The sequence below is a fragment of the Cupriavidus sp. GW823-FHT07A04 genome (assembly GCF_058794615.1).
This window is the reverse complement of the sequence record NZ_JBXAHA010000008.1, coordinates 57672-170255: the sequence shown is the minus strand read 5'-3', so window position 1 is coordinate 170255 and position 112584 is coordinate 57672. Positions and strand designations below refer to the sequence as shown.

109 protein-coding genes and 1 tRNA gene (2 of these 110 running past the window's edge) are annotated in these 112584 nt (G+C 65.6%); 63 read left to right on the top strand and 47 right to left on the bottom strand.

Going from position 1 to position 112584, the window contains the following annotated elements; genetic code table 11:
• Positions 1–1304 carry the 3' portion of a branched-chain amino acid transporter BcaP gene (gene bcaP, locus AC1Q7Q_RS15765; RefSeq protein WP_492375594.1) on the top strand. The gene continues 91 nt to the left of window position 1, outside the view, so only the last 1304 of its 1395 coding nucleotides appear in the window; its start codon lies off the left edge, out of view; its stop codon occupies positions 1302–1304.
• A gap of 12 nt (positions 1305–1316) precedes the next feature.
• On the opposite strand, the gene AC1Q7Q_RS15760 is transcribed toward bcaP, so the two are convergent.
• A complete protein-coding gene (locus AC1Q7Q_RS15760) occupies positions 1317–2723 on the bottom strand; it encodes an aminotransferase-like domain-containing protein (RefSeq protein WP_309405371.1) in 1407 nt (468 codons plus the stop codon).
• Positions 2724–2906: 183 nt separating this feature from the next.
• On the opposite strand from AC1Q7Q_RS15760, the gene AC1Q7Q_RS15755 reads away from it, so the two are divergent.
• From AC1Q7Q_RS15755 to AC1Q7Q_RS15735, 5 genes are all read left to right on the top strand, one after another.
• Entirely contained in the window at positions 2907–3245 is a 339-nt protein-coding gene (locus AC1Q7Q_RS15755; RefSeq protein ID WP_441632199.1) for a DUF2917 domain-containing protein, read from the top strand.
• Positions 3246–3613: 368 nt separating this feature from the next.
• Positions 3614–6934, top strand: coding sequence for a fused isobutyryl-CoA mutase/GTPase IcmF (icmF, locus tag AC1Q7Q_RS15750; RefSeq protein WP_492375595.1), 3321 nt, complete (start codon positions 3614–3616; stop codon positions 6932–6934).
• A 111-nt stretch (positions 6935–7045) separates the two neighbouring features.
• Positions 7046–7480, top strand: coding sequence for an HIT family protein (locus tag AC1Q7Q_RS15745; protein WP_416050427.1), 435 nt, complete (start codon positions 7046–7048; stop codon positions 7478–7480).
• A 72-nt stretch (positions 7481–7552) separates the two neighbouring features.
• Positions 7553–8407, top strand: coding sequence for a 3-hydroxybutyryl-CoA dehydrogenase (locus tag AC1Q7Q_RS15740; RefSeq protein ID WP_150989583.1), 855 nt, complete (start codon positions 7553–7555; stop codon positions 8405–8407).
• A gap of 457 nt (positions 8408–8864) precedes the next feature.
• Positions 8865–10409 (top strand): methyl-accepting chemotaxis protein, encoded by a 1545-nt coding sequence (locus AC1Q7Q_RS15735; RefSeq protein ID WP_492375596.1) that lies wholly within the window; start codon positions 8865–8867, stop codon positions 10407–10409.
• A gap of 58 nt (positions 10410–10467) precedes the next feature.
• Here the strand turns inward: AC1Q7Q_RS15735 and AC1Q7Q_RS15730 are convergent, their stop codons facing one another.
• The gene (locus tag AC1Q7Q_RS15730; protein WP_492375597.1) at positions 10468–11136 is read right to left on the bottom strand and encodes a Crp/Fnr family transcriptional regulator; all 669 of its coding nucleotides are present in this window, start codon (positions 11134–11136) and stop codon (positions 10468–10470) included.
• A gap of 236 nt (positions 11137–11372) precedes the next feature.
• Here AC1Q7Q_RS15730 and AC1Q7Q_RS15725 point away from each other — a divergent pair, with 236 nt between their 5' ends.
• From AC1Q7Q_RS15725 to AC1Q7Q_RS15695, 7 genes are all read left to right on the top strand, one after another.
• On the top strand, positions 11373–13343 hold the full coding sequence (locus AC1Q7Q_RS15725; RefSeq protein WP_492375598.1) for an AMP-dependent synthetase/ligase: 1971 nt from the start codon (positions 11373–11375) through the stop codon (positions 13341–13343).
• A 14-nt stretch (positions 13344–13357) separates the two neighbouring features.
• A complete protein-coding gene (locus AC1Q7Q_RS15720; protein ID WP_150989595.1) occupies positions 13358–14269 on the top strand; it encodes an ABC transporter ATP-binding protein in 912 nt (303 codons plus the stop codon).
• Positions 14270–14293: 24 nt separating this feature from the next.
• Complete coding sequence (locus AC1Q7Q_RS15715) at positions 14294–15208, top strand: branched-chain amino acid ABC transporter permease (RefSeq protein WP_150989598.1); 915 nt, start codon at positions 14294–14296, stop codon at positions 15206–15208.
• 26 nt (positions 15209–15234) lie between these two features.
• Positions 15235–16311 carry a branched-chain amino acid ABC transporter permease gene (locus tag AC1Q7Q_RS15710; RefSeq protein ID WP_492375599.1) on the top strand — a complete coding sequence of 359 codons (1077 nt, stop codon included), beginning with the start codon at positions 15235–15237 and terminating at the stop codon, positions 16309–16311.
• An 87-nt stretch (positions 16312–16398) separates the two neighbouring features.
• Complete coding sequence (locus AC1Q7Q_RS15705) at positions 16399–17733, top strand: ABC transporter substrate-binding protein (RefSeq protein ID WP_253929709.1); 1335 nt, start codon at positions 16399–16401, stop codon at positions 17731–17733.
• A gap of 102 nt (positions 17734–17835) precedes the next feature.
• Positions 17836–18651, top strand: a complete 816-nt coding sequence (locus AC1Q7Q_RS15700) for an ABC transporter ATP-binding protein (RefSeq protein ID WP_492375605.1) — start codon at positions 17836–17838, stop codon at positions 18649–18651.
• Between the two features lie 153 nt (positions 18652–18804).
• Positions 18805–20055: a phenylacetate--CoA ligase family protein gene (locus tag AC1Q7Q_RS15695; RefSeq protein WP_492375600.1), complete on the top strand. Its 1251-nt coding sequence runs from the start codon at positions 18805–18807 to the stop codon at positions 20053–20055.
• Here AC1Q7Q_RS15695 and AC1Q7Q_RS15690 read toward each other — a convergent pair.
• Together AC1Q7Q_RS15690 and AC1Q7Q_RS15685 are read right to left on the bottom strand one after the other, a co-directional pair.
• The gene (locus tag AC1Q7Q_RS15690) at positions 20046–20498 is read right to left on the bottom strand and encodes a YbaN family protein (RefSeq protein ID WP_492375601.1); all 453 of its coding nucleotides are present in this window, start codon (positions 20496–20498) and stop codon (positions 20046–20048) included. The two genes, AC1Q7Q_RS15695 and AC1Q7Q_RS15690, sit on opposite strands and share 10 nt — an antisense overlap.
• Positions 20499–20503: 5 nt before the next feature.
• Positions 20504–21481, bottom strand: coding sequence for an NAD(P)H-dependent flavin oxidoreductase (locus AC1Q7Q_RS15685; protein ID WP_183032018.1), 978 nt, complete (start codon positions 21479–21481; stop codon positions 20504–20506).
• A gap of 290 nt (positions 21482–21771) precedes the next feature.
• On the opposite strand from AC1Q7Q_RS15685, the gene AC1Q7Q_RS15680 reads away from it, so the two are divergent.
• On the top strand, positions 21772–22659 hold the full coding sequence (locus AC1Q7Q_RS15680) for an RNA polymerase sigma-70 factor (protein WP_492375602.1): 888 nt from the start codon (positions 21772–21774) through the stop codon (positions 22657–22659).
• Positions 22660–22799: 140 nt separating this feature from the next.
• Positions 22800–23252 carry a carboxymuconolactone decarboxylase family protein gene (locus AC1Q7Q_RS15675; RefSeq protein ID WP_416050346.1) on the top strand — a complete coding sequence of 151 codons (453 nt, stop codon included), beginning with the start codon at positions 22800–22802 and terminating at the stop codon, positions 23250–23252.
• A 325-nt stretch (positions 23253–23577) separates the two neighbouring features.
• Here AC1Q7Q_RS15675 and AC1Q7Q_RS15670 read toward each other — a convergent pair whose 3' ends face one another.
• The 5 genes from AC1Q7Q_RS15670 to AC1Q7Q_RS15650 form a co-directional block, all read right to left on the bottom strand.
• The gene (locus tag AC1Q7Q_RS15670) at positions 23578–24771 is read right to left on the bottom strand and encodes a class I SAM-dependent rRNA methyltransferase (protein ID WP_492375603.1); all 1194 of its coding nucleotides are present in this window, start codon (positions 24769–24771) and stop codon (positions 23578–23580) included.
• Between the two features lie 272 nt (positions 24772–25043).
• Positions 25044–25349 carry a YbeD family protein gene (locus tag AC1Q7Q_RS15665; protein WP_183032022.1) on the bottom strand — a complete coding sequence of 102 codons (306 nt, stop codon included), beginning with the start codon at positions 25347–25349 and terminating at the stop codon, positions 25044–25046.
• Between the two features lie 13 nt (positions 25350–25362).
• Positions 25363–26571: a D-alanyl-D-alanine carboxypeptidase family protein gene (locus AC1Q7Q_RS15660; protein WP_492374386.1), complete on the bottom strand. Its 1209-nt coding sequence runs from the start codon at positions 26569–26571 to the stop codon at positions 25363–25365.
• A gap of 72 nt (positions 26572–26643) precedes the next feature.
• Positions 26644–27288 (bottom strand): alpha/beta hydrolase, encoded by a 645-nt coding sequence (locus AC1Q7Q_RS15655; RefSeq protein ID WP_441632226.1) that lies wholly within the window; start codon positions 27286–27288, stop codon positions 26644–26646.
• 98 nt (positions 27289–27386) lie between these two features.
• On the bottom strand, positions 27387–27707 hold the full coding sequence (locus tag AC1Q7Q_RS15650; RefSeq protein WP_267605322.1) for a (2Fe-2S) ferredoxin domain-containing protein: 321 nt from the start codon (positions 27705–27707) through the stop codon (positions 27387–27389).
• 420 nt (positions 27708–28127) lie between these two features.
• Between AC1Q7Q_RS15650 and AC1Q7Q_RS15645 the strand changes: the two genes are divergently transcribed.
• The 4 genes from AC1Q7Q_RS15645 (at position 28128) to cmdF (ending at position 34562) form a co-directional block, all read left to right on the top strand.
• Entirely contained in the window at positions 28128–29429 is a 1302-nt protein-coding gene (locus AC1Q7Q_RS15645; RefSeq protein WP_492374388.1) for a dicarboxylate/amino acid:cation symporter, read from the top strand.
• A gap of 82 nt (positions 29430–29511) precedes the next feature.
• The gene (locus AC1Q7Q_RS15640; RefSeq protein WP_492374385.1) at positions 29512–31497 is read left to right on the top strand and encodes a sensor histidine kinase; all 1986 of its coding nucleotides are present in this window, start codon (positions 29512–29514) and stop codon (positions 31495–31497) included.
• Between the two features lie 8 nt (positions 31498–31505).
• Positions 31506–32822, top strand: a complete 1317-nt coding sequence (locus AC1Q7Q_RS15635) for a sigma-54-dependent transcriptional regulator (protein ID WP_043343292.1) — start codon at positions 31506–31508, stop codon at positions 32820–32822.
• Positions 32823–32927: 105 nt separating this feature from the next.
• Positions 32928–34562: a tyrosine 2,3-aminomutase gene (gene cmdF / locus AC1Q7Q_RS15630; protein WP_492374384.1), complete on the top strand. Its 1635-nt coding sequence runs from the start codon at positions 32928–32930 to the stop codon at positions 34560–34562.
• 22 nt (positions 34563–34584) lie between these two features.
• On the opposite strand, the gene AC1Q7Q_RS15625 is transcribed toward cmdF, so the two are convergent.
• From AC1Q7Q_RS15625 to AC1Q7Q_RS15615, 3 genes are all read right to left on the bottom strand, one after another.
• On the bottom strand, positions 34585–36654 hold the full coding sequence (locus AC1Q7Q_RS15625; protein WP_492374387.1) for an ATP-dependent helicase: 2070 nt from the start codon (positions 36652–36654) through the stop codon (positions 34585–34587).
• Positions 36655–36919: 265 nt separating this feature from the next.
• Positions 36920–37474, bottom strand: coding sequence for a TlpA disulfide reductase family protein (locus AC1Q7Q_RS15620; RefSeq protein ID WP_477132629.1), 555 nt, complete (start codon positions 37472–37474; stop codon positions 36920–36922).
• A 123-nt stretch (positions 37475–37597) separates the two neighbouring features.
• Positions 37598–38101 carry a thioredoxin fold domain-containing protein gene (locus AC1Q7Q_RS15615; RefSeq protein WP_492374383.1) on the bottom strand — a complete coding sequence of 168 codons (504 nt, stop codon included), beginning with the start codon at positions 38099–38101 and terminating at the stop codon, positions 37598–37600.
• A 102-nt stretch (positions 38102–38203) separates the two neighbouring features.
• On the opposite strand from AC1Q7Q_RS15615, the gene AC1Q7Q_RS15610 reads away from it, so the two are divergent.
• Positions 38204–38812, top strand: a complete 609-nt coding sequence (locus AC1Q7Q_RS15610) for a hypothetical protein (RefSeq protein ID WP_183032030.1) — start codon at positions 38204–38206, stop codon at positions 38810–38812.
• A gap of 67 nt (positions 38813–38879) precedes the next feature.
• On the top strand, positions 38880–39530 hold the full coding sequence (locus tag AC1Q7Q_RS15605; protein ID WP_492374382.1) for a LysE family transporter: 651 nt from the start codon (positions 38880–38882) through the stop codon (positions 39528–39530).
• A gap of 291 nt (positions 39531–39821) precedes the next feature.
• Here AC1Q7Q_RS15605 and AC1Q7Q_RS15600 read toward each other — a convergent pair whose 3' ends face one another.
• Together AC1Q7Q_RS15600 and AC1Q7Q_RS15595 are read right to left on the bottom strand one after the other, a co-directional pair.
• Complete coding sequence (locus tag AC1Q7Q_RS15600) at positions 39822–41366, bottom strand: YifB family Mg chelatase-like AAA ATPase (protein ID WP_492374381.1); 1545 nt, start codon at positions 41364–41366, stop codon at positions 39822–39824.
• Positions 41367–41495: 129 nt separating this feature from the next.
• The gene (locus tag AC1Q7Q_RS15595) at positions 41496–41759 is read right to left on the bottom strand and encodes an accessory factor UbiK family protein (RefSeq protein ID WP_492374380.1); all 264 of its coding nucleotides are present in this window, start codon (positions 41757–41759) and stop codon (positions 41496–41498) included.
• A gap of 378 nt (positions 41760–42137) precedes the next feature.
• On the opposite strand from AC1Q7Q_RS15595, the gene AC1Q7Q_RS15590 reads away from it, so the two are divergent.
• The 12 genes from AC1Q7Q_RS15590 to mnmH all read left to right on the top strand — a co-directional run bounded on the left by AC1Q7Q_RS15590 (position 42138) and on the right by mnmH (position 53928).
• Positions 42138–42938 carry a TorF family putative porin gene (locus AC1Q7Q_RS15590; RefSeq protein WP_492374379.1) on the top strand — a complete coding sequence of 267 codons (801 nt, stop codon included), beginning with the start codon at positions 42138–42140 and terminating at the stop codon, positions 42936–42938.
• A 65-nt stretch (positions 42939–43003) separates the two neighbouring features.
• Positions 43004–43342: a P-II family nitrogen regulator gene (locus AC1Q7Q_RS15585; RefSeq protein WP_006159494.1), complete on the top strand. Its 339-nt coding sequence runs from the start codon at positions 43004–43006 to the stop codon at positions 43340–43342.
• A 31-nt stretch (positions 43343–43373) separates the two neighbouring features.
• Positions 43374–44918: an ammonium transporter gene (locus AC1Q7Q_RS15580; RefSeq protein WP_492374378.1), complete on the top strand. Its 1545-nt coding sequence runs from the start codon at positions 43374–43376 to the stop codon at positions 44916–44918.
• A gap of 496 nt (positions 44919–45414) precedes the next feature.
• The gene (gene gshA, locus AC1Q7Q_RS15575) at positions 45415–46710 is read left to right on the top strand and encodes a glutamate--cysteine ligase (protein ID WP_492374377.1); all 1296 of its coding nucleotides are present in this window, start codon (positions 45415–45417) and stop codon (positions 46708–46710) included.
• A 29-nt stretch (positions 46711–46739) separates the two neighbouring features.
• Entirely contained in the window at positions 46740–47693 is a 954-nt protein-coding gene (gene gshB / locus AC1Q7Q_RS15570) for a glutathione synthase (protein WP_492374376.1), read from the top strand.
• Positions 47694–47745: 52 nt separating this feature from the next.
• Positions 47746–48201, top strand: a complete 456-nt coding sequence (locus AC1Q7Q_RS15565; RefSeq protein WP_150989660.1) for a PTS sugar transporter subunit IIA — start codon at positions 47746–47748, stop codon at positions 48199–48201.
• Positions 48170–48439 carry an HPr family phosphocarrier protein gene (locus AC1Q7Q_RS15560; protein WP_035861002.1) on the top strand — a complete coding sequence of 90 codons (270 nt, stop codon included), beginning with the start codon at positions 48170–48172 and terminating at the stop codon, positions 48437–48439. Before AC1Q7Q_RS15565 ends, AC1Q7Q_RS15560 begins: the two co-directional genes overlap by 32 nt.
• 139 nt (positions 48440–48578) lie before the next feature.
• Positions 48579–50354: a phosphoenolpyruvate--protein phosphotransferase gene (gene ptsP, locus AC1Q7Q_RS15555; protein WP_492374375.1), complete on the top strand. Its 1776-nt coding sequence runs from the start codon at positions 48579–48581 to the stop codon at positions 50352–50354.
• A 234-nt stretch (positions 50355–50588) separates the two neighbouring features.
• A complete protein-coding gene (locus AC1Q7Q_RS15550; protein WP_492374374.1) occupies positions 50589–50885 on the top strand; it encodes a (2Fe-2S)-binding protein in 297 nt (98 codons plus the stop codon).
• A gap of 111 nt (positions 50886–50996) precedes the next feature.
• On the top strand, positions 50997–51476 hold the full coding sequence (gene bfr, locus AC1Q7Q_RS15545; RefSeq protein ID WP_006159487.1) for a bacterioferritin: 480 nt from the start codon (positions 50997–50999) through the stop codon (positions 51474–51476).
• A 260-nt stretch (positions 51477–51736) separates the two neighbouring features.
• On the top strand, positions 51737–52804 hold the full coding sequence (selD, locus tag AC1Q7Q_RS15540; RefSeq protein WP_492374373.1) for a selenide, water dikinase SelD: 1068 nt from the start codon (positions 51737–51739) through the stop codon (positions 52802–52804).
• Positions 52804–53928, top strand: a complete 1125-nt coding sequence (gene mnmH / locus AC1Q7Q_RS15535) for a tRNA 2-selenouridine(34) synthase MnmH (protein WP_492374372.1) — start codon at positions 52804–52806, stop codon at positions 53926–53928. The genes selD and mnmH overlap by 1 nt, the downstream gene beginning before the upstream one ends.
• 15 nt (positions 53929–53943) lie before the next feature.
• Here the strand turns inward: mnmH and AC1Q7Q_RS15530 are convergent, their stop codons facing one another.
• From AC1Q7Q_RS15530 to gpmA, 3 genes are all read right to left on the bottom strand, one after another.
• Positions 53944–54711 (bottom strand): HesA/MoeB/ThiF family protein, encoded by a 768-nt coding sequence (locus AC1Q7Q_RS15530; RefSeq protein WP_492374371.1) that lies wholly within the window; start codon positions 54709–54711, stop codon positions 53944–53946.
• A 62-nt stretch (positions 54712–54773) separates the two neighbouring features.
• Complete coding sequence (locus AC1Q7Q_RS15525) at positions 54774–56363, bottom strand: S41 family peptidase (RefSeq protein WP_492374370.1); 1590 nt, start codon at positions 56361–56363, stop codon at positions 54774–54776.
• 161 nt (positions 56364–56524) lie between these two features.
• On the bottom strand, positions 56525–57271 hold the full coding sequence (gpmA, locus tag AC1Q7Q_RS15520; RefSeq protein ID WP_416047507.1) for a 2,3-diphosphoglycerate-dependent phosphoglycerate mutase: 747 nt from the start codon (positions 57269–57271) through the stop codon (positions 56525–56527).
• A 140-nt stretch (positions 57272–57411) separates the two neighbouring features.
• Here gpmA and AC1Q7Q_RS15515 point away from each other — a divergent pair, with 140 nt between their 5' ends.
• From AC1Q7Q_RS15515 to AC1Q7Q_RS15495, 5 genes are all read left to right on the top strand, one after another.
• Positions 57412–57825, top strand: coding sequence for a rhodanese-like domain-containing protein (locus tag AC1Q7Q_RS15515; RefSeq protein WP_150989682.1), 414 nt, complete (start codon positions 57412–57414; stop codon positions 57823–57825).
• Positions 57826–57930: 105 nt separating this feature from the next.
• Positions 57931–58188, top strand: coding sequence for a glutaredoxin 3 (gene grxC / locus AC1Q7Q_RS15510; RefSeq protein WP_492374369.1), 258 nt, complete (start codon positions 57931–57933; stop codon positions 58186–58188).
• Between the two features lie 164 nt (positions 58189–58352).
• The gene (gene secB / locus AC1Q7Q_RS15505; protein ID WP_043343340.1) at positions 58353–58871 is read left to right on the top strand and encodes a protein-export chaperone SecB; all 519 of its coding nucleotides are present in this window, start codon (positions 58353–58355) and stop codon (positions 58869–58871) included.
• Between the two features lie 131 nt (positions 58872–59002).
• Complete coding sequence (locus tag AC1Q7Q_RS15500) at positions 59003–60019, top strand: NAD(P)H-dependent glycerol-3-phosphate dehydrogenase (RefSeq protein ID WP_492374368.1); 1017 nt, start codon at positions 59003–59005, stop codon at positions 60017–60019.
• Positions 60020–60026: 7 nt separating this feature from the next.
• A complete protein-coding gene (locus AC1Q7Q_RS15495) occupies positions 60027–61019 on the top strand; it encodes a Bug family tripartite tricarboxylate transporter substrate binding protein (protein WP_492374367.1) in 993 nt (330 codons plus the stop codon).
• A 21-nt stretch (positions 61020–61040) separates the two neighbouring features.
• On the opposite strand, the gene trmL is transcribed toward AC1Q7Q_RS15495, so the two are convergent.
• Both trmL and AC1Q7Q_RS15485 read right to left on the bottom strand, forming a co-directional pair.
• Positions 61041–61511 carry a tRNA (uridine(34)/cytosine(34)/5-carboxymethylaminomethyluridine(34)-2'-O)-methyltransferase TrmL gene (trmL, locus tag AC1Q7Q_RS15490; protein WP_492374366.1) on the bottom strand — a complete coding sequence of 157 codons (471 nt, stop codon included), beginning with the start codon at positions 61509–61511 and terminating at the stop codon, positions 61041–61043.
• 93 nt (positions 61512–61604) lie between these two features.
• A complete protein-coding gene (locus tag AC1Q7Q_RS15485; RefSeq protein ID WP_492374365.1) occupies positions 61605–62387 on the bottom strand; it encodes a double zinc ribbon domain-containing protein in 783 nt (260 codons plus the stop codon).
• An 81-nt stretch (positions 62388–62468) separates the two neighbouring features.
• Here AC1Q7Q_RS15485 and AC1Q7Q_RS15480 point away from each other — a divergent pair, with 81 nt between their 5' ends.
• The 8 genes from AC1Q7Q_RS15480 (at position 62469) to AC1Q7Q_RS15445 (ending at position 69290) form a co-directional block, all read left to right on the top strand.
• A complete protein-coding gene (locus AC1Q7Q_RS15480; protein WP_492374364.1) occupies positions 62469–63482 on the top strand; it encodes a methyltransferase domain-containing protein in 1014 nt (337 codons plus the stop codon).
• Between the two features lie 265 nt (positions 63483–63747).
• Entirely contained in the window at positions 63748–64257 is a 510-nt protein-coding gene (locus AC1Q7Q_RS15475) for a DUF2244 domain-containing protein (RefSeq protein WP_253929796.1), read from the top strand.
• A 57-nt stretch (positions 64258–64314) separates the two neighbouring features.
• Positions 64315–65577, top strand: coding sequence for a cytochrome c oxidase subunit II (gene coxB / locus AC1Q7Q_RS15470; protein ID WP_492374363.1), 1263 nt, complete (start codon positions 64315–64317; stop codon positions 65575–65577).
• Between the two features lie 23 nt (positions 65578–65600).
• Complete coding sequence (ctaD, locus tag AC1Q7Q_RS15465) at positions 65601–67205, top strand: cytochrome c oxidase subunit I (RefSeq protein WP_150989700.1); 1605 nt, start codon at positions 65601–65603, stop codon at positions 67203–67205.
• A 77-nt stretch (positions 67206–67282) separates the two neighbouring features.
• Entirely contained in the window at positions 67283–67414 is a 132-nt protein-coding gene (locus AC1Q7Q_RS15460; protein WP_006159470.1) for a cytochrome oxidase small assembly protein, read from the top strand.
• A 17-nt stretch (positions 67415–67431) separates the two neighbouring features.
• Entirely contained in the window at positions 67432–68046 is a 615-nt protein-coding gene (locus AC1Q7Q_RS15455; protein WP_150989703.1) for a cytochrome c oxidase assembly protein, read from the top strand.
• Between the two features lie 34 nt (positions 68047–68080).
• Positions 68081–68293 carry a DUF2970 domain-containing protein gene (locus AC1Q7Q_RS15450; RefSeq protein WP_035861042.1) on the top strand — a complete coding sequence of 71 codons (213 nt, stop codon included), beginning with the start codon at positions 68081–68083 and terminating at the stop codon, positions 68291–68293.
• 136 nt (positions 68294–68429) lie between these two features.
• Positions 68430–69290, top strand: a complete 861-nt coding sequence (locus AC1Q7Q_RS15445; RefSeq protein WP_006159467.1) for a cytochrome c oxidase subunit 3 — start codon at positions 68430–68432, stop codon at positions 69288–69290.
• A 161-nt stretch (positions 69291–69451) separates the two neighbouring features.
• On the opposite strand, the gene AC1Q7Q_RS15440 is transcribed toward AC1Q7Q_RS15445, so the two are convergent.
• Entirely contained in the window at positions 69452–69661 is a 210-nt protein-coding gene (locus AC1Q7Q_RS15440; protein WP_492374362.1) for a twin transmembrane helix small protein, read from the bottom strand.
• Positions 69662–69739: 78 nt separating this feature from the next.
• On the opposite strand from AC1Q7Q_RS15440, the gene AC1Q7Q_RS15435 reads away from it, so the two are divergent.
• The 5 genes from AC1Q7Q_RS15435 to AC1Q7Q_RS15415 all read left to right on the top strand — a co-directional run bounded on the left by AC1Q7Q_RS15435 (position 69740) and on the right by AC1Q7Q_RS15415 (position 74085).
• Positions 69740–70501, top strand: a complete 762-nt coding sequence (locus AC1Q7Q_RS15435) for an SURF1 family protein (protein ID WP_492374361.1) — start codon at positions 69740–69742, stop codon at positions 70499–70501.
• Between the two features lie 109 nt (positions 70502–70610).
• Positions 70611–71267 carry an SCO family protein gene (locus tag AC1Q7Q_RS15430; RefSeq protein ID WP_492374360.1) on the top strand — a complete coding sequence of 219 codons (657 nt, stop codon included), beginning with the start codon at positions 70611–70613 and terminating at the stop codon, positions 71265–71267.
• A gap of 7 nt (positions 71268–71274) precedes the next feature.
• Positions 71275–72378, top strand: a complete 1104-nt coding sequence (locus tag AC1Q7Q_RS15425) for a COX15/CtaA family protein (RefSeq protein ID WP_492374359.1) — start codon at positions 71275–71277, stop codon at positions 72376–72378.
• The gene (locus AC1Q7Q_RS15420; protein ID WP_492374358.1) at positions 72375–73310 is read left to right on the top strand and encodes a heme o synthase; all 936 of its coding nucleotides are present in this window, start codon (positions 72375–72377) and stop codon (positions 73308–73310) included. The genes AC1Q7Q_RS15425 and AC1Q7Q_RS15420 overlap by 4 nt, the downstream gene beginning before the upstream one ends.
• A gap of 148 nt (positions 73311–73458) precedes the next feature.
• Positions 73459–74085, top strand: a complete 627-nt coding sequence (locus AC1Q7Q_RS15415) for an SCO family protein (protein ID WP_492374357.1) — start codon at positions 73459–73461, stop codon at positions 74083–74085.
• Between the two features lie 99 nt (positions 74086–74184).
• On the opposite strand, the gene rpoH is transcribed toward AC1Q7Q_RS15415, so the two are convergent.
• Positions 74185–75081: an RNA polymerase sigma factor RpoH gene (gene rpoH, locus AC1Q7Q_RS15410; protein WP_220810654.1), complete on the bottom strand. Its 897-nt coding sequence runs from the start codon at positions 75079–75081 to the stop codon at positions 74185–74187.
• A gap of 397 nt (positions 75082–75478) precedes the next feature.
• Between rpoH and AC1Q7Q_RS15405 the strand changes: the two genes are divergently transcribed.
• The gene (locus AC1Q7Q_RS15405) at positions 75479–76354 is read left to right on the top strand and encodes a pirin family protein (RefSeq protein ID WP_492374356.1); all 876 of its coding nucleotides are present in this window, start codon (positions 75479–75481) and stop codon (positions 76352–76354) included.
• Between the two features lie 24 nt (positions 76355–76378).
• On the opposite strand, the gene ybiB is transcribed toward AC1Q7Q_RS15405, so the two are convergent.
• The 5 genes from ybiB to AC1Q7Q_RS15380 all read right to left on the bottom strand — a co-directional run bounded on the left by ybiB (position 76379) and on the right by AC1Q7Q_RS15380 (position 81746).
• The gene (ybiB, locus tag AC1Q7Q_RS15400) at positions 76379–77398 is read right to left on the bottom strand and encodes a DNA-binding protein YbiB (protein WP_492374355.1); all 1020 of its coding nucleotides are present in this window, start codon (positions 77396–77398) and stop codon (positions 76379–76381) included.
• Between the two features lie 126 nt (positions 77399–77524).
• Positions 77525–78328 (bottom strand): ABC transporter ATP-binding protein, encoded by an 804-nt coding sequence (locus tag AC1Q7Q_RS15395; protein ID WP_174426599.1) that lies wholly within the window; start codon positions 78326–78328, stop codon positions 77525–77527.
• Positions 78329–78388: 60 nt separating this feature from the next.
• Entirely contained in the window at positions 78389–79327 is a 939-nt protein-coding gene (gene ntrB, locus AC1Q7Q_RS15390; protein WP_492374354.1) for a nitrate ABC transporter permease, read from the bottom strand.
• Between the two features lie 85 nt (positions 79328–79412).
• Positions 79413–80732 (bottom strand): CmpA/NrtA family ABC transporter substrate-binding protein, encoded by a 1320-nt coding sequence (locus AC1Q7Q_RS15385; RefSeq protein ID WP_492374353.1) that lies wholly within the window; start codon positions 80730–80732, stop codon positions 79413–79415.
• 360 nt (positions 80733–81092) lie between these two features.
• Positions 81093–81746 (bottom strand): ANTAR domain-containing response regulator, encoded by a 654-nt coding sequence (locus AC1Q7Q_RS15380; protein ID WP_441632299.1) that lies wholly within the window; start codon positions 81744–81746, stop codon positions 81093–81095.
• 208 nt (positions 81747–81954) lie between these two features.
• Between AC1Q7Q_RS15380 and AC1Q7Q_RS15375 the strand changes: the two genes are divergently transcribed.
• On the top strand, positions 81955–82656 hold the full coding sequence (locus tag AC1Q7Q_RS15375) for a fumarylacetoacetate hydrolase family protein (RefSeq protein ID WP_492375312.1): 702 nt from the start codon (positions 81955–81957) through the stop codon (positions 82654–82656).
• A gap of 4 nt (positions 82657–82660) precedes the next feature.
• A complete protein-coding gene (maiA, locus tag AC1Q7Q_RS15370; RefSeq protein ID WP_441632303.1) occupies positions 82661–83308 on the top strand; it encodes a maleylacetoacetate isomerase in 648 nt (215 codons plus the stop codon).
• Between the two features lie 89 nt (positions 83309–83397).
• Here maiA and ftsY read toward each other — a convergent pair whose 3' ends face one another.
• The gene (ftsY, locus tag AC1Q7Q_RS15365; protein ID WP_492375313.1) at positions 83398–84543 is read right to left on the bottom strand and encodes a signal recognition particle-docking protein FtsY; all 1146 of its coding nucleotides are present in this window, start codon (positions 84541–84543) and stop codon (positions 83398–83400) included.
• Positions 84544–84603: 60 nt separating this feature from the next.
• Here ftsY and AC1Q7Q_RS15360 point away from each other — a divergent pair, with 60 nt between their 5' ends.
• The 5 genes from AC1Q7Q_RS15360 (at position 84604) to AC1Q7Q_RS15340 (ending at position 89244) form a co-directional block, all read left to right on the top strand.
• A complete protein-coding gene (locus AC1Q7Q_RS15360; protein WP_492375314.1) occupies positions 84604–86115 on the top strand; it encodes a M16 family metallopeptidase in 1512 nt (503 codons plus the stop codon).
• Positions 86116–86139: 24 nt separating this feature from the next.
• Positions 86140–87501, top strand: coding sequence for a M16 family metallopeptidase (locus tag AC1Q7Q_RS15355; protein ID WP_492375315.1), 1362 nt, complete (start codon positions 86140–86142; stop codon positions 87499–87501).
• 77 nt (positions 87502–87578) lie between these two features.
• Positions 87579–88208, top strand: a complete 630-nt coding sequence (rsmD, locus tag AC1Q7Q_RS15350; protein WP_183032820.1) for a 16S rRNA (guanine(966)-N(2))-methyltransferase RsmD — start codon at positions 87579–87581, stop codon at positions 88206–88208.
• 217 nt (positions 88209–88425) lie between these two features.
• Positions 88426–88914 (top strand): pantetheine-phosphate adenylyltransferase, encoded by a 489-nt coding sequence (coaD, locus tag AC1Q7Q_RS15345; protein WP_043343402.1) that lies wholly within the window; start codon positions 88426–88428, stop codon positions 88912–88914.
• A gap of 69 nt (positions 88915–88983) precedes the next feature.
• The gene (locus AC1Q7Q_RS15340; protein ID WP_150991846.1) at positions 88984–89244 is read left to right on the top strand and encodes a YfhL family 4Fe-4S dicluster ferredoxin; all 261 of its coding nucleotides are present in this window, start codon (positions 88984–88986) and stop codon (positions 89242–89244) included.
• Between the two features lie 99 nt (positions 89245–89343).
• Here the strand turns inward: AC1Q7Q_RS15340 and pth are convergent, their stop codons facing one another.
• The 7 genes from pth to AC1Q7Q_RS15305 form a co-directional block, all read right to left on the bottom strand.
• The gene (gene pth, locus AC1Q7Q_RS15335) at positions 89344–89937 is read right to left on the bottom strand and encodes an aminoacyl-tRNA hydrolase (protein ID WP_043343405.1); all 594 of its coding nucleotides are present in this window, start codon (positions 89935–89937) and stop codon (positions 89344–89346) included.
• 344 nt (positions 89938–90281) lie between these two features.
• Positions 90282–90884 carry a 50S ribosomal protein L25/general stress protein Ctc gene (locus tag AC1Q7Q_RS15330; protein WP_150991842.1) on the bottom strand — a complete coding sequence of 201 codons (603 nt, stop codon included), beginning with the start codon at positions 90882–90884 and terminating at the stop codon, positions 90282–90284.
• Between the two features lie 121 nt (positions 90885–91005).
• Complete coding sequence (locus AC1Q7Q_RS15325) at positions 91006–91959, bottom strand: ribose-phosphate pyrophosphokinase (RefSeq protein ID WP_017229695.1); 954 nt, start codon at positions 91957–91959, stop codon at positions 91006–91008.
• 96 nt (positions 91960–92055) lie between these two features.
• Positions 92056–92132: transfer RNA gene (locus AC1Q7Q_RS15320), tRNA-Gln, on the bottom strand.
• A 60-nt stretch (positions 92133–92192) separates the two neighbouring features.
• A complete protein-coding gene (gene ispE, locus AC1Q7Q_RS15315) occupies positions 92193–93071 on the bottom strand; it encodes a 4-(cytidine 5'-diphospho)-2-C-methyl-D-erythritol kinase (protein WP_492375316.1) in 879 nt (292 codons plus the stop codon).
• Complete coding sequence (gene lolB, locus AC1Q7Q_RS15310; protein ID WP_492375317.1) at positions 93068–93688, bottom strand: lipoprotein insertase outer membrane protein LolB; 621 nt, start codon at positions 93686–93688, stop codon at positions 93068–93070. Before lolB ends, ispE begins: the two co-directional genes overlap by 4 nt.
• Positions 93689–93807: 119 nt before the next feature.
• On the bottom strand, positions 93808–95691 hold the full coding sequence (locus tag AC1Q7Q_RS15305; RefSeq protein ID WP_492375318.1) for a tetratricopeptide repeat protein: 1884 nt from the start codon (positions 95689–95691) through the stop codon (positions 93808–93810).
• A 141-nt stretch (positions 95692–95832) separates the two neighbouring features.
• Here AC1Q7Q_RS15305 and mutM point away from each other — a divergent pair, with 141 nt between their 5' ends.
• The 3 genes from mutM (at position 95833) to mutY (ending at position 100235) form a co-directional block, all read left to right on the top strand.
• Complete coding sequence (gene mutM, locus AC1Q7Q_RS15300; protein WP_492375319.1) at positions 95833–96714, top strand: bifunctional DNA-formamidopyrimidine glycosylase/DNA-(apurinic or apyrimidinic site) lyase; 882 nt, start codon at positions 95833–95835, stop codon at positions 96712–96714.
• 284 nt (positions 96715–96998) lie between these two features.
• Positions 96999–98942, top strand: coding sequence for a dynamin family protein (locus AC1Q7Q_RS15295; RefSeq protein ID WP_492375320.1), 1944 nt, complete (start codon positions 96999–97001; stop codon positions 98940–98942).
• A 123-nt stretch (positions 98943–99065) separates the two neighbouring features.
• Positions 99066–100235: an A/G-specific adenine glycosylase gene (mutY, locus tag AC1Q7Q_RS15290; RefSeq protein WP_492375321.1), complete on the top strand. Its 1170-nt coding sequence runs from the start codon at positions 99066–99068 to the stop codon at positions 100233–100235.
• A gap of 6 nt (positions 100236–100241) precedes the next feature.
• Here the strand turns inward: mutY and AC1Q7Q_RS15285 are convergent, their stop codons facing one another.
• From AC1Q7Q_RS15285 to AC1Q7Q_RS15235, 11 genes are all read right to left on the bottom strand, one after another.
• Complete coding sequence (locus AC1Q7Q_RS15285) at positions 100242–100919, bottom strand: LON peptidase substrate-binding domain-containing protein (RefSeq protein WP_492375322.1); 678 nt, start codon at positions 100917–100919, stop codon at positions 100242–100244.
• A 66-nt stretch (positions 100920–100985) separates the two neighbouring features.
• Positions 100986–101903, bottom strand: coding sequence for an RNase adapter RapZ (gene rapZ, locus AC1Q7Q_RS15280; RefSeq protein WP_492375323.1), 918 nt, complete (start codon positions 101901–101903; stop codon positions 100986–100988).
• Between the two features lie 119 nt (positions 101904–102022).
• Positions 102023–102346 (bottom strand): PsiF family protein, encoded by a 324-nt coding sequence (locus AC1Q7Q_RS15275; RefSeq protein WP_459570989.1) that lies wholly within the window; start codon positions 102344–102346, stop codon positions 102023–102025.
• A gap of 188 nt (positions 102347–102534) precedes the next feature.
• A complete protein-coding gene (gene hprK, locus AC1Q7Q_RS15270) occupies positions 102535–103506 on the bottom strand; it encodes an HPr(Ser) kinase/phosphatase (protein WP_006159437.1) in 972 nt (323 codons plus the stop codon).
• Between the two features lie 35 nt (positions 103507–103541).
• Complete coding sequence (ptsN, locus tag AC1Q7Q_RS15265) at positions 103542–103997, bottom strand: PTS IIA-like nitrogen regulatory protein PtsN (protein ID WP_006159436.1); 456 nt, start codon at positions 103995–103997, stop codon at positions 103542–103544.
• 384 nt (positions 103998–104381) lie between these two features.
• Positions 104382–104732: a ribosome hibernation-promoting factor, HPF/YfiA family gene (gene hpf / locus AC1Q7Q_RS15260; protein WP_006159435.1), complete on the bottom strand. Its 351-nt coding sequence runs from the start codon at positions 104730–104732 to the stop codon at positions 104382–104384.
• 49 nt (positions 104733–104781) lie between these two features.
• Positions 104782–106257, bottom strand: coding sequence for an RNA polymerase factor sigma-54 (locus tag AC1Q7Q_RS15255; RefSeq protein WP_043343436.1), 1476 nt, complete (start codon positions 106255–106257; stop codon positions 104782–104784).
• Positions 106258–106392: 135 nt separating this feature from the next.
• Positions 106393–107178 carry an LPS export ABC transporter ATP-binding protein gene (gene lptB / locus AC1Q7Q_RS15250; RefSeq protein ID WP_150991814.1) on the bottom strand — a complete coding sequence of 262 codons (786 nt, stop codon included), beginning with the start codon at positions 107176–107178 and terminating at the stop codon, positions 106393–106395.
• Positions 107179–107224: 46 nt separating this feature from the next.
• Positions 107225–107869 (bottom strand): lipopolysaccharide transport periplasmic protein LptA, encoded by a 645-nt coding sequence (gene lptA, locus AC1Q7Q_RS15245; RefSeq protein WP_174425621.1) that lies wholly within the window; start codon positions 107867–107869, stop codon positions 107225–107227.
• A 54-nt stretch (positions 107870–107923) separates the two neighbouring features.
• Positions 107924–108550 carry an LPS export ABC transporter periplasmic protein LptC gene (gene lptC, locus AC1Q7Q_RS15240; RefSeq protein ID WP_492375332.1) on the bottom strand — a complete coding sequence of 209 codons (627 nt, stop codon included), beginning with the start codon at positions 108548–108550 and terminating at the stop codon, positions 107924–107926.
• Positions 108551–108565: 15 nt separating this feature from the next.
• Complete coding sequence (locus AC1Q7Q_RS15235) at positions 108566–109549, bottom strand: KpsF/GutQ family sugar-phosphate isomerase (protein WP_492375324.1); 984 nt, start codon at positions 109547–109549, stop codon at positions 108566–108568.
• A gap of 151 nt (positions 109550–109700) precedes the next feature.
• Between AC1Q7Q_RS15235 and AC1Q7Q_RS15230 the strand changes: the two genes are divergently transcribed.
• Positions 109701–111680 (top strand): monovalent cation:proton antiporter family protein, encoded by a 1980-nt coding sequence (locus AC1Q7Q_RS15230; protein WP_492375325.1) that lies wholly within the window; start codon positions 109701–109703, stop codon positions 111678–111680.
• A 36-nt stretch (positions 111681–111716) separates the two neighbouring features.
• Here AC1Q7Q_RS15230 and AC1Q7Q_RS15225 read toward each other — a convergent pair whose 3' ends face one another.
• On the bottom strand, positions 111717–112100 hold the full coding sequence (locus AC1Q7Q_RS15225; protein ID WP_492375326.1) for a ribbon-helix-helix domain-containing protein: 384 nt from the start codon (positions 112098–112100) through the stop codon (positions 111717–111719).
• Positions 112101–112168: 68 nt separating this feature from the next.
• Positions 112169–112584, bottom strand: partial view of a DJ-1/PfpI family protein gene (locus tag AC1Q7Q_RS15220; protein ID WP_006159426.1) — the 3' portion only. It continues 163 nt past the right edge of the window; the window shows 416 of its 579 coding nt (coding positions 164–579); its start codon lies beyond the right edge, outside the window — the gene reads right to left on this strand; the stop codon is at positions 112169–112171.

Sequence of the window (112584 nt, the reverse complement as noted above, 5' to 3'; positions counted from 1 at the left end):
TCCTGATGGGCATCGGCGCCATCATCGGCACCGGCATCTTCGTGCTGACGGGCACCGGCGCGCTCACGGCCGGCCCGGCGCTGACCGTCTCCTTCGTGATCGCCGCGCTCGCCTGCGGGTTTGCCGCGCTCTGCTACGCCGAGTTCGCGTCCGCGATCCCCGTCTCCGGCTCTATCTACACCTATAGCTACGCCACGCTCGGCGAGATCGTGGCGTGGATGATCGGCTGGGATCTGCTGCTTGAGTATGGTCTTGCGACCTCGGCGGTGTCGGTGGGCTGGTCGGGCTATTTCCAGTCGCTGATGGCGGGCTTCGGTATTCACCTGCCGGTCATGCTCACCGCCGCACCCGGTGCCGTGCCGGGCGTGCAGACACTGTTCAACCTGCCGGCTGCCGTGATCATGCTGCTGATCACCTGGGTCGTGTCCTACGGCGTGCGCGAGTCGGCGCGCTTGAACAACGTGATGGTGGCCATCAAGATTGCGGTGGTGCTGCTCTTTATCGGGGTGGGTGTGTGGCACGTCAAGCCGGCCAACTGGCATCCGTTCGCGCCGTTTGGGCTGGAAGGCGTCTTCAATGCGGCCGCGCTGGTGTTCTTCGCTTTTATCGGCTTCGACGCGGTGACATCGGCCGCCGAGGAAGTGCGCAACCCGCGCCGCGACCTGCCGATCGGCATCATCGGCTCGCTGGCGGTCTGCACCGTGCTGTACGTGACGGTGGCGGCCATCATGACCGGCATCGTGCCCTTCGCCAAGTTCGCGGGCATCGATCATCCGGTATCGCTGGCGCTGCAGTACGCGGGCGAGAACTGGGTGGCGGGATTCGTCGATCTCGGCGCCATCCTGGGCATGACCACGGTGATCCTGGTGATGACCTTCGGCCAGACCCGCATCATCTTTGCCATGTCGCGCGACGGGCTGCTGCCGGAGCGGCTGTCGAAGGTGCACCCGGTGCATGCCACGCCGTTCTTCGCCACGTGGACGGTGGGCATCGTGTTTGCCTTCATTGCGGCTTTCGTGCCGCTCAATGTGCTGGCGGAGCTGATCAATATCGGCACGCTGTCCGCCTTCACGCTGATCTCGGTGGCGGTGCTGGTGCTGCGCAAGACGCGGCCGGATCTGCCGCGCGCTTTCCGCTGCCCTGGTGTGCCAGTGGTGCCGCTGCTGTCGGTGGGCTTTTGCCTGTTCCTGATGGCCCACCTGCAGGCGCTGACTTGGGTGGCATTCCTGGCGTGGCTGGCGCTTGGCCTAGCGATCTACTTCCTCTACGCGCGCCGCAACGCGGTGCTGCACGGCGGCGCTTGACGCCGCCTTCGCTTACCGTTCGCGCGCTCCGGCTTCCTGCAGGAAGGCCAGCGCGCGCGGCTCCTCGACAAAGGCGGAGTTGATGCGGATCCAGGCCGAGCCCTCGCCGCCCGGCCGGAAGTAATTGCCGGGCGCCAGTGTCACCCCATGCTGCTCGGCCAAGGTCACCAGCTCGCGCGAATCCTCGATCCCGCGCGTACGAGCCCACAGGAAGTTGCCGCCCGCCGGTTCGCAATACACTTCCCAGCCGGCGTCGCCCAGGTGCTGCACCGCGCGCGCGGTGGCCTGGCGCACCCGCAGCCGCAGCCGCTCCATGTATTTGCGGTAGGCGCCGCGCTCCAGCAGTGCCGCCGTCACGCTCTCCGCGAAATGCGAGCCCGCTACGCTGGTTAGCACCTTCACATCCACCAGGTCCTTCACCAGCGCCTTGTCGGCCACCAGGTAGCCGACGCGCAGCGAGGCCGACACCGTCTTGGAAAAGCCGCCGATGTAGATCACGTGCTCAAGCTGGTCCAGCGTGGCCAGCCGGTCGGTGTAGTTGGTCTGGAAGTCCGAGAAGATATCGTCCTCGACAAAACGGAAGCCGTGCCGGCGCGCCAGCTCCAGCAGGCGGAACGCCACCGGCGGCGAGAGGGTCGAGCCGGTCGGGTTCTGCAGCACGCTGTTGGTGAAGAACAGCTTGGGCTTGTGCTCGCGCAGCAGCGCTTCGGCGGCGTCCGGGTCCGGGCCGTTGCGGGTTTGCGGCACCCCCACCAGCCGCACCCCGTGCAGGCGCAGCAGGCCGAACAGGTTGTAGTAGCCAGGATCCTCCACGAACACCGTATCGCCTGGCTTGAGCAGGCGGCGCACCACCAGGTCCAGCGCCTGGCTGGCGCCCGTGGTGATCAGCACCTGCGGCAGCTCCGCCGCGATGCCGAGCTGCCGCACGCGGGTCAGCACGTGCTGGCGCAGCTCCGGGCTGCCCATCGGCGTGGCGTAGTGGATCACGCTGTTGATGTCGTTGCGCGAGACCTGGCGGATGGCCTGGGTCAGCCCTTCCACGTCGCGCCAGCTCTCGGGCACGAAGCCGCCCGCCAGCTTGAGCGTGGCGCTGGGATGGTTGAACTGCTCCAGGATATGGCCTGACAAATCCTCTGCCAGACGCGGGTCCGACCAGCCATTGGCGCCGCGCGCCAGCAGCGGGCTGTCGGCGACGAAGAAGCCCGACCCGTGGCGGGAATCGAGCAGGCCCTGCGATACCAGCCGGTCATAAGCCTCGATCACCGGGAAACGGCTGATGCCATGCTCCGCCGCGAGCTGCCGGATCGACGGCAGGCGCGCGCCCGGGCGCACCTCGCGCGCGCTGATCCAGGTCTTGACCTCGTTGACGATCTGGTCGGTCAGGGGCACGCCGGTGGCGGGAACGAGGGTCAGCTTCATCGGCAGGGTGCAGGGGAAAGTGTCAGGAAAAACTACTGAACAGTTCATGTCAAACTGTTCGCAACTGTTCATGGGATTGTAGTTTGCGCTGTGAATAATGGAAGGCATGCGGCGGAAGTGCCGGCACTGGCTGGGCCGGTGGGCACGAGAGACATGGCCGCCATGCAGAACAGGAGTGATGAAATGCGCGAACTAAGGATCTTCGAATTCGATGAACTGGGCCAGCCGGTGAGCTGGCGCGCCCGCGAAGGCCAGCGCGTGAAGGCGGTCGAAGGCCGCCTTTGGCTCACGGTGGAAGGCCACCACGCGGACATCTGGCTGCTGCCGGGAGCCGTCTTTGCGCTGCCTGCCGGCGCTCGGGTATGGTTGTCGGGCGAAAGCGAGGGCGCGCGCTTCACGCTGGCCGAGACGCCGGCCCCGTCGTCGTGGCGCTGGCTGGGCGGGCTGGCGAGTGCGCTGAAGCGCCGCTTTGGCGAGCGCCGTGGCTCCGGTGCCGGCCAGTGCCCGGAACCGGGCCTCTGAGAGGATCTCGGCGCGGACCGCGCGCAGCGTGTGTCCGGTCATCCCGCTCCCATCCGTATTGGTGGAAGCCTGGCCAAGTGTCTGGTAGCGCGCTCCCCAGAATGCCGTTTGCCGGCATCGAACTCCCCCGATGCCTCGCTCCCTCCCTCCACATCGTCGCGCCAACTATGCGAGGATGTTCATATGGCTGGCCGCGCCGCGCGGTATTCGGCGCCGCCGTGGATTGATTGCCGTTAACGTAAACGTCATATAATCAAGCCGTTGCGCCGGCACCAGCCAGACCGCTCGCGTGTCAGATCCGAGCCGCCTCCAGAGCGGCAGCCATGGACGTCATGCGACCAGCCAGAACACCGAACATGGTGGAGACAATGACCGATCTTTCCGATGTGCAGAAGGGCGCTCAACCCGGCGCTCAACCCGGCGCTCAACCGGGTGCTCCCCATCACGCGCAGGGACCGAAAGGGCCCGTCAACAAGGTGCGCTTTGTCACCGCGGCCTCGCTGTTCGACGGCCACGACGCTTCCATCAACATCATGCGGCGCATCCTGCAGTCCTCGGGCTGCGAGGTGATCCATCTGGGGCACAACCGCTCAGTGGAAGAGGTGGTCAGCGCGGCCTTGCAGGAAGACGTGCAGGGCATCGCCATCTCCAGTTACCAGGGCGGCCACGTCGAGTATTTCAAGTACATGGTGGACCTGCTGCGCCAGCGTGGCGGCGAGCACATCCAGTTGTTCGGCGGCGGCGGCGGCGTGATCGTGGCGGACGAGATCCGCGAGTTGCAAGCCTACGGCGTGGCACGGATCTTCAGCCCGGAGGACGGCCAGCGCCTGGGCCTGGAGGGCATGATCGCCGACATGGTGCAGCGCTGCGATATCGACCTGGCGCGCTATGCCCCCACCACGCTCGATGCGATGAAAGGCGGCGACCGCCGCGCGCTCGCGCAGCTGATCACGGCACTGGAAAACGGCAAGGCGGATCCCGCGCTGGCCGACGCCCTGCGCGCCGAGGCGGCCAAGGTGAAGACACCCGTGCTCGGCATCACCGGCACGGGCGGCGCGGGCAAATCCTCGCTGACCGATGAGCTGATCCGCCGCATCCGGCTGGACCAGCGCGATGCACTATCCATCGCGGTGATCTCGATCGACCCGTCGCGCCGCAAGTCCGGCGGCGCGCTGCTGGGCGACCGCATCCGCATGAACGCGATCAACCATCCGCACATCTTCATGCGCTCGATGGCCACGCGCGAGGCCGGCTCGGAGATCTCGCGGGCGCTGCCCGATGTGCTGGCGGCCTGCAAGGTGGCCGGCTTCGACCTGATCATCGTCGAGACCTCGGGCATCGGGCAGGGAGACGCGGCCATCGTTGCGCACGTGGACCTGTCGCTCTACGTGATGACCCCGGAGTTTGGCGCGGCCAGCCAGCTCGAGAAGATCGACATGCTGGACTTCGCGGATTTTGTCGCCATCAACAAGTTCGACCGCAAGGGCGCGCAGGACGCGTGGCGCGACGTGGCCAAGCAGGTGCAGCGCAACCGCGAGCAGTGGCATGCCAAGCCCGAGGAGATGCCGGTGTACGGCACCCAGGCGTCGCGCTTTAACGACGACGGCGTGACCATGCTCTACCAGGGCCTGCGCGAAGCGCTGTGCGCGCGCGGCATGCGTGCGCCGGCCGGTGTGCTGCCGCAGTTGAGCGGACGTGTCTCCACCGGCCAGAACGTGATCGTCCCGCCGGCGCGCAACCGCTATCTGGCCGAGATCGCCGACACGGTGCGCGCTTATCATCGCCGCGTGGACGCGCAGAGCCGGCTGGCGCGCGAGCGCCAGCAACTGCGCGAGGCGCGCCGCATGCTGCTGGCGGCCTCCGGTCAAGAGGGCCAGGGCGAAGCGCTGCAGGCTCTCGCCACCGAGCGCGACGCCGCGCTCGGCGCGCAGGAGCGCAAGCTGCTGGCGATGTGGCCGGAGATGCGCAAGGCCTACAGCGGCGACGAATACGTGGTGAAGATCCGCGACAAGGAAATCCGTACCGCGCTCACCACCACGACCTTGTCCGGCACCACGGTGCGCAAGGTGGTGCTGCCGCGCTTCGAGGACGATGGCGAAGTGCTCAAGTGGCTGCTGCGCGAGAACGTGCCTGGCAGCTTCCCCTACACCGCCGGTGTGTTCGCCTTCAAGCGCGAGAACGAAGACCCCACCCGCATGTTTGCCGGCGAGGGCGATGCCTTTCGCACCAACCGGCGCTTCAAGCTGGTCTCCGAGGGCCTGGATGCCAAGCGCCTGTCCACCGCCTTCGATTCTGTCACGCTGTACGGCGAGGATCCGCATACCCGCCCGGACATCTACGGCAAGGTCGGCAACTCGGGCGTGTCGATCGCCACGCTCGACGACATGAAGGTGCTGTACGACGGCTTCGACCTCACCAGCCCGTCGACCTCGGTGTCGATGACCATCAACGGGCCCGCGCCCACCATCCTGGCGATGTTCATGAACACCGCCATCGACCAGCAGCTCGACAAATTCCGCGCCGACAACAGCCGCGAGCCCACCGCCGACGAGGAAGCCAAGATCCGCGCGTGGGTGCTGCAGAACGTGCGCGGCACGGTGCAGGCCGACATCCTCAAGGAAGACCAGGGCCAGAACACCTGCATTTTCTCGACCGAGTTCTCGCTCAAGGTGATGGGCGATATCCAGGCGTACTTCGTCCATCACCAGGTGCGCAATTTCTACTCGGTGTCGATTTCCGGCTATCACATCGCGGAGGCGGGAGCGAACCCGATCTCGCAACTGGCGTTCACGCTGTCCAACGGCTTCACCTATGTGGAGGCGTACCTGGCGCGCGGCATGCATATCGATGACTTCGCGCCCAACCTGTCGTTCTTCTTCTCCAACGGCATGGACCCGGAATACAGCGTGCTGGGCCGCGTGGCGCGCCGCATCTGGGCGGTGACGCTGCGCGACAAGTACGGCGCCAATGAACGCAGCCAGAAGCTCAAGTACCACATCCAGACTTCCGGGCGCTCGCTGCACGCGCAGGAGATCGACTTCAACGACATCCGCACCACGCTGCAGGCGCTGATCGCCATCTACGACAACTGCAATTCGCTGCACACCAACGCGTACGACGAAGCCATCACCACGCCCACCGGCGAGTCGGTGCGCCGCGCGCTGGCGATCCAGCTCATCATCAACCGCGAGTGGGGCGTGGCCAAATGCGAGAACCCCAACCAGGGCAGCTTCCTGATCGATGAGCTGACCGACCTGGTGGAAGACGCGGTGATGCAGGAGTTCGAGCGCATCGCCGAGCGCGGCGGTGTGCTCGGCGCGATGGAGACGGGCTACCAGCGAGGCAAGATCCAGGACGAGTCGCTGTACTACGAGCAGCGCAAGCACGACGGCACGCTGCCCATCATCGGCGTCAATACGTTTCGCAATCCCAATGGCGACGCTACGCCGCAATCGCTCGAACTGGCGCGTTCCAGCGAAGAGGAGAAGCAGGGACAACTTGCGCGGCTGGCGGACTTCCACGCCCGTCATGCGGATGCGGCGCCGGCCATGCTGCAGCGGCTGCGCCAGGCTGTGATCGACAACGACAATGTGTTTGCGGTGCTGATGGATGCGGTGCGCGTGTGCTCGCTCGGGCAGGTCACGCATGCATTGTTTGAGGTAGGAGGCCAGTACCGCCGCAATATGTGATCCGTCCGCCAGGGGCTGTCTCGTGCGAGGCCCCTGCGTTAAACTTGGCGTTTGCGCCAGCCGCGTCGCCTTGCGGGCAGCGAGCGCCAGCGAAGATCAAGACCAAGACCAATCAGGAGTACCGTGTACGATCCCAACAATATCTTCGCCCGCATCCTGCGTGGCGAATTGCCTTGCAACAAGGTGTATGAAGACGCCGACACCATGGCCTTCATGGACATCATGCCGCAGTCGGATGGCCACGTACTGGTGGTGACCAAGGAACCCGCCGCCGAGTTGTTCGACCTTTCCGATGCTGGCGCCGAAGCCGCCATCCGCACCACCAAGCGCGTCGCCCGCGCGGTGCGCGCCGCCTTCTCGCCGGACGGCATCTCGATCGGCCAGTTCAACGGCGCCGCCGCGGGCCAGACCGTGCCGCACGTGCATTTCCACATCGTGCCGCGCTACGCCGAGCGCACCCTGCGCGGCCACGGCAGCGACATGCAGGATCCGGAAATCCTCAGCCAGCACGCCGAGCGCATCATTGCCGCGCTGCGCGAAGCCTGACCAGATACATCGGTGCGCCGTGACCGCAGCGCGCCACGCCAGAATCAAGCAACCAGCAACAAGGAAGACAAGATGGGAATCAGGACAGTGGGCATCGTAGGCGCCGGCACCATGGGCAACGGCATCGCGCAAGCGTGCGCCGTGGTGGGCCTGGACGTAGTGATGGTGGACATCAGCGACGCAGCGGTGAACAAGGGCATCGCCACCGTGGGCAGCAGCCTGGATCGCCTGATCAAGAAAGACAAGATCAGCGAAGCCGACAAGGACGCCGCACTCGCGCGCATCAAGGGCTCCACGTCCTATGACGCGCTCAAGGCCGCCGATATCGTGATCGAAGCCGCTACCGAGAACTTCGACCTCAAGGTCAAGATCCTCAAGCAGATCGACAGCATCGTCGGCGACAACGTGATCGTCGCGTCCAACACCTCATCGATCTCGATCACCAAGCTGGCCGCCGTCACCAGCCGCCCGGGCAATTTCATCGGCATGCACTTCTTCAACCCCGTGCCGATGATGGCCCTGGTGGAGTTGATCCGCGGCCTGCAGACCAGCGATGCCACGCACGCGCTGGTGGAAGAACTGTCGAAGAACCTCGGCAAGTACCCGATCACCGTGAAGAACAATCCGGGTTTCGTGGTCAACCGGATTCTCTGCCCGATGATCAATGAGGCGTTCTGCGTACTGGGCGAAGGCCTGGCGTCGCCGGAAGAAATCGACGAAGGCATGAAGCTGGGTTGCAACCACCCGATCGGCCCGCTGGCGCTGGCTGACATGATCGGCCTGGATACGATGCTGGCGGTGATGGAGGTGCTGTACACCGAATTTGCCGACCCGAAATACCGTCCGGCCATGCTGATGCGCGAAATGGTGGCGGCGGGTTATCTCGGCCGCAAGACCGGCCGCGGTGTGTACGTCTACAGCAAGTGACATTGAAGCAGTAAAAGGCTGAAAGTCCCCCTTCCTCACAGGCGGGGGGAGCCAAGAATGCTGGCAACGGAGCGATCCGTCGCCAGCTTTTTTTCGTTCGCGCAACGCCCCGGCCTGCGGGGTTCTCCAGCCTGTCGCGATCAATGAAAACTGCCTCTTGCAGCTCCTGGCTATTTGCTGTCTGCCTGGGTTTTTTAAATAAGAATCGATATCAATTTATTCTTAATAGCACGATCGTATTAAAAAATATTGTCAAGCTTGTGGTGACGAAAAATCCGACAAATGCTAGGTGAAATCAATCTCGATCAAGGTAAAGCCAGATGAATGGCTTATTCATCCCTGATCGCTAAAGCTTTGTATAGACATATCCGTAAACGCTGAGATGCACTACGCGCCGCCGCAGTCGTGGCACAGCCTGTGCGCCGCGCGTGCTTTGGAAAACCGATGGGGAATCTTTATGCGCAACAACCAACCCGTCTCGCAGCGCGAATACGAACTGCCTGAGAATGCGACGCTGATGTCGACCACTGACACCGAGAGCCGCATTGCCTATGCCAACGCGGCCTTCGTCGATGTCAGTGGATTCACACGCGAGGAAATCCAGGGCCAGCCCCACAATATCGTGCGGCACCCGGATATGCCGGCCGAGGCCTTCGCCGATATGTGGGCCACGCTCAAGAGCGGCGAGCCCTGGACGGCGCTGGTGAAGAACCGGCGCAAGGACGGCGACCATTACTGGGTACGCGCCAATGCCATGCCGCTAGTGCGCAATGGCAAGCCGGTGGGGTACATGTCGGTGCGCACCAAGCCCTCGCGCGAGGAGATTGACGCCGCCGGGCGGCTCTACCAGGACTTTCGCGAGGGTAGTGCGGGCCAACGGCGTTTTCACAAGGGTCTGATCATTCAGGGCGGCTGGAAGCGGTGGGCGTCGGCCTTCAAGACCATGCCGGTGCGCTGGCGCATCCGCGGCGCCCTGGCAACCTTGCTGCCGGCCTCGGTCATTGGTGCCGCGGCGCTTGGCATGAGCGGGATGCCGCTGGCCGGCCTGGGCGGCATCGTCGCCGCCATGTTGCTGTTGGTCTCCGGCTGGCTGGAGGCGCAGATCTCGCGGCCATTGGAGCGGGTCATGGCACAGGCCCTGCGCGTGGCGTCCGGCGAAAGCCAGCAGGTCGAGCATCTGGACCGCGTGGACGAGATCGGCATGACGCTGCGCACGATCAGCCAGCTTGGCCTGATGTTTCGCTGGCTGATCGACGATGTGAGCGAGCAGGTGCTGAACGTGCAAGGCGCAAGCAGCGAGATCGCGCAGGGCAATAGCGACCTGAGCGTGCGTACCGAGCAGGCGGCATCCAACGTACAGGATACGGCGTCGTCGATGACGCAGATGACGGCCACGGTCAAGAGCAATGCCGAGACCGCGGCGCAGGCAAACGAGTTGTCCGGCTCCGCCAGTACCGAGGCGGCCAAGGGCGGCAAGGCGATGTCGCAGGTGGTGGCGACCATGGAGGAAATCAGCAGCAGCTCGAAGCGGATCGGCGACATCATCAGCGTGATCGACGGCATCGCCTTCCAGACCAATATCCTTGCGCTGAATGCCGCGGTGGAAGCCGCGCGGGCCGGGGAACAGGGCAGGGGCTTCGCGGTGGTGGCCGGCGAGGTGCGCGGGCTCGCGCAGCGCAGCGCCAGCGCGGCCAAGGAGATCAAGGCGCTGATCGGCGCCAGCGTGGAAAAGGTCGACTCGGGGGCGCAACTGGTCAACGACGCCGGCCAGACCATGGATAACATCGTGGCCCAGGTCCGGCGCGTCTCCGACCTGATCGCCGAGATCAGCCTGGCTACGTCCGAGCAGAGCGCGGGCATCAGCCAGGTTGGCGATGCCATCGGCGACCTCGACCGCATCACCCAGCAAAACGCGGCGCTGGTGGAGCAGAGCGCGGCCGCCGCACAGAGCCTGAAACAACAGGCCAACCGGCTGGTGGAAGCGGTCAGCGTATTCCGTTGACTGCGCGCCACGCCGCATCGGGCTATGCCGCAAGATAGCTGCGAGGGGCGTGGCGGCCCTACTCGCCGTACTGCCGCAGCCCTTCCAGGTCCAATACCTCGATCACGCCATAGTCGACCTTCACCAGTCCCTGCTGCTCCAGCACCTTCAGCGCCTGGTTGGCCCGCTGCCGCGATATGCCCGCCAGCAGTCCGATTTCTTCCTGCGAAATCTCCAGCGTGGTTCCCAGGCCAGGGTACAGGTGCTCATTGAACAGCGACGACACGGCGCGCGCCACACGCGAATCGATATCGAGCAGCCGCTCGTATTCCACGGCGGCAATGAACTGTCCCAGCCGCTCATTGAACTGCGTCAGCAGGAACCGCGTGAACGGCAAGCTGGTATCCAGCAACCACTGAAAAGTCTCGCGCGGCAGGAACGCAATGCGCGAGCGCCGCAGCGCCATCACGTCATACTTGCGGATTTCGCCCTTGAGCACGGCACCTTCGCCAAACCAGCCTCCCGTAGGCACGCCGGTGAATGTGACCGACTTGCCGGAAGGCGATACGGTAGTGATCTTGACGATCCCTTCCAGCACACCCAGCCAGTGTTCCGCCATATCGCCTTTATGGCAGACATAGTCGCCCTGGCTATATTCGCGCACGCACATGGCGCGGCGGACGATGTCGCGTTGTTCTTCGCTGAGGTCGGCTGCCCACACGCAGCGGTCGACGAAATCGTTGAGCATGGCCTGGGAACCTTCCCGTAGGGATTAACCCGGAATTGTCATCGGCGTGACAACCGGGGGAAATGGCATGGACTATCTTACGATCACCACGAACCGCGAATGCGCGCCAGGACAGGCGCGGCGGGCTTGTTGCGTCGCGGCACAAACACCGCCGGGCAAAACAGGCCAAGTATAACCAGCGGCAGCAGGCTTGGCACCGGTGGCGGACCCCCGCGCCGGAGGGACAGGAGATATCCATGCAGGAACCGTCGGCGACGACCTTCCCGCGCTTGTTGCTTGCGCATGCGCAGCAGCGGCCGGAAAGCCCGGCTTACCGTGAGAAGGATCTCGGGATCTGGCAAACCTATAGCTGGGCGCAGACCGCGCAGGAGGTGCGCGCGCTAGCGTGCGGCCTGGCTGCGCTGGGCTTTGCCCGCGGCATGAACCTGGCGGTGGTCGGCGACAACCGGCCGCGCCTGTACTGGGCCATGAGCGCGGCGCAGTCCATGGGCGGCGTGCCGGTGCCGCTTTACCAGGATGCCATTGCCGGCGAGATGATCTATGTGCTGAACGATGCCGAGATCGACTTCGCCATCGTGGAGGACCAGGAGCAGGTGGACAAGCTGCTGGAGGTGGAGGAGCAGCTTGCCGCGCAGGGCCGCAAGGTGCGCCACATCATCTATGAAGACCCACGCGGGCTGTGCGACTACGATCATCCGGCGTTGATGTCTTACCAGCGCCTGCAGGAGATCGGCCGCGAGTTCGATCGCGCCAATCCCGGCTACTTCGATGCGGCCGTTGCCGCGGGCGAGCCTGACGATACCGCCATCATCCTCTACACCTCCGGCACCACCGGCAAGCCCAAGGGTGTGTGCCACTCGCATCGCGGCCTGATCGGCGCGGCGCGCAACGGCTGCGCGTTCGATGGCCTGACCGCGAAGGACGATGTGCTGTCCTACCTGCCGATGGCATGGGTGGGCGACAACCTGTTCTCGTACGCGCAGGCCATGGTGGCGGGCTTTACCGTGAACTGCCCGGAGTCGCGCGAGACGGTGATGACCGACCTGCGCGAGATCGGTCCCACCTATTACTTCGCGCCACCGCGCATCTATGAAAACCTGCTCACGCAGGTGATGATCCGCATGGAAGATGCGGGCTGGATCAAGCGCAAGCTCTTTCACTGGGCCATGGGCGTGGCGCGCCGCTGCGGCACCGACATCCTCGATGGCAATCCGGTGCCGCTGGCCGACCGCCTGCGCTACGCGGCCGGCGAGGCGCTGATCTTCGGGCCGCTGCGCAATGTGCTCGGCATGAGCCGCATCCGCGTGGGCTACACGGCGGGCGAGGCGATTGGCCCGGACCTGTTCCGCTTCTATCGCTCCATCGGTGTCAACCTCAAGCAGTTCTACGGCCAGACCGAAACCTGCGCCTATGTCTGCCTGCAGCCGGACGGCAAGGTCAAGTTCGATTCGGTCGGGCCCGCCGCGCCGGGCATGGAGATCCGCATTGCCGAGAACGGCGAAGTGCTGGTGCGTGGCGTGGGCTTGTTGAAGGCCTACTACAAGCGCGAGGATGCCACCCGCGAGGCGATCAACGACCAAGGCTATTTCATGACCGGCGATGCTGGCGTGATCGACGCCGATGGCCACCTCAAGATCATCGATCGCGCGAAGGACGTGGGCAAGCTGTCCGACGGCGCCATGTTCGCGCCCAAGTACATCGAGAACAAGCTCAAGTTCTTTCCCTATATCAAGGAAGCGGTGGCGTTCGGCACCGGCCGCGACAGCGTCTGCGCGTTCATCAACATCGATTTCGATGCCGTGGGCAACTGGGCCGAGCGGCGCCACCTGGCCTATGCGGGCTACATCGACCTGGCGGCGCAGCCAGAGGTGATCGCCATGATCGGCGAGTGCGTCGAGCAGGTGAATGCCGACCTTGCCGCCGATGCCATGCTGGCTGGCTCGCAGGTTTCGCGCTTCCTGATCCTGCACAAGGAACTCGATCCGGACGACGATGAGCTCACCCGCACGCGCAAGGTGCGTCGTGGCTATATCGCCGAGAAATACGCGTCGCTGATCGAAGCGCTGTACGCCGGCAAGCCGGAGCAGTTCATCGAGACGCGCGTGAAGTTCGAGGACGGGCGTGAAGGCAGCGTCTCGGCCACGTTGAAGCTGGTCGATGTAAAGCGCTTCCCCCCGGCCACCGCCGGTGCGAAGCGCGCAGCATGAGCAGGGGCGAGAGGATGACGCAAATGGCATGGCAAGGCGTGGGGCGCGGCGGCGATGGCCAGCCGGCGTGGAGCGGCGCGTCCGCGGGGGCAGGGGCAACAGCAACGGCACAAGCGCTCGGCGGGGTTCAGATGGAGCATGCGCAGGTGCGCAAGGCCGGCGACGTGATACTCGACCTGCAGAATATTTCGTTGGCCTTCGGCGGCGTGAAGGCGTTGACCGATATCTCGTTTGACGTGCGCGAGCATGAGATCCGCGCCATCATCGGCCCCAACGGCGCGGGCAAGAGCTCGATGCTCAACGTGATCAACGGGGTCTACCACCCGCAGCAAGGGCGCATCGTGTTTCGTGGCGAGGAACGGCGCAAGATGCATCCCACCGCCGCGGCGCGCCAGGGCATCGCGCGCACTTTCCAGAATATCGCGCTGTTCAAGGGCATGACCGTGCTCGACAACATCATGACCGGGCGCAACACCAGGTTCCGCAGCGGCCTGCTGGCCAATGCGCTGTGGTGGGGCCCGGCGCGCAACGAGGAAATGCAGCACCGGCGCAAGGTCGAGGAGGTGATCGATTTCCTCGAGATCCAGGCGATCCGCAAGACGCCGGTGGGGCGCCTGCCCTACGGCTTGCAAAAGCGCGTGGAGCTGGCACGTGCGCTGGCGGCTGAGCCTTCGATGCTGCTGCTCGACGAGCCGATGGCCGGCATGAACGTGGAAGAGAAGCAGGACATGTGCCGCTTCATCCTGGACGTGAACCACCAGTTCGGTACCACCATCGTGCTGATCGAGCACGACATGGGCGTGGTGATGGACATCTCCGACCGTGTGGTGGTGCTGGACTACGGCAAGAAGATCGGCGACGGCACGCCGGAAGCGGTGAAGGCCAACCCGGATGTGATTCGCGCCTATCTGGGCGCTGGTCACTGATGCAGTTGCAAGACAAGGACAACCATGACGTTCTTCTTTGAAATCCTGATCGGCGGCTTATTGTCGGGGTTGATGTACTCGCTGGTGGCGCTCGGGTTCGTGCTGATCTACAAGGCATCGGGCGTGTTCAACTTCGCGCAGGGCGCGATGGTGTACTTTGCCGCGCTGGCGGTGGTGGGGCTGATGGACAAGGGCCTGCCAATGTGGGCGGCCGTGATCGGCGCGTTTGGCGTGATGGTGGTGGTCGGCATCAGCACCGAACGGCTGGTGCTGCGCAAGCTGGTGAACCAGCCACCCATCACGCTGTTCATGGCCACCATCGGGCTGTCCTTCTTTCTCGAGGGGTTGGGGCCGCTGTTGTTCGGCAATGAAGTGCGCCCGATCAACCTCGGCATCGTCGACGAGCCCATCGAAGCCATCCTGACGCGCTTCAATATCGTGGTATCCAAGTTCGACCTGGCGGCGGCGGGTATCGCCGCCGTCCTGGTGGGCACGCTGGCGCTGTTCTTCCAGTACACCAAGGTGGGCCGTGCATTGCGCGCGGTGGCGGACGATCACCAGGCCGCGCTGTCGCTGGGGATTCCGCTGCAGCATATCTGGGCCATTGTCTGGGGCGTGGCGGGCTTCGTGGCGCTGGTGGCGGGCATGCTGTGGGGCTCGCGCAATGGCGTGCAGTTTGCGCTGACGCTGACCGCGTTGAAGGCGTTGCCGGTGCTGATCCTGGGCGGTTTTACCTCGGTGCCCGGCGCCATCGTTGGCGGGCTGATCATCGGGGCTTCGGAGAAGCTGGCCGAGATCTATATCCCGCCCGTGTTCCAGTCCGCGTTCGGCGGCAACTTCGGTGGCATCGAAGGCTGGTTCCCCTATGTGTTTGCGCTGTTGTTCCTGCTGGTGCGGCCCGAGGGGCTGTTCGGTGAGAAACACATCGATCGTGTCTGACCGGCCCGCGCCTCAGGAGAGAAAACATGTTCTACCGTGAATCCGGCCAGTTCAAGACCACCTACGTTGCCGATAGCCAGATCTTCCCCATCCGCCAGGACCGCATCGGCTTTGCGGTGCTGATGGCGGTGGCCTTCGTGGCGATCCCGCTGCTGGGTTCGGAGTACTGGTTCTCGGCCATCCTGATCCCGTTCCTGATCTTCGCGCTGGCCGCGCTCGGGCTCAATATCCTCACGGGCTACGCGGGGCAGCTCTCGCTTGGCACCGCGGCCTTCATGGCGGTGGGCGCTTACGCGGCCTACAACTTCCAGCTGCGCATCGAGGGCCTGCCGGTGCTGCTGACCTTTATCCTCGCCGGCTTATCGGCGGCGATGGTAGGCGTGGCGTTCGGCTTGCCGTCGCTGCGCATCAAGGGCTTCTACCTTGCGGTGGCGACGCTGGCAGCGCAGTTCTTCGTGGTGTGGGCGCTGACCAAGTTTCCCTGGTTCTCCAACAACAGCTCATCGGGCGTGATCACCGCGCAGCAGTTGAGCCTGTTCGGCATCGCCATCGATACACCGGTGAAGAAGTACCTCTTCGTGCTGATGCTGGTGACGGTGCTGGCCATCGTGGCCAAGAACCTGGTGCGCTCCTCCACCGGGCGCGCCTGGATGTCGGTGCGCGACATGGACGTGGCGGCGGAGGTGATCGGCATTGCGCTGATGCGCACCAAGCTGCTGGCCTTTGCCGTCAGCTCGTTCTACTGCGGCGTGGCGGGCGCGCTCTATGCGTTCTGCTACCTGGGCTCGGTCGAGCCGGACGGTTTCTCGCTCGACCTTTCCTTCCGCGTGCTGTTCATGATCATCATCGGCGGCGTGGGCAGCATCCTTGGCTCGTTCCTGGGCGCGGCCTTCATCCTGCTGCTGCCGATCTTCCTGGACATCGCGCTGCCGCCGCTGGCCGCGCTGCTGCACCTGCCCTTTACCAACGCCGCCGTGTCGCATATCCAGTTGATGGTGTTCGGCGGGCTGATCATCTTCTTCCTGGTGGTGGAGCCGCATGGCCTGGCACGGCTGTGGCAGATCGCGAAGGAGAAGCTGCGGCTCTGGCCATTCCCCCATTGAGTCTCATCGCATTGACGTTTTTTGGTTCGGAACAAGACAAACGGGTATTCCATAACAAACACACCTGCCAAGGTGAAGGAGACTGTCATGACCATCCTGATTCGCAATCTGCAGCGCATAGCCCTGGCGGTGGGGGCGTCGGCTGCGCTGCTGGCGCCGCTGGCGGTGCAGGCACAAAGCGGCGAGCAGTTCGTCGCGCTGCCCAGCTATCGCGTCGGCCCCTATGGCGCCAACGGACAGTCCTTTTATGGCGGCTTCGTCGACTACCTGAACTACGTCAACCTCAAGGACGGGGGCGTGAACGGCGTCAAGCTGTCGTGGGAAGAGTGCGAGACGGAGTACAACAACGCCAAGGGCGTGGAGTGCTATGAGCGGCTCAAGGGCAAGAGCCCCGTCAGCAAGGGCACCGCGTACCACACCATGTCGACCGGCATCTCCTACGCGCTGGTGGACAAGACCGCGGCCGACAAGGTGCCGCTGGTGATGATGGGCTATGGCCGCACCGATGCGGTCGACGGTTCGGTCTTCCCCTACGCCTTCCCGCTGGTCACCACCTACCAGATGCAAGTCTCGGCCATCGTCAAGTTCCTGGCGGGCAAGAACGGCGGCTCGCTGGCCGGCAAGAAGATCGTCTACCTGTATCACGACTCCGCCTATGGCAAGGAGCCGATCGTGGCGCTGGAAGCCGAAGCCAAGCTCGGCAAGTTCAACCTGGTCGAGATCCCGGTGGCGCACCCCGGCAACGAGCAGGGCGCGCAGTGGCTGAAGATCCGCCAGGAGAATCCTGACTACGTGATCTTCTGGGGCTGGGGCGTGATGAACCAGACCGCGCTCAAGGCGGCGCAAAAGGTGGGCTTCGCACGCGACAAGATGATTGGCTCGTGGTGGGCAGGTTCGGAAGAAGACACCGTGCCCGCCGGCGATGCCGCCAAGGGCTATATGAGCGCAACCTGGAACGTGGCGGGCAAGGGCGTGCCGCTGATCGCCGATATCGACAAGGTGGTCTACGGCGCCGGCAAGGGCAATATGCAGGACCGCAACAAGGTTGGCTCGGTGCTCTACAACCGTGGCGTATCCGCGGCCGTGGTGACAGTGGAAGCGATCCGCGTGGCGCAGGCCAAGTATGGCAAGGGCAAGGTCATGAGCGGCGAAGACATGCGCTGGGCATTCGAGAACCTGAACGTGAACAATGCGCGCCTGCAGCAGCTGGGCGCCACGGGCTTGCTGCCGGAGATCAAGACCAGCTGCGACAACCACGAAGGCTCGGGCAAGGTGAAGATCCAGCAGTGGGATGGCACCAAGTGGGTGGTGGTGTCGGACTGGATCGAAGGCAACAAGAACCTGATCCATCCGCTGTTCAAGGCGAGTGCCGCGCAGTTCGCGAAAGAGAAGGGCATCTCGCCTGCGTGCATGAAGTCTTGATCCGGGCGCTGCAAGGCGTTTGTTGATTGTTGTCGACTCCGCTCGCCCGCATGCGGGCGAGCGGAGATGAAGCCAGCCAGGAACCACCAACCGAGCCGCACCATGAGCCTGTTGTCCGTCAACAATATCGAAGTCATCTACGACCACGTCATCCTGGTGCTCAAGGGCGTTTCCCTCGACGTGCCCGAGGGGCGGATCGTGGCGCTGCTGGGCGCAAACGGCGCGGGCAAGACCACCACGCTCAAGGCCATCTCCAACCTGCTGCATGCCGAGCGCGGCGATGTCACCAAGGGCTCGATCGAGTACCGCGGCAACCGGGTCGACCGGCTTACGCCCAACGAGCTGGTCAAGCGCGGGGTGATCCAGGTGATGGAGGGGCGGCATTGCTTCGCGCACCTGACGCTGGAGGAAAACCTGCTGACCGGCGCCTATACGCGCGGCTTGTCGCGCAGCGAAACACGCGATGCGCTGGAGCGCATCTACGATTACTTCCCACGCCTGAAGACGCGCCGCAAGTCGCAGGCGGGCTACACCTCGGGCGGCGAGCAGCAGATGTGCGCGATCGGCCGGGCCATGATGGCCAAGCCCAGCATGATCCTGCTCGATGAGCCATCGATGGGGCTGGCGCCACAGATCGTGGAGGAGATCTTCGAGATCGTGCGCGACCTGAACCAGCGCGAGAGGGTCAGCTTCCTGCTGGCCGAGCAGAACACCATGGTGGCGCTGCGCTATGCGGACTACGGCTACATCCTGGAGAACGGCCGCGTGGTGATGGATGGCGCGGCCGAGGCGCTGCGCACGAATGAGGATGTGAAGGAGTTCTACCTGGGCGTCGCCGCGAATGATGGAGAGGGCGGCGGGAGAAGCTCCTTCCGTGACGTAAAGAGCTATCGCCGGCGCAAGCGCTGGCTCGCCTGAGCAGCGCGAACAAGCCTGCTGCGCGACCCGTGCGCGCCAGCGCTCCGCCAATCCGCCACGGGCCGCTCGCCACGGCTTGTTCGCCCTTCTCGATGCGCATCCGGCTTTAAACAGTACGGTTCATCACGCGACTACCTACGCGAACTACGCACCATGCCTGAATACTTCGATTCGCTTGAAACGCGCGCCCCGGCCGTCCGCACGCTGGCCTTGCTGGACGCATTGTCGCGCCAGGTTGCACATGCCAAGGCGCATGCGCCTTATTTTGCGGAGGTGCTGCGCGACGTGGATCCGCGCGCGCTGGACTCGCGCGCCGCGCTGGCGGCGCTGCCAGTGACGCGCAAGTCCGAGCTGACGGCTCGGCAGAGGATCATGCCGCCGCTGGGCGGGCTGAATGCGACGCCGCTCGGCGGCCTGCGCCACATCTTCCAGTCGCCCGGCCCGATCCACGAACCCGACGGGCATGGCGCCGACTGGTGGCGGATCGCGCGTGCCATGTTCGCGGCGGGCTTCCGCTCGGGCGATCTCGTCTACAACACCTTCTCCTACCACTTCACGCCGGCCGGCATGATGATGGAAACCGGCGCCCATCGGCTGGGGTGCTGTGTGTTCCCGGCGGGCGTGGGACAGACCGAATCGCAGGTGCAGGCGATGGCGAGCCTGCAGCCGGCGGCCTACGCGGGCACGCCATCCTTTCTCAAGCTGCTGCTGGAGAAGGGCGACGAGCTCGGCTTGCCCTGCCAGGGCCTGACGAAGGCGCTGGTGTCTGGCGAGGCATTGCCGCCATCGCTGCGCGCCTGGTTCACCGAGCGCGGCATCCGCGTGCAGCAGATGTACGGCAGCGCCGACGTGGGCCTGATCGCCTACGAGACCCAGGGCGGCGACGGCTGGGTGCTGGACGAGAACGTGCTGGTGGAGATCGTCGAGCCGGGCGGCACGCAGCCCATGCCTGACGGCGAGACCGGCGAGGTGGTGGTCACGGTGCTGGGCAATGGCGACTATCCGCTGATTCGCTTCGGCACGGGGGACCTGTCGGCGTTCGTGGCCGGTTCGAACGAGCGCGCCAGCCCGTGCGGGCGCACCAACCAGCGGCTCAAGGGCTGGCTGGGACGCGCCGACCAGACCACCAAGGTCAAGGGCATGTTCGTGCATCCCGGACAGGTGGGCGAGGTGGTGCGGCGCCATCCCGAGGTGCGTGCCGCGCGCCTGGTGGTGACGGGCAGCGTGGGTGCCGACGTGATGACGCTGCATTGCGACGCCGCGCGCGACGATGCGGCACTGGCGCAGGCCATTGGCGAATCGCTGCGCGAGGTGATGCGCCTGCGCGGCGAGGTGCGCTTCGTGGCAGCGGGCTCGCTGCCGCAGGATGGCAAGGTGATCGAGGACGCGCGGCGTTACGACTGAGCGCGGTTGCGGCCCGGGGACGGTGCCGCATGGCCGCCGGTGGGGCGCGTCGGCAGCCACAGCAGCCACGCGCTGACGGCCGCGGCGATGGTGACCAGCGTCAGCGAAGCCAGCGCTCGCTCGCGCATCAGCCATGCGGTGGTGCCCATCGACAGCCACATCATGCTGATGGCCAACTGCTTGGCGCGCAAGGGAATGCTGCGGTGGGCCTGCCAGTCACGCACCAGCGGGCCGAAGCGCGGATGCGCAAGCAGCCGCGCATGGAAACGCTCCGAGCCACGCGCGAAACACGCGGCGGCCAGCAAGACGAAGGGCGTGGTCGGCAGCACTGGCAGGAAGATGCCGACGATGCCCAGCAGCAGGCTGAGCACGCCAAGCGCCACCCACAGCCCGCGCAGCGCGCGTTGCCTGCGGCTGCGCACGGCGGGTGGGGCGGCTGGCAACGCGCTCAGACCGCGAGCCCCAGGCGGGCGCGCGCGTCGTTGTACTCGGCCTTCATGCGCGCCACGATTTCGCCAGCGGTGGGGATGTCGTGGATCTGGCCCACGCCCTGGCCGGCGCCCCAGACGTCCTTCCATGCCTTGGCCTTGGAGGCGCCGCTGGAAAAATCCATCTTGGTCTTGTCCGCCTGCGGCAGGTTGGCGGGATCCAGCCCCGAGGCCTCGATGCTCTCGCGGATGTAGTTGCCGTGCACGCCGGTAAACAGGTTGGTGTAGATGATGTCGGCCGCGGCGGAAGTGGTGATCGACTGCTTGTAGGACTCGCTGGCATGGGCTTCCTGCGAGGCAATGAAGCGGGTGCCGACGTAAGCGAAGTCCGCGCCCATGGCCTGCGCGGCCAGCACGGATTCGCCGGTAGCAATCGAGCCCGACAGTGCGATCACGCCGTCGAAGATCTTGCGCACTTCGCCCACCAGCGCGAACGGCGACAGCGTGCCGGCATGGCCGCCGGCGCCAGCCGCCACCAGGATCAGCCCGTCCACGCCGGCCTCGATAGCCTTCTCGGCGTGGCGGATGCTGATCACATCGTGCAGCACGATGCCGCCATAGCTGTGCACGGCGTCGATCATCTCCTTGGGCGGCGCGCGCAGCGAGGTGATGAAGATGGGCACCTTGTGGTCCACGCACACCTTGATGTCGTGCTCCAGGCGCACATTGGAGGTGTGCACGATCTGGTTGACGGCGATCGGCCCGACCGGCTTGCCCGGGTTGGCGGCGCGGAAGGCGGCGAGATCGTCTTCCATCTGGGTGAGCCAGTCGCCCAGCATCTCGGCAGGGCGCGCGTTCAGCGCGGGGAAGGAGCCGACGATGCCGGCCTTGCACTGCGCCAGCACCAGCTCGGGGTAGCTGACGATGAACATCGGCGAGGAAATCACGGGCAGCGCCAGGTTTTGCAGGACCTGGGGCAATTGTTTGGCGGCGGGCATGGCGTCTCCTGGACCACGAACGGGCGCCGGTGGCGCCCTGGATATGAACGATCGTTCGATTATAGGGAGTTTCGGCTGGCGGGCGTTAGACGGGCGTTAGAAGGGGCTGTCTACCGGGGGCCATCCACCGAGGCAAGCTGCGGGGACAGTCCTTGGGCCGAGTCTGCGCCGGAACCCGCACCGGCAGCAAGTAACATGGCGGCATGCATTTCGTGGCCGGCGCTGTCACAAAACGGCTGGCCGCCGCGTCTTGTATCCATATCAACCACCGGACCATTATTGCCCCGATCATGCGTTCCAGCGCCTTGCCCGCCGACCCTGAGGTGTTCGCCACATTGCGTCCGCGCCTGTTTTCCATCGCTTACCGCATGCTCGGCACCCGGGCGGACGCCGAGGACGTGCTCCAGGATGCCTGGCTGCGCTGGGACCGAGCGGACCACGCCGCGCTGGCGTCGGCCGAGGCCTGGCTGGTCACGGTGGTCACGCGGCTGGCCATCGACCGCCTGCGCGCGGCCAAGGCCGAGCGCGAGGCCTATGTAGGGTGGTGGCTGCCCGAGCCGCTGGTGGAACTGGACGAGCGCACACCGGAGGCCGCGGCCGAGATGGCGAGTGAGCTGTCGGTGGCCTTCCTGTGGGTGCTGGAGCGCTTGTCCGCCGACGAACGCGCGGCCTTCCTGCTGCGGCAGGTGTTCGATCACGACTATGCCGAGATCGCGGCGCTGCTCGGCAAGAGCGAGGCTGCCTGCCGGCAGATGGTGCACCGGGCCTCAGAGCGCGTGCAGCAACAGCGCCCGCGCTTCGACGTGCCCAAAGACACCCATCGGCGCTTGCTGGAAACCTTCATGCAGGCCGCGCGCAGCGGCGAGATGGACGCCATCAAGGCGGTGCTTGCCGATGACGTGCAGATCATCGGCGATGGCGGCGGCAAGGTGACTTCGTTCGTCAAGGTGGTGCATGGCGCGGACAACATTGCCCGGCTGTACCGGCATATGGCTCAGCGTCATGGCGACGCGCAGGTCTACCGCTTCGCCTGGATCAACGGCGAGCCGGGATTGCTGCGCTATGTGGACGGGCAGCTTGAGTCCGCGCAGGCTTTCCTGATCGACGGCGAGCGCATTGCCGCGATCTACTCGGTGCGCAATCCGGACAAGCTGGCGGGCGTTCCTCCACTTTCTTGAGGTGCGCTGTCACAAATGCCTGGGCCCCCGCGTCTTGACTGCATGGGGGCCGCAAGGGGCGGCCTTCGCAACGCAAGCGGTCCCACGAGATCTCGCCGGATTTCACCGGATCTCACGAGCCCGCGCCAAAAGGCCAAGCCATGACCCACACCATCCGTCTCCCGTACTTCCAGCGCGCTCCCAAATCCTTCAAGGCACTGCTTGACCTGTCCGCCATCATCCAGAATGGCTTGCTCGGCAAGCGCCTTGTCGACCTGGTATTCCTGCGCGTGTCGCAAATCAACGGCTGCGGCTTCTGCATCGACATGCACTGGCGCGACCTGATCCGCCAGGAGGTGGATCCGCGCCATCTCAACGCCGTTGCCGGCTGGCGCGAAGCGCCGTTCTTCAGCGAGCGCGAGCGCGCGGCATTGCGCTGGGCGGAGATCGTCACCGCCACGCCGCACAGCGACGCGAGCGACGAGGAGTTTGCCGCTTTGCGCGCGCACTTTTCCGATGAAGAGATCGCCGAGCTTGGCTTTGCCATTGTCACGATCAACGCGTGGAATCTGCTCAATGTGAGCTTTCGCAACCCGATCCCGGAAAAGGCATGACGCGCAAAAAGGCATAGCGCCAGCCCGCAGCTCGCGCGTGTCGTCCTTGCCTTCACCGCGTACGCTGTAGCCCTCCCCGGGCGGAACGGCGAACAAAAAAAACCCCGCTACGCCGCGGGGCAACTACCACGAAGACTGATAGGAAGAGGCGGGAGGGCACCTGCCAATGCCGCATCCGCACAGCGGACTATAGGCGGCGTTTATGACGGACTGAAGGCGCTCGCGTGAAGACGGGATGACGGCCGCAAGCGCGGCGTGCCCATGAAAAAACGGCGCCCCGGGGCGCCGTCTCTTCCTGGCCTGTCGCTTCGGGTTCAGACCCGTTTCAGATCTTTTCCAGCAACAGGCCCTTGAGGTACTCGCCTTCGGGGAAGGCTGCCAGCATCGGGTGATCGGTGCCGGCCGAGAGGCGTCGCAGGATGCGCGCATCGGCGCGGGCATCGGTCGCCGCGCCCGCCACGATCTTCTGGAACAGCTCCATGCTGATCGCGCCGGAACATGAGTAGGTGAACAGCAGGCCACCCGGGCGCAGCAACTGCAGGCCGACCAGGTTGATCTCCTTGTAGGCGCGCGCGGCGCGGTCGATGTGCTGGGCCGACGGCGCGAACTTGGGCGGGTCCAGCACGATCAGGTCGAACTGGCGGCCGTCGGCGCGGAACTGGCGCAGCGACTTGAACACATCGGCGTCGAGCCAGGCCGCACGCTCGGGGTCGAAGCCGTTGAGGGCGACGTTGCCCGCGGCGGTCTTGAGCGCCTCGCCGGAGGAGTCGATCGAGGTCACCGACGTGGCGCCGCCGCGCAGCGCCGCCAGCGAGAAGCCGCCGGTGTAGCAGAAGCAGTTGAGCACTTCGCGGCCATTGGCCAGATCGCCTACCAGCTTGCGGTTGTCGCGCTGGTCGACATAGAAGCCGGTCTTGTGGCCGCTCTTCACGTCCACGTAATAGCGCACGCCGTGCTCGGTCACGCTGAGTTCGGGGTCAGGCTCGGCGCCGGCCAGCACGCCGGTCACCAGCGGCAAGCCTTCGCGCTCGCGCACGGCGGCGTCGGAGCGCTCGTACACGTTCGGGCAGCCGGTTTCCTTGACCAGCGCCTGCACCAGCGCGTCCTTCCAGGCTTCGACCCCGGCCGCGTTGAACTGGCACACCAGCTGGCCGTTGGCGCCGCTACCGTAGTAGTCGACGATCAGGCCCGGCAGGCGGTCGGATTCACCGAAGATCAGGCGCACGGCGTCGCTGTCTTTCACCCACTGCTTGCGATGCGCAAGGGCGGCGGACACGCGCCGCTTGAACATGGCGTGATCGACCGGCTCGTTCTCGTCGAAGCTCCACACCCGCACGCGAATCTGGGAAGAGGGGCTGTACGCCCCGCGCGCCAGGAAGCGGCCGTCGGCGGCGCGCACGATCACGGTACTGCCGGGCTCGCAGCGGCCTTCGACGGTATCCACGCCGGTGGCGTAGACCCAGGGGTGGCGGCGCAGCAAGGATTTTTCCTTGCCGGGCTTGAGGGTGATGGTGTTCATGATTTGTTGTATTAGGCGCCAGACGAAGCCGAGCGAACAGGCCAGCCCGGTCCGAAGTGCCTGATTGTTGTTACTCCCTCTCCCCTCGGGGGGAGAGGGGCGGGGAGAGGGGTGGCTTAGCTAGGAGCCACAACAAGCGGAGCCAGTGTTTTTGTCCAGCACGGTAGCCATGGATACGCTCGCCCTCTTCCGCCACGCGGGAGAGGGGAGCCACGCAGTGCATGGCGGGAGGATGACGGCAAGCTCGCCGGCCCCCTACACCGCTTAACCGGCTACAGCACCACCTTCACCATCGGGTGCGACGTCAGCGCGCGGTACAGCTCGTCGAGCTGTTCGCGGCTGGTGACCCAGACCGTGACGGTCAGGCCGAGGTAGTTGCCCTTGGCTGAAGGGCGCATCTCCATCTTGCCGGCGTGGAAGTCGGGATCGAAGCCTTGCACCAGCGTCACGATGGCTTCGGCAAAGCCATCCTGCATGCTGCCCATCACCTTGATGGGGAAATGGCTGGGGTACTCGATCAGCGACTCGGCCGGCGGGATGTCGCCCGGCTTGCCCTGGTCGGAATTGTCGGCGCTCATTTCAATGCCCTCCTTACTTGCGCTTGAACCACAAGCGGATGGTATCCCACAGGCGGCCGAAGAAGCCGGCCTCGGGCACGTCTTCCAGCGCTACCACCGGGAACTCGGCTACCTTGGTGGCGCCGTCCATCAGCTTGACCGTGCCGACCTGCTGGCCGGCGGTGAGCGGCGCCACCAGCAGTTCCTGGCGCTCCAGCACCGGCTTGATGCGCCCGCCCGTGCCCTTGGGCACGGTGATGTAGGTCTCGTCCTTGACGCCGATCTTGACGGTGGGTGCCTTGCCCTTGTAGATGTCCGGCGTGGCCAGCACCTGGCCGCGGTCGTACAGGCGCAGCGTGTCGAAGAACTGGAAGCCGTAGTTCAGGATCTTCAGGCTTTCCTGCGTGCGGACCGCTTCGGTGGTGGTGCCGATCACGATCGAGACCAGCCGGCGCGAGCCGTTAGGCACATTGGCCAGCGGACGCTTGGCCGAGGAGATCAGGCAATAGCCGGCCGACTTGGTGTGGCCGGTCTTGAGGCCGTCCACGGTGGGGTCGATGTAGAGCAGGCGGTTGCGGTTGGGCTGGCGGATCTTGTTGTAGGTGAATTCCTTCTGCGAGTACATGCTGTAGTACTCGGGGAAGTCCTTGATGATCCGCGTGGTCAGCGTGGCCAGGTCCATGGCCGTGGTGTAGTGGTTCGGGTCGGGGATGCCGTCGGTGTTGCTGAAGTGGGTGTTCTTCATGCCCATGCGCTGGGCCTCGCGATTCATCATCGCCACGAAGCCCTCTTCCGAGCCGCCCACGGCTTCGGCCAGCGCCAGCGCCGCGTCATTGCCCGATTGCACGATCAGGCCCAGCAGCAGGTCCTGCACGCTGACCGGCTTGTTGGCTTCCAGGAACATGCGGGATTCGTCGCTCTTGACCTTCTGCACGATCGTGGTCGGCACCACGGTCTGGTCCAGCGTGAGGCGCTTTTCCTTGAGTGCCGAGAAAGCCAGGTAGGCGGTCATCAGCTTGGTCAGCGAAGCCGGCTCGATGCGCACATCGGCGTTCTGCGAAGCCAGGGCCTGGCCGCTGGTGACGTCAAACAGCATCCAGGACTTGGCCGCCACCTGCGGCATCGGCACGCCCTGGGCGCGCACGGGAGCCGGGGCAAGCACGACGGCGGCGCCGACGATGGCTGCTGTGACCAGGGCGGATGTGTTGGCGGACGCGAAAAGCGGCGTGGCTCTATTCAACATGTTTCAGTTTCCGGCAAAAAAAAGGGGCGGGGAGTGCATCCGGTGACATGGCGGGGCGGCGCGCCGCCCCCGTCACTGGTCCCACGCATTGACGACGAGCTGCTTGATCAGGTGCAGCTTGCGATGAAAGAAGTGGTCGGCGCCGGGGATCACGATCACCGGCAGTTCCTGCGGACGGGCCCAGTCGAACACGCTCGCCAGCGGCACGGTATCGTCCTGCTCGCCGTGGATGACGATGGTGTCGGCCGGCACGTGGGCGACTTCCCAGCGGCTGGCGGCGGTGCCCACCATGGCCAGGCGCTGCACCGGCGTGCCTGCCTCGGCCAGGCGCCTGGCGACGTGGCTGGCCACGAAGCTGCCAAACGAGAAGCCGGCCAGCGCCAGCGGCAGCGTGGCGGCATCCGGCGACCACGCGGACTGGGTGCGCATCCAGTCGATGACAGCCAGCAGGTCGTCCTGCTCGCCCACGCCGTTGTCGTGGCTGCCGGCGGTGCCGCCGACGCCGCGGAAGTTCGGGCGCACGGTGGCGTAGCCAAGCTGCACGAAACTGCGTGCCAGCGTCTGCGCTACCTTGTTGTCCTTGGTGCCGCCGAACAGCGGATGCGGGTGGGCCACCAGCGCGAGCCCGCGCGGGGCGCCGGCCTGGGGCAGGTCGACTGAAACGTCGATGGCGCCGACGGGGCCGGCGACGGTAAGTACCTGGGTATGCGCGTTCATGGAAACAGGAAGCAGGGTGGCTGGCTCTGGCGCCGTGGCGCCCGGGTTTCAGTGATTCAGCGTTTCAGCGTCTCGGCCGAGGCCGGGGCTGAGGTCAATCAGTGATCGACCATCAGGCGTTCGACCGGCTTGCCGCCCACCAGATGGCTCTCGATGATCTCGTCGATGTCCTGCTCGTCGACGAAGGTGTACCAGACGGCCTCGGGATAGACCACCAGCACCGGCCCGAGTTCACAGCGGTTCAGGCAGCCAGCCTTGTTGATGCGCACGCGGCCTTCGCCGCCGGAGATGCCAAGCGCCTTGCAGCGCTTCTTGGCGTATTCCTGCATGGCCTGGGCGTTATGCGCGCCGCAGCAGGCGCCGCCGTCCTCGCGCTGGTTGAGGCAGAAGAAAACGTGGTGCTGGTAGTGGCTGCGCATGCGTGGTGGGCGTATCGGCGGCGGCAACACAGCAGGCAAAGAGTGCCCGGGGCGCGCGCCGGCCGCCAGGAATGGGTGGAAGGGCTGAATTATACGGCGTCATGGGGGGCGGTTCGACGCTTTGGGGACCCACTTCGATGCCGCGCGTGTGCCGCGCGTACTGCGCCGCGGCCACGGGTGGCGTCGCGCGCACCCGCACCGGCCGGATCGTCCGGATCTCCGGACGGCCGGATTCCGGAATTCCGGAAAATCGGAGTGAGGCGTCGTCCGCTTTGCCAGCTTCCTTTTGAAATCAGTCACTTGGCGACACCGGCCGGCCTGGCACGGCGGTTGCGATGCTTAAGGCAGACGCGCTCCATTTGCAGGGCGCGCGAACCTGCCGCTGTGCGGCGGCGGGCACGGTCAAATACCGAGGACGACATCATGAGGAAACCCTTTTACAAGATCCTGTACGTGCAGGTGCTGTTCGCCATCGCGGTGGGCATCGTGCTCGGGCATTTCTGGCCCGCTACGGGCGTAGCCATGAAGCCGCTGGGGGATGGCTTCATCAAGCTGATCAAGATGATCATCGGTCCGATCATCTTCTGTACCGTGGTGTCCGGTATCGCCGGCATGCGCGACATGAAGAAGGTGGGCCGGGTCGGCGGCAAGGCGCTGCTGTATTTCGAGGTGATTTCCACCTTCGCGCTGCTGATCGGCCTGCTGTCCGCGCACCTGCTCAAGCCGGGCGTGGGCTTCAACATCGATCCGGCCACGCTCGACACCAAGGCGATCTCGCAGTACGTGACGCAGGCGCATGGCCAGAGCACGGTCGAGTTCTTCATGCACATCATCCCGGACACGATGGTCAGCGCGTTCGCCAATGGCGACATCCTGCAGATCCTGCTGATTTCCCTGTTCTTCGGCTCGGCACTGGCGGCCATGGGCGACCGCTCGAAGATCGTGTTCGACTTCGTCGAGCAGGTCTCCAAGGTGTTCTTCCACATCGTTCACGTGATTACCAAGGTGGCCCCGCTGGGCGCGTTCGGCGCGATGGCCTTCACCATTGGCAAGTACGGCCTCGGTTCGCTGGTGCCGCTGCTCAAGCTGATCGGCACCTTCTACTTCACCGCGATCGTCTTCGTGGTGGTGGTGCTGGGCACGGTGGCGCGCCTGACGGGCTTCAACATCTTCCGCTTCATTTCCTACATCAAGGAGGAACTGCTGATCGTGCTGGGCACCAGCTCGTCGGAAGCCGCGCTGCCACACCTGATGGAAAAGCTGGAAAAGCTGGGCTGCTCCAAATCGGTGGTGGGGCTGGTGGTGCCCACGGGCTACTCCTTCAACCTGGATGGCACCAACATCTACATGACCATGGCGGTGCTCTTCATCGCCCAGGCCACCGGCATCGAACTCACGTTGCTGCAGCAGCTTACCGTTCTGGGCGTGGCCATGATCACCTCCAAGGGTGCCAGCGGCGTGACCGGCTCCGGCTTCATCACGCTGGCCGCCACGCTGGCGGTGGTGCCGGACATTCCGGTGGCGGGCATGGTGCTGATCCTCGGCATCGACCGCTTCATGAGCGAATGCCGCGCGCTGACCAATATCATCGGCAATGGCGTGGCGACGGTGGTGATGTCGGCGTGGGAGCACGAACTCGACCGCGCGCAGCTTGACCGCGTGCTGCGCCGTGGCGGCGATGAAACGGCCGAACTTGCCGAAGCCGGCCCCGGCGTCCGCTGAGGTCCCGGCCTCCGGAGCGGCGGCGCCAGCCGGCGCCGCTCGCCAGCGGGTATCATCGGCGCGTGTCCCTTCGCATGCGCCGATGCCACATTCCGACGATTTCCTCGCCGTGCATGATCCCGCTTCCGCCCGCCTGGTGCATGCGCCAGGCGATGGCGGCGGAACCTGGCGGGGCTTTGCCGCCGCGCTCGCCGTCGGTCTTGTCGTCCTGTGCTCGCTGACCTGGCTGGTTTCGATGCAGCGCGGCATCGACGGGCTGCAGCAAGCCACGGCCACCCGCGCCGATCGTTACGCGGCCACGCTGGAAAGCACGCTCGACCGCTACGAGTTCCTCCCCGCGCTGGTCTCGCTCCATCCCTTTGTCCATGACCTGCTGGCCGCGCCAGGCGATCCCGTGCGCGTGGCGGCGGCCAACCGCTACCTGTCCGAAGTCAACCGCCGCGCGCGGGCTTCGGCAACCTATGTCATTGCCGCCAACGGCCTCGCGCTGGCCGCCAGCAACCATGACGAGCCGGGCAGCTTTGTCGGCACTGACTACCGCTTTCGCCCTTACTTCCAGAGCGCATCGCGCGGGGAGATCGGGCGGTTCTATGCCATCGGCATTACCAGCGATGAGCCCGGCTACTACATTGCGCAGCCCGTGAAGGTGGCGGGGCGCGTGGTGGGCGTGACCGTGGTCAAGCTCAACCTGGAGTGGTTCCAGCGCGCCGGCGCCGGCGGCGCCGAGCCGGTGATGGTGAGCGACGAGCATGGCGTGATCTTCCTTTCCTCGGTGCCGGCCTGGCAGTACCGCACCTTGCAGCCGCTGCCAAGCGAGCTGCAGACCGAGCTGGACCGCACGCGCCAGTACCATGACCAGGAGGTCAGGCCGCTGCCGCTGGAGGCGCTGCAATCCCCCGTTACGCAATGGCTCGGCCGGACCGTGCTGGGCGAGGGCGCGCGGCTGGTGCGCATCGGTACCGGCAGCAACGCCGAGCGCTACCTCGAGATCAGCCGCAAGGTGGGCCCGGCCGACTGGACCATGCAGGTGATGGCGGCGCTGGACCCGGTGCTGGCCAGCGCGCGCAATGCCACCATCGGGGCGGCGCTGGCCTATGCCTGCATGTGCTTGCTGCTGTTCAACTGGCGCCAGCGCCGGCAGCGCGCGCGCGATATCGAATACGGCAGGCGCCTGCTCGAAGCCGCCTACGACGAGCTGGAGCGGCGGGTGGAGGCGCGCACCGCCGACCTGATGGCCATCAACGAGCAGCTGGAAGCCGAGGTGGCGGAGCGCACCCGCGCCGAGAGCGAGCTGCGTGCGGCGCAGGATGAACTGGTGCAGGCCAGCAAGCTGGCGGCGCTGGGCCAGATGGCAGCGGGCATCACGCATGAGCTGAACCAGCCGCTGGCGGCCTTGCGCACGTTCTCCGACAACACCCGCGTGCTGCTTGAGCGCGGGCAGCTCGATGCGGCCGCCGGCAACCTTGTCGCCATCGCCGACCTCACCACCCGCATGGGCAAGATTACCGGGCAACTCAAGCTGTTCGCCGGCAAGGCGCGCCAGCGACGGCACGCGGTGCATGTGCGCGCCGCGCTGGACCACGTGCTGGCGCTGATGGCCCCGCGCCTGGCCCATGTCGCGCTGAAGGTGGAGGGCTTGTCCCAGCCGCCCGGGCCGGCGGTGTGGGCCGATGAGCTCAAGCTCGAGCAGGTCCTGCTCAACCTGATCGGCAATGCACTCGATGCGCTGGCCACCGCGGCGCCGCACGCGCCCTGCGTGGAAGTCGCGGTGAGCGAGCACGGCGGCACGGTCAGCATCGCGGTGCGCGACAATGGCACCGGCATCGCGGCCGACGCCTTGCCACGGTTGTTCGAACCCTTCTTCACCACCAAGGAGATCGGCCAGGGACTCGGCCTGGGACTGGCCATTTCGTCGTCCATCGTGCGCGAGTTCGGCGGGCAGCTGAGCGCGGCCGACCGGCCCGGCGGCGGCGCGGAATTCGTGGTGATGCTGCGGCGCGCGCCCGCGCCCGAAGGCGCCGCGCCCCGCGACGCCGCCACTTCCATCTCTCCCACCCATACTGAGTGAGCATTGCCATGCAAGACGGATTGCGTGTCCTGTTCGTCGAAGACGAACCCCTGGTACGCCAGGCCACCGCGCAGAGCCTGGAGCTGGCTGGCTTCTCCGTGCTGGCGCTGCCCTCGGCCGAGGCCGCCATGCCGCACCTGTCGCCGGAGTTTCCCGGCGTGCTGGTGACGGACGTGCGCCTCACCGGCGCCAGCGGGCTGGACCTGCTGCAGCACTGCCGCAACGCGGCGCCGGGCGTGCCGGTGATCCTGGTCACCGGCCACGGCGATATCACCATGGCGGTACAGGCCATGCGCGAAGGCGCCTACGACTTTATCGAGAAGCCCTTTGGCGCCGACCGCCTGACCGAAACCGTGCGCCGTGCGCTGGAGCGGCGCGCGCTGGAGCTGGAGAACCGCGCGTTGCGGCGCGAGCTGGCCGGCCCGGCCGCGGGCACGCGCATCATCGGGCGCTCGCCGGCCATCGAGCAGGTGCGCACGCTGGTGGCCAACGTGGCCGCCACGGATGTCCCCGTGATGATCAACGGCGAGACCGGCACCGGCAAGGAACTGGTGGCGCGCAGCCTGCATGCTTTGTCGCCGCGCCACCAAGCGCCCTTTGTCGCGCTGAACTGCGGCGCGGTGCCCGAGGCCATCTTCGAGAGCGAGATGTTCGGCCACGAGGCCGGCGCGTTTACCGGCGCCGGCAAGCGCCGCGTGGGCAAGCTCGAGCACGCCTCGGGCGGCACGCTGTTCCTCGACGAGATCGAGAGCATGCCGCTGGCGCTGCAGGTCAAGCTGCTGCGCGTGCTGCAGGAGGGCACGCTGGAGCGGCTCGGCTCCAATGCCTCCATCGCCATCGACGTGCGCATCGTGGCCGCGGCCAAGGGCGATATGGAGACGCTGGTGGCGCAAGGCACGTTCCGCGAGGATTTGTACTACCGGCTCAACGTGGTCACCATCCCGTTGCCCCCGCTGCGCGAGCGGCGCGAGGACATCGTTGCGCTGTTCGAGCATTTCATGCTGGTGGCGGCGGTGCGCTACCAGCGCCCCGTGCCCATCCTCTCCGAGCTGCAGCGCCAGGCGCTGATGCAGCGCGCATGGCCCGGCAACGTGCGCGAGCTGCGCAACGCCGCCGACCGCCTGGTGCTGGGCGTGCCCGAGGGCGGCACGCGCGCCGATGCGCTCGACGACTCCACGCCGCTCAAGGAGCGCATGGAGCACTACGAGCGTGCCGTCATCGCCGATACGCTGGCGCGCACCGGCGGCGCGGTCAGCCAGGCGGCGGATCTGCTGCAGGTGGGCAAGGCCACGCTGTACGACAAGATCAAGCGCTACGGGCTGTAGCGCTTCCAGCGTTTCCTGCGTTTCCGGGCGAACCGGCCGATGTGCGCTTCGAGTCAACATCTCTTGATACACTCGCGGGCCCGAACAGCTCACCCGGAACACGCAATGAACGAGGTATCCAGCCAGCACGCATCCAGCCGCCTGGGCGGCACGGCCGTCGAGGTCGATGGCCAGCAACTCACCGCCGCGGCGCTGGTGCAGGTGGCGCGAGGCCGTCGCCCGGCCAGCCTGGACCCGGCTGCGCGTACCCATGTGGCGGATGCGCGTGCGCGTTTCGAGGAACTTGCCTCGTCCAATATCCCCATCTATGGCGTGTCCACCGGCTTTGGCGAGCTGGTGCATAACTGGGTGGATATCGAGCATGCCGGCTCCCTGCAGGAGAACCTGTTGCGCAGCCACTGCGCCGGCGTGGGCCCGTTGTTCGGGCGCGAAGAGGTGCGCGCGATGATGGTTGCGCGCGCCAATGCGCTGGCGCGGGGCTATTCGGCGGTACGCCCGCTGGTGATCGAGCAATTGCTGCGTTATGTCGAGGCGGGCGTCACGCCCGCCGTGCCGCAGGTGGGCTCGCTCGGCGCCAGCGGCGACCTCGCGCCGCTGTCGCATATCGCCATCACGCTGATCGGCGAAGGCAAGGTGCTGCTGGCCGACGGCACCACCGCGCCCACCGCGCAGGTCTTGCGCGAGCATGGCATCGAGCCGATCAAGCTGTCCCACAAGGAAGGGCTGGCCCTGATCAACGGCACCTCGGCCATGACCGGCATGGCGTGCCTGCTGCTGGAAACCATGCGCGCCCAGGTGACGCAGGCCGAGATCATCGCGGCGCTGGCGCTGGAAGGGCTCAACGCCTCGGCCGACGCCTTCATGACCCACGGCCACGACATTGCCAAGCCGCATCCGGGCCAGGTGCAATCAGCGGCCAACCTGCGCGCGCTGCTGGCGGGTTCCACGCGCCTCTCAGGGCATGGCCAGCTGGCGGGGGAAATGAAGACCCGCGCCGGCGACGAGAAGAACACCGGCACCGGTGTGTTTATCCAAAAGGCCTACACGCTGCGCTGCATCCCGCAGGTGCTGGGCGCGGTGCGCGACACGCTGGGGCACTGCGCCACCGTGGTCGAGCGCGAGCTGAATTCGTCCAACGACAATCCGCTGTTCTTCGACGACGGCGAGCTGTTCCACGGCGGCAATTTCCACGGCCAGCAAGTCGCGTTCGCCATGGACTTCCTCGCCATCGCGGCCACGCAGCTTGGCGTGGTGTCGGAGCGCCGCCTCAACCGCCTGCTCAGCCCGCACCTGAATAACGGCTTGCCGGCTTTCCTGGCGGCCGCCAACGAGGGCCTGAGCTGCGGGTTTGCCGGCGCGCAGTATCCGGCCACCGCGCTGATCGCCGAGAACCGCACCATCTGCAGCCCGGCCAGCATCCAGAGCGTGCCGTCCAACGGCGACAACCAGGACGTGGTGAGCATGGGCCTGATCGGCGCGCGCAATGCGCGCCGCATCATCGACAACAACCAGTACATCCTCGCCGTGGAACTGCTCGCAGCCTGCCAGGCCGCCGAGCTGGCCGGCGCGGTGGAAAGCCTGTCGCCGGCGGGCCGCGCGGTCTTTGCCTTCGTGCGCGAACGCGTGCCGTTCCTGGCGATGGATCGCTACATGACCGACGACATCGAAGTCATTGCCGCGCAACTGCGCGCCGGCGCGCTGGTGGAGGTGGTGCGCACGGCTGGCGCGGCGGTCAACTGACACGCGCCTTGGCCGCGCAGCCTCATTTCCACATATCGCGCATGCGCCCGGCCAGGTCGAGCCTGGGCAGCGGCGCCTTGGCCGGCGCGTCCGCCACCGGCGGGGGCGGCGGCCAGGACCGGCTGTGGAACAGCGGCATCACGCGGTTAGGCAGAAAGCGCGTGCGCGAGGCGTAGACATGGCGGTCGCCATAGGCGGTCTGCTGGTGCACATAGAACCGCTGCGGCACCACGATGTCGAGGTGGTCGCGGGCGCGGGTCATGGCGACATATAGCAGCCGGCGCTCTTCCTCGATTTCCTCGGTGGTGCCGGTGGCCAGGTCCGAAGGCATGCAGCCGTCGACGGCATTGAGCACATAGACGGCCTTCCATTCCTGGCCCTTGGCCGAGTGGATGGTGGACAGGATCAGGTAATCCTCGTCGCGCAGCGGCACGCCGGATTCGTCGCTCGATGCGTCCGGCGGGTCGAGCGTGAGTTCCGTCAGGAAGCGCTCGCGCGACGCGTAGGTGGCGGCGATACGCTCCAGTTGCTGCAGGTCCGCAGCGCGCGCGGGCGCGTCGTCGTGCAGGCGCTCAAGGTGCGGCTGGTACCACGCCACCACCTGCTCGAAGGCGGAGGGCCACGGCGCAGCCGGGGCCATCAGGCTGCGCGCCAGCGCCAGCAGGTCGGGCCAGGCCTCGGCGGCGGCTGGCGGCGCCTCAAAGGACTCCAGGGCAAATAGCGGCTCGGTGGCGATTTCCACCGCATCGAGCACGCGAGCGGCAGTCTTGGGCCCCACGCCCGGCAATAGCTGCAGGCTGCGGAAGCCTGCCATGCGGTCGCGCGGATTTTCCAGCCAGCGCACCACCGCCAGCACATCCTTCACGTGCGTGGATTCCAGGAACTTCAAGCCGCCGAATTTCACGAACGGGATATTGCGCCGGACCAGCTCGATCTCCAGCTGCGCGCTGTGGTCGGCGGCGCGGAACAGCACCGCCTGCGACAGCAGCGCCAGCCCGGCCTCGCGCCGCGAGAGGATTTGCTCGACCACATAGCGGGCCTGGTCCGCCTCGTCGTTGACCACCACGATCTCCGGCTTCTCGGCCGAGCCGCGCTCCGACCACAGGTCCTTGGTATAGCGCTCGGCCGCCAGCCCGATCACCGCGTTGGCGGCGGCCAGGATGGGCTGGGTGGAGCGGTAGTTCTGCGACAGCGTGACCATGTCCGCGGCCGGCGTGAACTGCGCGGGAAAATCGAGGATATTGCGCACCGTGGCGCCACGGAAGGCGTAGATCGACTGGGCATCGTCGCCCACTACCGTCAGGCCGCGCCCGTCGGGCTTGAGCGCGAGCAGGATGGCAGCCTGCAGCGCATTGGTGTCCTGGTATTCGTCCACCAGCACGTGGTCGAAGCGCGCGCCCATGTCCTGCGCCAGCGCGGGCTCGGCCAGTGCCTGCGCCCAGTAGAGCAGCAGGTCGTCGTAGTCGAGCACCTGCTGCTTTTGCTTGGCTTGCACATAGCCGGCAAATAGTCCGCGCAGCGCATCCGTCCACATGGCATAGCGTGGGAACCATTGCTTGAGCACGTCTTCGAGCGGCGCCTGCGTGTTGACCACGCGCGAGTAGATCGACAGGCAGGTTTCCTTGCGCGGGAACCGCGAAGCCTGGGCCGACAGGCCCAGGTCGTGCCGCACCACGTTCATCAGGTCGGCGGCGTCGCCGCGATCGCAGATGGTGAAGCTGGGCGACAGGCCAATCGTTTCCGCGTACTCGCGCAGCAGGCGCGCGCCGATGGCGTGGAAGGTGCCGGACCATGTGAGTGCCGCGCGCCCCGCCCCGCAGGCTTGCATGCCCAGCGCCTGGTCGACGATGCGCTCGACCCGCCGCCCCATCTCCGACGCCGCGCGGCGCGAGAACGTCAGCAGCAGGATGCGGCGCGGGTCTGCGCCGCCCAGCACCAGATGGGCAACGCGGTGCGCCAGCGTGTTGGTCTTGCCCGAGCCGGCACCGGCGATGATCAGCAGCGGCGCGGCGGGCTCGTGCGTCACGGCCGCGCGCTGTTCCGGGTTCAGGGTGGACAGGTAGGCCGGCGTGTCGGGGGCGGCGGCATCCACGGTATCGGGCTGCTTGACGGCGGGTGCGTCGCAAAGCACGGCGCTGGGATCGGGATCGAGTAACACGGAGCGGGGGCCTTAGGGGATGCCGGGCGCAAGTGCGCTGGCCGGCATGGGCGGGGAAAGCTGCTGGCAACTGTATATCCATACAGCCGTGCTGCGCAAGCCGGGCATTGCGCGACGGCGCCCGGCAATAAAAAAAGGTGCCATGGAAGGCACCTTTCTGGGCGGAGGCGGCGGGCCAGTCAGTGGGCCAGTCAGTGGCTCAGGCCGCCTTGGCGAGCGCGCCGTCGAGCAGCTTGTGCAGCGCGTCCCACTCGGGCTCGCCCACATAGCGCTTGAGGATATGGCCGTCCTTGTCGATCACGAAGGTGGTCGGGGTCAGCTGCACTTCGCCGAATGCCTTGGCGGCCGCGCCGTCGGAATCCATTGCCACCTTGAACGGCAGCTTGCGCGTTTGCGCATAATTCATCACGTACATGGGCGGGTCATAGCTCATTGCCACGGCGACGAACTCCAGGCCCTTGTCCTTGAACTTGTCATAGGTGCGGACCATGTCCGGCATTTCCTTGACGCAGGTGACGCAGCTGGTGGCCCAGAAGTTGACCAGGTAGACCTTGCCCTTGAGATCGGCGGTGCTGACTTTTTCGCCGGACAGCAGCGTGAACGTGGCGGGCGGCGCCGCATTGGCGGGGGCGATGGCACGATAGCCGAACCAGCCCAGCACGGCAACCAGCAGCACGGCGGCGATCACAGGCCACAGCTTGCGCGAGGCGGTGCTTGCCGGGGTGGGTGCGGTGGGGGAAGCGGAGGTCGTCATGATGCTCGCCGACAGGTCAGACAAGCCACTATTCTACTGCCGCTGCCGAGGCGCTGCCGGCTGCATTCACCGAGCCGCCGCGGATGCGACGATTGGCCGCAGTCGGGTGCGCCATTGTGCGCCTCAATGCGCCTTGCTTGCCAAGGCCGAGCGGGCCTGGTCCAGCGCCTGCTCAAGGTAGGCGCCATAGAAATCGGGCTGCATGCCGCGCAGCGGCGTGGCCAGGGAGCGGCCGCGCGCGTCGAGGAAGAGCACCGTGGGCGCTACCGCCACATTGCGGCTGCGGGCCCATTCCCGCGCGGTGGTCATGCTGCCATCGGTGTTGCGCAGCGGCGTGTCGGCGGTCATGTCGAGCTCGCGCGCCTCGATTTCTCCCGCCGCGGCTTGCGGGCCGAGATAGTTGCGGCGCACCGTTTCGCAGTACACGCAGCCCGGCAGTGTCACCAGCACCACCAGGGGCTCGCCCCGGCTGGCCGCAGCGGAGGCCTGGGCGGCGAGATCGTTGACGGGGGGCAGGTGGGCCGTGGCGGCCAGGGCGCTCGTGCTTGCCGCAACCAGCATGGCGCCGAGCATCGCCGCGCCGGTACGGCGTGCGGTGCCAAAGACACCCCGGGGGGATGGCTGCATTGGCTGGATCGATGGCTGGGTTTGCATTGGCGGGTAATGTGGATGAGCGCTGGCACGCGGGTTCTACGATAATAGCGGCTTATTTCCGCATTCGCCGCCCTGATGCCCCACGCCTGGTTTCCACGGTTCTTCCGCTTGCCGCAGTCCCTGCTTGCCAAAGCCATCGTCCTGGGCGCGCTCGGCGCCGGGCTGATCGCCTGTTCACCCCGCTATGATTGGCGCACCATCCAGTCCAACGAAGGCGCCTACGCGGCGCTCTATCCCGGCAAGCCATCCGGCGCTGCGCGCGAGGTGGCGATTGCCGGGCGCAAGCTGCCCATGACGATGGACGCGGCCCGGGTCGACGAGACCTTGTTCGCCGTGGGCGTGGTGACCTTGCCCGCCGATGACGCCGAGTTGCGGCAGGCGGCGCTGGATTCCATGCAGAAGGGCTTGCTCGGCAACCTCGGGCCGCATCCCGCCGAAGCGGTCAAGACCCGCAAGGTAACGGTGATGTCGGCCGCATCGCCGGCCGTGGCGCTCGAGGGCGTGGAGGTGCAGGTAGCCGCGGTATCGCCGCAGGACCAGTCGCCACGCAGGCTGACGGCGCGGCTGGTGGCGTCGGGCGTGCACGTCTACCAGGCGGTCGTGCTGGAGGCGGGAGAGGCCGCGCGCGACCAGCGCCAGGCGGAACAGATAGATCAGTTCCTGACGGGCTTCCATCCGTTCTGACCTGGGCGCTCCAGGCTTCCAGGCTTCCAGGCAGATTCAAGACAGTTTATTTTCAAGGAGTAACGCAATGCGTTGGGATGTTTGGCTGGCCTATTTCGCGGCCTGTTGGGTGATTGCCGTGTCGCCGGGATCCGGCGCGGTGCTGTCGATGAGCCATGGCCTGTCCTATGGCCTGCGCAAGACCACCACCACGATCTTTGGCTTGCAGACCGGGCTGGTCATTATCCTGCTGGTGGCTGGCGGTGGCCTGGGCGCGCTGCTGGTGGCCTCCGAGCACGCCTTTGCCGTGGTCAAGACGATCGGTGCGCTCTACCTGATCTATATCGGCGTGCAGCAATGGCGCGCGCGGGTGGACGGCGGCCGGGACGATGCCGTGCCGGGTACGGAAGCGCCGCGCGTCGCCGCGCTGAGTCCGCGCCGGCGTTTTGCCACGGGCTTGCTAACCAATGTGACCAACCCCAAGGGCATCATCTTCATGGTGGCGGTGTTGCCGCAGTTCATCGATCCGGCCCATGCGCTCGGGCCCCAGCTTGCCATCCTGGCCGCGACCATGTGCGGCGTGGACCTGGTGGTGATGCACGGCTACGCGCTGCTGGCCTCGCGCATGCGCGGCCTGTTCCGCAATGCGCGCGCGGTGCGCTGGCAGAACCGGATCTTCGGCAGCGTGCTGGTGGCCGTGGGCGCGGCGTTGTTCTTCGTCAGGCGCCATCCGGCTTGAGGACTTGGGGCCGGCTCCGCGCCGTCCCGATCCGTCCATATGTCTATCTATCGCTGGCTTCCAACGAGTGCGTTTGCTTCAATAAGGTAAGACGAAGACGACCCAAGCGGAGGCAAGCAATGCGAAGCTCTTCCCCCCAGCAGGCTCCATTGCAAGCGCAGCCGGCCCACACCGTGCCGCCGGCCGAAGATCCGCTGCCGCCGGGCGTGCCGCCAGACCTTCCTCCGATCGAGGAGCCCCCGCCGCCGTCGGAACCTCCTGTGGCCGTGCCGCCGCGCCGGGCGTGAATGGCTACGGTGTGCGCAAGGCGCGCCGGTACTGGATAGCCTCGCCCACATGGCTTGGCTGCAATTGCTCGGCGCCCGCAAGGTCGGCAATGGTGCGGGCGATCTTCAATACGCGGAAATAGGCGCGCGCCGACCAGGCTAGTTTGGCCATGGCGCCGCGCAGCAATGCCTGCGCCTCGGGCGCGAGCGGGCAGTGTTCGTCGATCTCGCGACCGGACAGGGCGGCATTGGGCTTGCCCTGCCGGGCCTGCTGCACGGCCCGGGCGGCCAGCACGCGCTGGCGCACGTCGGCGCTGGGCTCTCCGGGCGGGCCGTCGAGCATTTCCTGATGATCCTGCGCCGGCACTTCCACCTGCAGGTCGATCCGGTCGAGCAATGGTCCCGACAGCCTGGACTGGTAGCGCAACACTTGGTCAGGCGTGCAACGGCAAGGACGGGAAGGGTGCCCCTGATAGCCGCAAGGACAGGGGTTCATCGCGGCGATGAACTGGAAGCGCGCCGGGAAGTCGGCCTGCCGCATGGCGCGCGAGATGGTGACGCGGCCCGATTCCAGGGGTTCGCGCAGCACTTCCAGCACCTTGCGGTCAAATTCAGGCAACTCATCCAGGAACAACACACCTTGGTGGGCCAGCGAGATCTCGCCCGGCCGGGGATTGCTGCCACCGCCCACCAGCGCCGCCGCCGACGCGGTGTGGTGCGGCGAGCGGTAGGGCCGCTCACGCCAGCGGGCGGGATGGAAGCCGGCGGCGGTCAGGCTCTGCACCGCGGCGGATTCTAGCGCTTCGTCCAGCGTCATGGGTGGCAGCAGGCCGGCAAAGCGCTGGGCCAGCATGGACTTGCCGGTGCCGGGCGGACCGACGAGCAATGCCGAATGCTGGCCCGCCGCCGCGATCTCCATGGCGCGGCGCGCTTGCGCCTGGCCCCGCACGTCACGCATGTCCGGGCCAGCCGGGTCTCCTGCCGCGATCTCCACCAGCGGCTCCGCGCGTGCCAGGCGGTCCGTGGGCAGGGGGCCAAGGTGAGCACAGACTTCCAGCAGGGAGCGCGCCGCATATACCGTGACGCCGTCAATCAGGGCCGCCTCGGGCGCGTTTTCCGCCGCCACCACGAAGCTGCGCGCCGGGCCTTCGCCAGCGGCTTGCCGTGCCGCGTTGTCGCGCCCCAGGCCCATGGCCATGGCCAGTGCCCCGCGCACGGGGCGCAATTCGCCGGACAGCGACAGCTCGCCGGCGAACTCGCTGGCATCCAGGCCATCCAGCGGGACTTGCCCGCTTGCGGCCAGGATGCCGAGCGCGATCGGCAGGTCAAAGCGCCCGGACTCCTTGGGCAGGTCGGCTGGCGCCAGATTCACCGTAATGCGCCGGCTGGGAAACTCGAGTTGGCTGTTGAGGATCGCCGCGCGCACCCGCTCGCGGCTCTCGCGCACTTCGGTATCGGCCAACCCGACGATATTGAAGGCGGGCAGGCCGTTGGCCAGGTGCACCTCGACCGACACCAGCGGTGCCTCGAGTCCGGTCAGCGCCCGGCTACGCAGGAGGGCGAGGCTCATCTCACTCCGAAAAGCATCAAGGAAGTGTTAACGAAAATGGCCGCCGGAATACGGCGGCCATTCTGGCGGTCGAGGGCTGCGCCCGGGGTCATCGGGCCCCTGGAGCAAACACGGGACGCGGCAAGGGCTTCAGCCCGAGACAGGCGTGTCGGAGCCGCCTGTCGAGCGGCTTTCCAGCGCCTGCACGCGGGCTTCCAGTTCCTCCAGGCGCGCGCGGGTGCGCGCCAGCACCTGCGACTGGACGTCGAATTCCTCGCGGGTGACCAGGTCGAGCTTGGAAAACCCCTGCGTCATCATGCTGCGAACGTTTTTTTCGATGTCCTTGGCCGGCGAATTGCGCAGGGCTTCGCTGATCTTGGCCTGGAAATCGTTGAAGAGATCGGTGGGTTTCATACTGGTTCTCCTTTTGCACCGCCTTGGTGCGGATAACTGGGTGGGCGGGATTCGGCGTGCTGCATCGCGGTGCACCGAAACGGGGTGTGGGCAAACGCGGTGCGTGCACGGCACTTGCCGCCAGCATGGGCCGATTATCACGCTTCAAGCGTCCCCGGGAAAGCGCCAGCGCGGGCTGGTAACACCTTTTAACGCCAGTAAGTTCGCTGGGAGACAGTCGGCCTCGTCCAATTTGATGTCTTTTTGCGCACAAAATGACGCTTTCACGCCACGGTTCCCTCCTGGCACGGCAGTTGCAGTAATGGTGGCAGGAGCCTCGTTTTACAAACTACTTTCAAACACACGAGTACCGAGCCAGAGGAAAAGGAGAACAAACCCATGAAGAAGTTGGCCCTTGCAGTCAGCGCCAGTGCAGTTGTGCTTTGCGGGCTCGCCCCCGCCGCCTTCGCCCAGAGCAGTGCGCAGGAGGGCGGTGCACCTACCGACGCCGCCGAGGCTTCGCCGCACACCTTCACCGCCAACGTGACCCTGGCCAGTGAGTATCGCTATCGCGGTTTGATGCAGACCAACCGCCGCCCGGCCATCCAGGGCGGTTTCGACTACTCGCATTCGAGCGGCTTCTATGTGGGTAACTGGAACTCGAGCATCAGCTGGCTCGGCGACAGCAATCCGAAAGTCTCGGCACCGATCGAGATGGACTTCTACGGCGGCTTCAAGAACACGGTGACGCTGGCCGGCCTGGAGTGGAACTATGACGCTGGCGTGCTGCAGTACTACTACCCGGGCGATTACCCGAACGGCTTCACCCGCCCGTACACCACGGAACTGTATGTCGGCGCCGGCGCTGGCCCGGTGTTCTTCAAGTACTCGCAGGCGCTGACCAACCTGTTCGGCTTCGCTGACAGCAAGTACAGCTACTACGCCGACCTGTCGGCCAATGTGCCGCTGAACTTCTGGGACCTGACACTCAATGCCCACGTCGGCTACCAGAACGTGAAGCACGTGAACAGCGCCTCCTACACCGACTGGAAGCTCGGGCTGACCAAGGACCTGGGCAAGGGCTTCGCACTGGCGATCGCTTATATCGACACCAATGCGCACAAATCGGCCTATACCAATGTACCGGGCCGCTACGTCGGCAAGGCTACAGCCTGGGCTTCGATCACCAAGACTTTCTAAACACGCATCAGGTCGAGCGGGCGCCGGACGCGAGGCCGGGCCGTCCCGCTCAGAGGAGAAATCGGATGAAACTGATCATCGCCGTCATCAAGCCGTTCAAGCTCGACGAGGTGCGCGAAGCGCTCTCGGACGTGGGCGTGTCCGGCATCACCGTGACTGAAGTCAAGGGCTTCGGCCGCCAGAAGGGCCATACCGAGCTGTATCGGGGCGCGGAGTACATCGTGGATTTCCTGCCCAAGGTGAAGATCGAAGTGGCCGTCCCGGACGACGTGGTCGACCGGGCCATCGAGGCGATCGAGAAATCGGCGCGCACCGGCAAGATTGGCGACGGCAAGATCTTTGTCGCACCGATCGAGCAGGTCATCCGCATCCGCACCGGCGAGACCGGCGGCGACGCGCTGTGACGCACAGCCCAACGACAAGAGGTTAATCACAATGAAATCCTGGTTCAAGCGCATCCTGACAACCGGCGCCATGGCGCTGGCCTTGGGCACGGCCGGCATCGGCCTGTCCACCCACGCCATGGCGCAGGACAAGCCCGCGGCCGAAGCCTCCGCGCCGGCCGCCGCCGCCGCCACGGCCGCACCTGCAGCTGCCTCCGCTCCCGCGGCAGCGGCGGCGGCAGCTGCGCCAGCAGAGGCTGCCGCCCCTGCCGCAGCACCGGCACCGGTGCCCAACAAGGGCGATACCGCGTGGCTGCTGGTCTCCACGGCCTTCGTGATCCTGATGACGCTGCCTGGCCTGGCGCTGTTCTACGGTGGCCTGGTCCGCTCGAAGAACATGCTGTCGGTGCTGATGCAGTGCCTGGTGATCTTCTCGCTGGTGTCGCTGTTGTGGGCCATCTACGGCTACAGCTTCGCCTTCACCGAGGGTAACGCCTTCTTTGGCGGCACCGACCGGCTCTTCATGAAGGGGCTCAATGTCGATGCCGTGGCTGCCACCTTCTCCAAGGGCGTGGTGGTACCGGAACTGGCTTACTTCGCCTTCCAGTGCGCCTTCGCAGCCATTACCTGCGGCCTGATCATCGGCGCTTTCGCCGAACGCGCCAAGTTCTCGGCGGTGCTGGTCTTCGTGGTCCTGTGGTTCACCTTCTCGTACATCCCGATGGCCCACATGGTCTGGTTCTGGCCTGGTCCTGACCTGTACACCGACGCGGCAGCCGGCGCGGCAGCCACGGCCAAGGGTGGCTGGCTGTTCCAGAAGGGCGCGCTCGACTTCGCTGGCGGCACGGTGGTGCACATCAATGCAGCCGTGGCTGGCCTGGTGGGTGCCTTCATGTTCGGCAAGCGGATCGGCTTTGGCCGTGAGGCCCTGCGTCCGCACAGCCTGACCTTCACCATGGTGGGCGCCTCGCTGCTGTGGTTCGGCTGGTTCGGCTTCAACGCCGGCTCGGCGCTGGAAGCCAACGGCTCGGCCGCGCTGGCTTTCGTCAACACTCTGCTGGCGACCTGCGCCGCCGTGCTGTCCTGGACCTTCGGCGAATGGATCAGCAAGGGCAAGCCCTCGATGCTGGGTGGCGCTTCGGGCGCAGTGGCTGGCCTGGTGGCCATCACCCCGGCGGCCGGCTTCGTCGGCCCGATGGGCTCGATCGTGATCGGCATCGCCGCCGGCCTGCTGTGCCTGTGGGGCGTGACCGGCCTGAAGAAGCTGCTGGGCATGGACGACTCGCTCGACGTCTTCGGCGTGCACGGCGTGGGCGGCATCCTGGGTGCGCTGCTGACCGGCGTGTTCGCCGCGCCAAGCCTGGGCGGCACGGGTGTCTATGACTACGTGGCCAACAAGGTCTCGGACGATTATTCGATCGCGGGCCAGGTGTGGATCCAGTTCGAAGGCGTGCTCACCACCATCGTGTGGTCGGGTGTGGTGGCCTTCGTCGCCTTCAAGCTGGTGGATATGCTGATCGGCCTGCGGGTGCCGGAAGAAGAAGAACGCGAGGGCCTGGACATCACCTCGCACGGCGAGACCGCGTATGAAGCCTGATCGTAAAGGTGTTGTGCTGGAGAGCTGATTGGGAATCTTCTCTCAGGAGTTTCGCCCGGCCTTGTGCCGGGCTTTTTTCATTTCAGGCGTCCGCCGCGGGCGGCCGGGCCAGGCGGAAAGCGGAGCCGGCGGCTTTTTCGCAAAGTGCTTAAATCCGATCTTAAAAAGCTTCAATTGTTTTTGAGGGGGGGCGCACATACAGTGCCAGTGAGGCAGTTTCCTCCACCTGCAGAACGCTCCCCGTATCTGTCAGGCCATTTGAAAGCGCGGCTCCGGTCGCGCTTTTTTTTGCCTCCCGGCCTTGCTGGCAGGCCGCCCGGAAGTGCTTCGGATTCCTCTTAGGGCCTCCCCCTTTTATTCCGGGCCCCCATCCCCATATCCGTATCCCTTATCCCTTATGCCGGCGCTCGCATATGCTTATTCAGGCGGCGCCAGCAGCCAATTGGCCGTTCCTCTACAATCTGGGCGAACGATAAAGACGATCAATAGGATGTTTATGGTCCCGCATCTCATCACCGCGCTGAACGGTCCACTGCTCGAGCTGGAAAAAAAGATCCTGGATGCGACGCCGTCCATCGAGCGCTGGTTCAGGCTGGAATGGCAGGAACATACGCCTCCGTTCTACTGTTCGGTCGACCTGCGCAACGCCGGCTTCAAGCTGGCCCCGGTCGATACCAACCTGTTCCCGGGCGGGTTCAACAACCTGGCGCCTGAAATGCTGCCGCTGGCAGTCCAGGCGGCGATGGCGGCGATCGAGAAGATCTGCCCCGACGCCAAGAACCTGCTGCTGATCCCCGAGCGCCACACCCGCAACATGTTCTACCTGCAGAACGTGGCGCGGCTGTCGCTGATCATGCGCCAGGCCGGCCTTAACGTCCGCCTGGGCTCGCTGTCCGAAGACATCACCGAACCCACGCCGATCGAGCTTCCCGATGGCCAGACGCTGGTGGTGGAGCCGCTGGCCCGCCTTGGCGCGCGTGGCCGCCGCCTGGGCCTGAAGGACTTCGATCCCTGCTCGATCCTGCTCAACAACGATCTCTCCGCCGGCATTCCCCCGATCCTGGAGAACATCAACGAGCAATACCTGCTGCCGCCGCTGCACGCGGGCTGGTCCACGCGCCGCAAGTCGAGCCATTTCTCGGCCTATGACGAAGTCGCCAAGAAGTTCGCCAAGCTGATCGACGTGGATCCGTGGATGGTCAACCCGTACTTCGCCAAGTGCGGGGGCATCGATTTCCATGAGCGCATTGGCGAGGAGGCGCTGGCCGACTCGGTCGAAGGCGTGCTCAAGAAGATCGCCAAGAAGTACCGCGAGTACGGCATCAAGGAAACGCCGTATGTCGTGGTCAAGGCCGATGCCGGCACCTATGGCATGGGCATCATGACCATCAAGGATGCGTCCGAGATCAAGGGGCTGAACCGCAAGGAACGCAACAAGATGAGCGTCGTCAAGGAAGGCCTTGAGGTCAACGACGTCATCATCCAGGAAGGCGTGCACACCTTCGAGAAGGTCAACGAGGCGGTGGCCGAGCCGGTGGTATACATGATCGACCGCTATGTGGTCGGTGGCTTCTACCGCGTCCATACCGGCCGCGGCAACGACGAGAACCTGAATGCGCCGGGCGCGCATTTCGTGCCGCTGGCGTTCGCGCCCAACGGCATTCCGGACAGCCATGCCAAACCGGGCGCGGCCGTGCCGAACCGCTTCTATATGTATGGTGTGGTGGCGCGGCTGGCTTTGCTGGCGGCGTCGCTGGAACTCGAGAAGACCGACCCCAATCCGATTCTCTGAGACAAACGCTGCGACCGGGACGAGCCAACATGCGCATTCTGTTTATTACCGACCCGCTGGACACCTTCAAGACCTACAAGGACTCGACCTACGCCATGATGGTGGAGGCGGTCGAGCGCGGCCATGAGCTGTTTGCTTGCCTGCAGTCGCAACTGTCGCTGTCGGCCCATCAGGTCGAGGCGGTGGTGCGCCCGCTGCAGCTAACGGGCGACGCCCATGACTGGTACCGCGCGGGTGAGCCGGGCCTGCAGCCACTGACCGGCTTCGATGCGATCGTGATGCGCAAGGATCCGCCCTTCGACATGGAATATGTGACCAGCACCTGGCTGCTGGAGCTGGCCGAGTCGCAGGGCGCCAATGTGTTCAACAAGCCGCAGGCGATCCGCGACCATTCCGAAAAGCTGGCGATAGCCCGCTATCCCGAATACATCACGCCGACCCTGGTCACCCGTGACGCGGATCGTATTCGCGCGTTCCACGCGGAGCATCGCGATGTGATTTTAAAGCCGCTTGATGGCATGGGCGGGATGGGCATCTTCCGGGTTGGCGCGGATGGCCTGAATCTTGGCGCCATCATCGAGACGCTGGGGGAGAACGGTGCGCGCACCCTGATGGTGCAACGTTATATTCCCGAGATCAAGGACGGCGACAAGCGCATCCTGCTGATCGGCGGCGTGCCCGTGCCGTACTCGCTGGCGCGTATTCCCAAGGACGGCGAAGTGCGCGGCAACCTGGCGGCGGGCGGCACCGGCCGTGCCCAGGAGCTCTCGGCACGCGATCGCGAGATCGCCGAGGCGCTGGCCCCGGGCCTGTGGGAACAAGGCCTGCTGCTGGTTGGGCTGGACGTGATCGGCGACTACCTGACCGAAGTCAATGTGACCAGCCCGACGTGCTTCCAGGAAATCACGCAGCAGACCGGGTTCCAGGTGGCTGCCATGTTCATCGACGCCCTCGAGCACGCGGTACAGGCGCGTTCGCGCTGAATCACGGGCGGGCTGCCTGCTACAATCGCGTCAATCCAACGGATTCACCACCATGGCAGGCATCCTGATCATCGCGCACGCCCCGCTGGCTTCGGCATTGCGCGAGTGCGCCGCCCACGTCTATTGCGGCCAGCCCCAACGGCTCGAGGCGATCGACGTCATGCCGGACGCGGAGCCCGCCGCCGTGCTGGCCGAGGCCCGGCGCCGCCTGGCCGAAGTCTGCGAAGACAACGGCGCACTGGTGTTGACCGATATCTTTGGCGCCACGCCGGCCAACATTGCCGCGCGCCTCGCCGAGCCGGGCCGCGTCAAGGTGCTTGCCGGCGTCAACCTTCCCATGCTGGTGCGCGCCATCTGCTACCGTGCCGAGAAACTCGACCAGCTTGCCCTCAAGGCGCTGGCGGGGGGCTCGCAGGGTGTGCTGCAGGTAGGCTCCACCACCGTCCAGAACCAGATCGCAAATCATCCCGACAAATATGCTGCAGAGGGACACCAACATAATCAATAAGCTTGGGCTGCATGCCCGTGCTTCCGCCAAGCTGACGCAACTGGCGGGCAACTTCGTCAGTCAGGTCAAGATGTCGCGCAATGGTCGGCAGGTCGACGCCAAAAGCATCATGGGTGTCATGATGCTGGCCGCCGGCATCGGCTCCACCGTGACCATCGAGACCGACGGACCCGATGAGCAAGAGGCCATGGACGCGTTGCTGGCGCTCATCGCCAATCGCTTCGGCGAAGGGGAGTAGGAGGCCGGGTACGGGATGAAAGGCGGCAGTGCCGAGCGTGGCGGCGGGCCTGGCCGGGGTCGCTTCGCCGCATCCTGAAGCCGTTTCCAAGGTGGCTGGCCCTGGCCAGATTTTTTAAACGTTCCTGACGGAGCGGTACATGCCATTTGCCCTGCACGGCATCCCGGTTTCGCGCGGCGTCGCCATCGGGCGCGCGCATTTGCTGGCGCCTGCCGCGCTTGATGTCTCCCATTACCTGGTCGACGAAGACCGGCTTGATGCCGAGGTCGAGCGCCTGCGTTCGGCGCGCGCGGCGGTGCGGGCCGAGCTGGTCACGCTCAAGCGGGATCTGCCGCGCGAGGCGCCGGAAGAACTGGGCGCCTTCCTCGACGTGCATGCCATGATCCTGGATGACGAGGCGCTGGCGCGCGAGCCCGAGGCGCTGATCCGCAACCGGCGCTACAACGCCGAATGGGCGCTGACCACGCGGCTCGAAGAGCTGATGCGCCAGTTCGACGAAATCGAGGACGAATACCTGCGCGAACGCAAGGCGGACATCCGCCAGGTGGTCGAGCGCATCCTCAAGGTGCTGGCCGGCGCGGCCGTGTTGGCCCCGGCCCCGGTGCCACCTTCCTCCCTGGCTCCTGACGGCGAGCCCGCGCCCGGCGTGATCGTGGTCGCCCACGACATCTCGCCGGCGGACATGCTGCAGTTCCGCCATACCGTGTTCCACGGCTTCGTGACCGACCTTGGCGGGCGCACTTCCCATACCGCCATCGTGGCGCGCAGCCTCGATATTCCCGCCGCCGTAGGCGTGCAGAGCGCCAGTGAGCTGATCCGCCAGGACGATTGGGTCATCATCGACGGCGATGCGGGCCTGGTCATCGTGGATCCTTCTGCGATCATCCTCGAAGAGTACCGCCACCGGCAGAGCGAGCGCGCGCTGGAAAAGAAGCGCCTGCAGCGCCTGCGCCATACGCCTGCGGTGACGCTGGACGGGCTCGAGATCGACCTGCTGGCCAACATCGAGATGGCGGAAGATGCCACCGCGGCGCTGACCGCGGGTGCGGTTGGCGTGGGCCTGTTCCGCTCCGAGTTCCTGTTCATGAACCGGCGCGGCGAGCTGCCCGACGAGGAGGAGCAATTCGAGGCGTACCGCGGCGCCGTGGACGCCATGCACGGGCTGCCCGTCACGATCCGCACCATCGACATCGGTGCCGACAAGCCACTGGATGGCCGCGACGGCCGGGATGGCCGCGGCGACGATTTCGAGACGGCCCTCAATCCGGCGCTGGGCTTGCGCGCGATCCGCTGGTCGCTGTCCGAGCCGGCCATGTTCCTGACCCAGTTGCGCGCGCTGCTGCGTGCCTCGGCCTTTGGCCCGGTGCGGCTCCTGATCCCGATGCTGGCCCATGCCCGCGAGATCGACCAGACCCTGGACCTGATCGCGCAGGCCAAGCGCCAGCTCGACGCGCGCGGCCAAGCGTTCGACCCCAACATCAAGGTCGGGGCGATGATCGAGATCCCGGCCGCCGTGCTGATGCTGCCGCTGTTCCTGCGGCGCATGGATTTTCTCTCCATCGGCACCAATGACCTGATCCAGTACACGCTGGCCATCGACCGCGCCGACAATGCCGTGGCGCATCTCTACGACCCGCTGCACCCGGCGGTGCTGCAACTGATCGCTCGCACCATCCGCGAGGCCAACCACGCTGGCGTGCCGGTGGCTGTGTGCGGCGAGATGGCCGGGGATCCCGCCATGACGCGCCTGCTGCTGGGCATGGGGCTGCGCGAGTTCTCGATGCATCCCTCGCAGTTGCTGCGGGTCAAGCAGGAAGTCCTGCATGCCGACTGCGAGAGGCTGGAGCGGCTGGTGGAGCGGGTGCTGACCGCTTACGAGCCGGAGGAGCTCGCTTGCGCGTTGAAACTGCTCTGACAACCCTGATTCCGTTAAGGTTTTTACGAAAATCCAACGCTGTGAAGATGTATTTTAAGGCACTTTTCTGCAGGTTGTGACGTTCCCGGTCTTTGCAATATCCGGGCTAAGTGCCGCGCTCTTGGCATGTACCTTTTGTAGTTTAATGGGAATTGTTATCATTTTCGATCTCTGATATTCTGGCGTACATCGCGGGTGACATGCCGGTGTCACCCCTCTCCCAAGGAGGGATTTGTGTACGTTTGCATCTGCAATCAGGTTACCGACCGAGAAATTCATGGTGCTGTGCATCTAGGCGTGTCCACGCTCGACGAGCTGGCTGAAACGCTAGGTGTTGGCACCTGCTGTGGCCGCTGCCGCGAATGCGCCCAACAGGTGCTTTGCGAAGGCGTCGCGGCGGTACGCAACGTCAAGGTCTCCACCATCCAGGTCGTGCCCATTTCTTCCTGTTCGTCGTCGGGCCCACGTGCCATAATGGACACTCGGGACCCGGCAGTCGCGAACGACCGGCGCACTGAGCTGGTTGCTTAAACTCGCTGCAACTTTCAGGTTGCGGCGCGTGTTCGCTTGTTTTGACTGCCTGCGGCGCGCCTTGCGCCGCTTCGCGTTTTTGCGGGGGCCCGTTGCAACAAGGAGCCTCCAATGAAAGGTGACAAGAAGGTCATCCAGCATCTGAACGCGCAGCTGAAGAACGAGCTGACCGCGATCAACCAATACTTCCTGCACGCTCGCATGTACCGCCACTGGGGCCTGAAGAAGCTCGGCGATATCGAGTACAAGGAATCCATTGGCGAGATGAAGCATGCTGATCGCCTGATCGATCGCATCCTGATGCTTGACGGCCTGCCCAATCTGCAGGACCTCAACAAGTTGCTGCTGGGCGAAGACACCCCGGAAATGCTCAAGTGCGACCTGAAGCTCGAGCAAGGCGCGCATGCCACCGTCAAGGAAGGCATTACGTATTGCGAATCGGTGGGCGACTATGTCAGCCGCGAGATCCTGGTCGAGATCCTGACCGATACCGAAGAGCACATCGAATTCCTCGAGACGCAGCTCGACCTGATCGACAAGGTTGGCCTGCCGAACTATCTGCAATCGCAGATGGAGCCGGGCGAGCAATAAGCCGCCCAGCAGCCGGCCGCAGGTTCGCAAGAACCCAGTGGCCGCAACCGCGCGGCGCCACTCGGTGCTGCCGGTTCCGCCCGCATCCTGGCGGTAACCCTTATCATTCAGATTCCCATTCTTCACCCAGCCTGACCGCCCTTGCCAGGGCCGGTGTTCGCGCCAGCTTGAGCGCGATCCGCCTATGCTGCGCAGAAGGGGGCCGAATCGGCATCGCACCACACCACACCAGACCAAACCAAACGACAGGAGCCAGCATCATGGCAGACCCGATCCGCCTGACGCAGTACAGCCATGGTGCCGGCTGCGGATGCAAGATTTCGCCGCAGGTGCTCGACGTGATTCTTGCCGGCAGCGGCAACCAGCATCTCGATCCGCGCCTGTGGGTCGGCAATGCCTCGCGCGACGATGCGGCGGTTTATGCGCTGGATGGGCTGGAGGAGGGCCGTGGCGTGGTCTCCACCACCGATTTCTTCATGCCGATCGTCGATGACCCGTTCGACTTCGGACGCATCGCTGCCACCAACGCCATCAGCGACATTTACGCCATGGGAGGCGATCCGCTGCTGGCCATCGCCATCCTCGGCTGGCCGGTCAAGCTGCTGCCGCCCGAGGTGGCGCGTGAGGTGGTGGCGGGTGGGCGCCGTGCCTGCGAGGAAGCGGGCATCCCGCTTGCCGGCGGGCATTCCATCGATGCTCCGGAGCCCATCTTCGGGCTTGCGGTGACGGGCGTGGTCGACCGCGCGCACCTGAAACGCAACGACACCGCGACCGCCGGCTGCCGTCTGTACCTGACCAAGCCGCTGGGCATCGGCGTGCTGACCACTGCCGAGAAGCAGGGTAAGCTGCGCGCTGAGGATATCCACCTGGCTCGCGACTGGATGTGCGTGCTCAATCGTCCGGGCAGCCGCTTCGGCAAGCTGGCCGGCGTGCGGGCCATGACGGATGTGACCGGCTTTGGCCTGCTCGGGCACCTTGTCGAGATGGCAGACGGCAGCCGCCTCACAGCGCGTCTTGACCACGCCGCCGTGCCGTTGCTGCCGGAAGTGCTGCGCTACGTCGAGGCCGGTTGCGTGCCCGGCGGCACCCAGCGCAACTTCGATAGCTACGGCGCACGGATCGGCGCCGGGATCGACAACCGGGGCGGCGCGTTGAGCGAGGTGCAGCGCGCCTTGCTGTGCGATCCGCAGACCAGCGGAGGCTTGCTGGTGGCGGTCGAGCCTGCCGGTGAGGCCGGTTTCCATGCCGCCTGCGCGGAGTTTGGCCTGGCACTGGCGCCGGTCGGCGAGTTCGTCGAGCAGGGCCGGTACGCCGTCGAGGTGATCTGATGCGCGAGGATACGGCCGACTTTCGCCAGCTCTTTCTTTCCGGCGCGCCGCTGCTCGATGCGCGCGCGCCGGTGGAGTTCGCGCGCGGCGCGTTTCCGGGCGCGGTCAACCTGCCGCTGATGGACGATGCCGAGCGGCACCAGGTTGGCTTGTGCTATGAGGAACAAGGGCCGCAGGCCGCGCTCGCGCTGGGCCACCAGTTGGTGACCGGCGAAATCCGCGCGGCGCGAACCGCGGGCTGGGCGGCCTTTGCGCGGGCGCATCCCGACGGCTACCTGTATTGCTTCCGCGGCGGCCTGCGCTCGCAGATCGTGCAGCAATGGCTGCGCGAGGACGCCGGCATCGCTTATCCGCGTGTGACGGGCGGCTACAAGGCGATGCGCGGCTTCCTGATCGAGACCCTGGATGCGGCCGCCGCCGAATGCAGCCTGCTGGTGCTGGGCGGCATGACCGGGAGCGGCAAGACCGAGCTGATCGCTGACCTGGTCACGGGCCCGAGCGGCAGCCGGGACGCCGCCATCGACCTGGAGGGCCAGGCTCGCCACCGCGGGTCCAGCTTTGGCCGGCGCACGGTGGCGCAGCCCACGCAGATCGATTTCGAGAATGGCCTGGCGATTTCGCTGCTGCGCCATCGCGCGGCCGGGCTGCCGGCGCTGGTGGTCGAGGACGAGGGGCGCTTCATCGGCGCGCGCAACCTGCCGCAGGCCTTCTATCAGGCGATTCAGGTAGCGCCGCTGGTCTGGCTGGAGGAGTCCTTCGAGGCGCGCGTGCGCCGCGTGCTGGAAGACTACGTGCTCGGTCTGTCGGGGGAGTTCATGGCGGCACTGGGTGAGCAGGCAGGTTTCGCCGCTTACGCGGCGCGCCTGCGCGATGCCATGGCGGCCATTGCCAAGCGGCTCGGCGGCACGCGCTACGAGCGGCTCTCGGACTTGCTGGACCAAGCGCTGGCGCGCCAGGAGGAAACGGGCGAGACCGACCTGCATCTGGGCTGGATCGCCTTGCTGCTGCAGCAATACTACGACCCGATGTACGCCTACCAGCGCGAACAGCGCGAGGCCAGGATCGTGTTCCGCGGCGAGCGCGCCGCGGTGCTGGCTTTCCTGCGTGAGCGCACCCGCGCCTGAACGCGCGCAGGCCGCCTAGGGGGTGGCCTGCGCGTGCGCGCCACCGCAGACTTCGCAATCGGCCACGCGCGCGAGGCGCATCGTGGTCCATTCCATGCCAAGCGCATCGACCATCAACAGGCGGCCGGCCAGGGTGGTGCCGACGCCCATCAGCAGCTTGAGGGCCTCCGCCGCCTGCACCGTGCCCACCATTCCCACCAGCGGCGCGAACACGCCCATGGTGGCGCAAGCCACTTCCTGCGCCGGCTGCGAGGGCGGGAACAGGCAGGCATAGCAGGGCGCGCCCGGCTGGCGGTGGTCAAACACGCTGATCTGCCCGTCGAAGCGCAGGGCCGCGCCGGACACCAGGGGCACGCTGTGCTGGACGCAGGCGCGGTTGACGGCCTGGCGCGTGTCGAAGTTGTCGCAGCAATCGAGCACCACGTCGGCATCGGCCACCAGGCGCGCTAACTCTGCGGCGCCCACGCGCGCCTGTACCAGGCGCACGTCGATGCCCGGGTTGATGCGCAGCATGCCCTCCCGCGCCGATTCCACCTTGGGGCGTCCGACATTGGCGGTGGTGTGGATCACCTGGCGCTGCAGGTTGGTCAGATCGACCACGTCGTCATCGACCACGGTGATGGTGCCCACGCCGGCCGAGGCCAGGTAGGGCAGGGCGGCAGCGCCCAGGCCGCCCGCGCCGATCACCAGCGCGTGGCTGGCGAGCAACCGGCTCTGGCCCTCGATGCCGAGTTCGTCGAGCAGGATATGCCGCGAATAGCGCAGCAGTTGATCGTCGTTCATGCGTCGTTCATGGCGTGCAATGCAAAAGCGGCCCCGCGGGGCCGCTGTTATTCATCAGGATTTCAGGGGGCCTTGCCGGTCGGCGTGCCCAGCGGCGTGCCCATCGGGGCGCTGGCCGGCGGCGCGCCGGCTGGTGCCTTGCTGGCCGGCTTGGCCGGGGTAGCCGCCTTGGTTGCCGCAGGCTTGGACGGCTTGTCCGACGTGGCCACGGCTTCAAGCTTGGACTTGGAGCGCTTGACCGGCTGGCCTTCGAGCTGGGCAATGGCTTGCTGCAGCATGAAGTCCTCGGCCGAGCCGAACTCGATCGGCTTCTTCTTGCGTTCCTTGTCGCGTTCTTCCGGCGTTTTCTTGGCGTTTTCTTCCTCGAGGCGGCGCAGTTCCTCGACGCGGCGCTGCTCGCGCTCGTTCATCTCGGGCTCTTCCGATTCCTGCTTGTTGTGCAGGTGGCGCTCGGTGTCGATCTCGCGGGTGATCAGCGCGTCGTCAGGATCGCCTTCCGGGTTCTGGTCGACCGGGATGTCCGGGCGGATGCCCTTGGCCTGGATCGACTTGCCCGTCGGCGTGTAGTAGTACGCGATGGTCAGCTTGATGCCGGTGTCGTTGGTGAGCGGGCGCACGGTCTGCACGGAGCCCTTGCCGAACGTGGTCTTGCCCATGATCAGCGCGCGCTTGTGGTCTTGCAGCGCGCCGGCAACGATTTCGGACGCCGACGCCGAGTAGGCGTTGGTCAACACCACCATCGGGATCTTTTTATACAGCGCCGGCAGGTCCTTGAGCGGATCGTCCTCGAGCGAGGACAGCCGGTAGTTGTTGAACGTGGTCTTGTAGACACGCTTGGCATCGGGCACCTGGCCATTGGTCGAGACCACGGTCACGTCGTCGGGCAGGAAGGCTGCCGCCACGCCGACCGCGCCTTGCAGCACGCCGCCGCCGTTGTTGCGCAGGTCCAGGATCACGCCCTTCAGGTTGGGGTTCTTCTGGGCCAGTTCGTCCAGTTTCTTGCCCAGGTCGGCCACCGTGCGTTCCTGGAAGCTGGTCAGGCGGACCCAGGCGAGGCGGTCATTGTCGATCAGCTTGGCCTTGACCGACTGCACGCGGATCTCCGCACGCGTGATCGACACCGGGAAGGTGCGCTCGTCGCTCTTGCGATAGATGGTCAGCGTGACCTTGGTGCCCGGCTCGCCGCGCATGCGCTTGACTGCCTGCTCCAGTGGCAGGCCGCGCACAGGCTTGTCGTCGATGCGGGTGATCAGGTCGCCGGGCTGGATGCCGGCGCGGAAGGCGGGGGTGTCTTCGATCGGGTTGATCACCTTGACGAGCCCTTCTTCCTGCGAGATTTCGATCCCCAGGCCGGCGAAGCGTCCGCGCGTGCCTTCCTGCAGTTCCTTGAAGTCCTTCTCGTCCAGATAGGCCGAATGCGGATCCAGGCTGGCGACCATGCCTTTGATGGCTTCGGTCAGCAGCTTCTTGTCATCCACCGGCTCGACATATTCGCGCTTGATCTGGCCGAAGATGTCGGCCATCAAGCGCAACTGCTCCAGCGGGAGCGGCCCCGGCGAATTCTGCGCCGTGGCCGATAGTTGCAGCGTGGCGAGCACGCCGGCAACGAGTCCGGCAGTAACAAGACTGATGTTCTTGAGCGTCTTACGCATGAGGGCTGCCTGAACGTGTGAGGATTGTGCTGTGTCGGAGCCGGCCTGGCGCATCGCACCGGCCGGATTTGTCCGACAGTATAAGAGGGAGCAGCAAAAAAGGCCTGGTCCACTGCCTGAGACGGCCGGGCGAGCCTCGCGGCGCGCGCCCGGCCTGGGCCTCAGTTTGCCTTGCCTTGGTTCGCCACGGCGGCCAGGGAGGCCGCGATCGCTTCCTGGTCGCCCAGGTAGTAATGACGCAGCGGGCGCAGGTCTGCGTCCAGCTCGTACACGAGCGGGGTGCCATTGGGGATGTTGATGCCAACGATGTCGTCATCCGAGATCTGGTCCAGGTACTTCACCAGCGCGCGGATGCTGTTGCCATGGGCGGCGATTACCACGCGCTTCCCCGCTTTGATGTCGGGGGCGATGGATTCGTTCCATAGCGGCAGCACGCGCTCGACCGTGTCCTTCAGGCATTCGGTCAGCGGAATCTGCTCGCGCGGCACTTGCGCGTAGCGCGGATCGTCGTAAGCCGCACGCGGATCGTCCGCGTCGAGCGCCGGCGGCGGGGTGTCGTAGCTGCGGCGCCATACCAGCACCTGCTCGTTGCCGAACTTGGCGGCGGTCTCGGCCTTGTTCAGGCCGGACAGCGAACCATAGTGGCGTTCGTTCAGGCGCCATTCGTTCCGGACCGGAATCCACATCAGGTCCATTTCGTCCTGCACGTGCCACAGCGTGCGGATGGCACGCTTCAACACCGAGGTGTAGGCTACATCGAAGGCCAGCCCTGCCTCGCGCAGCAGCTTGCCGCCCAGCTTGGCCTGGGCCACGCCGGTGTCGGTCAGGTCGACGTCGACCCAGCCGGTGAAGCGGTTTTCGAGATTCCACGTGGATTCGCCGTGGCGGATGAGAACGAGTTTGTACATGCTGCTTCCAAAGCGTGAGAAACCTGTGTGCGCCCTGCCACATACCGCCGCACATGTGTCAACTAGGAGACAATAGCGGGTCGCGGGCGCCAAACCGTCTATTTTATAATGCCGCCGACTCAACCCACCGGAATGCCAACGTGAATTTCTTCGCCGACTACAACAACCTTGCCTTGATCGCCCTCGCCGTCGTGTCGGGCGGCCTGCTGGCGTGGCCCGCCATCTCGCGCGGAACCTCCGGCAAGACCGTCAACCCGGCCGCCGCTACCCAGCTGATCAACAAGCGCAATGCCGTGGTTGTGGATATCCGGGAAGCCACCGAATACGCCAAGGGCCACCTGCCGCAAGCAAAGAGTGCGCCACTTTCCGACCTGGCAAGCCGTGCCGCCAGCCTTGCAAAGGACAAGTCCGTCCCCATCATCGTCGTGTGCCAGACCGGCCAGCGCTCGGGCAAGGGTCAAGCAGCCCTGAAGGAAGCCGGTTACAGTGAGATCTATTCGCTCGAAGGTGGCCTTGCCGCCTGGCAGCAAGCCGGTCTGCCCGTGGTCAAGTAAGCGGCGCAGGCAAGCGGCGCTGGGGGCACGTCCTCCGTTGCCGCCGCTGTCCCGGCTTGCGAGCACCCGACCAACCGCCGGATTCCGTTTTTCAAGGAGATGCGCATGGCCCGCGTTGTAATGTACAGCACGGTAGTTTGTCCGTATTGCCAGATGGCCGAGCGCCTTCTGAAGGCCAAGGGCGTCGAGGCGATCGAGAAGATCCTGATCGACCGCGAGCCCGGCAAGCGCGAGGAAATGATGAGCCGCACCGGTCGCCGCACCGTGCCGCAGATCTACATCGACGAGACCCATGTCGGTGGCTTCGACGACCTCTCGGCGCTCGATCGCCAGGGTGGCCTGGTGCCGCTGCTGGGCGCCTGAAGCGCAGCCTGTCTCGCCGCGGGTGAATTCGCCACCCGCGTCATGTACCATATACGTTTTCCAACCGGGTGCCGACCCGGGCCGTTCACCCTGGGCCAATCCCGCCCATGGTGCCAATGTCCCGCTCGCCTGGCCCCCAACGCCCATTTTTCCGGAAGCCTTTCATGAGCGACCAGCAGAACAATCAGCAGGAAGACCAGCCGTTCTTCAACATCCAGCGCGTGTACCTGAAGGACATGTCGCTCGAGCAGCCGAATTCGCCCGGCATCTTCCTCGAGACCGAAGCGCCGGCCGTGGAAGTGCAGGTGAACGTAGGTGCCTCGCAGCTCCAGGAAGGTATCTTCGAAGTCGTGGTGACCGGTACCGTGACCACCAAGGTGCAGGACAAGGTTGCCTTCCTGGTGGAAGCCCACCAGGCCGGCATCTTCGATATCCGCAACGTGCCGGTGGAGCAGCTCGACCCGCTGCTGGGCATTGCCTGCCCGACCATTCTCTACCCGTACCTGCGTAGCAATATCGCCGACGTGATCACCCGCGCCGGCTTCCAGGCCATTCATCTGTCGGAAATCAACTTCCAGGCCCTGTACGAACAGCGCCTGCAGGCCGCGATGGAAGAAGCGGAAACCGCGCAAGGTGGCAACAGCGGCATCGTGATGCCCGACGGCAGCCAGGCTCGTCACTGATCCTGCTGCAGGATGTCGCAAAGACGGGGCTTCGGCCCCGTTTTGTCTTTCCGGTTCGCGTCATTCGTGGCGCGCAAGGCTTAAGGCTCAGGGCTTAAGGTTTCGAGGCCGAACAAGCGAGGCAAACCGCCATGAAAATCACTGTCTTCGGTGCAGGTGCCTGGGGCACCGCGCTCGCCAGCCATGCCGCCGCGGCCCACGATGTGGTGCTGTGGGGGCGTGATGCCGCCCAGCTGGCCGCTATCGGCGCCGACCGCGTCAATGCTACCTACCTGCCCGGCGTGCCGCTGTCCGGGCGGCTCGTGGTGGAACCCGATTTCGAGCGGGCCGCGGCGCATGCCGATGTCGAACCCGATGGCCTTGTGATCGTCGCCACGCCGGTTTCGGGCCTGCGCGAAATGACGCGCAGGCTGGCCGCGAGCCAGGCCGGGGGCTTGCGCATGCTCTGGCTGTGCAAGGGCTTCGAAGCAGGCACCAATGCGTTGCCGCACCAGATGGTGCGGGAAGAACTCACCGTCGCCGGCCGTCTCGCCGACACCAGCTACGGCGTGCTGACCGGGCCTAGTTTTGCCCGGGAAGTGGCGCTGGGCCTGCCCTGCGCGCTGACCGTGGCGGGCACTTCGCCGGCGCTCTCCGAGTTCGCTCAGCAGGCATTCCATCACCATGCCATGCGCATCTACGGCAGCGACGACCTGGTCGGCGCCGAGGTGGGGGGCGCAGTCAAGAATGTGCTGGCGATTGCTACTGGCGCCAGCGATGGCCTGGGCCTGGGCCTGAACGCGCGCGCCGCGCTGGTAACGCGCGGCCTGGCCGAGATGACCCGGCTCGGCATGGCATTGGGAGGGCGCGTCGAAACCTTCATGGGCCTGGCCGGTATGGGCGACCTGATCCTGACCGCCACGGGCGACCTCTCGCGCAATCGCAAGGTTGGCCAGCAACTGGCGCAGGGCAAGACGCTGGCGCAGATTCTGGCCGAGCTTGGCCATGTTGCCGAAGGCGTGCGCTGCGCGCAGGCCGTGGCGGCGCTGGCCGCGGCCAAGGGCGTCGACATGCCGATCACGCGCGCGGTATGTGCCGTGCTCTTCGAGGGGCTGCCCGCCGCCGATGCGGTGGCGCGGCTGCTTCAGCGCGATGCACGCGATGAGTGAGCGCGCAATGGAAGATCGTCGCCGCGTCCTGAAGGCCCTTGCCGTCTGTGCCATGCCTGGCGTGGCTGGCACCGCGCTGGCTGCGCCCGCATCCGCCCAGCCCTGGCCCGTAAAGCCGATCCGCATGGTGGTGCCGTTCCCAGCCGGGTCCTCGCCCGACCTGATCGCGCGCCTGCTGACCGAGAAGCTGGCCCCAGCGCTCGGACAAGCGGTCGTGGTGGAGAACCGTCCGGGTGCCGGCGGCAATATCGGCACCGGCATGGTGGCCAGGGCCGCCCCGGACGGCTATACCTTGCTGCTCACCATCAATGGGCCGCTGGTCACCGCGCCCACCTTGTCGCGCCATCTCGGCTACGACCCTGTGCGCCAGCTCGCCCCCGTGTCGCTGGTGGCGACTTCGCCCAATGTGCTGGTGGTGGATGCCCGCCTGCCGGTGCATGACGTGCGGGAGTTCGTGGCCCTGGCCCGTTCCCGGCCGGGTGTGCTGAACTACGGGTCGGTAGGCAACGGCAGCGCTGCCCACCTGGCCATGGAGCAGCTCAAGGCGGCCGCCGGCATCGACCTGCAGCACATCCCCTATCCTGGGTTCGCGCAGATCACCACCGCCATGGTCGGCGGCCAGGTGCAGGCCGGCTTCATGGTGCCGGCCATCGCCATGCCGCTGGTGACTGCAGGCAAGCTGCGCATCATCGCGGTCACCACCAGCGGGCGCACCAGCCTGCTGCCCGCGGTGCCCACCGTGGCGGAATCCGGCTATCCCGGCTTCGAGGCGATCTCATGGCAAGCAGTGCTGGCCCCGGCGGGCACGCCCGCGCCGGTGATCGACCGGCTCTATCGTGAGCTGGTGGCCATCATCGGCAGCGAGGACGTGCGCGCCAAGATGCGCGCTCAGTATTTCGTGCCGGCCGGCACCGCGCCGCAATCGCTGCGCCAGACCATGGCGAGCGAGAAGGTGCGCTGGGACAAGGTGATCCACGTGGCGGGCGTGCAGCCGGAATAAGGAAGTGCGCCGGTGGCGGCCTCAGGCGCCGCCGGCAAAGCCATTCTGGCGCCAAGCTTCGAACACCACGACCGCGACGGTATTGGAGAGGTTGAGGCTGCGGTTGTCCGGCCGCATCGGCAGCCGGATGCGCTGCGCGGTGGGAAACCATTCGCGCCGCTCCGGCGCCAACCCGCGCGTTTCCGAGCCGAACACAAACCAGTCCCCGGGCTGGAAGCTGACTTGGCCGAAGGGCGTCGAGCCATGCGTGGTCAGCGCGAACATGCGGGTCGGGTCGGGTCGCTCGCTTTCCATCAGCGCGTCCCAGTTCTCGTGCACGCGCATGCTGGCGTACTCGTGATAGTCCAGGCCGGCTCGGCGCATGCGCGCGTCTTCCAGCGGAAAGCCGAGTGGCTTGACAAGGTGCAGGCGCGCACCGGTGTTGGCGCACAGCCGTATCACATTGCCGGTGTTTGGCGGGATCTCGGGTTCGACCAGGACGACATTGAACATGGGGGAGGGGCGGGCCAGGGGCGCCGCAGCCGTGAAACGCTGGGCAGCTTACCCTGCCGTGGGCCGGCTGTCACGCCGGGCCTGTGGGCTGCGCTACGGCGTGCGCAAGGCGACCACCAGCGTCACGCGCGCCGCGCCGTTGGCTTTCAGGACCCGCGCCGCTTCGCCCAAGGTGGCGCCGCTGGTCATCACATCGTCGACCAGGCCGACATGCCGGCCCGCAACGTCATGGCCGGACCCGAGGCCGAAGGCATCCTGCAGGTTGACCTGCCGCGCGGGCAGGTCCAGCGTGGCTTGGGCCGGCGTATCGCGCAGCCTCGCCAGCAGCGTCGGCGCGGCGCGCACGCCCAGCCGGCGTGCCAGCGGCCGGGCGATTTCCCAGGACTGGTTGAAGCCACGCTCGGCAAGGCGCTGCGCGGACAGCGGGATCGGCGCCAGCACATCGGGCAGGGCCACGCCGGATCTTCCGGACTCGGCCTGCCAGCGGCACGCCAGTTCGCCCCCAAGCCAGTCCGCCAGCGGCAGCACGCCGCCGAACTTCAAGGCCAGCACCAGGCCGTCCTGCGGGCTGGCGTAGTCGCCCAGCACCAGCGCGTCGTCGAAAGGCGGCGGCTCGTAGCGGCACTGGGCACAGAGCGAGGTTGCGCCTGGCCCGGCGGTGCGGCCTAGCGGCCGGGCGCAGCAGCGGCAACGCGGCAGCGGCGTTAGCAACTCTTGCGCGCAACCTGCGCAGACGGTTTCGTCCTGCACAGTGCCGCAAAGTGCGCAAGCCGCTGGCAGGAGCGTGCGCAGCAAGCGCCGCGCATGATGGCGCAGGGTGCCTTCGCCCGGGCGCGCCAGGCGGCACGGCACGGGGGCGACTGCCGCATGAGGCACGTCGGGGGCGCCGGCGGCAGGCCTGGCGGTGGACGCGTATACTTGCGATCCTGTTGCGGCGCCCGCTGGCGCGCGCACCGCATGCCCGACCGCCGCCTCACGCCGGCCGTCATCCTCATTCTTAGTTTCTTGCTGCCTGGTTTGACCGTGTCCCTGCATGACGCCGACTCCCCCGATGCCTATTTGCCGCCCACGCGGCTGACCCGCCTCGCCTTCGACCGGCGCAGCGCCGGATTCAGCCAACTGGACTTCCTGCTGGGCGAGATTGGCCAGCGCATGCAGGAGCGCATGCAGATGATCCGGCTGGCGCCGGCGCGCGCGCTCGATATCGGCTGCGGCCACGGGCGCGGCCTGGCCGCGCTGCGTGCCCAGTACCCGGATGCGCAGATCGCCGGGATGGATATTTCCGGCGCCATGCTGCGCGAGGCGGCCCAGCGCGATCCCCAGCGCCAGTCCGGGTGGCTTGGGCGTCTGCTTGGCAAGCGCCCGACCTTCGACCTGGTGCAGGGCGATCTTGCCACATTGCCCTTCGCCCCGGCCAGCTTCGACCTGTTGTGGTCCAACCTGGCGTTGCACTGGCACCCCGAGCCGCACCGGGTCTTCCCGGAGTGGCACCGGGTCACCCGCGACGAAGGCCTGGTCCTGTTCTCACTGTTCGGGCCGGATACGCTGGCGCAATTGCGCGCCGCCTTTGCCGAAGTGGACGGCGACACCCACACGCTGCGCTTCGTCGACATGCACGATATCGGGGACATGCTGGTGCACAGCGGCTGGTCCACGCCCGTGATGGACATGGAGACGCTGACGATCACCTATGAGTCGCCGCGGGCCTTGCTGCGTGAAGTGCAGGCCTTCGGCGGGCTGCGCCTGCCGGCTGGCGCGAGCCAGGGAGGGCTGCGCGCTCGCCGCTGGCACGCAGCACTGCTGGCCGCGCTGGAGCGCCAGCGCAATGCCGAGGGACTGATCCCGCTTACGTTCGAGATCGTCTACGGCCATGCCTGGAAGCTGGCGCCGCGCGGCAAGCAGGCTGTCGATGAGCTCGGCCACGCCGTGGTTCCGCTCGACAAGATCGGGCGCGCGCGGCAGCGCAAGTAACGTCCGCGGCGCTGCTGCACGCATCGGCGGCGCAGTCAAGCGGCCGATGGCGAGCACCGTACTGATGCACAAAAACTTGTCGCGCGCTAGCCCCTTGGTCAAGTAGCGGCCTTGTCCGAGTAGGCGAAGCGCCCTATAATGCGCCAGTTTGTCGCAGTGGTCTCCCTGGCACAATTTGCCCGAAATCGCACTTCAATGGTGCGTCCCAGGCGCAATCGTCCAGGCGTGCATCCAGCGCAGAGTAGTTGGCGATGCAAGGTTGGCGATGCAAGACTTGGGTATCGCACTCCAGACGGCGCAAGGCAAATCCGGCGGTAGTTCCGACGGATTTGGCCCGCCGGACAAAGACTGGCTGATGAAGCGGAATTGTTCGCTGTCTCCGCGCCAGGTTGGCTGGTTTTACCTCTCAATCGTCAGTGTTTCGCTCGCCATCGCTTTGTTCTTCGCGTGGCGAGGGTCATGGCTCGTGCTTCCCTTTGCCGGGCTGGAACTGCTGGGGCTGGGCATTGCCCTGCTGGTGCACGGGCGGCATGCGTCGGACTACGAGCGCGTCAGCCTCGTCGACGGCAGGCTGGTAGTGGTTTCGGTCAGTGCAGGGCAGCTGACACGGCATGAATTCAACCCGCTATGGGTGCGGGTTGAACCGGGTGAATCATTACGGGCGCTGGTGTTGCTGCGCTCGGGCAAGAGCGCTGTGCGGGTGGGGTGTTTTCTGGACCCGTACAAGCGGCGAAAGTTCGCGCAGGAGCTCGCATCGGCTTTGCGCTGCCTCTGAGAGGCAGCGGGGGCCGGCGAGTCACAGATTTGAATCTGTAAATTGGGTAGATAACAAATGAAAATGTGGAAGAAGGCATCCGCAGCGTGTCTGGTGGGGGCATCCCTGCTCACCAGCTACGCAGCCCTGGCAGTGGAAGACATGCCAGGTGGCCCCGCCGTGCGACAGCTCAATCTGACCGAGCCGGTCACCAAGATCGCCGAGCAGATTCACTGGCTGAACTGGATGATGCTGATCATGTGCACCGTGATCTTCATCGGCGTGTTCGGGGTGATGTTCTACTCCGTATTCAAGCACCGCAAGTCCAAGGGCGCGAAGTCGGCTTCCTTCCACGAAAGCATCACCGTCGAGGTGATCTGGACCATCATCCCCTTCCTGATCGTCATCGGCATGGCCCTGCCTGCCACCAAGACGGTCGTGGCGATGAAGGACACCACCAACGCCGACATCACCATCAAGGCCACCGGCTACCAGTGGAAGTGGGGCTACGACTACCTGAAGGGCGACGGCGAAGGCATCTCCTTCGTGTCCACCCTGACCACCCCGCGCGAACAGATCAACAACGAGGCCCCCAAGTCGAACACCTACCTGATGGAGGTGGACAACGAGATGGTGGTGCCCGTGAACAAGAAGGTCCGCATGGTGCTGACGGCCAATGACGTCATCCATGCCTGGATGATCCCGGCCTTCGGCGTCAAGCAGGATGCCATTCCCGGCTTCGTGCGCGACACCTGGTTCAAGGCCGAGAAGGTTGGCGTGTACCGTGGCCAGTGCGCCGAGTTGTGCGGCAAGGAACACGCCTTCATGCCGATCGTCGTGCGCGTCGTCTCCGACGCCGACTACGCCAAGTGGGTCGACGGCAAGAAGAAGGAGCTCGCCGCCAAGGCGGACGATCCCAACAAGACCTGGACCCTGGACGAGCTCAAGGCCCGTGGCGAGAAGGTCTACACCGCCAACTGCGCGGTCTGCCACCAGCCTAACGGCAAGGGCGGCGGCGCCTTCCCGGCTCTCGACGGCTCCAAGATCGTCAACGGCCCGGACGCAGGCCAGATGCATATCCTGCTGGAAGGCAAGGGTGCCATGCCGGTGTGGAAGCACCTCTCCGATACCGAGCTCGCTGCCGTCATGACCTACACCCGCAACAACTGGGGTAACAAGACGGGTGAAGTGATTCAACCGAGCGATTTCGTGAATGCGCGTGCCGGCAAGTTCCGCGAAGGCGGCGGCGCACCTGGCGCGAGCGGCGACGCCGCGCCCAAGACGGAAGACAAGCCCGCTGCCAAGCAGGCCAGCGCCGCGGGCGACCGCGCCGCAGGTTGAACAGGATTTCAGGAGTTTTCGCGATGAGTACTGCTACCCCGGACGCGCTCGCCCACCCGCACGACCACGCGCATGACGATCACCACGATCAACCGCATGGCTGGCGCCGTTGGCTGTTTGCCACCAACCACAAGGACATCGGTACGCTGTACCTGCTGTTCTCGTTCACCATGCTGCTGTCTGGCGGCGCGCTGGCACTGCTGATCCGTCTCGAACTGTTCGAGCCGGGCCTGCAGTTCTTCCGCCCGGAACTGTTCAACCAGTTCACCACCATGCACGGCCTGATCATGGTGTTCGGCGCGATCATGCCGGCCTTCGTCGGCTTTGCCAACTGGATGATCCCGCTGCAGATCGGCGCATCGGACATGGCGTTCGCGCGGATGAACAACTTCAGCTTCTGGCTGATGCCCCCGGCAGCGCTGCTGCTGGTGCTGTCGTTCTTCGCACCGGGCGGCGCCACCGCCGCCGGCTGGACCCTGTACGCGCCGCTGTCGGTGCAGATGGGCCCCGGCATGGACATGGCGATTTTCGCCATGCACATCATGGGCGCGTCGTCGATCATGGGCTCGATCAACATCATCGTCACGGTGCTCAATATGCGCGCACCCGGCATGACGCTGATGAAGATGCCGATGTTCTGCTGGACCTGGCTGATCACCGCCTACCTGCTGATCGCCGTGATGCCGGTGCTGGCTGGCGCCATCACCATGGTGCTGACCGACCGTCACTTCGGCACGAGCTTCTTCTCGGCTGCCGGCGGCGGCGACCCGGTGATGTACCAGCACATCTTCTGGTTCTTCGGCCACCCCGAGGTCTACATCATGATCTTGCCGGCGTTCGGGATCGTCTCGCACGTCGTGCCGACCTTCGCCCGCAAGCGCCTGTTCGGCTATAGCTCGATGGTCTACGCGACCGCTTCGATCGCCATCCTGTCGTTCATCGTGTGGGCTCACCACATGTTCACGACCGGCATGCCCGTGACCGGCCAGTTGTTCTTCATGTACGCCACCATGCTGATCGCGGTGCCGACGGCTGTGAAGATCTTCAACTGGATCGCCACCATGTGGCGTGGCTCGATGACCTTCGAGACCCCGATGCTGTTCGCGATCGGCTTCATCTTCGTGTTCACCATCGGTGGCTTCACCGGCCTGATGCCGGCGGTGGCCCCGATCGACATCCAGTTGCAGGACACCTACTTCATCGTTGCCCACTTCCACTACGTGCTGGTGGCGGGCTCGCTGTTCGCGATGTTCTCGGGCTTCTACTACTGGGGTCCGAAGTGGAGCGGTTTCATGTACAACGAAACCCGCGGCCAGATCCACTTCTGGGGCTCGATGATTTTCTTCAACATCACCTTCTTCCCGATGCACTTCCTGGGCCTGGCCGGCATGCCGCGTCGCTATGCCGACTACCCGACCCAGTTCGCGGATTTCAACGCGATTGCATCGATTGGCGCACTGGGCTTCGGCCTGATGCAGGTGTATTTCTTCTTCTTCGTGGTGCTGCCGTCCTACCGTGGCGGCAAGGCAGCCGGGGACAAGCCTTGGGATGGCGCCGAGGGCCTGGAATGGACCGTGCCGTCGCCGGCCCCGTTCCACACCTTTGAAGTGCCGCCGCAAGTCAAGTAAGCCGCAGTCAGGCAAGCCGCAATAAGCACGGAAGGATGGGCACTGCCCGTCCTTCCGCGCCACGCAAGCAAGGTGTTATGCAGGATCCAAACAAAAGTCCATCGCAGGCAGACCGCAAGGCCTCCAATCGTCGTCTCGGCCTGATCCTTTTCTCGATCGTGATGGTTTTCTTTTTGGGTTTCTTCGCCAAGATGATCTTTCTTGGCTGAAGCTGCAGGGTATTGAGATGAGCGCGAACCAGCAGTCAAGCAATGCCACCGACAAGAAGTTCAACCGCGGGATGATGCTGCGGCTGTTGGTGGTGGTGGCGTTGATGTTCTCGTTTGGCTATGCGCTGGTGCCGCTGTACAAGAAGATCTGCGAGATCACCGGCTTGAACGTGGTGACCACGCGGGACCTGTACGGTGGCCAGGTCAAGAACACGCAGGTGGACAAAACCCGCACGATCACGGTCGAGTTCGACTCCAATGCGCGCGGGCCCTTTGCCTTCCGTCCGGTCAAGAGCAGCATGGAAGTGCACCCGGGCGAGATGACCACCATCGTCTACGAAGTGGCGAACGGCCAGGCACGCGATATCTCGGCGCAGGCCATCCCGAGCTACCTGCCCAAGCTGGCCACGCAGTATTTCAAGAAGATCGAGTGCTTCTGCTTCAAGGAACAGACGCTCAAGGCGAAGGAAGCACGCGAGATGCCGGTTGTGTTCGTGATCGATCCGGACCTGCCGAAAGACGTGAAGAACATTACGCTGTCCTATACCTTCTTCGAGATCGGGACGCCGGTGGCGCAAGCGCCGCAAGGTCCCCTCGACGCGCAGCCAGCAGGCGCGGGCAAGGGCATTTGAGTTTGCAGGCGAGGCAAGTTGCAGGGGAAAAGCCGTGGATGAGATGAAGGACGCGGTCAAGCGCAAGCTGTCATTTGCGCAGACGCTGCGCGCGGTGTTCTGGTCGTTTATCGGCCTGCGCAAGGGCAGCGAGCATGAGCGCGACATGGCACAGCTCAACCCGGTCCATGTGATCATTGCCGGCCTGATCGGGGTAGCCATCCTGATCGCGGTGCTGATCACGGTCGTGCGTGTGGTGGTAGGGTGAGGCCACGCAGCGCAAGGCACGGGGCAGGGCAGGAGTAAGTAAAAAGAGCAGGGCAAAAGCATGCCGCCGGCCCCGTCAGGGCTGGATGTGCGGATAACGATTACTGAATCAGAGACTCTGAGCTGGAGAAAAAAGAATGAGTGCGAACCGCGCAAACGCTCCGTACTACTTCGTACCGGGCCCCTCGCGCCATCCGATCACGGCTAGCTTCGGCTTGCTGCTGACGGCTGGGGGTGCTGCTGGCTGGGTAAACGGGCAGACCTGGGGGCCTTACCTGTGCGGCCTGGGCCTGCTGTGGTTCCTGTTCGTGCTCAAGAGCTGGTTCGGCGAGGCGATCAACGAATCCGAGACGGGCAAGTACGGCAAGAACATCGACCTGTCCTTCCGCTGGTCGATGGGCTGGTTCATCTTCTCCGAGGTGATGTTCTTCGCGGCGTTCTTCGGCGCGCTGTTCTACGCCCGCAACATTGCCATGCCGTGGCTCGGCGACCTGAACAACAAGATCCTGTGGCCCGACTTCGCCGCCGTATGGCCGAACCTCGGACCGGCCGGTGTCGTGGAGAGCTTCCAGACCATGGGCCCGTGGCCGATCCCCACGATCAACACCGCCTTGCTGCTGATGTCCGGCGTGACGCTGACCTGGGCGCACCATGCGCTGCTGGCCAACAAGCGCAGCCAGCTGATCCAGGGCCTGGTGCTGACCATCCTGCTGGGCGCGGTCTTCATGTGCTTCCAGGTGTACGAATACCACCACGCGTATTCGGAGCTGAACCTCAAGCTGACCTCGGGCATCTACGGTTCCACCTTCTTCCTGCTCACCGGCTTCCACGGTTTCCACGTGACGCTCGGCGCGATCATGCTGACGGTGGTGCTGGTGCGGGTGCTCAAGGGCCAGTTGACGCCCGACCATCACTTTGCATTCGAAGGCGCTGCCTGGTACTGGCACTTCGTCGACGTGGTGTGGCTGTTCCTCTACATCGTGGTGTACTGGCTGTAAGACACCCGATTGCAGTGCCCGCCGCCCACGCCGGCGGCATCGCGGGGGAGGTTCTCCTCCTTCGCGAGGAACAACAAAAAACAAGCGCCGCAGGGGAAGTAGCCAGCCTGCGGCGCTTGTTTTTTGTGGTTTGAACCTGGCGTAGCCGGGCCGTGCCGGCTTCAGGGCGCCATGCGGATGCCCGTGCTCTGTATCCATCCCATCCAGTGCGAGAACAGGATGAAGACGAACAGGGCCACCGAGAAGCCGACCCGGAACATCAGCGAGCGCATCATGTTTGGCGTCCTGCCGCGGTCGCGCATCATGAAGAACAGGGCGCAGGCCAGGCTACCGATGATGAGGAAGAACGCGATGAGGATGACGATGCGCATGGAGGGCCCGCAAGCGCGGGGTCTGCTAGGGATAGAGTGCCATTATCGCATCGGCGCGCGTGGCAACGCCCTCGGGAAATGCCAGGGAGGCCGCACGTGAAGCTGTGGCGCGCACTGAGCCCGCTGCCCACCATCGCCGCGCTGGTGGTGATCGCGCTCACCTGTGCCTTGGGCAACTGGCAGCTGAATCGGGCCCATGAAAAAGTGGCGCGGGCCGCGCGCCTTGAGGCGCTGGCTGCCCAGCCGCCGCTGGAGATCGGGCGCAGCCTGGTGGATGGCGCGCTGGCGGAGCGGCGTGTGCACGTGCGCGGGCGCTTCGATGCAGCGCATACGGTTTTGCTGGACAATCGCCCCCACGGCAACGGCACCGATAGCCGTGCCGGATTCATGGTGCTGACGCCGCTGCGGGTTGCCGGGGGCGATGCGGCCGCGCCGGCCGTGCTGGTGCTGCGCGGCTGGCTGCCTCGCGACGCGCAGGATCGTACCCATATCGCGCCGTTCCCGACGCCGCAAGGCGAGGTGGAGCTGGACGGCACCGCGCTGGCGACCGTGCCCAGGGTCTTCAGCCTGGGCCAGGGCGCGAATGCCGAGGCCGGCCAGAAGATCCGCCAGAATGTCGATCTCGCCGCTTATGCAGCGGAGCTTGGCGTGCCCCTGCAACCCTTTGTGCTGGAACAGCGCAACGACAGCGGCGACGGGCTGGCGCGCGACTGGGCGCCAGCGGACATCGGCGCGGATCGCCACTATGGTTATGCCTTCCAGTGGTTCGGGCTGGCGGCGCTGACCCTGGTGCTACTGGTGGCGTTGAGCTGGCGGCGCGCGGCCCGCATGACGGCTTGAGCATTCACGCGGGTGGCACCCGTATCACCCACGAACCACAGCGGCGCGTTGCGGTCAGATGAGCGCAACCGCCCCTAACGACAGACAGACGACAGACAGACGAAACACTATGCAACAGCCAGATCCCGCTTCGGCCCAGACCGCCCGCGCCGCGCCGCAAGACTCGCGCATCGACGCCCGCACCCGTCGCGGCCGCATCCAGATGCTGCTGCTTCTGCTGGTGTGCGCTTCGCCTGTCATCGCTTCCTACCTGACGTACTACGTGTTCAAGCCGGCGGGCGGATCCACCAACTACGGCACGCTGATCGAGCCGCAGCGCCCGATGCCCGCGATACAGATCGGCAATGAGCGTGCCGAGTCCGTGCCGCTGGATAGTTTCAAGGGCAAGTGGCTGCTGGTGACGGCGGACGGCGCGGCGTGCGACGAAGCCTGCGCCAAGAAACTGTTCACCATCCGCCAGATCCGCGCGGGGCAAGGCCAGGACCGCGAGCGCATCGTGCCGGTGTGGCTGATCAGTGACGAAGGCCCGATCGATTCCCGCCTGTCTGCTGCCTACAACGAGCCCTATGCCGGCGTGCGCTTCCTGCGCGCCAACCGCGAGGCCATGCAGAAATGGCTGCCGGCGGAACCGGGTGCCCGGATCGAGGACAGCCTGTTCCTGATCGACCCGCTGGGTAACCTGATGATGCGCTTCCCCAAGGAGCCGGACCCCAAGAAGATGAGCTCCGACCTGAAGAAGCTGCTCAAGTACTCTCACATCGGGTGAGGCGCGCATGCTGCTCCAACTCGCCATCATCGGCGTCCTGATCGCGCTGTTCCCCTTGAGCTACGTGCTGGTCAAAGGGGACCGCAACAAGTATCGCAAGCTGGTCTGGATCACCGCCTTCCTGACGCTGGACCTGATCATGTTCGGCAGCTTCACGCGGCTGACGGACTCCGGCCTGGGCTGCCCTGACTGGCCGGGCTGCTATGGCCACTCCAACCCGCACGCGGCGCAGGAACCTATCCGCGCCGCCGAGACGGCCCTGCCCAGCGGGCCCGTGAGCATCACCAAGGCGTGGATCGAGATGATCCACCGCTACTTCGCCATGGCGGTCGGCGTGCTGATCATCACGCTGATGGTGCTGGCCTGGGTCAAGCGGCGCGAACTCAAGCAGTCGCCCTGGTTCGCCACCGGGGTGCTGCTGCTGGTGTGCGTGCAGGGCGCATTCGGGGCCTTTACGGTCACACTCAAGCTGCAGCCCATCATCGTGGTCACGCACCTGATGCTCGGCATGAGCCTGCTGGCAGCGTTGATCTGGCTGGGCTCGCGCAACGATCCACCCTTGCGGGTGGCGCCGCAGGCGGCCGGGCTGCGCTGGCCGGCGCGCATCGCGCTGGCCTTGCTGGTGCTGCAGATCTTCCTGGGCGGCTGGGTGAGCACTAACTATGCTGTGCTGGCGTGTACCGACTTTCCGCTGTGCAACGGCCAGCTCGTGCCGGACATGGACTTCCACCACGGCTTTACGCTGTGGCGCCAGCTCGGCATGACCGCCGACGGCGACTACATCCCGCACTCGGCCCTGGTGGCGATCCATTGGGTGCATCGCGGCTTCGCTTTCGTCGTGCTGGCTTTCCTGGCCTGGTTTGGGCTGCAGGCACGCCGCCATGGTGGCCTCACGCGCAGCGCGGGCTGGTTGCTGGGCTTTCTCGCGCTGCAACTGGCCACAGGTCTGTCGAACATCGTGTTCGACTGGCCGCTGGGCGCCGCGGTGGCGCATAACGGCGGCGCGGCGGTCTTGCTGCTGCTCCTGGTTCGCCTCAACTACAATATAGGGCTCGCGGCCCGGTCCGCTGACATTGCTACCGACGTGCCGGCCGCCGCGCGCGCCACATGAAAGACAAGAACTCTCCAGTGGTTACAGCTACCCACACACATCCCCTCGGGCGGGTTCGCCACCTGATCCGCCAGTACGCCGCCCTGACCAAGCCGCGGGTGACGCAGCTTGCCGTCTTCTGCGCCATCATCGGCATGTTCCTCGCCACGCCCGGCATGGTGCCGTGGCCGGTGCTGATCGGCGGTGCCGCCGGCATCTGGCTGTTGGCAGGTGCCGCTTTCGCCATCAACTGCCTGGTGGAGCAGAAGGTTGATGCGCTGATGCGCCGCACCGCGTGGCGCCCGTCGGCCACCGGCGAGATCACCACCATCCAGACGCTGGTGTTCTCCGCCGTGCTGGGTGGGGCAGGGATGTGGCTGCTGCACGTCTACACCAACGACCTGACCATGTGGCTGACCGTGGCCACCTTCGTGGGCTACGCCGTGGTGTACACCATCCTGCTCAAGCCGGCCACGCCGCAGAACATCGTCATCGGCGGCCTGTCCGGCGCCATGCCGCCGGCGCTTGGCTGGGCGGCGGTCGCGGGCGACCTGCCGGCGGAAGCCTGGTTCCTGGTGCTGATCATCTTCACGTGGACGCCGCCGCACTTCTGGGCCCTGGCCCTGTATCGCCGCGCCGACTACGCCAAGTCCGGCCTGCCGATGCTGCCGGTGACGCACGGCGAGCGCTTCACGCTGCTGCATATCCTGCTGTACACGCTGATCATGATCGCGGCCACGCTGCTGCCTTTTGTGTACGGCATGTGCGGCTATATCTACCTGGCGGCCGCGCTGATCCTGGGGGGCGGGTTCCTGGCCTACTCGTGGAAGATGTATCGCAACTACTCGGATGCGCTGGCGCAACGCACCTTCCGCTTCTCGATCCTGTATCTCTCGCTGCTGTTCGCCGCGCTGCTGGTCGATCACTACTTCAAATTCCTGCCGCAGGCCTGAGCGGGGCGCGCAGGCTTGCGGCATCTTGTCGCGGCCTGCGCGCGTGGCGGCCACGATCGGCGATACTGCGTGTCATCTGTTAATGTGACCTTGTCGCGCCTAGCCGCCTGCCGGGCGGCGCCGGCTCGCCAACACCACCCGAACTCGCATGCCAAACCATTTCCCTTCAGGCTTTCTCCCCACCTTCGCGGCCTTCCGCCGGTTTTGCCTGCTGGCCCTGTGCGCGCTGCTGCTGGCGGCATGCGGCCAGCAGAAGGCTTCCTTCAAGAACGTCGATATCACCGGCGGCAGCGAGTTCGGCAAGGACTTCGTCCTTACCGACCACAACGGCAAGGTGCGCTCCATTGGCGACTTCAAGGGCAAGGCGGTAGTGATGTTCTTCGGCTATACGCATTGCCCTGACGTGTGCCCGACCACCATGGCCGAGCTCAAGGCGGTGATGGAACAACTGGGACCGGACGCCGACAAGGTGCAGGTGTTGTTCGTTACGGTGGATCCGGAGCGTGATACGCAGGCGCTGCTGGCGCAGTATGTGCCGGCCTTCGATCCGCGCTTCCTGGGCATGCGCCCGGCCGACGATGCCGCGCTGCAGAAGGTTGCGAAGGACTTCAAGGTGTTCTACGCCAAGGTGCCGGGCACGTCCCCGAATAACTACACCATGGATCACTCGGCGGGCAGCTATGTGTTCGACCCGAGCGGCAAGCTGCGCCTGTTTATCCGCCACGGCCAGGGGCCGGAGCCGATCGTGCACGACCTCAAGCAACTGCTGTCCTGATGCTGTCATGAGGCGGGCCGCCGGCGCGAAGCCGGCAGGCAAAATAAAACAGGGCCGGTCGCGAGACCGGCCCTGTTCTACTTTTGGTGCGCTTAAGCCTTAGGCAAAGGCCTGCAGCGCACCCTTCATCTTCTTCATCGCCGCGGTTTCGATCTGGCGGATGCGTTCGGCGGAAACGCCGAATTCGTCAGCCAGTTCGTGCAGCGTGGAGCCGCCCGAGCCGTCGTCGTTGACCTGCAGCCAGCGCGCCTCGATGATGCGGCGGCTACGGTCGTCGAGCTTGGACAGCGCTTCTTCCAGGCCTTGCACCTGCAGGCGGTCGTGGCGCTGCGCCTCGATCACGCGGGTGGGCTCGTTGTGGTTGTCGGCCAGGTAGGCGATGGGCGCGAAATCCTCTTCGCCATCGTCGATCTGCCCTTCGAGCGCCAGGTCGCCGCCCGACAGGCGGGTTTCCATCTCCATCACTTCTTCCGGCTTGACGTTCAGCTCGCGCGCAACCGCGTCGATCTGTTCCGGCGTGAAGGTATGGGCACCTTGCTTGTGGCTGCGCAGGTTGAAGAACAGCTTGCGCTGAGCCTTGGTGGTAGCCACCTTGACCATGCGCCAGTTCTTCAGCACGTATTCGTGGATCTCGGCCTTGATCCAGTGCATCGCATAAGACACCAGCCGCACGCCCTGATCCGGGTCGAAGCGCTTCACGGCCTTCATCAGGCCGATATTGCCTTCCTGAATCAGGTCTGCATGGGGCAGGCCATAGCCGAGGTACTGGCGGGCGATGGACACCACCAGGCGCAGGTGCGACAGCACCATGCGGCGCGCCGCATCGACGGAGTCGTGCTCGCGCAACTCGCGCGCGAGCCGCTGCTCTTCCTCGGGGGTAAGCAGGGGAATACGGTGGACAGCCTGGATATAGCTGTCGATATTTCCCAGCGTTCCGGGAAAGGTCAGCGCAAACGTCCCGGCGCCTTGTGGCACCGCAGGCAGACGGTTGGTCATTTGGGTTTGGTCAGCAGATAGGACTGCGTTCACTCGATGGCTCCTTTCGCATCCGGCGGGTGGGTTGCCCGCGTGTGCGGCCCTTTTCGGGGTCTCGCACTGCATTGCAACACATATTAGCACTCAAGCCGGGGGACTGCTAAGTTGGAGTGCCAATAGGGTTGATAGTTCCTGATAATCGAATGGTTCTTCTACATAGTATTTTATTCCGACATCTTGCAGGATGTGACGAGGCCACTATCTCACGCGGGTACGCGAACGATCCGACAGTGGTTAGAGGGCTGATGCCCCTGCCGGTTCTGTCGCCAGTTGAGATGCTGTGTTTCGCTAGCAGCTACACTCTTTTCATTTGTCTCAGTGGCGCTGAGCGTCAGCATCGACCAAATCGGGGAATATCATGTCTGCTATCGAGCACTTGCTAAAGCCGCACACCCGTGACCTCGGCGACTTTGCCGTGAGCCGTCTGCTGCCCGCCGCGGCAACCCAGACTGTCGGCCCATTCATCTTCTTCGACCACATGGGCCCGGTGGCCATGCCGCCAGGGGAAGGCGCCGATGTGCGCCCGCATCCCCACATCGGCCTGGCCACGGTCACCTACCTGTTCGAGGGCGAGATCCTGCACCACGACAGCCTCGGCAGCAAACAGGTCATCAGGCCGGGCGACGTGAACTGGATGACGGCTGGCAGCGGCATTGCGCACTCGGAGCGCTCGCCCCAGTCCGCCCGCGATGCCGGGCCGCGCCTGCACGGCATCCAGACCTGGGTGGCGCTGCCCAAGGAGCACGAGAACGTCGAGCCGTCCTTTCATCACCATCCGGCCGCGACGCTGCCCAAGCTGGAGCGCCCTGGCGTACGCATGACGGTGATTGCGGGCGATGCATTCGGCGCCGAGGCGCCGGTGAAGGTGTTTAGCCGCACGCTCTACGTGGCCATTGAGCTCGAGGCGGGCGCCAGCCTGGAGATTCCGGCGGAGCACGCCGAGCGCGGCATCTACCCGGTGGACGGCACCATCGCCCTGGACGGCGAAGTGTTGCCCGAGCGGCACCTGGCGGTGCTGGTGCCGGGCCAGCCGGTGACGTTGACGGCGCAGGTGGCGTCGCGCGTGATGCTGCTCGGCGGCGACCCGACCGATGGCCATCGCTTTATTTTCTGGAATTTCGTTGCCAGCACCAAGGAAGCGATCGAAGCAGCCTCCCAGCGCTGGGAAGATGACCAGTTCCCGCGCGTGCCGGGCGAGAACGATCGCATTCCGCTTCCACAGCGCAAGCGCTAAAGGCGCCTGCCTGGCGGGCGACGCTCAGACCGGGCTGGCCCAGGCCACGCGCGTGCCTTGCTGCAGGCAGTCGCGGATGGCGTCGATCTGCGTGGCGATCGGGGCAGGCACAGGCGCCTCGCCGTCCAGCACGAGGCGGATCCAGGCCGCGGTCTGGTCCACGTCACTGCCGGGCGGCAATTCCGGTACTTCAACGATGGAGCCCGACGTCGGGTCGACCAAGGTGCGTTGATGCCCGTCGTGCAGCCAGTCGATGCGGCTGTTGCGCCGGGCGTCCGCCACCACCTCGCCCTCTGTGCCTCGCGCCAGCAGCACATTGGCGGGCTCGCGCGAGAAATAATCGGTCAGGGTTTCGCGGTACTCGGGGTGGGTGTAGCTATACAGCCGCAGCGCCTCGGCCGGGCCGTGCGCGCCCACAGGCTGCAACATCTTGACCACCGTATGCGCAGAGTTGCGCAAGCCGATCTGCATGCGCTTGTCCAGCATCCGGGCCAGCGCCGGCGACAGCACGTCGATCGGCAGCACTGCCAGCGGGCCGGGCTGGGCATCCCTGCCGCGCAACTGGGATTCGGCCTGCGCCACGGAGCTGCAAGGCACGATGCCCAGCGCCTCGAACAGCGAGATGCTGGTGACGCGCCCGTTGAACTGGCGGGAGCCGTGCACCAGTACCGGAATGCCCTCGCGCGCCAGCAGCAACGCCAGCAGTGGCACCAGGTTAGGCTGTTTGCGCGCGCCGTTATAGCTGGGGATTGACACCACGACGCGGTCCGCCGGGCCGGCCAGCGGCAGGCAATGCGCGTGCGCGGCATCGAGCATCCCGGCCAGCTCGTGCGGGGCCTCGCCCTTGATGCGATAGGCCATCAGCACCGCGCCCAGCTCGATATCGGCCACGCGGCCTGCCAGCATGGCATCGAACAGCGCCTGGGCATCTTCGCGCGGCAGCGCGCGCGCGCCGTTGACGCCCCGGCCGATTTCCTTGATGTACTTCGCGGCAGCGAAAGCAGGGGCAGCGGGGGCCGCGGGGGAGGTAGGCGTGGTGGTCATGGCGGGTTGGGACTATGTGGTTTGAAGTCCATGATAGCGGAGCGGGCCGGCCGTGCCCATGACAGCCGCAATGCCGGCCCGGCTTCGCCCCTGGCGCGGCAGTGGCAGGCCCGTCATCGCCGCCGCTCAGGCGGCTTCCTTCAGGGCGGGATTGCGCTGCTTGCGGTACAGGAAGTCCAGCACTGCCGTGCGGCATGCGTGGTAATCCTTGTCCTCGGCCAACGCCATGCGCTCGCGTGGCCGCGGCAGGTCCACCTTCAGCACTTCGCCGATGGTGGCCGCGGGGCCGTTGGTCATCATGACGATGCGGTCGGCCAGCAGCACCGCTTCATCCACGTCGTGGGTCACCATCACCACCGTGCTGCGCGTCTTCGCCACGATCTTGATCAGTTCGTCCTGCAGGTGCGCGCGGGTGAGCGCGTCCAGCGCGCCGAAGGGCTCGTCCATCAGCAGCACCTTGGGCTCCATCGCCAGCGCCCGGGCGATGCCCACGCGCTGCTTCATGCCGCCCGAGATCTCCTGCGGATACTTGGCTTCGGCATGCGTCAGGCCAACCAAGGCCAGCGTGTCGTGCGTGCGGGCCTTCAGTTGCGCCTTGCTCTCGCTGGCGCCGAACACGCGCTCCACGCCAAGATAGACATTGTCGAAACAGGTCAGCCAGGGTAGCAGCGAATGGTTCTGGAACACCACCGCCCGATCCGGGCCGGGGCCGGCGATCTCGCGCTCGGCGCAGATCAGCGCGCCGGCGCTGGGCCGGTCCAGCCCGGCCAGCAGGTTAAGCAAGGTGGACTTGCCGCAGCCCGAATGGCCGATCAGCGTAATGAACTCGCCGCTGGCGATGGTCAGGTTGACATCGCGCAGGGCGACGAACGGCCCCTTCTTGGTCTTGAAGGTCTGCCCGACATTCTCGATACGGACGAACTTTTCCATGAGCTTCTCCTTGGGCGCCAGGGCGCGGGTAGCGACTTGGCGTCTTTGCGACTTAGCGTCTTAGTTGCCGTAGCTGAAGCGCTTGGCCAGGCTGAGCAGCGCATATTCGAGCAGCAGCCCGACCACACCGATGATGAAGATCGCGATAACGATGTGTTCCACCTTCAGGTTGTTCCACTCGTCCCACAGCCAGAAGCCGATGCCGGTGCCGCCAGTGAGCATTTCCGCGGCCACGATCACCAGCCAGGCGGTACCGATGGACAGCCGCACGCCGGTGAGCATGTACGGCAGCACGGCGGGCAGCAGCACGCGGGTGAACACCTTCCATTCGGAAAGGTCGAGCACGCGCGCCACATTCAGGTAGTCCTGCGGCACGCGGGTCACGCCCACCGCGGTATTGATCACCATCGGCCAGATCGAGCAGATGAAGATGGCCCAGATCGCCGCCGGGTTTGCCGACTTGAACAGCAGCAGGCCAATGGGCAGCCAAGCCAGCGGCGAGACCGGGCGCAGCAGGCTGATGATGGGCGCCATCATCGCGTTGAGAAAGGCGAAGCGGCCCAGCGCGAAGCCGGCCGGGATGCCGATCAATGCGGCCAGCCCGAAGCCCGCCGCCACGCGCGCCAGCGACGCCAGCACGTTCCAGCCGATGCCCTGGTCATTGGGGCCGTTGCGGTAGAACGGGTCGGCGAACAGCGGCACGGCGGCATGCCAGGTGGCGGCCGGCGTAGGGATGGCGGGGATCATGGTGGCGATGCCGTGCCACATCAGCAGGAACAGCGCAAAGCCCGCGACGGGCGGCATCACCTTGAGCACCACGGCGGTGATGGCGTCGCGCCGCGCCGCGCGGCGGGCCTCGGCTTGCGCGGCGAGCGCGCGGAGCTGGGCGCGTTCATGGGCTTGCGTGTCGCCAACCACGGCTAGCTCGGCGGTGATGCCGGCATCGGCGGGGGCGGCTTGGTTGGCGGCATGCGGGGCCGGCTGGGCTAGTGCATTCACGTCAGGCTCCTTCGGTAGCCGGCGTGTCGCCACGCCGGCGTTCAAGCGGCAATCAAAATCGGAATCACGCCGGGGCGCGTGCGCTTCAGGCCTTGATCTTGAAACCGTCGGCGTAGGCCTTGGGGTCCTTGCTAGCGTCCCACACCACGCCGTCGATCAGCTTCGCGGTACGGAAATCGCTCTTGGGCAGTGGCACCTGCGCGGCCGCAGCGGCCTGTTTGTAGATGTCGATGCGGTTGACCTTCTTCGCCACCTCCAGGTAGTCAGGGTGATCCTTGAGCAAGCCCCAGCGCTTTTGCTGCGTGAGGAACCACATGCCGTCGGAGAGGAAGGGATAGTTGGCGGCGCCGTCCTGGTAGAACTTCATCGAGTCCGGGTCGTCCCAGGTCTTGCCCAGGCCGTTGTCATAGCGGCCCAGCATGCGGTCAAGGATGATGTCCATGTCGGTGTTGACGTAGGACTTGGCGGCGATGGTCTCGGCGGTCTTGCGGCGGTTGGAGGCCGATGCGTCGATATACTTCGAGGCGTCGAGCACGGCGGCCACCATCGCGCGTGCCGTGTTGGGATACTTCTGCACGAACTCTGCCGTGGTGCCCAGGGTCTTTTCCGGGTGATCCTTCCAGATCGCCTGCGTGGTCTCCGCGGTAAAGCCGATCTTGTCGGCGATGGCGCGCGCCCCCCACGGCTCGCCCACACAGAAGCCGTCCATATTGCCCACGCGCATGTTGGCCACCATCTGCGGCGGCGGCACGGTGATGGCCTTGGCGTCCTGCATCGGGTTGATGCCGTTGGCGGCTAGCCAGTAGTACAGCCACATGGCATGGGTGCCGGTGGGGAAGGTCTGGGCGAAGGTGTACTCGCGCTTTTCCTTCATCATCAGCGCCTTCAGGCTGGCGCCGTCCTTGACGCCTTTCTCCGCCAGCTTGGATGACAGCGTGATGGCCTGGCCGTTGTGGTTCAGGTTCATCAGCACCGCCATGTCTTTCTTGGGGCCGCCAATGCCAAGCTGCACGCCATAGATCAGCCCGTACAGCACATGCGCTGCATCGAGTTCGCCGTTGACCAGCTTGTCGCGCACGCCGGCCCAGGAGGCTTCCTTGGTGGGCGTGATCTTGATGCCGTACTTCTTGTCGAAGCCGAGTGTGCCGGCCATGACGACCGAGGCGCAGTCCGTCAGCGGGATGAAGCCGATCCGCACCTCCGGTTTTTCCGGCGCGTCGGAGCCTGCCGCCCATGCGCCAGCGCGTACCAGGGGATCGACCAGGGTGATCACGCTGGCGCCGGCGATGGTGGCCAGGGCGCGGCGCCGTCCGTTGCTGGCGGGCACCGCATCGGCTCCCGTGGTGCTGGCGTCGGTGGCAACTGCTGCATGCAGCGACTTGGCAATCTTCAGGCGAGAGGGCATTGACACGGCTCCAAATAAAAAGCGTCCTGAACTGCTCCGCTTTCGCCAGAAATGCGGGGGGCAGGTCAGGACGCCGTTGTCCCGTGATGCGGCGCGGCCGTCGTTGGCGGCGCACATCGGTATGTGATCGGCCGTCGTTGGCCGATGCTTCGATTATGCAAGCCGCGTGCCAAGGGTTGGGAGGGCTGTTGTCGGGGTCTGACTGCCAGCGAGGGTGGACAAGGAGCCAGAAGCGGGCGCGCCAAAGCGGCGTCCGTGCGCTGCCGGTGCGTGAAAGGTGATGCGGTCGCGCCATCCTTGTGCATTGCACCAAGCGCGTGCGGGGCGCATTGAGGCGCCCGATCATGGTTTGTTCCGGGCTTAGCTCATCACATCGATGACCCGCCGCGCCGCCTCGACGAGCTTGATGCCGCGCTCCATCGCCATGCTGCGCAGCCGCTTGTAAGCCTCGTCCTCGGTCATGCCGCGCTCCTTCATCAGCAGGCCCTTGGCACGCTCCACTTCCTTGCGCTCGGCTAGCTGCAGCCGCGTGGCATCAAGCTCCGCGCGCAGTTCCTGGTCCAGTTCGAAGCGCGCATAGGCCACATCCAGCACGGTCTTGACGCGATCGGCGCGCAGGCCGTCGACGATGTAGGCGGTGATCCCTGCGCTCAGCGCGGCCTTGATGCGCTGGGCGTCGTCGTTGTCCGTGAAGAGCACGATGGGGCGCGGCGCGTGCTGGGTCGACACGCACACATGCTCGACTGTATCGCGCGCAGCGGACTCCGAGGCGATGATGATCAGGTCCGGCTGCCGCGCGGCGATTGCGTCGGGCAGCCGCAGGTCGGCATCCACCGTTTCGATGTCCGTGAAGCCCGCAGAGACAAGCCCGGCGCGGATCGTCTCGATATTGAGCGGATCCTCGTCATGCGGATCGCGCACCAGCAAAATGCGCAGCGCGCGTGAACCCGACGCGGCGGGCGCGGGGCTGGCAGGACTCGTCGGGGTGGAGGGGGCAGGGGGGCGTCTGTTCATGGCGTCACTTGGAATGCCTCTTGCCATGCAAGATTCGCGCCGAGATGCCTTTCATTGTATTGCGGGGTTTCCCGGATTCAATGGTTGCCGGCGCACGCGGCCAGAACCGCCGGTGTATGCTATTGCCCTGCTGCGCGGCAGGGCGTCTACTGGCGATGCCAGCATGCTGGCGCGTAGTCTAAAACACAGAATATGCTTGGAGAGATGGATGACCGAATTCGTATTTGCCCCGCCGGCGCCCAATGGCGTGCCCGTGCGCGGCAGCAGCACTCAGTTCCCGGTGCGCCGGGTCTACTGCGTGGGCCGCAACTATGCCGCCCACGCCCGTGAAATGGGTTCGGATCCCGACCGCGAGCCGCCGTTCTTCTTCTGCAAGCCTGCCGACGCCGTGAGCTATGTGGCTGACGGTACCGAAGGCGCCTTCCCCTATCCGCAGGGCACCAGCAATTGCCACTATGAAGTGGAGCTGGTCGTTGCCATCGGCAAGGGCGGCAAGGACATCGCCGAGGCGGATGCCGCGAGCCACGTGTTTGGCTACGCGCTCGGCCTCGACATGACGCGCCGCGACCTGCAGAACGAATCGAAGAAGACCGGTCGCCCCTGGGAAACCGGCAAGGCCTTCGACAAGTCCGCCCCGATCGGCCCGATCGTGCCGGTGTCCGCCATCGGCCATCCGGAGAAGGGCGCGGTCACGCTGTCCGTCAACGGTGTGGAGAAGCAGCGCGGCGACCTGTCGGACCTGATCTGGTCGGTGCCCGAGATGGTGTCGTATCTCTCCAAGCTGTTCGAGCTGCAACCCGGCGACCTGATCTACAGCGGCACGCCCGAAGGCGTGGGCCCGGTGGTCAAGGGCGATGTCATGCTGTGCAAGATCGAAGGCGTGGGCGAGCTCACCGTCAAGGTAGTCTGAGTCCATGCTCAAGCTTTACAGCTACTTTCGCAGCTCCGCCTCGTACCGGGTGCGCATTGCCCTGCAGTTGAAGGGCCTGCCTTACGAGTACATGCCAGTTCATCTGTTGCGCGACGGCGGCCAGCAACTGCTGCCGGCCTACCGGGCGCTGAACCCCGATGCGCTGGTGCCGACCCTGCTGGATGATGATCACGTATTGATCCAATCCGTGGCGATGGTCGAGTACCTCGACGAGACGCATCCCGAGCCGCCTCTGCTGCCGGGCAGCGCGCTCGACCGCGCCTACATCCGCGCGCTGGCGCTGGAGGTCGCGTGCGAGATCCATCCGCTGAACAACCTGCGCGTGCTGAAGTACCTCAAGCACACGCTGGGCGTGGCGGAGGAGGCCAAGGACGCGTGGTATCGCCACTGGGTCGAGCTGGGTTTCGAGTCGGTCAATACCAACCTCGTGCGCTCGGGCAAGGCAGGGCGTTTCTGCTTTGGCGATACGCCGACGCTGGCGGACATCTGCCTGGTACCGCAGGTGTTCAACGCGCAGCGCTTCAATATCGACGTGGCCCGCTACCCGGCCATTGCCAAGGTGTTCGACTCCTGCATGGCGCTGCCTGCGTTCCAGCAGGCCGAGCCCAAGGCGCAGCCGGACGCCGAATAAGCTGCCACGCCAGGTTCGGCAGGCCGCAAAAAGCAAGAAGCCCCGCAAGCGATTGCGGGGCTTTTTTACTGGCGAGCCGGGTGGACTGCTCAGCCGAGCAGTGCGTCGGCGAATTCCTCGGCCTTGAAGGGCTGCAAGTCTTCGACCTTCTCGCCCACGCCGATGAAGTAGACCGGCACCGGGCGCTGGCGCGCGATCGCGGCCAGGATGCCGCCCTTGGCGGTGCCGTCGAGCTTGGTCACGATCAGCCCGGTCAGGCCCAGCGCATCGTCGAACGCCTTGACCTGGGACAGCGCGTTCTGGCCGGTGTTGGCGTCGATCACCAGCAGCGATTCGTGTGGCGCGTTCGGCATCGCCTTGGCGATGACACGCTTGACCTTTTTCAGCTCTTCCATCAGGTGCAACTGCGTGGGCAGGCGGCCCGCGGTATCGGCCATCACGATATCGATGCCACGTGCGCGTGCCGCGTTGACCGCGTCGAAGATCACCGCGGCCGGGTCGCCGCTCTCCTGCGATACCACGGTGACGTTGTTGCGCTCGCCCCAGATGGTCAGCTGCTCGCGCGCGGCGGCGCGGAAGGTGTCGCCCGCGGCCAGCAGCACGGACTGGTCATAGCTCTGGAAGTGCTTGCACAGCTTGCCGATGCTGGTGGTCTTGCCGGCGCCATTGACGCCCGAGATCATCATCACCAGCGGCTGCTCGCGCCCCAGCGACATGGTCTTCTCGAGCGGGCGCAGCAGGTCGGTCAGCAGTTCGCGCAGCGCGGCCTTGACGCCTTCGGAGGTATCGATGCGCTCGTTCTTGACCCGGCGGCGCAGCGCGCTCAGCAGGTGCTCGGTAGCCTCGACGCCGGCGTCGGCCATGATCAGGGCAGTTTCCAGGTCCTCGAACAGGTCTTCGTCGACCTTGACGCCAACAAACAGCGTGCCCAGATTGCGGCTGGTCTTGGATAGCCCGGTGCGCAAGCGCTGCATCCAGCCGCGCTTGGCTTCGGCGGAGGCGGCCGGCGGCGGGGTCAGGACCAGTTCCTCGGCAGCGGCCGGAGTCATGCTCTGGACTGGCTGGATGGCGGTTGGCCGGACGGGAACGACGGCGGCCGGGGCAGGCCCGGCCGCGGGAATGGGGCTTGGTGCGCTGGCGGGCGCCGCGGCCGGTGTGGCGGCGGGCGCCGGGCTTTGCACCTCGGGCGGCGCACTGGCCGGTTCGGCCTTGCGCTTCTTCCAGAAACTAAACATTGGGAAAGGGGTCAATACCCCGGTAGAATCAATCGCCAAAATTCTAGCAGACGGGGTCGCATGAACCATTGTGCTGTCAGGTCCAGGTCGGGCGCCGCCCGTACCGCTTCGCTTCTTGCCGGCGCCGGCGCTGTTCGCCCGGCCGCTTTCTCCCGGCGCCTCGTTCCCACCCTTTTGTTGATCGCGATGCCCTGGTTCGGCGCAGCCTATGCGCAGACCGCCGTGGCGCCGCCGTTGCCGACTGGCCAGGCCACCGCCGCGGCGCAGGCCGATACCACCGAGTTCAAGCTGTCCAACGGCATGCGGGTCATCGTCAAGGAAGACCATCGCGCGCCCACCGTAGCCCACCAGATCTGGTATCGCGTAGGCGGCATGGACGAGGTCAGTGGCACCACTGGCGTGGCGCACATGCTTGAACACATGATGTTCAAGGGTACACCAAAGGTCGGGCCGGGCGAGTTTTCCAAGCAGATCGCCGCATTGGGCGGGCGCGAGAACGCCATGACCAACCGCGACTTCACGCTCTATTACCAGCAGATCAGCAAGCAGTACCTGCCGAAGATGATGGAGCTGGAAGCCGACCGCATGGCCAACCTCATCATCAAGAAGGATGAGTTCGAGCGGGAAATGAAGGTCGTGATGGAAGAGCGGCGCCTGCGCACGGACGACTCCGCGCGCGGCACCGTCTACGAGCAGTTGCTGGCCACCGTCTACACCGCCGGGCCCTACCGGCATCCCGTGATCGGCTGGCCGGCCGACCTGGTCAACATGCGCGTGGAAGACGTGCAGGCCTGGTACAAGAACTGGTACGTGCCCGACAACGCGATGCTGGTGGTAACGGGCGACGTCACGGCGGCCGAGGTCAAGGCGCTGGCGGAGCGCACCTACGGCAAGCTCAAGGCCCGCCCGCTGCCGCTGCGCAAGGACCAGCAGGAGCCGGCGCAGAAGGGCATCAAGCGGATCTGGGTCAAGGCCCCGGCCGAGAACCCCTACGTGGTCTTGGCGTACAAGGTGCCGCGCCTGCACGATGTCGAGAAGGACGTCGATCCCTACGCCCTGGAGGTCCTCTCTGCCGTACTGAATGGCTATGACAACGCCCGCCTGACGCGCGACCTGGTGCGCGAGCGCCGCATCGCCGACGACGTCAACGTGGGCTACGACAGCATCAACCGCGGCGAGTCCCTGATGGTGCTCGACGGTACGCCGGCCACTGGCCATACCACCGAGGAGATCGAGCGCGCGCTGCGCGACGAGATCGCCCGTATTGCGCGCGAAGGCGTCTCACCCGCAGAGCTCAAGCGGGTCAAGGCGCAGGTGGTGGCGGCGCAGATCTACAAGCGCGACTCGGTGTTCGGGCAGGGCATGGAGATCGGCGTGGCCGAGATCGCCGGCATTTCCTGGCGCCAGCTCGACCACATGCTCGACAAGATCAAGGCCGTCACGCCGGAACAGGTGCAGGCGGTGGCGGGCAAATACTTCAATGACGATAACCTGACCGTGGCGACCCTGCTGCCGCAGCCGATCGACCCGAACAAGGCGAAGGCTCCGGCCGCCGCCGACTCGCTCCGCTGAGCTCTCTAGAGGACAGGACCCAAGATGCCTCTCTTTGCCCCGACGATCCCGTCGCCACGCCTGTTGCGCCGCCTGGCAGGCGCGGCTTGCGGTGCGCTTGCCCTGATCGCCTCGCAGGCCGCGCTGGCTGCGATCCCGATCGAGCAGTGGACCACTTCCACCGGCGCCCGCGTGTATTTCGTGCGCAGCCCGTCCATTCCCATGCTCGACGTCAATATGGATTTCGACGCCGGCAGCCGCTACGACCCGGCCGGCAAGGCCGGCCTTGCCACGCTCGCCTCGGCCCTGCTCGACAAGGGCGCGGCCGCGCAGGATGGCCAGCCGGCCCGCAATGAAGCGCAGGTGGCTGATGCCTTCGCCGACACCGGCGCTGACTTCGGCGGCGCCGCCAGCAGCGATCGCGGCGGCATCGGCCTGCGCACGCTGACCTCCGAGCCGGAGCTCAGCCAGTCGCTCGCGCTGGCCGGGCAGCTGATCAAGGCGCCGTCCTACCCGGATGCCGTGGTGGCGCGCGAGAAGCAACGCCTGATCACCGCCATCCGCGAGGCCGATACCAAGCCCGGCGTGATCGCCGACAAGATGGTGTCGCGTGCGATCTATCCGTCGCACCCGTATGGTGTGTCGCCGACCGAGGCCAGTGTCGAATCGATCACGCGAGCCGATATCGAGCGCTTCTGGCGGGATAATTTCGCGGCGTCGCGTGCCGTCTTGACGCTGATCGGCGCCATCGACCGCAAGCAGGCTGAGACCATTGCCGAGCAGCTGACGCGCGGCCTGCCGGCTGGCGCCACGCCGCCCACGATGCCCCCCGTGCAACTCAAGATCCCGGCCAGCGAGCAGCGCGTGCCGCATCCGGCGCAGCAGGCTACGGTAGCCATCAGTCAGCCCGCCATTGCGCGTGGTGATCCCGACTACTTTGCCCTGCTGGTGGGCAACTACGTGCTCGGCGGCGGCGGCTTCAGCTCGCGCCTGACCGACGAGGTGCGGGAAAAGCGCGGCCTCACCTACGGCGTCGACAGCTACTTCGCGCCGGCCAAGCAGGCAGGGCCCTTCGGCATCGGCTTGCAGACCAAGAAGGCACAGACCAACGAAGCGCTGGCGCTGGTGCGCAAGGTGCTGGCGCAGTACGTGGCGCAAGGCCCCACCGACACCGAACTGAAGGCTGCCAAGGACAATCTGGTCAACGGCTTCCCGCTGCGCATCGACAGCAATCGCAAGCTGCTGACCAATGTGGCCAATATCGGCTGGTATGGGCTGCCGCTGGACTACCTTGACACCTGGACCGCCCAGATCGGCGAGGTCACCCGTACCCAGGTCCGCGAAGCCTTCCAGCGCCACGTGTTCCCGGACGCCATGGCGACTGTCATCGTGGGTGGACCGGAATAACGCAGTGACAGGCGCGGGCGCCGGGAGGCGTTCCCGGCGCTTGCGCTTTTCCGCGCCGCAGGCTCTACAATCACGGCATGAATTCGCGTACCCGATCTCCCTCGCCCGCAGCCAGCGGGCGATCCCCATCCCCCTCGCCGCGGCAGTCTCCTGCCCAGGTCCGCATCATTGGCGGCAAGTGGAAGCGCACGCCGCTGCCCGTGCTCGATGCCGAAGGCCTGCGTCCCACCCCTGACCGCGTGCGCGAGACCCTGTTCAACTGGCTTGGACAGGACATGTCAGGGCTGGCTTGCCTCGACCTGTTTGCCGGCTCCGGCGCACTGGGTTTCGAGGCTGCCTCCCGGGGTGCCCAGCAGGTCACCATGGTCGAAGCCAATCCGCGCGTGGCCAAGCAGCTGCGCGACAACCAGTACCGGCTCGACGCCCAGCAGATCCGGGTGGTGCAAGGCGATGCATTCGCGACCGCGGCACAGATGCCGTCGGCCAGCTTCGACGTGGTGTTCCTCGATCCGCCCTTTGCCGAAGACTGGCTTGGCCCCGCGCTGGAGCATGCGGCGCGGCTATCACGTCCAGGCGGCGCCGTGTATGTGGAAACGGATCGCGCCCTGATCGGCCCCGACGCGCCCGTGCCGGCTGCGCTGGAGATCGTGCGGCATGCGCGGGCTGGCGCGGTGCACTTCCATTTGCTGCAACACAGGAACCTTTGAAGGGCCAGTGGCCGCGAGCATTGTGACCGGTCACCTGAACGCAAGATGCGGCGGCGCGGCAAAACCGCGATGTGGCGGCTTGCAAGTGCCGCGTTTAGAGTTACACTACGCCGCTGTCGCCAACGCTCGTCACGCAGCCTTGGCTCCAGCCCTCACCATAGTGGGCGGGGTCGATCGGTCCATCCAGGACCGGCGGCGGGCAGAACAAGGAGGAAGCATGGTCGTCGCGGTCTATCCCGGCACTTTCGACCCAATGACCCGGGGCCACGAGGATCTGGTGCGCAGAGCATCCAATATCTTCGATGAGCTCGTGGTCGGGGTGGCGCATAGCCCCAACAAGCGCCCGTTCTTTTCGCTGGAAGAGCGCATAGGCATTGCCCGTGAAGTCCTGGGCCACTATCCCAATGTGCGCGTCGAAGGTTTCTCCGGCCTGCTCAAGGATTTTGTCCGCAAGAACAATGCGCGCGTGATCGTGCGGGGTTTGCGCGCGGTATCCGACTTCGAGTACGAGTTCCAGATGGCGGGCATGAACCGTTACCTGCTGCCGGACGTGGAAACCATGTTCCTGACGCCGTCCGACCAGTACCAGTTCATCTCCGGCACCTTCGTGCGCGAGATCGCGGTGCTTGGCGGCGATGTCAGCAAGTTTGTGTTCCCCTCGGTCGAACGCTGGCTTGCGGAAAAGATCAGCAGCAAAACGGAATAAGATAGAGTCTTGCAACATGTCGGCCGCGGCCAGTCGGGCGCGGGACATGCTGGGTTCAAAGGAAACACCATGGCACTATTGATCACCGACGACTGCATCAATTGCGACGTTTGTGAGCCGGAGTGCCCAAACGAAGCCATTTCGATGGGGCCCGAGATCTATGAGATCGACCCCAACAAATGTACCGAATGCGTTGGGCACTTCGACGAGCCGCAATGCCAGCAGGTTTGCCCTGTGGCTTGCATCCCGCACGATCCCAACCGCATTGAGACGCGCGAGATCCTGATGGATCGCTACCGTCTCCTTACGGCGGCCAAACGGGCAGCCTGAGCTACCACCGCGGCTGGCGGCACGAAGTTCGCAGCACAAAAAGCCCCATGACCTTCGCGGTGATGGGGCTTTTTGTTTGGGCGCGCGCGTTCAGCGGTTTCAGCGGTTCGTATGCAGTTCCAGCATGGCGCGTTCGGACTCGCCTTTGGCCAGCAACCCAAGCGGTGCGATGCTGCGGTCGATGGCCTCGTCGATGGCCTGCTGCTCCTCGCGGCGCGGCGGCTTCAGCACAAAATTGATCACATCCTCGCGCTCGCCGCCGCCACCGGCCGAATTGCGCGGATGGCCGACACCAATGCGCAGGCGCCAGTAGTCCTGGGTGGTCAGGTGTGCGGAAATGTCCTTGAGGCCATTGTGGCCGCCCGCGCCACCGCCACGCTTGAGCTTGACGGTGCCCGAGGGCAGGTCCATCTCGTCATGGGCCACCGCGATCTCGTCCGGCAGGATCTTGTAGAAGCGCGCGAGCGATACCACGGACAGCCCGGAACGGTTCATGAAGGTGGACGGCTTGAGCAGCCAGATCTCCTGGTCCCACAGCCGGGCACGCGCTGCCAGCCCGTGGAAGCGGCCTTCCACGCGCAGGGTGACGCCGCCCATGCGGGCCAGCTGGTCGACCAGCCAGAAGCCGGCATTGTGGCGCGTGGCTTCGTATTCCGCCCCGGGGTTTCCGAGGCCGACGATGAGTTTGATCATGCGTTGTACTTCTTGGTTGATGGGGCTCGGCGCACGAGGCGCGGGGCGGCTGGCAACGGCTTGGCCGCAACTACAACTGCAAAGTCAAAATCAACTGCAGTTTCACCACCCCTGCGGGGCGGCGACCTACTTTTTTGTCTTGCCAAAAACGTAGGCAAAAAAGGCGCGCCATACGGCCTTGGCACACCTTGACGGCTCGCTTCGCATCGCGCATGGGTGTGCTGCCAGAAGCCAAGCATACGCGAACCTCGGGACGAAAAAAAACCGCCGGACGCGCCGGCGGTTTTTTCTTGCGGCTGCGAGAGCCATCCTGTTGCACGGCCCAAAGGCCGCGTTCAGGGTACTCAGGCAGCAGGCGTTTCGCCTTCGGCAGCTTCCGACACGCCGCCGGCCGGCAGCGAGATGCTGGCGATAGCGGGGTTTTCGTCACCGTGGGTGATGGCGCTCACGCCCTTCGGCAGCTTCACGTCGGACAGGTGCAGGGTCTGGCCCAGTTCCGCATTGCCCAGGTCCACTTCGATGAACTCAGGCAGGTCGGCCGGCAGGCACGACACTTCCAGTTCGTTCAGGATGTGGTTGACGATGCCATGGCCCAGCTTCACGCCCGGGGCGTTTTCCTGGTTCATGAAGTGCAGCGGCACCTTGACGTGGATCTTGTCGGTGGCCGACACGCGTTGGAAGTCAACGTGCAGGACCAGCGGCTTGAACGGGTGCATCTGGAAAGCGCGCAGCAGGGCCTTTTCAGCCTTGCCTTCCACTTCGAGGTCGAGAATCGACGAGTGGAATGCTTCTTTCTTCAGCGCGTGGAACAGTGCGTTGTGATCGAGTTCGATCATCTTGGGTTCGGCTGCGCCGCCATAGATGATGCCGGGGGTCTTGCCGGCGTTGCGCAGGCGGCGGCTCGCACCCGTTCCCTGTACGCTACGCTCGAAGGCTACTACTTTCATGATGACTCCAAATGTAAGAGGGCTGTCCGCGACCAGACAGCCCGATGAACCTCGTCACGTGCCGTAGTAGGGGTCTTACTCCCCAAAAACAGCCGCAAACGCGGTAAAGCCTTGAATTCTATCAGGAATCGGCAAACAGCGACATGATCGAGTCGCCCTTGACGATCCGGGTAAAGGTCTCTGCCAGCAGCGATGCGGTCGAGAGCTGGCGAATCTTGCCGGACTGGATGGCATCGTCGCGCAGCGGAATCGTGTCGCACACCACCACTTCATCCAGTTCGGAGTCGGCGATGCGGGCAGCCGCGCCACCGGACAGGACCGGGTGGGTACAGTAAGCGAATACCTTCAGCGCGCCGCGTTCCTTGAGCACCTGGGCCGCCTTGCACAGGGTGCCGCCGGTGTCGATCATGTCATCCATGATCACGCAGTTGCGGCCGTCGACTTCACCGATGATGTTCATCACCTCGGCCACGTTGGCCTTGGGGCGACGCTTGTCGATGATGGCCAGGTCGCAATTCAACTGCTTGGCCAGCGCACGGGCGCGCACCACGCCGCCGACGTCGGGCGAGACCACCAGCAGATTGCCGTAGTTCTTCTCGCGCAGGTCGCCCAGCAGAACCGGGGAGGCGTAGATGTTATCAACCGGGATATCGAAGAAGCCCTGGATCTGGTCGGCGTGGAGGTCCATGGTCAGGACCCGCTCGACGCCGGCAACTTCCAGCATGTTGGCGACCACCTTGGCCGAGATCGCGACGCGCGCCGAACGCGGGCGGCGGTCCTGGCGGGCATAGCCGAAGTAGGGCATGGCGGCAGTGATGCTGCGTGCCGAAGCGCGCTTGAGCGCATCGACCATCACCATCAGTTCCATCAGGTTGTCGTTGGTCGGCGCGCAGGTGGACTGCAGCACGATGACGTGCTTGCCGCGAACATTTTCCTGGATTTCAACTTGGACTTCGCCGTCGGAGAACCGACCGACCTGGGCCTTCCCGAGCGGGATGCCGAGGTGCTGAACGACAGCCTCCGCGAGTTTGGGGTTGGCGTTGCCGGTAAAAACCATCAAGCCTTCGCTGCTCATTCGGTGCACCTGTCTTGCTACTGGAGGGGGAACGATTGCTGCCGGCTAGTGCCGGCAGCTTTTCGTGCAGGTCCGTAAGGACACTGTAGGATGTAATGGCAGGGGAAGAAGGATTCGAACCTTCGAATGCCGGAATCAAAATCCGGTGCCTTGACCAACTTGGCGACTCCCCTACACAACCGGGTACGTCCATCGTCACATTCAACTGCATGCGACGCCGAACGAAAAACTCTTTATGCGAGCGTTGCGAGTGGGTGTTGCGATAAACTCTTCGCACACCTGCCATCCCATTCGGGAGGCAACCGGTCTAGTACCTGCTGCGCAGTTTGCTCGTCGTTAAATCGTGCAAACACGCAGGCTCCGGAACCGGTCATCCTTGCATGTGGACTGTACTGTCTCAACCATTCAAGGGCTCGGGCAACTTCGCCGAACTTCACTGTTGCTATCGCTTCCAGGTCGTTGCGACCGAAACCGAACTTGTTTGTGCATCCAGTGAAGTCCGCTATTATGGTGATCGCCGTATCCCTTGTCAAGCGCTTGTCCGAAAAAATTGCAGCGGTCGGAACATGCTGCCGCGGATGGATGATCACGAACCAGCTTTCAGGCAATTCAACCGTCGTCAGTTCCTCGCCTATCCCTTGCGCGAACGCGTTTTCCCCATGCACAAAGAACGGCACGTCGGCACCTAGTGAAAGGCCGATGCGCTTGAGTTCGTCGCGTCCCAGGCCCAGGCCCCAAAGATGATTCAGTGCCAGCAGCGTGGTCGCCGCGTCCGATGAGCCGCCGCCGATGCCGCCGCCCATCGGCAGCCGCTTGGCAATGGCGATGTCCGCGCCAAAGCGGGTGCCGCCAGCTTGCTGCAAGGCCTGCGCGGCGCGCACGATCAGGTCGCTCTGCGCCGGTACGCCCGGCACGTCGTTGATGCGCTCGATGCGGCCATCATCGCGGCGGAAAAAGTCGAGCGTATCGTTCCAGTCCACCAGTTGGAAAACCGTCTGCAGCGTGTGGTAGCCGTCCGCGCGGCGTCCGGTCACATGCAGGAAGAGATTCAGCTTGGCGGGCGCCGGGCAGTCGCGCAGCGCAGGCGGAGGCAGGGTGCAGGCCGTGCTCATTGTGCTTGCTCCGGATCGATGACCAGGCGTACCGAGAGCGGGTTGGCTGCGCCGTCGCGCGCAAGGTCGATGCGGCGCGGGCTCGCCGTGGCCGGCGTGGATGGCGTTGTGGGCGTGGCTTCCTGCCATGCCACGTAGCGCACGGTCCAGCCGTTCTGCGCCAGGGTGGCCAGCCGTCCGCTGTCGTCACGCGTGGTGCGCGCCGGGCTGCCGGGTGCGGGGCGCGCGTGCAGCCAGTCGCGCAGGCCTGCCACCGGCAGCGAAAACCCAAGTGCTTCCTCCAGCAAGGTATCGACTTCGGGCGCGTTGCGTGGTGGCTGGTTGGGCAGGTCGAGCGTGGCCCCGGAAGGCGTGGAGGTGACCACCGCCAGGGTCTGGCCCAGCGGCGAGATCAGGTCCAGGCGCACATTGCGGCCTTGCTCATGCCATTGGAAGCTGCCCTGCACGCCTTCATCGCGGCCATAGCGCACGTAGTTGGCGGCGAAGCGGCCGCTGAGGTCGCGAGCCTGGGCGGTCTCGCCGGCATCGAACTGCCGCGTGGGCGTGATGCTGGCGCAGGCGGCGAGCCATAAGGGGGCGCTCAGGCAGAGCAGGGCAAGGCGTCGGGATCTGGGCATGGCGTTTGGCGTGCGCGCCGGCGCCGCTGGGCGCCGGGCTGCCGGCCCGGCGCGAGGGCCGGGCGGCGGATGATTGCGGGTGATCGGAATGCCGCGTGACGGCTGCGTACGGCAGGATGCTACTTGGACAGCGCGGAGAGCGGGACGTTATAGCGGCGCAGGGTGTCGATCAGGATGACGTTATCCGGCTCGATCTTGGCGGCTTCGGTCCAGGTCTTGCGTGCCTCGTCCTGCTGGCCGAGTTGCCACAGCACCTCGCCGAGGTGGGCGCCGATTTCGGCCTCGGGTGCCTTGGCGTAAGCGTTGCGCAGCAGTTCGGCGGCCGGCTGCAACTGGCCCAGGCGGAACTTGACCCAGGCCAGGCTATCCATGATGTAGGGATCGTCCGGACCCAGCGCGGAGGCCTTTTCCAGCAGCTTGAGGGCCTCGGGCAGGCGCACGTTGCGGTCCGCAAGCGAATAGCCCAGCGCGTTGTAGCCCTGCTTGGCTTCCGGCTGCATGGCGATCACGCGGCGCAGCAGCTTTTCCATGCTGTCGTAGCGCTTCTCGCGCTCATCGAGCATGGCGAGTTCATAGACCCAGTCCGAGTTGTCGGGCTCCGCCGCGGCGCGTTCATCCAGCACCTTGCGGGCGCGGTCATAGGACTTGGCGTCGATCAGCATGCCAACTTCGGCCTGGCGGATAGCGGTCATGCGCTGCGCGCGCTGGTCGGGCTCGGGTATATCCTCGGCATCGGCCAGCATGTCATTGAATACCGCCTGGGCGTCGTCGAGCTTGCCCATGCGGCCTAGCAACTGCGCGCGCTTGACGGCTGCAGCCGGCGCGAGGCGGGCGTCGTCGATGCGGTCGAGCCAGGCTACGGCTGCCGGGTAGTCCTTCTTTTCCTCGGCGATCTGCGCCAGGTACTGGTAGGCGATATCCGGGCTGGCCGCCGGCACTTGCTCGGCGAGCTGCAGGTATTCCTTCAGGTACAGCTCGGCTTCGTCGTAGCGCTTGGACTGCAGGCTGGTGAGGCCGAGGGCGAGCGGCACGCGCGGATCCTTCGGCGCAATCTTGCGCAGCGTCTCGAACTCCGAGCGCGCGGCTTGCAGGTCGTTTTGCTGCAGGTAGAGGCGGGCCAGCGTGATGTGCCCGTTGACCGAGGCCGGGGCCTTGTCGACGAACGCCTTGAGCCCGGCAATGGCCTGTTCCGGCGCGCTGTCGGCGCGCAGCTCGGCAGCCATCAGCGCGGCGCCTTCGAAGTCGGGACGGATCTTCTGGGCCTCGTCGAGCTCCGCCAGGGCGCCAGGAATATCGTTGGCGGTTTCCTTGGCGCGCGCGAGGGCAAGGTGAGTCTCGGCCGACTTCAGGTCGTTGGCCACCAGGCGCTGCAGCAGCGCGGCCGCGCCGGCGGGATCGCTGGTGCGCGAAAGCTGCTGCTGCATCTGCAGGATGGCCTCCGGCCGCTGGCTCGGCGGCACGCCATTGAGCTGCAGGGCCAGCAGGGGTTCGGCTTCGTCCCATCGGCCGCTCAGGACCAGCAGGGTCGACAGCACTTGCCGCGCGCCGGCGGAGGTGGGCGCAAGCTCTGTCCACAGCCGCGCGGCGTCAAGCGCTTGCTGGGCGCTGCGGGCATTGAACGCGATCTCGGTGGCGCGCTGGGCAAAGCGCGGGTCGTGCGTATTGCGCGCCAGCTCCAGGTACGTCTGGTACGCGGGGCCGACCACGCCGCGCTGGGCGGAGATTTCAGCGGCCAGCACGCGGTAGAGGATGTCCGCGGTCAGTGGCACCGCCGGCAGGGGCATCTTCGGTGGCAGCGGGTTCGAGCGGATTGGCGTGGTGGCCTCCGCGGCGACCTTCATCGCGGGCTTGCCGTCCGCGGGCGCGGCGTGGCTGGCGAGCGGCGCCAGGGCGCAGACTGCCACCGCGGCGGCAGCCGTGGCCGCGAGCCTGTGACGCAGCGGCCGCCGGGGGAAGAGAAGTTGAGCGGTGGTCATCGGGGTACGGTCCAGGCGGTCCGACATGTGGGTGGGTGCTCCAGCACTCAAAGGCGATGGGGAAGGTAAAGGCATTGTAGCCTGCCGCTACAATGCTTTGCTTATCCGCATGGCACCGGCACGGCTGGGGTCTCTGGCGGTTTGAGTGGCACAAAAGGGAGAGGTTCGATGCCTGAGTTGCCGGAGGTCGAAGTGACCCGGCGCGGCTTGCTGCCGCATGTGGTTGGGCGGCGCATTGCCGAAGTGGTGGTGCGCCATCGCGGCCTGCGCTGGCCGGTCGAGCCGGATCTGGAGTCGCAACTGGCCGGGCGGGTGATCGCGCGCATCGAGCGGCGTGGCAAATACCTGCTGCTGGAGTGCGTGCGCCCGGACGGCGAGGCTCCCGGATGGCTGCTGATCCACCTTGGCATGACCGGCACGTTGCGGGTGTTGCCGCAGGCGCCGCCGCCGGGCACGCACGATCACCTTGACCTGGTCCTTGCCGACCCCGACGGTGCGGGCGATGCACAGCCCGGCGCAGCCACCAGCCTGGTGCTGCGCTTTCGCGATCCGAGGCGCTTTGGCGCGGTGCTGTGGAGCCTGCTCGAAGAGTCGCAATTGCCGACCCATCCGCTGCTGAGCAAGCTCGGCATCGAGCCTTTCGACCCACGCTTCGACGGGGCCTGGCTCTATCGCCTGGGACGCGGGCGCAGCGCGGCCATCAAGACCGTGCTTCTCGCGGGCGACATCGTGGTGGGCGTGGGCAATATCTATGCATCGGAAAGCCTGTTTGCCGCAGGCATCCGCCCCACCACGCCGGCCGGGCGCTTGTCTCTGGCGCGTTGCGAACGCCTGGCCGAGGCCGTGCGCGACACGCTGGCCCGCGCGATCGAGCGCGGCGGCAGCACTTTGCGCGACTTTGTCGGCAGCGATGGCAGCAGTGGCTATTTCCAGCTGGATTGCGCCGTGTACGACCGCGCCGGCCATCCATGCCGGGTCTGCGGCATCACCATCCGGCAGATCGTCCAGGGGCAGCGCTCGACGTTCTACTGCCCGAGCTGCCAACGTTGAGTGCGGCGGCGCCGGGCCTGCGGCTCTCGTTGCGCAGGCCGTACGAGAGTGATGATTGCCCATCTTCTTGCGAATGTGGCGCCAACCCGATGGCCCGGCGCAACAGGGAGGGCGGCGGGCGACTCGAATTTCACAAAAATCCGCCGTAAACCTGTATCTTGAAGATACGTAAAAAAGTGTTACAAAGACACCATGTCACCGCCCGAGTGCCGGCCATCGGACATCAAGATGTCAGGCCTGCAGCGCCGTCGCGGGGGCTTTTCGCCAAGCCGATCCCAGTGCCAATGACAACCCTCGCCCTTCAATTCGAACAATACGGCGCCTGGAGAACCGGGGTACTCCATTCCCTGGCCGAATTCCGCTCCTGGCTGCAGCAGCACGATCTCTACGACGCCCAGGCCGACGAACGCGTCCAGCGCATCCAGGGCGTGCTCAAGAGCGACCGGCTCAAGGTGGCGTTCATCGCGGAATTCTCGCGGGGCAAGAGCGAGCTGATCAACGCGATTTTCTTTGCCGACTACGGCCGTCGCATCCTGCCGTCTTCCGCCGGGCGCACGACAATGTGCCCGACCGAGCTGCGCTACGACGAAGCCGAGGCGCCGTGCATCCGGCTGCTGCCGATCGAGACGCGCCTGCAGGAAGCCTCCACCGCCGATTTCCTTGACGTCGATGCGCACTGGCACACCGTGCCGCTCGACCCCTCGTCGCCCGATGGCATGCTGGATGCGTTCCGGCACGTGGTCGAGACCAACCGTGTCACGCGCGAGATGGCCGAGTCGCTTGGCCTGTACAACGAGAACGATCCCGACGCCGCCTACGCGCTCGATGCCGACGGCATGGTCGAGATTTCCCGCTGGCGCCACGCGGTCATCAACTTCCCGCATCCGCTGTTGCGCCAGGGCCTGGTCATCCTCGACACGCCGGGCCTCAACGCGATCGGCACCGAGCCCGAGCTGACGCTGCGCCTGATCCCGGATGCGCATGTCGTGGTGTTCATGCTGGCGGCCGACGCCGGCGTGACCAAGAGCGACCTCGACCTCTGGCGCAGCCATGTGAGCGCAGGCCACCGCAAGGGGTGCCTGGCGGTGCTCAACAAGATCGACGGCCTGTGGGACCCGCTCAAGTCGCCGGCCGAGACCGCGGCCGAGATCACGCGCCAGGTCACCACCAGCGCTCATGTGCTGGGCATCGACGAGTCGCGCGTCTACCCGGTGTCGGCGCAGAAGGGCCTGGTGGCCAAGGTCACCAACGACGACGACTTGCTGGCGCGCAGCGGCCTGCCGCAATTCGAGCACGTGCTGTCTGACCAGCTGATCCCGCAGCGGCGCGAGATCGTCGCCGACCAGGTGCAGCGCTCGGTGGAGGAGATGGCGCGCGGCGCGCAGCAACTGCTGCAAAGCCGCCGCCGCAGCATCGTCGAGCAGTTGTTCGAGCTGCGCGGGCTGCGCGGCAAGAACCACGCGATGGTCAAGCACATGCTGATGCGCGTGCAGTCGGAGAAAGAAGAGTTCGAGCAGAGCATCGCCAAGTTCCAGGCGCTGCGGCTGGTGTTCGGGCGCCATAGCGCGGACATCATCAAGAGCCTGCAGCTGCGCGACGTGCGCCGCACCATGCGCGAGCGCCGCGAGCAGATGAAGGAGCGTTTCTTCTCGCGCGGCATGCGCGAGGACATGGACGCCTTGTTCGCGCGGCTTGGCGAACTGGTCAGCGAGGCGGACCAGAAGATCGCCCAGCTCCACCAGCTCACCGACAGCATGTACCGCCGCTTCAATGCCGAACATGGCTTTACGCTGCCTGCGCCGATCCAGTTCGTCACCGCGCGCTACGTCAGCGAATTGCAGCAGACGCTGGCGTTGGCCCACACGCACTTCGGCGCCATGAACATGCTCACGCGCTCGCGCCCGCAGCTGGTGCAGAGCGCGTTTTCCACCATCGCCACCCGCGTGCTGGAAACCTTCCGCGATCTGAACCGCGATATCGAGATCTGGCTCAAGTCGGTGATGACGCCGCTGGAGGCGCAGGTGCGCGAGCACCAGAAACAGTTGCGCCGCCGGGTCGATTCGATCGAGCGCATCCACGAGGCCACCGACACGCTCGAGAGCCGCATCGCGCAGCTCGAGGAAGTGCTCAACGGCCTGGATGATCGCAGCGGGCGCATCGAATCCTTCTCCAGGCAGATTCTGCAGCCGGACGCCAACGAGGGGCAGCCCAGGGCGTTCGCGGCCTGAAGCGCGGCCGGCGCAAGTCCGGCGGCGAATGCAGGTGGCGAGGGCTGGTGGCGGCGAGGCGGTATCATGACGCGCCGCCGCTTCCGGCGCTGTTGCTGTGTTGCCTTACCCGTCACGTACCCGATGCCCCGCAAGCCCGCTGCTTCTCCTGCCGTTTCATCCGATCTTTCCCCCGCCGTGGTTCCTGCCGATTTCGCCGCGCGCGTGGTGGGCTGGCAGCGCTTGCACGGGCGCCATGACCTGCCGTGGCAGAACACCCGCGACCCTTACCGTATCTGGCTGTCCGAGATCATGCTGCAGCAGACCCAGGTCAGTGCGGTGATCGAGTATTTCCAGCGTTTCGTCGGCCGGCTGCCAACCGTGGCCGCATTGGCCGAGGCCAGCGCGGATGAGGTGATGGCGCTGTGGGCCGGGCTTGGCTACTACTCGCGCGCGCGCAACCTGCACCGCTGCGCCAAGGCCGTGATGAGCGAGCATGGCGGTGTGTTCCCGACCGACCCCGAGGTGCTGGTGACGCTGCCCGGCATCGGCCGCTCCACCGCGGCAGCCGTGGCCGCGTTCAGCGCCGGCGTGCGCTCGCCGATCCTGGATGGCAACGTCAAGCGCGTCTTTGCCAGGTTCTTTGGCATCCATGGCCATCCCGGCGTCAAGGCGGTGGAGAATCGCATGTGGCAGCTTGCCGATGCGGTCCTGCCCGCCAAGGGGCCGGCGCAAGCCGAGGACATGGTGTCCTACACCCAGGGCGTGATGGACCTTGGCTCCACTGTCTGTTCGCGCGGCAAGCCAGCCTGCCTCGCCGCCGCCGCGTCGTGCCCGCTGGCCGGCGACTGCGTGGCGCGCCGCGACGGGCTGACCGGCGTGCTGCCCACGCCGAAGCCGCGCGCCGCCATTCCCGAGCGCAGCACCGTGATGCTGCTGGTCCGCCGCGGCCGCGAGGTCCTGCTCGCACTGCGCCCGGACAGCGGCATCTGGGGCGGGCTGTGGAGCCTGCCCGAAATGCCGGTCGATACCGTGCCCTTCGATGCGGAACTGGCCGAAGACGCTGCGCTGGAACGCGCCCGCGAATTCGGCAATCCCAGCACGGCCAATATGGTCGGCGAGCTCACCCACGTCTTCACTCACTTCCGCCTGCTGATCCGCGCCATTCGCGTCGACGTCACCGGCCTCACCGCGCGCGATGCCGCCAACGGCCCCGCACTACGCTGGCTGTCACTGGACGATCTGGATGCGGTAGGCACGCCCGCGCCGGTGCGCAAGCTGCTGGAGGCGCAAGCCCAAGGGGGATTGTTTTAACGTTGCTTAGAGGATGTGGTGCTGGTGCATGTATTTATGCACGATCTCGATCCGCATGCCCGCGTCCGGCAGCGCCATCAGCATCTGCTTGGCCTTGAGCGGCACCGGCAAGAACTCGCACAGCCGATTGGCCACCCAGCTGGGGTCATCCCACAGGAACGGCTCGCAGAAAGGCAGCTCGCCCGGATGCTCGGCATGGAGCGAGGCAACGATACGCCGCAGCACGGCCAGGCATTCGCCCAGCAGTTCGAGCTTGCAGTCGATGATGTCGGGCGGCAGCAATTCCGCCTGGCCGACCAGCAAGCCGTCCGGGCTCACGCTGTGGCCCAGCAGCCGGAAGCGCTGGCGGCCGCGCGCGCTGATCAGCAGCACACCCAGTTGTTCCATATTGCAGTCGATGATGTCGGCCAGGCAGCCGATCGTCTCGGGCATGGTGGGCTCGTCCGGGCGGGCGACCTCATTGCCGCTGGCGATCAGGCAGACACCGAAGGGCGTGCGATCGCGCATGCAGGCGCGCACCATGTCCACATAGCGCGCTTCGAACACGCGCAGTGGCAGCAGCCCATCGGGAAAGAGTACGGTATGCAGCGGAAACAGCGGCAGGCTATCCAACGTAGGCCCCGCCGAGGTGCTGTGCGGGGCGGCGAACGATGCGGATGAGCCGGGCGTGGCGGGTGAGGACATGCTGAGCCAGCAAAGGTTTCGGGCGAGGATTGCCGAGCCTGACCGCGAAACCTGGCGGTGCGGCGTTTAGCCGCCCGGCGCGAGCTCGCGGTGTCTCACCAGCACATTACCATGGGCGCGAAAATAGTTGGCAAGTCTTTCCGCGATGTACACGGAGCGATGCTGCCCCCCAGTGCAACCGATTGCGACGGTCAGGTAACTGCGATTGTCAGCGATGAAACTTGGCAGCCACTTTTCCACATAGGCGCGTATGTCCTCGGCCATGGCCAGCACCATCGGCTGGCTCTGCAGAAAGTCGATCACGGGCTCGTCGCGGCCGGTCAGTGGGCGCAGTGCCAGGTCGTAGTAGGGGTTGGGCAGCGAGCGCACGTCGAACACCAGGTCGGCGTCGCTGGGCACGCCGTGCTTGAAGCCGAACGACTCGAACAGCAATGTGAGCTTGAGGTCATCGCCGCGCACGAATTCCTTGATCCACGCGCGCAATGTATTGGTGCGCACATTGCTGGTGTCGATGCGGTGCGCAGCCTCCGCCAGCGGGCTCAGGAGCTCGCGCTCCATCTCGATGGCCTCGATCAGCGAGGTGTCGTTGAGTGCGGTCTCGGCGGCACTATCGGCGAGATTCTCGTTCCTGGGATTGGCCGAGAGGCCAGCCATGGCTGCGCGCATCGACAGCGGATGGCGCCGTCTCGTCTCGGAATAACGCTGCACCAGCGCATCGGTATTGGCGGTCAGGAAGACCACCCGGACCTGGTGTTCGGAGGCGAGGTCGCGCAGCGTGCCGGGCAGCTCGTCCAGCGATTCACGGCTACGGATATCGGTGGCGACGCCCAGATGGGTGTAGCCCTGCGCCGCCAGGTACTGGGCCAACTCCGGGATAAACTGCGCCGGCAGGTTGTCGACGCAGTAGTAGCCCGCGTCTTCCAGTACGTTCAAGGCAACGGATTTGCCGGAGCCGGAGATCCCGGTGATAAGTATGATGCGCATAGCACGACAAGCATAACATCAGGTGATGACGCCGTCATGACGGCGCCGTGCCAGAAAAAATGGCGAACCGAAGAGGTTCGCCATTTTTACACGTCCGCGCCGCAAGTGATGCCGGTAGCTTACTTGGACAAGCAGTCGCTCATGAAGGCCTTGCGCTCGTCGCCCTTCTTGCCGGTGGCCTGGGCGTTGCAGGTCTTCATCTTTTCCTGCTGGCTGTTCTTGGCGGGTGCGGCCGCGGGCTTATTGGACAGGCAATTGCTCATGAAGGCCTTGCGCTCATCGCCCTTCTTGCCGGTGGCCTGCGTGTTGCAAGCCTTCATCTTGTCCTGCTGGGTGTTAGGTGCCGCCGGTGCCGCGGGTGCAGCGGCCGGTGCATTCTGGGCGAAGGCGCCGGTGGCAAAAAGCGGGGCTACCAGCACGCACATCGCGATCAATTTTTTCATGCTTGCTCTCCTGGCTGTGGAAAACTTCATGGCTGCTGGCCTGTCGGCTCGGCAACTCGGGGCTGGGCCCAATGCCCATTACTGCACAAAACGGCCTATGCCCCAATCGCGTTGACCATCGAAGCGCGGCCGGATGTAAGCAATTGAAAACGGCCCCGTCGTGGTCGCATGGCGTGGGCCCGCCAAACCTAGAGTAGCCGGCCCTGACCCCGCGATGCGACATCGGCCTGCATCGCGGCGCGCTGGCGGTCCATGAAGTCGCGCAGCGTGTCGATGCCGCGCAGGCGCAGGATGGTGTTGCGCACGGCGGCCTCGACCAGCACGGCGAGATTTCGGCCGGCCGCCACCTGGATCTTGACCATGTGGATGGGCAGGCCGAGCACGTCGAGATACTGGGAGTCCAGCGGCAGGCGCTCGAATTCGCCATCGTTGCGGCGAACCAGTTGCACCACCAGCTTAAGCTTCATCTTGCGGCGTACCGCAGTCTCGCCAAAGATGGTCTTGATGTCGAGCAGGCCCAGGCCGCGCACTTCCAGCAGGTTCTGCAGCAGCGGCGGGCAGCGGCCCTCGATGAAGTCCGGCCCGAGGCGCACGAAATCGACGGCATCGTCCGCGACCAGCCCATGTCCGCGCGAGATCAGTTCCAGGCCGAGCTCGCTCTTGCCCAGGCCGGATTCGCCCATCACCAGCACACCCATGCCGAGGATGTCGAGGAATACGCCGTGCATGGTCACGCGCGGCGCGGAAATGCGCGACAGATAGAGGCGCAGGTGGTCGATCACCGCGGCCGAAGACACCGGCGTGGTGAACAGCGGTGTGGACGAGCGCGTGCAGCGCAGTTCCAGGTCGGGCGGCGGCTCCATGCCGTCGGCGATCACCAGGAACGGCGGCTCCAGCAGGATCAGCTCGCCCATCTGGCGCTTGCGCATCTCGTCATCGAGGCGCTGGTAATACGTGATTTCGGGCTTGCCCAGCACCTGGATCCGGTTCGGGTGGATCAGGTTCAAGTGGCCGACGAGATCGGCCGCGGACGTGGCTTCACGCGCGAACTCGACATCGAAGGCCCGGTCCGCGCCCTCCAGTCCTGCTACCCAGGAGAGTTTGATATCGGCTGCGTTGTCGTCGAAGATCGACTGCGAGGTGACGCCAGTGAGTTCCATTCGGGTGCTTTCAGGGACGGGCTTTCAGTGCCGGATCAAGGGTGCCATTGCGTCAGCAACTGGTGCACGTCGTCGGGGGTGGGCAGGGTAGCCAGTCCTTCGCGCATCTCGCGGTCGGACAGCAACTGGGCGATCTCGGAGAGAATTTCCAGATGCTGCTGGGTGGCCTGTTCGGGCACCAGCAGGAAGATCAGCAGCGCGACCGGCTTGCCGTCGGGCGACTCGAAGGGGATCGGCTCGGCCAGGCGCATGAAGGCGGCCAGTGGCTGCTTCAGTCCCTTGATGCGGCCGTGGGGGATCGCAACCCCCGCGCCCAGGCCGGTGGACCCGAGCGACTCGCGGGCGAACAGGTTGTCGGTCACGGTCGCGCGCGCTACGCCATGGTTGTTCTCGAAGAGGAGCCCGGCCTGTTCGAACACGCGCTTCTTGCTGGTGACGCTGACGTCGAGGTTGATGTTGCCGGGTGGCAGCAATTTAGCCAAACGATTCATGTGGAATGCGCAGGGTTTTCTAGTAAGCAGGCCCGGGGCCAGGAGGCGTCCCACCGGGCGGAAAGAGGTAAAAAAACCAAGGCCCGAGGTTTCCACCGGGTGTCCCCCCATGCCGGTGTCGGGCGTCTGGCCATTATAGAGCAGGCCCGCTTCCGCTTTGTGCATTGCAATAGCCGATGCGCTCAAGCGGTGCTGCATGCACCGGAATGGCTAGGCCGGTCAACCATGTATTGCACAGCATACACTGGTACATATGCGTTGCGGAATCCCCTGTGTGGCCCGATCGGGTAGGCTGCAACGAAAAAGCCGCGCTCTGGGCGCGGCTTGATTCCATTTTTCAAGGGACTGACACCGACGGCCCGGTATGTGGGCCGCCAGGCACGGTCATTGCTGCATCTGCGATGCGGCCATCTGATACTTGACCGCTTCACGGTCGTGGCTCTGCACGCGATCCTTGTGGCGAATCACCTGCCGGTCGAGCTTGTCGACCAGTGCGTCGATAGCGGCATACAGGTCTTCATGATGCGCTTCGACAAAGATGTCCTTGCCCTTGAGATGTAGATTGATTTCCGCGTACTGCCGCCGGTCCTTTTCTTTTGTATTGTCGACAGAGAGCAGCACACTTACGCCAATGACTTGATCGAAATGCCTGACGATACGCTCCAGTTTCGTTTCCACGTACTCACGCAGAGGGGGCGTGATGTCCAAGTGGTGTCCACTGATCTTGAAGTTCATAGCGTTTCTCCTTCTGAAAGAGCTGCATCAGGCAGGCGATGCAGCTCGGCTACAAAGTCTTACGGAGATTGACCGCGGGAATCTTGAGCGCTTCGCGGTATTTGGCAACGGTACGCCGTGCTACCACAAAGCCTTGCTCGCCGAGCAATTCGGCAATCCGGCTATCGGACAAGGGGTTCCTAGCGTCTTCGGCTCCTATCAATTGCTTGATCAACGCACGGATTGCCGTTGATGAGGCCGCGCCGCCGGTTTCTGTGGATACGTGAGAGCCAAAAAAATACTTCAGCTCGAAAGTCCCCATCGGCGTTGCCATGTATTTATTGGTAGTCACCCGAGAGATGGTGGACTCGTGTAAACCCAGTGTATCGGCAATCTCCCGCAAAACCAAGGGGCGCATCGCAATTTCACCGTGGGTGAAGAAGTTCTTTTGACGTTCGACAATGGCTTGTGCGACGCGCAATATCGTGTCGAACCTTTGCTGGATATTCTTGATCAACCAGCGTGCTTCCTGCAGCTTTTGCTGCAGTCCGGCCGCGCCTGCATCGCCTTTTGCACCGCGCAAAATCTGCGCGTACATGTCGTTGATGCGTAGCCGCGGCATCACATCCGGGTTGAGGTGGGCGATCCATCCGCCGCTCAATTTTCGAACAAAAACATCAGGCACCACGAAGTCCGCTTCTGGCCGGCTGTAGGCATGGCCGGGATAGGGCGCGAGCGAGCGGATCAGTTCATGTGCGGCCTTGAGTTCCGGTTCGTCCACTTGCAGCGCCTTTTTAAGGCGCGTGTAATCGCGCACCGCCAGCAGCTCGAGGTGGTTGGTGACGATGCTCAGCGCCAGTTCGCGCTGCGGATGCTTGAGCCTGCGCAATTGCAGCGCCAGGCACTCGGCGGCGTTGCGTGCCCCGACGCCCGGCGGATCGAAGCTCTGCAGCAGCGTGAGCACAGCCTGGATCTCGTCGACCTCGAACTCGAGCTCCTCCGGCAGCTCGCTGCAGATTTCCTCGAGCGTGGTGCTCAGGTAGCCGTCATCGTCCAGGGACTCGACCAGGAAGATAGCCAGCCCTTTGTCGCGCAGGGAAATCTTGAGCGGCGCCAGCTGTTCCATGAGGTGTTCACGCAGCGTGGGCTCGGCGTCGCGCAGCTGCATCGGGGTTTTTTCGTCGTCTTCGCCTTGCGGGCGGCGGGCGAAGTCGTCCAGGCTCCAGTCGCTGCCGTAATCCTCATTGCTGTCGGAGTAGCTGTCGTCGGCTTCGGGGGCGCCATCGGGACGGTTTTCGCTGGTGCCCTGGCCATCGGCGGGCGCTGGCGCGGGCGCGCTCTGCAGGTTCACCGAGCCGTCCGAGGACACGCGCAACGGGCTGTCCAGCCAGTCGTTCTCACGCTCGAGCAAGGGGTTCTCGGTCAGCGCCTGTTCCACTTCCTGCTGCAGTTCAAGCGTGGACAGTTGCAGCAGCCGGATCGACTGCTGGAGTTGCGGCGTAAGCGCGAGATGCTGCGAGAGGCGGAGCTGTAGCGACGGTTTCATGCGACCTATTTTATGCCCAACTTCCGTACTGATGGAACGGAAATTGCTATCGCTGGTGTCGCTATGATCGTTTGAAGGATAAAAGGCGACACCGAAGCCGCCCGGGGGACGATGCGCGGCAGGCGCCGCGCGCCCTTACATGCGGAAGTTCTCGCCCAGGTAGACCTTGCGCACCGACTCGTTGGCGATGATGTCCTCAGGCTGCCCGGACGCCAGCACCGCGCCTTCGCTGATGATGTAGGCGTGGTCGCAGATGCCCAGCGTCTCGCGCACGTTGTGGTCGGTGATCAGCACGCCGATATTGCGTGCCTTGAGGAAGCTGACGATGCGCTGGATTTCGCCAACCGCGATCGGGTCGACGCCGGCGAAGGGCTCGTCGAGCAGGATGAAGCGCGGCGCGGAGGCCAGCGCGCGGGCGATTTCCACGCGGCGGCGCTCGCCGCCGGACAGCGACAGCGCCGGGTTGTCGCGCAGGTGGGCAATCTGCAGGTCATCCAGCAGGGTGTCCAGCCGGCGCTCGATCTCGGCCTTGCCCAGGGGTTTGCCATCGTTGAGCTGCAGCTCCAGCACTGCGCGGATGTTTTCCTGCACATTGAGCTTGCGGAACACGGAGGCTTCCTGCGGCAGGTAGGACAGGCCCATGCGTGCTCGCTCATGGATGGCCAGGCCGCTGATGTGTTTGTCGTCGAGCACGATATCGCCTTCGTCCAGCGCCACCAGCCCCACGATCATGTAGAACGACGTGGTCTTGCCCGCGCCGTTGGGGCCCAGCAAGCCGACCACCTCGCCGCTCTTCACGTCGAGCGACACGTCCTTGACCACGGTGCGCGAGCCGTAGCGCTTCTTCAGGTGGCGCACGACCAGCGTGCTGCTGTCCTTCAGGGTGGCGGGCTGGGACGGTGCGGTTTGGGTAGCGGTCATGAAGGTGAAGTCAGAATCCGTGGATCAGGGACGTGGCGGCGTCAGGTCAGGGGTTGACGGGGGCAGTTGCCGGCTTGAGCGGCAGCGGATTGGCTGCGGCACCGCTGGCGGGCTGCTCCTGGCGCGGCGACAGCACGGCGCGCACGCGGCCCGACGGGCTGCCCGCGGTCGCGTTCTCGGCGCCGCCGCTGGCCGTGTAGAACTCGTTGCGGCTGTCATAGGTGATCACCGCGCCGCGGATCTCGTCGACCAGCTTGGCGCCGGCCAGGCGGGCCATGCGGGCGCGCCCGATCAGCTTGGACAACTCCTGCTTGCCGTCATATTCGATGCGGTCGCCCCAGCCATCGATGTACTCGTCGACGTTGTCGCGCTTCTGGCGGATATAGGCTTGCTTGCCGCCCTTGGAGGTCGCGACCGCGTACTGGTAGCCCTCGGGATCGGTACGGACTTCGGCCGCGTCGGATTTGAGCACCATGGTGCCCTTGGTCAGCACCACGTTGCCAGTCAGTACATAGACCTGCTTGACGTCATCGTAGCTGGCATTGTCGGCCTCCAGGACCAGCGGCTTTTCGCGGTCGGCCTTTTCGGCGCTGGCGGGCGCGGCCAGCGTGAGGCCCAGGACGGCGGCCAGCGTCAGCAAAGCGGCCGTGCTGCGGCGCAGACAGGACGAAGTCGTCGGGAATGGATTCATGTTGGCGTGATGGCGGTTGACGCGGGCGGTTGGTGCCCGCGGGCGGCTTCGGGGCTACTTCGTGGGACTCGCCGGCGGCGGCCCCGTGATGATGGTGCCGCGTACGTTACCCAGCAATTGTACTTCGCGAGTGACATTGTTGAAGACCAGGCCGTTGGCGGTCATCACCGACGGGCCGCGGGTCAGCTTGACAGCCTTGTCGGTCTTGACGATGTCATCGTTCACCAGCACCTGGAAATACTCCGAGGCGGCCGTCATCTGCGGATCCTTGGCGGGGTCGGGGCCCTGGGTACGCACGATGAAGGCATTGCCGAACAGGTCGATGACCGAGCCTTCCGCGTTCATCGTGCCGCGATCAGAGTGGCCGGTGACGGGCGGACGGTCGATTTCATAGGAGCGCATGGCCGGGCGCGTCACTTCGTAGGTCTGGTCGTCCTCGAAGTGGATCATCTTGTCGCCGGTGAAGCGCAGCTTGGTGTTGCCGTCCTCGGCAAGCTCGGTCGCGGAAAAACGGATCATGTAGTAATCCGGTTCATGCTTCTTGCCTACCGGCCCGGTGTCCGCTTCTTTCGGGGAGTTGACCTGCACCAGCCAGAAGGTGCTGCCCGCCACCAGTGCCATCAGCAGCAGGGGCAGGGCTCGCATGGCAAGCCGGCTCAGGGAGGACAGGATTTCCCGCATAGGCATGGGCTGGCCTCAGATGACCTTGGCGCGGGTCAGGTCGTGGATGTGGAGCGCGCCGACCAGGCGCCGCTCTGCGTCGACCACCAGCATCTGGTTGATGCGGTTCGCCTCCATCACCTGCACGGCTTCCACGGCCAGCTGGTCCGGCCCGACGGTATGCGGTGTGCGGTGCATGACCTCGCTGATGGGTACGGTCTTCCAGTCGCGCGGGGTTTCGAGCAGGCGGCGCAGGTCGCCATCGGTGAAGACGCCGATCAGGCGGTCGTCCGGGTCCACCACCGCGGTCATTGCCATGCCTTTGCGGGTGATTTCCATCAGGGCCTGTGCCAGCGGCGTGCTCTCGCGTACCTTGGGCACCGCGTTGCCGCTGCGCATGACGTCGCGCACGTGGGTCAGCAGCTTGCGCCCGAGCGCGCCGCCCGGATGCGAGCGGGCAAAGTCTTCCTCGCCGAAGCCGCGGGCATCCAGCACCGCCACCGCGAGCGCGTCGCCCATCGCCAGTGCGGCGGTGGTGCTGGCGGTCGGGGCCAGGTTGAGCGGGCAGGCTTCTTTTTCCACGCCGGCATTGAGGTGCGCGTCGGCCAGCTGGGCCAGCGTGGAGGCGGGGTTGCCGGTCACGGAGATGAGCTTGGCGCCGATGCGCTTGACGATCGGGACAATCGAAAGCAACTCGGCGGTCTCTCCGGAATTGGAAAAGGCGATCAGCACATCGTCGCGCGTGACCATGCCCAGGTCGCCGTGGCTGGCCTCGGCCGGATGCACGAAAAACGCGGGCGTGCCGGTCGAGGCCAGCGTGGCCGCGACCTTGCGGCCGATGTGGCCCGACTTGCCGATGCCGGACACGACGACGCGCCCGCTGCAATTGAGCGTCAGTTGCACGGCTTGCGCAAATCCGTCGTCCAGGCGGCCTGCGAGGGCAGCGACGGCGTCGGCTTCGATCTGGAGGGTTTCGCGAGCGAGCCTAAGTGCTCGATCCGCATTGAAATTAGCTATCATGGCGACGAAGTATACCAACGAATGCGATGGCGCTTGGGCTGTTCCTGGGATCGGGCGGCCGGGGCGGCCATCGCGCTTGCCGTAATCCGCCGGCAGGGCCGCCCGCACCGGGCCGGCCCGGTGCCCGGCGCGGCGTACCCTGACCCTGTCGATGCACTCTCCGCTGGACCTTACCCTTGTCCTGCTGGCCGCCGCCGTGTTTGGCGTGGTCGCGTTTCGCATGTTGCAGTTGCCGCCGATGCTGGGGTACCTGGTCGTGGGCATCCTGATCGGGCCGCATGCGCTCGGCCTGGCCAGCGATACCGCGCAAACCAAATACCTGGCCGAGTTCGGCGTGGTCTTTTTGATGTTCTCGATCGGCCTGGAGTTCAGCCTGGGCAAGCTCAAGGCGATGAAGCGGCAGGTGTTCGGCCTGGGCGGCTCGCAGGTGGTGCTGTCGCTCCTGGCCGTGATTCCGGCGAGCTGGGCGTTCAACTGGCTGTTTCCGCTGTCCTGGCAGGCCTCGGTGGCGCTGGGCGGCGCGCTGGCCATGTCATCCACCGCCATCGTGTCCAAGATGCTGTCGGAGCGGCTGGAGCTGGAGAGCGAGCACGGGCGCAACATCATCAGCATCCTGCTGTTCCAGGACCTGGCCGTGGTGCCGCTGCTGATCGTGATCCCGGCGCTCTCGCGCGATCCGGGCGACCTGATGATGGCGCTGGGCCTGGCCACGGTGAAGATCGTGGTGGCCCTGAGCCTGATCTTCTTCGTCGGCCAGCGCTTCATGAGCCGCTGGTTCCACATCGTGGCGGCGCGCCGCTCGCAAGAGCTGTTCATGCTCAACCTGCTGCTGGTCACGCTGGGCATGGCCGCGCTGACCGAGCGGCTAGGCCTTTCGATGGCGCTGGGCGCCTTCATGGCCGGCATGCTGATCTCCGAGACGCCGTATCGCCATCAGGTGGAGGAGGACATCAAGCCCTTCCGCGATGTGCTGCTGGGGCTGTTCTTCGTCACCATCGGCATGCTGCTCAATATCCATGTGGTGCTCGATCACTTGTGGCTGGTGCTGGCGCTGCTGGTGGTGCCCATTGTCTTCAAACTGGTGCTGATCTCCGGCCTGGCCCGCTTGTTCGGTTCGCGCCAGGGGGTGGCGATCCGTACCGGCCTGGGCCTGGCGCAGGCCGGCGAGTTCGGCTTTGTGCTGCTTAACCAGATCGACGGCCTGAACCTGGTCGACCCGGTGCTGATCCAGGTCATCCTGGCCTCGATGCTGTTGTCGATGCTGGCGGCACCGTTCCTGATCCAGTACAGCGACGCCATCGTGCTGCGCTTTACCGCCAACGAATGGCTGATGCAGTCGCTCAACATGACGCGCATCGCGGTGCAGAGCCTGCAGACCGAGAAGCACGCCATCATCTGCGGGTTTGGCCGCAGCGGCCAGAACCTGGCGCATATGCTGGAGCGCGAGGGCATTACCTACGTGGCGCTGGACCTCGACCCCGACCGGGTGCGCGAAGCCGCCGGCGCGGGCGATACCGTGGTGTACGGCGATGCGGGCCGGCGCGAGGCGCTGATCGCGGCGGGCCTGCATCGCGCGGCCGCCTTGATCATCACTTACAACAACACACCCTCGGCGCTGAAGGTGCTGCACCATGTGCAGGAGCTGGAGCCAGCGCTGCCCGTGATCGTGCGCACCATGGACGACTCGGAACTCGACATCCTGCAAAAAGCGGGCGCCACCGAGGTGGTGCCGGAAAGCATCGAGGGCAGCCTGATGCTGGCCTCGCACGCGCTGGTGCTTCTGGGCGTGCCGATGCGGCGCGTGGTGCGCGGGGTGCAGGAGGCGCGCGATGCGCGCTACAGCCTGCTGCGCGGCTACTTCCACGGCCGCGATGACGAGGAAGACATGGTGGAGCGAGAGTCCGTGCGGCTGCACTCCATTTCGCTTGGCCCGGAGGCCACGTCGGTGGGGCGGCGCCTGGGCGCGCTCGGGCTGGACCGTATCGGGGTGGAAGTGACGGCGGTGCGCCGGCGTGGTATCCGCGCGTTCGATCCGGAGCCCGATACCGTACTGGAGCCGGGCGATATCGTGGTCTTGCGCGGCCAGCCAGAGGCGCTGGAAGCGGCCGAGGCGCGCATGCTGGCCGGCTGAGCCTGCGCTATGCGCTCAGTGGCCGCAAGTTCGGGTTCATGCCGCCACGCGGCTGCCGGTGTGCGCCTCTTCCGCCCACGATGCCGGCAGGCCCTCTAGCACGGAGCGCGCGTCGAGCGAGCCGATCGGGACGCGCGGGTCGGCGGGAATGCGGCCTTCGCCTTGCAGCATCAGGTAGCGCAGGCAGCATACGCGCAGGAAGGACGTGAAGTTTGCCGCCTCGCCCCGGTAGGCCACCAGTTCGTCGTGCAGCCGGGTGATGAGCTGGCCCACGCTCATGCCATCGCGGCGTGCCAGCGTTTCGAGCACTTCCCAGAACAGGCTTTCCAGCCGGATGCTGGTGGCCACGCCATGCAGCCGGAGCGAGCGTGACTGGCCCTGGTACGACTGCGGGGTGGCCCGGATGAAGATTTCACACATAGAAGAACTCCCGTGCTTAACGGCCCGCGATAGCCCTAGGTGGGCTCGCGGGCCGCGTTCGGTAGCCTCTAATGTACGATCCTGGTGCCCAGGACGGCAAGGAACTGCGCCAGCCACGCCGGGTGCGCGGGCCAGGCCGGTGCGCTTACCAGGTTGCCATCCGTGTAGGCCTGGTCGACTGGAATGTCGGCATATTTTCCGCCCGCCAGGCGCACTTCGGGCGCGCAGGCCGGATAGGCCGAGCAGGTCCGGCCTTCCAGCACGCCGGCCGCGGCTAGCAGCTGGGCGCCGTGGCACACCGCGGCGATTGGTTTGTTGGTGCTGGCAAAGTGCCGCACGATTTCCAGCACCCGCTCGTTCAGGCGCAGGTATTCCGGGGCGCGCCCGCCCGGGATGACCAGCCCGTCGTAGGCCGCCGGATCCACATCGGCAAAACTCGCGTTCAGCGCGAAGTTGTGGCCGCGCTTTTCGCTATAGGTCTGGT

Coding starts and splice junctions, on each gene's coding strand:
- lptC (WP_492375332.1), bottom strand. CDS start 108,550: ATGCGGGAAATCCTGTCCTCCCTGAGCCGGCTTGCCATGCGAGCCCTG.
- mutY (WP_492375321.1), top strand. CDS start 99,066: ATGCCCCGCAAGCCCGCTGCTTCTCCTGCCGTTTCATCCGATCTTTCC.
- bfr (WP_006159487.1), top strand. CDS start 50,997: ATGAAAGGTGACAAGAAGGTCATCCAGCATCTGAACGCGCAGCTGAAG.
- AC1Q7Q_RS15600 (WP_492374381.1), bottom strand. CDS start 41,366: ATGAGCCTCGCCCTCCTGCGTAGCCGGGCGCTGACCGGACTCGAGGCA.
- AC1Q7Q_RS15425 (WP_492374359.1), top strand. CDS start 71,275: ATGCTGCTCCAACTCGCCATCATCGGCGTCCTGATCGCGCTGTTCCCC.
- AC1Q7Q_RS15405 (WP_492374356.1), top strand. CDS start 75,479: ATGTCTGCTATCGAGCACTTGCTAAAGCCGCACACCCGTGACCTCGGC.
- AC1Q7Q_RS15700 (WP_492375605.1), top strand. CDS start 17,836: ATGAGCCTGTTGTCCGTCAACAATATCGAAGTCATCTACGACCACGTC.
- rpoH (WP_220810654.1), bottom strand. CDS start 75,081: ATGACCAACCGTCTGCCTGCGGTGCCACAAGGCGCCGGGACGTTTGCG.
- rsmD (WP_183032820.1), top strand. CDS start 87,579: ATGAATTCGCGTACCCGATCTCCCTCGCCCGCAGCCAGCGGGCGATCC.
- AC1Q7Q_RS15565 (WP_150989660.1), top strand. CDS start 47,746: ATGGCAGGCATCCTGATCATCGCGCACGCCCCGCTGGCTTCGGCATTG.
- AC1Q7Q_RS15740 (WP_150989583.1), top strand. CDS start 7,553: ATGGGAATCAGGACAGTGGGCATCGTAGGCGCCGGCACCATGGGCAAC.
- AC1Q7Q_RS15560 (WP_035861002.1), top strand. CDS start 48,170: ATGCTGCAGAGGGACACCAACATAATCAATAAGCTTGGGCTGCATGCC.
- AC1Q7Q_RS15680 (WP_492375602.1), top strand. CDS start 21,772: ATGCGTTCCAGCGCCTTGCCCGCCGACCCTGAGGTGTTCGCCACATTG.
- AC1Q7Q_RS15530 (WP_492374371.1), bottom strand. CDS start 54,711: ATGAACGACGATCAACTGCTGCGCTATTCGCGGCATATCCTGCTCGAC.
- mnmH (WP_492374372.1), top strand. CDS start 52,804: ATGCGCGAGGATACGGCCGACTTTCGCCAGCTCTTTCTTTCCGGCGCG.
- ctaD (WP_150989700.1), top strand. CDS start 65,601: ATGAGTACTGCTACCCCGGACGCGCTCGCCCACCCGCACGACCACGCG.
- selD (WP_492374373.1), top strand. CDS start 51,737: ATGGCAGACCCGATCCGCCTGACGCAGTACAGCCATGGTGCCGGCTGC.
- AC1Q7Q_RS15590 (WP_492374379.1), top strand. CDS start 42,138: ATGAAGAAGTTGGCCCTTGCAGTCAGCGCCAGTGCAGTTGTGCTTTGC.
- trmL (WP_492374366.1), bottom strand. CDS start 61,511: ATGTTCAATGTCGTCCTGGTCGAACCCGAGATCCCGCCAAACACCGGC.
- lptB (WP_150991814.1), bottom strand. CDS start 107,178: ATGACCGCTACCCAAACCGCACCGTCCCAGCCCGCCACCCTGAAGGAC.
- AC1Q7Q_RS15685 (WP_183032018.1), bottom strand. CDS start 21,481: ATGCCCGCCGCCAAACAATTGCCCCAGGTCCTGCAAAACCTGGCGCTG.
- coxB (WP_492374363.1), top strand. CDS start 64,315: ATGAAAATGTGGAAGAAGGCATCCGCAGCGTGTCTGGTGGGGGCATCC.
- AC1Q7Q_RS15670 (WP_492375603.1), bottom strand. CDS start 24,771: ATGAACACCATCACCCTCAAGCCCGGCAAGGAAAAATCCTTGCTGCGC.
- AC1Q7Q_RS15455 (WP_150989703.1), top strand. CDS start 67,432: ATGAGCGCGAACCAGCAGTCAAGCAATGCCACCGACAAGAAGTTCAAC.
- lolB (WP_492375317.1), bottom strand. CDS start 93,688: ATGCCCAGATCCCGACGCCTTGCCCTGCTCTGCCTGAGCGCCCCCTTA.
- secB (WP_043343340.1), top strand. CDS start 58,353: ATGAGCGACCAGCAGAACAATCAGCAGGAAGACCAGCCGTTCTTCAAC.
- AC1Q7Q_RS15730 (WP_492375597.1), bottom strand. CDS start 11,136: ATGCTCAACGATTTCGTCGACCGCTGCGTGTGGGCAGCCGACCTCAGC.
- AC1Q7Q_RS15760 (WP_309405371.1), bottom strand. CDS start 2,723: ATGAAGCTGACCCTCGTTCCCGCCACCGGCGTGCCCCTGACCGACCAG.
- AC1Q7Q_RS15475 (WP_253929796.1), top strand. CDS start 63,748: ATGCAAGACTTGGGTATCGCACTCCAGACGGCGCAAGGCAAATCCGGC.
- AC1Q7Q_RS15235 (WP_492375324.1), bottom strand. CDS start 109,549: ATGATAGCTAATTTCAATGCGGATCGAGCACTTAGGCTCGCTCGCGAA.
- AC1Q7Q_RS15380 (WP_441632299.1), bottom strand. CDS start 81,746: ATGAACAGACGCCCCCCTGCCCCCTCCACCCCGACGAGTCCTGCCAGC.
- AC1Q7Q_RS15460 (WP_006159470.1), top strand. CDS start 67,283: ATGCAGGATCCAAACAAAAGTCCATCGCAGGCAGACCGCAAGGCCTCC.
- AC1Q7Q_RS15720 (WP_150989595.1), top strand. CDS start 13,358: ATGACGCAAATGGCATGGCAAGGCGTGGGGCGCGGCGGCGATGGCCAG.
- AC1Q7Q_RS15325 (WP_017229695.1), bottom strand. CDS start 91,959: ATGAGCAGCGAAGGCTTGATGGTTTTTACCGGCAACGCCAACCCCAAA.
- AC1Q7Q_RS15735 (WP_492375596.1), top strand. CDS start 8,865: ATGCGCAACAACCAACCCGTCTCGCAGCGCGAATACGAACTGCCTGAG.
- AC1Q7Q_RS15710 (WP_492375599.1), top strand. CDS start 15,235: ATGTTCTACCGTGAATCCGGCCAGTTCAAGACCACCTACGTTGCCGAT.
- cmdF (WP_492374384.1), top strand. CDS start 32,928: ATGAACGAGGTATCCAGCCAGCACGCATCCAGCCGCCTGGGCGGCACG.
- rapZ (WP_492375323.1), bottom strand. CDS start 101,903: ATGCGCATCATACTTATCACCGGGATCTCCGGCTCCGGCAAATCCGTT.
- AC1Q7Q_RS15445 (WP_006159467.1), top strand. CDS start 68,430: ATGAGTGCGAACCGCGCAAACGCTCCGTACTACTTCGTACCGGGCCCC.
- AC1Q7Q_RS15665 (WP_183032022.1), bottom strand. CDS start 25,349: ATGAGCGCCGACAATTCCGACCAGGGCAAGCCGGGCGACATCCCGCCG.
- AC1Q7Q_RS15230 (WP_492375325.1), top strand. CDS start 109,701: ATGCACTCTCCGCTGGACCTTACCCTTGTCCTGCTGGCCGCCGCCGTG.
- AC1Q7Q_RS15660 (WP_492374386.1), bottom strand. CDS start 26,571: ATGTTGAATAGAGCCACGCCGCTTTTCGCGTCCGCCAACACATCCGCC.
- AC1Q7Q_RS15635 (WP_043343292.1), top strand. CDS start 31,506: ATGCAAGACGGATTGCGTGTCCTGTTCGTCGAAGACGAACCCCTGGTA.
- AC1Q7Q_RS15580 (WP_492374378.1), top strand. CDS start 43,374: ATGAAATCCTGGTTCAAGCGCATCCTGACAACCGGCGCCATGGCGCTG.
- AC1Q7Q_RS15285 (WP_492375322.1), bottom strand. CDS start 100,919: ATGTCCTCACCCGCCACGCCCGGCTCATCCGCATCGTTCGCCGCCCCG.
- AC1Q7Q_RS15275 (WP_459570989.1), bottom strand. CDS start 102,346: ATGAAAAAATTGATCGCGATGTGCGTGCTGGTAGCCCCGCTTTTTGCC.
- coaD (WP_043343402.1), top strand. CDS start 88,426: ATGGTCGTCGCGGTCTATCCCGGCACTTTCGACCCAATGACCCGGGGC.
- maiA (WP_441632303.1), top strand. CDS start 82,661: ATGCTCAAGCTTTACAGCTACTTTCGCAGCTCCGCCTCGTACCGGGTG.
- AC1Q7Q_RS15705 (WP_253929709.1), top strand. CDS start 16,399: ATGACCATCCTGATTCGCAATCTGCAGCGCATAGCCCTGGCGGTGGGG.
- ftsY (WP_492375313.1), bottom strand. CDS start 84,543: ATGTTTAGTTTCTGGAAGAAGCGCAAGGCCGAACCGGCCAGTGCGCCG.
- AC1Q7Q_RS15375 (WP_492375312.1), top strand. CDS start 81,955: ATGACCGAATTCGTATTTGCCCCGCCGGCGCCCAATGGCGTGCCCGTG.
- AC1Q7Q_RS15330 (WP_150991842.1), bottom strand. CDS start 90,884: ATGAAAGTAGTAGCCTTCGAGCGTAGCGTACAGGGAACGGGTGCGAGC.
- AC1Q7Q_RS15255 (WP_043343436.1), bottom strand. CDS start 106,257: ATGAAACCGTCGCTACAGCTCCGCCTCTCGCAGCATCTCGCGCTTACG.
- AC1Q7Q_RS15655 (WP_441632226.1), bottom strand. CDS start 27,288: ATGAACGCGCATACCCAGGTACTTACCGTCGCCGGCCCCGTCGGCGCC.
- AC1Q7Q_RS15610 (WP_183032030.1), top strand. CDS start 38,204: ATGCCCCACGCCTGGTTTCCACGGTTCTTCCGCTTGCCGCAGTCCCTG.
- gshB (WP_492374376.1), top strand. CDS start 46,740: ATGCGCATTCTGTTTATTACCGACCCGCTGGACACCTTCAAGACCTAC.
- AC1Q7Q_RS15755 (WP_441632199.1), top strand. CDS start 2,907: ATGCGCGAACTAAGGATCTTCGAATTCGATGAACTGGGCCAGCCGGTG.
- AC1Q7Q_RS15585 (WP_006159494.1), top strand. CDS start 43,004: ATGAAACTGATCATCGCCGTCATCAAGCCGTTCAAGCTCGACGAGGTG.
- AC1Q7Q_RS15385 (WP_492374353.1), bottom strand. CDS start 80,732: ATGCCCTCTCGCCTGAAGATTGCCAAGTCGCTGCATGCAGCAGTTGCC.
- ptsP (WP_492374375.1), top strand. CDS start 48,579: ATGCCATTTGCCCTGCACGGCATCCCGGTTTCGCGCGGCGTCGCCATC.
- mutM (WP_492375319.1), top strand. CDS start 95,833: ATGCCTGAGTTGCCGGAGGTCGAAGTGACCCGGCGCGGCTTGCTGCCG.
- ispE (WP_492375316.1), bottom strand. CDS start 93,071: ATGAGCACGGCCTGCACCCTGCCTCCGCCTGCGCTGCGCGACTGCCCG.
- AC1Q7Q_RS15395 (WP_174426599.1), bottom strand. CDS start 78,328: ATGGAAAAGTTCGTCCGTATCGAGAATGTCGGGCAGACCTTCAAGACC.
- AC1Q7Q_RS15620 (WP_477132629.1), bottom strand. CDS start 37,474: ATGACGACCTCCGCTTCCCCCACCGCACCCACCCCGGCAAGCACCGCC.
- pth (WP_043343405.1), bottom strand. CDS start 89,937: ATGATCAAACTCATCGTCGGCCTCGGAAACCCCGGGGCGGAATACGAA.
- AC1Q7Q_RS15420 (WP_492374358.1), top strand. CDS start 72,375: ATGAAAGACAAGAACTCTCCAGTGGTTACAGCTACCCACACACATCCC.
- AC1Q7Q_RS15435 (WP_492374361.1), top strand. CDS start 69,740: ATGCCAGGGAGGCCGCACGTGAAGCTGTGGCGCGCACTGAGCCCGCTG.
- AC1Q7Q_RS15725 (WP_492375598.1), top strand. CDS start 11,373: ATGCAGGAACCGTCGGCGACGACCTTCCCGCGCTTGTTGCTTGCGCAT.
- AC1Q7Q_RS15415 (WP_492374357.1), top strand. CDS start 73,459: ATGCCAAACCATTTCCCTTCAGGCTTTCTCCCCACCTTCGCGGCCTTC.
- AC1Q7Q_RS15650 (WP_267605322.1), bottom strand. CDS start 27,707: ATGCGCAGCCACTACCAGCACCACGTTTTCTTCTGCCTCAACCAGCGC.
- AC1Q7Q_RS15675 (WP_416050346.1), top strand. CDS start 22,800: ATGACCCACACCATCCGTCTCCCGTACTTCCAGCGCGCTCCCAAATCC.
- AC1Q7Q_RS15480 (WP_492374364.1), top strand. CDS start 62,469: ATGCCCGACCGCCGCCTCACGCCGGCCGTCATCCTCATTCTTAGTTTC.
- AC1Q7Q_RS15595 (WP_492374380.1), bottom strand. CDS start 41,759: ATGAAACCCACCGATCTCTTCAACGATTTCCAGGCCAAGATCAGCGAA.
- AC1Q7Q_RS15500 (WP_492374368.1), top strand. CDS start 59,003: ATGAAAATCACTGTCTTCGGTGCAGGTGCCTGGGGCACCGCGCTCGCC.
- AC1Q7Q_RS15715 (WP_150989598.1), top strand. CDS start 14,294: ATGACGTTCTTCTTTGAAATCCTGATCGGCGGCTTATTGTCGGGGTTG.
- hprK (WP_006159437.1), bottom strand. CDS start 103,506: ATGGAACTCACTGGCGTCACCTCGCAGTCGATCTTCGACGACAACGCA.
- hpf (WP_006159435.1), bottom strand. CDS start 104,732: ATGAACTTCAAGATCAGTGGACACCACTTGGACATCACGCCCCCTCTG.
- ybiB (WP_492374355.1), bottom strand. CDS start 77,398: ATGACCACCACGCCTACCTCCCCCGCGGCCCCCGCTGCCCCTGCTTTC.
- grxC (WP_492374369.1), top strand. CDS start 57,931: ATGGCCCGCGTTGTAATGTACAGCACGGTAGTTTGTCCGTATTGCCAG.
- AC1Q7Q_RS15430 (WP_492374360.1), top strand. CDS start 70,611: ATGCAACAGCCAGATCCCGCTTCGGCCCAGACCGCCCGCGCCGCGCCG.
- gpmA (WP_416047507.1), bottom strand. CDS start 57,271: ATGTACAAACTCGTTCTCATCCGCCACGGCGAATCCACGTGGAATCTC.
- AC1Q7Q_RS15640 (WP_492374385.1), top strand. CDS start 29,512: ATGCCACATTCCGACGATTTCCTCGCCGTGCATGATCCCGCTTCCGCC.
- AC1Q7Q_RS15340 (WP_150991846.1), top strand. CDS start 88,984: ATGGCACTATTGATCACCGACGACTGCATCAATTGCGACGTTTGTGAG.
- ptsN (WP_006159436.1), bottom strand. CDS start 103,997: ATGAATCGTTTGGCTAAATTGCTGCCACCCGGCAACATCAACCTCGAC.
- AC1Q7Q_RS15355 (WP_492375315.1), top strand. CDS start 86,140: ATGCCTCTCTTTGCCCCGACGATCCCGTCGCCACGCCTGTTGCGCCGC.
- AC1Q7Q_RS15440 (WP_492374362.1), bottom strand. CDS start 69,661: ATGCGCATCGTCATCCTCATCGCGTTCTTCCTCATCATCGGTAGCCTG.
- AC1Q7Q_RS15695 (WP_492375600.1), top strand. CDS start 18,805: ATGCCTGAATACTTCGATTCGCTTGAAACGCGCGCCCCGGCCGTCCGC.
- AC1Q7Q_RS15295 (WP_492375320.1), top strand. CDS start 96,999: ATGACAACCCTCGCCCTTCAATTCGAACAATACGGCGCCTGGAGAACC.
- AC1Q7Q_RS15615 (WP_492374383.1), bottom strand. CDS start 38,101: ATGCAGCCATCCCCCCGGGGTGTCTTTGGCACCGCACGCCGTACCGGC.
- gshA (WP_492374377.1), top strand. CDS start 45,415: ATGGTCCCGCATCTCATCACCGCGCTGAACGGTCCACTGCTCGAGCTG.
- AC1Q7Q_RS15360 (WP_492375314.1), top strand. CDS start 84,604: ATGAACCATTGTGCTGTCAGGTCCAGGTCGGGCGCCGCCCGTACCGCT.
- lptA (WP_174425621.1), bottom strand. CDS start 107,869: ATGAATCCATTCCCGACGACTTCGTCCTGTCTGCGCCGCAGCACGGCC.
- AC1Q7Q_RS15525 (WP_492374370.1), bottom strand. CDS start 56,363: ATGCGTAAGACGCTCAAGAACATCAGTCTTGTTACTGCCGGACTCGTT.
- AC1Q7Q_RS15605 (WP_492374382.1), top strand. CDS start 38,880: ATGCGTTGGGATGTTTGGCTGGCCTATTTCGCGGCCTGTTGGGTGATT.
- AC1Q7Q_RS15225 (WP_492375326.1), bottom strand. CDS start 112,100: ATGTGTGAAATCTTCATCCGGGCCACCCCGCAGTCGTACCAGGGCCAG.
- icmF (WP_492375595.1), top strand. CDS start 3,614: ATGACCGATCTTTCCGATGTGCAGAAGGGCGCTCAACCCGGCGCTCAA.
- AC1Q7Q_RS15305 (WP_492375318.1), bottom strand. CDS start 95,691: ATGTCGGACCGCCTGGACCGTACCCCGATGACCACCGCTCAACTTCTC.
- AC1Q7Q_RS15495 (WP_492374367.1), top strand. CDS start 60,027: ATGGAAGATCGTCGCCGCGTCCTGAAGGCCCTTGCCGTCTGTGCCATG.